The organism is Pseudonocardia sp. CA-142604 (assembly GCF_050948475.1).
Lineage (GTDB): Bacteria > Actinomycetota > Actinomycetes > Mycobacteriales > Pseudonocardiaceae > Pseudonocardia > Pseudonocardia alaniniphila.
In genome coordinates this window covers 8915035-9029265 of sequence record NZ_CP192045.1, presented here as the reverse complement: position 1 = coordinate 9029265, position 114231 = coordinate 8915035, and the positions used below count along the sequence as shown (strand labels likewise).

Annotated in this window: 111 protein-coding genes and 1 tRNA gene (2 of these 112 cut by a window edge); 86 read left to right on the top strand and 26 right to left on the bottom strand. The window is 68.1% G+C overall.

The genetic code is table 11. From position 1 onward, the window contains the following. On the bottom strand, positions 1-539 hold the start of the coding sequence (locus ACQPZQ_RS41030; RefSeq protein WP_433289873.1) for a pyridoxal phosphate-dependent aminotransferase. 682 nt of this gene lie to the left of the window's left edge; 539 of the gene's 1221 nt are visible here — the first part of the coding sequence; the start codon lies at positions 537-539; its stop codon lies off the left edge, out of view. Between the two features lie 160 nt (positions 540-699). Between ACQPZQ_RS41030 and ACQPZQ_RS41025 the strand changes: the two genes are divergently transcribed. The 5 genes from ACQPZQ_RS41025 (at position 700) to rplA (ending at position 3510) form a co-directional block, all read left to right on the top strand. Then, a tRNA-Trp gene (locus ACQPZQ_RS41025) sits at positions 700-775 on the top strand. 97 nt (positions 776-872) lie between these two features. Next, a complete protein-coding gene (secE, locus tag ACQPZQ_RS41020) occupies positions 873-1208 on the top strand; it encodes a preprotein translocase subunit SecE (RefSeq protein WP_433289871.1) in 336 nt (111 codons plus the stop codon). A 120-nt stretch (positions 1209-1328) separates the two neighbouring features. Continuing rightward, complete coding sequence (gene nusG / locus ACQPZQ_RS41015) at positions 1329-2204, top strand: transcription termination/antitermination protein NusG (protein ID WP_433289869.1); 876 nt, start codon at positions 1329-1331, stop codon at positions 2202-2204. Between the two features lie 54 nt (positions 2205-2258). After that, positions 2259-2693 (top strand): 50S ribosomal protein L11, encoded by a 435-nt coding sequence (rplK, locus tag ACQPZQ_RS41010; protein WP_241037311.1) that lies wholly within the window; start codon positions 2259-2261, stop codon positions 2691-2693. A 94-nt stretch (positions 2694-2787) separates the two neighbouring features. Beyond that, positions 2788-3510, top strand: a complete 723-nt coding sequence (gene rplA, locus ACQPZQ_RS41005; RefSeq protein ID WP_241037312.1) for a 50S ribosomal protein L1 — start codon at positions 2788-2790, stop codon at positions 3508-3510. Between the two features lie 1618 nt (positions 3511-5128). Here the strand turns inward: rplA and ACQPZQ_RS41000 are convergent. Then, a complete protein-coding gene (locus ACQPZQ_RS41000; protein ID WP_433289867.1) occupies positions 5129-6241 on the bottom strand; it encodes a CaiB/BaiF CoA transferase family protein in 1113 nt (370 codons plus the stop codon). Positions 6242-6317: 76 nt separating this feature from the next. Then, positions 6318-7799: a PLP-dependent aminotransferase family protein gene (locus ACQPZQ_RS40995; RefSeq protein WP_433289865.1), complete on the bottom strand. Its 1482-nt coding sequence runs from the start codon at positions 7797-7799 to the stop codon at positions 6318-6320. Positions 7800-7860: 61 nt separating this feature from the next. Between ACQPZQ_RS40995 and ACQPZQ_RS40990 the strand changes: the two genes are divergently transcribed. Then, complete coding sequence (locus ACQPZQ_RS40990; protein ID WP_433289864.1) at positions 7861-8058, top strand: hypothetical protein; 198 nt, start codon at positions 7861-7863, stop codon at positions 8056-8058. Positions 8059-8080: 22 nt separating this feature from the next. On the opposite strand, the gene ACQPZQ_RS40985 is transcribed toward ACQPZQ_RS40990, so the two are convergent. The 3 genes from ACQPZQ_RS40985 to ACQPZQ_RS40975 all read right to left on the bottom strand — a co-directional run bounded on the left by ACQPZQ_RS40985 (position 8081) and on the right by ACQPZQ_RS40975 (position 10001). Further along, entirely contained in the window at positions 8081-8491 is a 411-nt protein-coding gene (locus tag ACQPZQ_RS40985; protein WP_433289863.1) for a sterol carrier protein, read from the bottom strand. 106 nt (positions 8492-8597) lie between these two features. Next, positions 8598-9185: a gamma subclass chorismate mutase AroQ gene (aroQ, locus tag ACQPZQ_RS40980; protein ID WP_433289862.1), complete on the bottom strand. Its 588-nt coding sequence runs from the start codon at positions 9183-9185 to the stop codon at positions 8598-8600. Positions 9186-9332: 147 nt separating this feature from the next. Then, positions 9333-10001 (bottom strand): response regulator, encoded by a 669-nt coding sequence (locus ACQPZQ_RS40975; protein ID WP_433289860.1) that lies wholly within the window; start codon positions 9999-10001, stop codon positions 9333-9335. Between the two features lie 231 nt (positions 10002-10232). Between ACQPZQ_RS40975 and ACQPZQ_RS40970 the strand changes: the two genes are divergently transcribed. From ACQPZQ_RS40970 to rplL, 16 genes are all read left to right on the top strand, one after another. Further along, positions 10233-11576 carry a sensor histidine kinase gene (locus ACQPZQ_RS40970; protein ID WP_433289859.1) on the top strand — a complete coding sequence of 448 codons (1344 nt, stop codon included), beginning with the start codon at positions 10233-10235 and terminating at the stop codon, positions 11574-11576. Positions 11577-11652: 76 nt separating this feature from the next. Further along, positions 11653-12762 carry an NDMA-dependent alcohol dehydrogenase gene (locus tag ACQPZQ_RS40965; protein WP_344723094.1) on the top strand — a complete coding sequence of 370 codons (1110 nt, stop codon included), beginning with the start codon at positions 11653-11655 and terminating at the stop codon, positions 12760-12762. 28 nt (positions 12763-12790) lie between these two features. Then, entirely contained in the window at positions 12791-13765 is a 975-nt protein-coding gene (locus ACQPZQ_RS40960) for a R2-like ligand-binding oxidase (RefSeq protein WP_433289857.1), read from the top strand. 181 nt (positions 13766-13946) lie between these two features. After that, a complete protein-coding gene (locus ACQPZQ_RS40955) occupies positions 13947-15152 on the top strand; it encodes an ABC transporter ATP-binding protein (RefSeq protein WP_433289856.1) in 1206 nt (401 codons plus the stop codon). A 10-nt stretch (positions 15153-15162) separates the two neighbouring features. Beyond that, positions 15163-15942, top strand: coding sequence for an MlaE family ABC transporter permease (locus tag ACQPZQ_RS40950; protein WP_241037333.1), 780 nt, complete (start codon positions 15163-15165; stop codon positions 15940-15942). Between the two features lies 1 nt (position 15943). After that, positions 15944-16783, top strand: a complete 840-nt coding sequence (locus ACQPZQ_RS40945) for an MlaE family ABC transporter permease (protein WP_433289855.1) — start codon at positions 15944-15946, stop codon at positions 16781-16783. 31 nt (positions 16784-16814) lie between these two features. Beyond that, complete coding sequence (locus tag ACQPZQ_RS40940) at positions 16815-18146, top strand: MCE family protein (RefSeq protein ID WP_433289854.1); 1332 nt, start codon at positions 16815-16817, stop codon at positions 18144-18146. Beyond that, entirely contained in the window at positions 18143-19291 is a 1149-nt protein-coding gene (locus tag ACQPZQ_RS40935; RefSeq protein WP_433289852.1) for an MCE family protein, read from the top strand. Before ACQPZQ_RS40940 ends, ACQPZQ_RS40935 begins: the two co-directional genes overlap by 4 nt. Further along, complete coding sequence (locus ACQPZQ_RS40930; protein WP_433289851.1) at positions 19291-20256, top strand: MCE family protein; 966 nt, start codon at positions 19291-19293, stop codon at positions 20254-20256. Before ACQPZQ_RS40935 ends, ACQPZQ_RS40930 begins: the two co-directional genes overlap by 1 nt. A gap of 2 nt (positions 20257-20258) precedes the next feature. Further along, the gene (locus ACQPZQ_RS40925) at positions 20259-21458 is read left to right on the top strand and encodes an MCE family protein (RefSeq protein WP_433289850.1); all 1200 of its coding nucleotides are present in this window, start codon (positions 20259-20261) and stop codon (positions 21456-21458) included. Beyond that, complete coding sequence (locus ACQPZQ_RS40920; RefSeq protein WP_433289849.1) at positions 21458-22759, top strand: MCE family protein; 1302 nt, start codon at positions 21458-21460, stop codon at positions 22757-22759. Before ACQPZQ_RS40925 ends, ACQPZQ_RS40920 begins: the two co-directional genes overlap by 1 nt. Then, the gene (locus ACQPZQ_RS40915; protein ID WP_433289848.1) at positions 22756-23979 is read left to right on the top strand and encodes an MCE family protein; all 1224 of its coding nucleotides are present in this window, start codon (positions 22756-22758) and stop codon (positions 23977-23979) included. The genes ACQPZQ_RS40920 and ACQPZQ_RS40915 overlap by 4 nt, the downstream gene beginning before the upstream one ends. 26 nt (positions 23980-24005) lie before the next feature. Beyond that, complete coding sequence (locus ACQPZQ_RS40910) at positions 24006-24566, top strand: hypothetical protein (RefSeq protein ID WP_433289846.1); 561 nt, start codon at positions 24006-24008, stop codon at positions 24564-24566. 18 nt (positions 24567-24584) lie between these two features. Further along, on the top strand, positions 24585-25442 hold the full coding sequence (locus ACQPZQ_RS40905; RefSeq protein WP_433289845.1) for a hypothetical protein: 858 nt from the start codon (positions 24585-24587) through the stop codon (positions 25440-25442). A 393-nt stretch (positions 25443-25835) separates the two neighbouring features. Continuing rightward, positions 25836-26453 (top strand): 50S ribosomal protein L10, encoded by a 618-nt coding sequence (gene rplJ, locus ACQPZQ_RS40900; protein ID WP_433289844.1) that lies wholly within the window; start codon positions 25836-25838, stop codon positions 26451-26453. A gap of 46 nt (positions 26454-26499) precedes the next feature. Next, entirely contained in the window at positions 26500-26889 is a 390-nt protein-coding gene (gene rplL / locus ACQPZQ_RS40895; protein WP_241037352.1) for a 50S ribosomal protein L7/L12, read from the top strand. 93 nt (positions 26890-26982) lie between these two features. Here the strand turns inward: rplL and ACQPZQ_RS40890 are convergent, their stop codons facing one another. After that, positions 26983-27663 (bottom strand): phosphoribosyltransferase, encoded by a 681-nt coding sequence (locus ACQPZQ_RS40890; RefSeq protein ID WP_433289842.1) that lies wholly within the window; start codon positions 27661-27663, stop codon positions 26983-26985. Between the two features lie 183 nt (positions 27664-27846). Here ACQPZQ_RS40890 and ACQPZQ_RS40885 point away from each other — a divergent pair, with 183 nt between their 5' ends. Further along, positions 27847-29280 (top strand): protein-glutamine glutaminase family protein, encoded by a 1434-nt coding sequence (locus ACQPZQ_RS40885; protein ID WP_433289841.1) that lies wholly within the window; start codon positions 27847-27849, stop codon positions 29278-29280. A 61-nt stretch (positions 29281-29341) separates the two neighbouring features. Here ACQPZQ_RS40885 and ACQPZQ_RS40880 read toward each other — a convergent pair whose 3' ends face one another. Both ACQPZQ_RS40880 and ACQPZQ_RS40875 read right to left on the bottom strand, forming a co-directional pair. After that, the gene (locus tag ACQPZQ_RS40880) at positions 29342-31003 is read right to left on the bottom strand and encodes an AMP-binding protein (RefSeq protein ID WP_433289840.1); all 1662 of its coding nucleotides are present in this window, start codon (positions 31001-31003) and stop codon (positions 29342-29344) included. Position 31004: 1 nt separating this feature from the next. After that, positions 31005-31973, bottom strand: a complete 969-nt coding sequence (locus ACQPZQ_RS40875) for a cyclase family protein (protein WP_433289839.1) — start codon at positions 31971-31973, stop codon at positions 31005-31007. Positions 31974-32590: 617 nt separating this feature from the next. On the opposite strand from ACQPZQ_RS40875, the gene ACQPZQ_RS40870 reads away from it, so the two are divergent. The 21 genes from ACQPZQ_RS40870 to ACQPZQ_RS40770 all read left to right on the top strand — a co-directional run bounded on the left by ACQPZQ_RS40870 (position 32591) and on the right by ACQPZQ_RS40770 (position 65038). Further along, the gene (locus tag ACQPZQ_RS40870) at positions 32591-36118 is read left to right on the top strand and encodes a DNA-directed RNA polymerase subunit beta (protein ID WP_433289838.1); all 3528 of its coding nucleotides are present in this window, start codon (positions 32591-32593) and stop codon (positions 36116-36118) included. A gap of 39 nt (positions 36119-36157) precedes the next feature. Then, the gene (locus ACQPZQ_RS40865) at positions 36158-40081 is read left to right on the top strand and encodes a DNA-directed RNA polymerase subunit beta' (protein WP_433289837.1); all 3924 of its coding nucleotides are present in this window, start codon (positions 36158-36160) and stop codon (positions 40079-40081) included. 765 nt (positions 40082-40846) lie between these two features. Further along, the gene (locus ACQPZQ_RS40860) at positions 40847-41488 is read left to right on the top strand and encodes a response regulator transcription factor (protein ID WP_433289836.1); all 642 of its coding nucleotides are present in this window, start codon (positions 40847-40849) and stop codon (positions 41486-41488) included. Between the two features lie 338 nt (positions 41489-41826). Then, positions 41827-45201, top strand: coding sequence for a condensation domain-containing protein (locus tag ACQPZQ_RS40855; RefSeq protein ID WP_433289835.1), 3375 nt, complete (start codon positions 41827-41829; stop codon positions 45199-45201). Further along, a complete protein-coding gene (gene uvrA / locus ACQPZQ_RS40850; RefSeq protein ID WP_433289833.1) occupies positions 45198-47975 on the top strand; it encodes an excinuclease ABC subunit UvrA in 2778 nt (925 codons plus the stop codon). Before ACQPZQ_RS40855 ends, uvrA begins: the two co-directional genes overlap by 4 nt. A 453-nt stretch (positions 47976-48428) precedes the next feature. Then, a complete protein-coding gene (locus tag ACQPZQ_RS40845; protein WP_433289832.1) occupies positions 48429-49238 on the top strand; it encodes a sugar phosphate nucleotidyltransferase in 810 nt (269 codons plus the stop codon). Further along, positions 49235-49501 carry a phosphopantetheine-binding protein gene (locus tag ACQPZQ_RS40840; protein WP_433289830.1) on the top strand — a complete coding sequence of 89 codons (267 nt, stop codon included), beginning with the start codon at positions 49235-49237 and terminating at the stop codon, positions 49499-49501. Before ACQPZQ_RS40845 ends, ACQPZQ_RS40840 begins: the two co-directional genes overlap by 4 nt. Then, on the top strand, positions 49401-50942 hold the full coding sequence (locus tag ACQPZQ_RS40835) for a class I adenylate-forming enzyme family protein (RefSeq protein WP_433289829.1): 1542 nt from the start codon (positions 49401-49403) through the stop codon (positions 50940-50942). The genes ACQPZQ_RS40840 and ACQPZQ_RS40835 overlap by 101 nt, the downstream gene beginning before the upstream one ends. A 1-nt stretch (position 50943) precedes the next feature. Further along, positions 50944-52251 (top strand): nucleotide sugar dehydrogenase, encoded by a 1308-nt coding sequence (locus tag ACQPZQ_RS40830; RefSeq protein WP_433289828.1) that lies wholly within the window; start codon positions 50944-50946, stop codon positions 52249-52251. Beyond that, complete coding sequence (locus ACQPZQ_RS40825; RefSeq protein WP_433289827.1) at positions 52244-53230, top strand: NAD-dependent epimerase/dehydratase family protein; 987 nt, start codon at positions 52244-52246, stop codon at positions 53228-53230. Before ACQPZQ_RS40830 ends, ACQPZQ_RS40825 begins: the two co-directional genes overlap by 8 nt. Beyond that, positions 53227-54252, top strand: a complete 1026-nt coding sequence (locus ACQPZQ_RS40820; protein ID WP_433289826.1) for a glycosyltransferase family 4 protein — start codon at positions 53227-53229, stop codon at positions 54250-54252. The genes ACQPZQ_RS40825 and ACQPZQ_RS40820 overlap by 4 nt, the downstream gene beginning before the upstream one ends. Before the next feature lies 1 nt (position 54253). Continuing rightward, positions 54254-55447: a DegT/DnrJ/EryC1/StrS family aminotransferase gene (locus ACQPZQ_RS40815; RefSeq protein WP_433289825.1), complete on the top strand. Its 1194-nt coding sequence runs from the start codon at positions 54254-54256 to the stop codon at positions 55445-55447. After that, complete coding sequence (locus tag ACQPZQ_RS40810; protein ID WP_433289824.1) at positions 55444-57276, top strand: beta-galactosidase trimerization domain-containing protein; 1833 nt, start codon at positions 55444-55446, stop codon at positions 57274-57276. The genes ACQPZQ_RS40815 and ACQPZQ_RS40810 overlap by 4 nt, the downstream gene beginning before the upstream one ends. After that, positions 57273-58358: an alcohol dehydrogenase catalytic domain-containing protein gene (locus ACQPZQ_RS40805; protein ID WP_433289823.1), complete on the top strand. Its 1086-nt coding sequence runs from the start codon at positions 57273-57275 to the stop codon at positions 58356-58358. The genes ACQPZQ_RS40810 and ACQPZQ_RS40805 overlap by 4 nt, the downstream gene beginning before the upstream one ends. Before the next feature lie 80 nt (positions 58359-58438). Continuing rightward, complete coding sequence (locus ACQPZQ_RS40800; protein ID WP_433289822.1) at positions 58439-59374, top strand: 3-oxoacyl-[acyl-carrier-protein] synthase III C-terminal domain-containing protein; 936 nt, start codon at positions 58439-58441, stop codon at positions 59372-59374. A 23-nt stretch (positions 59375-59397) separates the two neighbouring features. Then, positions 59398-60768: an ATP-grasp domain-containing protein gene (locus tag ACQPZQ_RS40795; protein WP_433289821.1), complete on the top strand. Its 1371-nt coding sequence runs from the start codon at positions 59398-59400 to the stop codon at positions 60766-60768. 13 nt (positions 60769-60781) lie between these two features. Beyond that, positions 60782-62083 carry a type III PLP-dependent enzyme gene (locus ACQPZQ_RS40790; protein ID WP_433289820.1) on the top strand — a complete coding sequence of 434 codons (1302 nt, stop codon included), beginning with the start codon at positions 60782-60784 and terminating at the stop codon, positions 62081-62083. 13 nt (positions 62084-62096) lie between these two features. Then, positions 62097-62360 carry an acyl carrier protein gene (locus ACQPZQ_RS40785; protein WP_433289819.1) on the top strand — a complete coding sequence of 88 codons (264 nt, stop codon included), beginning with the start codon at positions 62097-62099 and terminating at the stop codon, positions 62358-62360. A 59-nt stretch (positions 62361-62419) separates the two neighbouring features. After that, positions 62420-63259 (top strand): hypothetical protein, encoded by an 840-nt coding sequence (locus ACQPZQ_RS40780; protein ID WP_433289818.1) that lies wholly within the window; start codon positions 62420-62422, stop codon positions 63257-63259. Positions 63260-63475: 216 nt separating this feature from the next. After that, the gene (locus tag ACQPZQ_RS40775; RefSeq protein ID WP_433289817.1) at positions 63476-64081 is read left to right on the top strand and encodes a response regulator transcription factor; all 606 of its coding nucleotides are present in this window, start codon (positions 63476-63478) and stop codon (positions 64079-64081) included. A 9-nt stretch (positions 64082-64090) separates the two neighbouring features. Further along, the gene (locus ACQPZQ_RS40770) at positions 64091-65038 is read left to right on the top strand and encodes an alpha/beta hydrolase (RefSeq protein ID WP_433289816.1); all 948 of its coding nucleotides are present in this window, start codon (positions 64091-64093) and stop codon (positions 65036-65038) included. On the opposite strand, the gene ACQPZQ_RS40765 is transcribed toward ACQPZQ_RS40770, so the two are convergent. From ACQPZQ_RS40765 to ACQPZQ_RS40725, 9 genes are all read right to left on the bottom strand, one after another. After that, complete coding sequence (locus ACQPZQ_RS40765) at positions 65035-65583, bottom strand: hypothetical protein (protein ID WP_433289814.1); 549 nt, start codon at positions 65581-65583, stop codon at positions 65035-65037. The two genes, ACQPZQ_RS40770 and ACQPZQ_RS40765, sit on opposite strands and share 4 nt — an antisense overlap. Positions 65584-66084: 501 nt before the next feature. After that, positions 66085-66822 carry a thioesterase II family protein gene (locus ACQPZQ_RS40760; protein WP_433289813.1) on the bottom strand — a complete coding sequence of 246 codons (738 nt, stop codon included), beginning with the start codon at positions 66820-66822 and terminating at the stop codon, positions 66085-66087. Continuing rightward, positions 66819-68105 (bottom strand): cation:proton antiporter, encoded by a 1287-nt coding sequence (locus ACQPZQ_RS40755; RefSeq protein WP_433289812.1) that lies wholly within the window; start codon positions 68103-68105, stop codon positions 66819-66821. Before ACQPZQ_RS40755 ends, ACQPZQ_RS40760 begins: the two co-directional genes overlap by 4 nt. Continuing rightward, positions 68102-68905, bottom strand: coding sequence for a PhzF family phenazine biosynthesis protein (locus ACQPZQ_RS40750; protein WP_433289811.1), 804 nt, complete (start codon positions 68903-68905; stop codon positions 68102-68104). Before ACQPZQ_RS40750 ends, ACQPZQ_RS40755 begins: the two co-directional genes overlap by 4 nt. Then, complete coding sequence (locus ACQPZQ_RS40745; RefSeq protein ID WP_433289810.1) at positions 68886-70004, bottom strand: fatty acid desaturase; 1119 nt, start codon at positions 70002-70004, stop codon at positions 68886-68888. Before ACQPZQ_RS40745 ends, ACQPZQ_RS40750 begins: the two co-directional genes overlap by 20 nt. Positions 70005-70018: 14 nt before the next feature. Continuing rightward, positions 70019-70693 (bottom strand): TenA family transcriptional regulator, encoded by a 675-nt coding sequence (locus ACQPZQ_RS40740; protein ID WP_433289809.1) that lies wholly within the window; start codon positions 70691-70693, stop codon positions 70019-70021. A 7-nt stretch (positions 70694-70700) separates the two neighbouring features. Then, positions 70701-71567, bottom strand: coding sequence for an aspartyl/asparaginyl beta-hydroxylase domain-containing protein (locus tag ACQPZQ_RS40735; protein ID WP_433289807.1), 867 nt, complete (start codon positions 71565-71567; stop codon positions 70701-70703). Continuing rightward, entirely contained in the window at positions 71564-72460 is an 897-nt protein-coding gene (locus ACQPZQ_RS40730) for a chlorinating enzyme (protein ID WP_433289805.1), read from the bottom strand. The genes ACQPZQ_RS40735 and ACQPZQ_RS40730 overlap by 4 nt, the downstream gene beginning before the upstream one ends. After that, the gene (locus tag ACQPZQ_RS40725) at positions 72450-75059 is read right to left on the bottom strand and encodes an amino acid adenylation domain-containing protein (RefSeq protein WP_433289804.1); all 2610 of its coding nucleotides are present in this window, start codon (positions 75057-75059) and stop codon (positions 72450-72452) included. The genes ACQPZQ_RS40730 and ACQPZQ_RS40725 overlap by 11 nt, the downstream gene beginning before the upstream one ends. 678 nt (positions 75060-75737) lie before the next feature. On the opposite strand from ACQPZQ_RS40725, the gene ACQPZQ_RS40720 reads away from it, so the two are divergent. Continuing rightward, the gene (locus ACQPZQ_RS40720; RefSeq protein ID WP_433289803.1) at positions 75738-77687 is read left to right on the top strand and encodes a non-ribosomal peptide synthetase; all 1950 of its coding nucleotides are present in this window, start codon (positions 75738-75740) and stop codon (positions 77685-77687) included. Between the two features lie 222 nt (positions 77688-77909). Here ACQPZQ_RS40720 and ACQPZQ_RS40715 read toward each other — a convergent pair whose 3' ends face one another. Genes ACQPZQ_RS40715 through ACQPZQ_RS40695 form a run of 5 tightly spaced genes read right to left on the bottom strand, consistent with a single transcriptional unit; the run spans position 77910 to position 82436 of the window. Then, positions 77910-78587, bottom strand: coding sequence for a cyclase family protein (locus ACQPZQ_RS40715; protein WP_433289802.1), 678 nt, complete (start codon positions 78585-78587; stop codon positions 77910-77912). Continuing rightward, complete coding sequence (locus ACQPZQ_RS40710; protein WP_433289801.1) at positions 78577-79800, bottom strand: argininosuccinate synthase domain-containing protein; 1224 nt, start codon at positions 79798-79800, stop codon at positions 78577-78579. Before ACQPZQ_RS40710 ends, ACQPZQ_RS40715 begins: the two co-directional genes overlap by 11 nt. Positions 79801-79838: 38 nt before the next feature. Further along, on the bottom strand, positions 79839-80738 hold the full coding sequence (locus ACQPZQ_RS40705) for an ABC transporter permease (protein WP_433289800.1): 900 nt from the start codon (positions 80736-80738) through the stop codon (positions 79839-79841). Next, on the bottom strand, positions 80686-81444 hold the full coding sequence (locus ACQPZQ_RS40700; protein ID WP_433289799.1) for an ABC transporter permease: 759 nt from the start codon (positions 81442-81444) through the stop codon (positions 80686-80688). Before ACQPZQ_RS40700 ends, ACQPZQ_RS40705 begins: the two co-directional genes overlap by 53 nt. Before the next feature lie 2 nt (positions 81445-81446). Continuing rightward, positions 81447-82436, bottom strand: coding sequence for an ABC transporter ATP-binding protein (locus tag ACQPZQ_RS40695; RefSeq protein ID WP_433289798.1), 990 nt, complete (start codon positions 82434-82436; stop codon positions 81447-81449). A gap of 69 nt (positions 82437-82505) precedes the next feature. Between ACQPZQ_RS40695 and ACQPZQ_RS40690 the strand changes: the two genes are divergently transcribed. From ACQPZQ_RS40690 to ACQPZQ_RS40525, 34 genes are all read left to right on the top strand, one after another. After that, entirely contained in the window at positions 82506-83879 is a 1374-nt protein-coding gene (locus ACQPZQ_RS40690) for a hypothetical protein (RefSeq protein ID WP_433289797.1), read from the top strand. Between the two features lie 97 nt (positions 83880-83976). Continuing rightward, the gene (locus tag ACQPZQ_RS40685; protein WP_433289796.1) at positions 83977-84870 is read left to right on the top strand and encodes a transglutaminase-like domain-containing protein; all 894 of its coding nucleotides are present in this window, start codon (positions 83977-83979) and stop codon (positions 84868-84870) included. 728 nt (positions 84871-85598) lie between these two features. Beyond that, the gene (locus ACQPZQ_RS40680) at positions 85599-85790 is read left to right on the top strand and encodes an MbtH family protein (protein WP_433299627.1); all 192 of its coding nucleotides are present in this window, start codon (positions 85599-85601) and stop codon (positions 85788-85790) included. Positions 85791-86500: 710 nt separating this feature from the next. Then, a complete protein-coding gene (gene rpsL, locus ACQPZQ_RS40675) occupies positions 86501-86875 on the top strand; it encodes a 30S ribosomal protein S12 (protein ID WP_094926672.1) in 375 nt (124 codons plus the stop codon). A 76-nt stretch (positions 86876-86951) separates the two neighbouring features. Beyond that, on the top strand, positions 86952-87422 hold the full coding sequence (gene rpsG / locus ACQPZQ_RS40670) for a 30S ribosomal protein S7 (RefSeq protein ID WP_241037433.1): 471 nt from the start codon (positions 86952-86954) through the stop codon (positions 87420-87422). Between the two features lie 45 nt (positions 87423-87467). Next, entirely contained in the window at positions 87468-89567 is a 2100-nt protein-coding gene (fusA, locus tag ACQPZQ_RS40665) for an elongation factor G (RefSeq protein WP_433289795.1), read from the top strand. A gap of 109 nt (positions 89568-89676) precedes the next feature. Next, entirely contained in the window at positions 89677-90870 is a 1194-nt protein-coding gene (tuf, locus tag ACQPZQ_RS40660; RefSeq protein WP_241037437.1) for an elongation factor Tu, read from the top strand. A gap of 308 nt (positions 90871-91178) precedes the next feature. Then, positions 91179-91484, top strand: coding sequence for a 30S ribosomal protein S10 (gene rpsJ / locus ACQPZQ_RS40655; RefSeq protein ID WP_040804197.1), 306 nt, complete (start codon positions 91179-91181; stop codon positions 91482-91484). A 14-nt stretch (positions 91485-91498) separates the two neighbouring features. Then, on the top strand, positions 91499-92152 hold the full coding sequence (gene rplC / locus ACQPZQ_RS40650) for a 50S ribosomal protein L3 (RefSeq protein WP_433289794.1): 654 nt from the start codon (positions 91499-91501) through the stop codon (positions 92150-92152). Further along, the gene (gene rplD / locus ACQPZQ_RS40645; RefSeq protein WP_433289793.1) at positions 92152-93063 is read left to right on the top strand and encodes a 50S ribosomal protein L4 sunset domain variant; all 912 of its coding nucleotides are present in this window, start codon (positions 92152-92154) and stop codon (positions 93061-93063) included. Before rplC ends, rplD begins: the two co-directional genes overlap by 1 nt. Beyond that, positions 93060-93359, top strand: coding sequence for a 50S ribosomal protein L23 (rplW, locus tag ACQPZQ_RS40640; RefSeq protein ID WP_241037441.1), 300 nt, complete (start codon positions 93060-93062; stop codon positions 93357-93359). Before rplD ends, rplW begins: the two co-directional genes overlap by 4 nt. A gap of 11 nt (positions 93360-93370) precedes the next feature. Then, complete coding sequence (rplB, locus tag ACQPZQ_RS40635; RefSeq protein WP_344723073.1) at positions 93371-94204, top strand: 50S ribosomal protein L2; 834 nt, start codon at positions 93371-93373, stop codon at positions 94202-94204. Between the two features lie 15 nt (positions 94205-94219). Continuing rightward, positions 94220-94501: a 30S ribosomal protein S19 gene (gene rpsS / locus ACQPZQ_RS40630; RefSeq protein ID WP_020622935.1), complete on the top strand. Its 282-nt coding sequence runs from the start codon at positions 94220-94222 to the stop codon at positions 94499-94501. A gap of 39 nt (positions 94502-94540) precedes the next feature. After that, positions 94541-94960: a 50S ribosomal protein L22 gene (gene rplV / locus ACQPZQ_RS40625; RefSeq protein WP_241037444.1), complete on the top strand. Its 420-nt coding sequence runs from the start codon at positions 94541-94543 to the stop codon at positions 94958-94960. Further along, entirely contained in the window at positions 94960-95805 is an 846-nt protein-coding gene (rpsC, locus tag ACQPZQ_RS40620) for a 30S ribosomal protein S3 (protein WP_433289792.1), read from the top strand. The genes rplV and rpsC overlap by 1 nt, the downstream gene beginning before the upstream one ends. A gap of 3 nt (positions 95806-95808) precedes the next feature. Continuing rightward, the gene (rplP, locus tag ACQPZQ_RS40615; RefSeq protein ID WP_241037447.1) at positions 95809-96228 is read left to right on the top strand and encodes a 50S ribosomal protein L16; all 420 of its coding nucleotides are present in this window, start codon (positions 95809-95811) and stop codon (positions 96226-96228) included. Then, a complete protein-coding gene (gene rpmC, locus ACQPZQ_RS40610; protein WP_241037448.1) occupies positions 96228-96470 on the top strand; it encodes a 50S ribosomal protein L29 in 243 nt (80 codons plus the stop codon). The genes rplP and rpmC overlap by 1 nt, the downstream gene beginning before the upstream one ends. Next, the gene (rpsQ, locus tag ACQPZQ_RS40605) at positions 96467-96754 is read left to right on the top strand and encodes a 30S ribosomal protein S17 (RefSeq protein WP_433289791.1); all 288 of its coding nucleotides are present in this window, start codon (positions 96467-96469) and stop codon (positions 96752-96754) included. Before rpmC ends, rpsQ begins: the two co-directional genes overlap by 4 nt. Further along, positions 96751-97119 carry a 50S ribosomal protein L14 gene (gene rplN / locus ACQPZQ_RS40600; RefSeq protein WP_241037450.1) on the top strand — a complete coding sequence of 123 codons (369 nt, stop codon included), beginning with the start codon at positions 96751-96753 and terminating at the stop codon, positions 97117-97119. Before rpsQ ends, rplN begins: the two co-directional genes overlap by 4 nt. Positions 97120-97121: 2 nt before the next feature. After that, positions 97122-97436: a 50S ribosomal protein L24 gene (gene rplX, locus ACQPZQ_RS40595; RefSeq protein WP_241037451.1), complete on the top strand. Its 315-nt coding sequence runs from the start codon at positions 97122-97124 to the stop codon at positions 97434-97436. After that, positions 97436-97999 carry a 50S ribosomal protein L5 gene (gene rplE, locus ACQPZQ_RS40590; RefSeq protein WP_344723068.1) on the top strand — a complete coding sequence of 188 codons (564 nt, stop codon included), beginning with the start codon at positions 97436-97438 and terminating at the stop codon, positions 97997-97999. The genes rplX and rplE overlap by 1 nt, the downstream gene beginning before the upstream one ends. A gap of 1 nt (position 98000) precedes the next feature. Next, a complete protein-coding gene (locus tag ACQPZQ_RS40585) occupies positions 98001-98186 on the top strand; it encodes a type Z 30S ribosomal protein S14 (RefSeq protein WP_241037454.1) in 186 nt (61 codons plus the stop codon). A gap of 55 nt (positions 98187-98241) precedes the next feature. Beyond that, entirely contained in the window at positions 98242-98640 is a 399-nt protein-coding gene (rpsH, locus tag ACQPZQ_RS40580; RefSeq protein ID WP_241037455.1) for a 30S ribosomal protein S8, read from the top strand. A gap of 12 nt (positions 98641-98652) precedes the next feature. Next, positions 98653-99192, top strand: coding sequence for a 50S ribosomal protein L6 (gene rplF, locus ACQPZQ_RS40575; RefSeq protein WP_241037457.1), 540 nt, complete (start codon positions 98653-98655; stop codon positions 99190-99192). Between the two features lie 2 nt (positions 99193-99194). After that, complete coding sequence (rplR, locus tag ACQPZQ_RS40570) at positions 99195-99599, top strand: 50S ribosomal protein L18 (RefSeq protein WP_344723064.1); 405 nt, start codon at positions 99195-99197, stop codon at positions 99597-99599. Positions 99600-99630: 31 nt separating this feature from the next. Beyond that, entirely contained in the window at positions 99631-100266 is a 636-nt protein-coding gene (gene rpsE / locus ACQPZQ_RS40565) for a 30S ribosomal protein S5 (protein ID WP_241037459.1), read from the top strand. Beyond that, complete coding sequence (rpmD, locus tag ACQPZQ_RS40560) at positions 100266-100496, top strand: 50S ribosomal protein L30 (protein ID WP_344723063.1); 231 nt, start codon at positions 100266-100268, stop codon at positions 100494-100496. Before rpsE ends, rpmD begins: the two co-directional genes overlap by 1 nt. Further along, entirely contained in the window at positions 100496-100939 is a 444-nt protein-coding gene (rplO, locus tag ACQPZQ_RS40555; protein ID WP_241037461.1) for a 50S ribosomal protein L15, read from the top strand. Before rpmD ends, rplO begins: the two co-directional genes overlap by 1 nt. Before the next feature lie 183 nt (positions 100940-101122). Further along, positions 101123-102430: a preprotein translocase subunit SecY gene (gene secY / locus ACQPZQ_RS40550; RefSeq protein WP_241037462.1), complete on the top strand. Its 1308-nt coding sequence runs from the start codon at positions 101123-101125 to the stop codon at positions 102428-102430. Between the two features lie 54 nt (positions 102431-102484). Next, on the top strand, positions 102485-103033 hold the full coding sequence (locus ACQPZQ_RS40545) for an adenylate kinase (RefSeq protein ID WP_433289789.1): 549 nt from the start codon (positions 102485-102487) through the stop codon (positions 103031-103033). Positions 103034-103046: 13 nt separating this feature from the next. Beyond that, positions 103047-103874: a type I methionyl aminopeptidase gene (map, locus tag ACQPZQ_RS40540; RefSeq protein WP_241037464.1), complete on the top strand. Its 828-nt coding sequence runs from the start codon at positions 103047-103049 to the stop codon at positions 103872-103874. Positions 103875-104036: 162 nt separating this feature from the next. Beyond that, complete coding sequence (locus tag ACQPZQ_RS40535; protein WP_433289788.1) at positions 104037-105134, top strand: Re/Si-specific NAD(P)(+) transhydrogenase subunit alpha; 1098 nt, start codon at positions 104037-104039, stop codon at positions 105132-105134. Next, positions 105134-105478, top strand: coding sequence for an NAD(P) transhydrogenase subunit alpha (locus ACQPZQ_RS40530; RefSeq protein ID WP_433289787.1), 345 nt, complete (start codon positions 105134-105136; stop codon positions 105476-105478). The genes ACQPZQ_RS40535 and ACQPZQ_RS40530 overlap by 1 nt, the downstream gene beginning before the upstream one ends. Beyond that, a complete protein-coding gene (locus tag ACQPZQ_RS40525) occupies positions 105478-106860 on the top strand; it encodes an NAD(P)(+) transhydrogenase (Re/Si-specific) subunit beta (protein ID WP_433289786.1) in 1383 nt (460 codons plus the stop codon). Before ACQPZQ_RS40530 ends, ACQPZQ_RS40525 begins: the two co-directional genes overlap by 1 nt. 63 nt (positions 106861-106923) lie before the next feature. On the opposite strand, the gene ACQPZQ_RS40520 is transcribed toward ACQPZQ_RS40525, so the two are convergent. From ACQPZQ_RS40520 to ACQPZQ_RS40510, 3 genes are all read right to left on the bottom strand, one after another. Continuing rightward, a complete protein-coding gene (locus ACQPZQ_RS40520) occupies positions 106924-107106 on the bottom strand; it encodes a YbdD/YjiX family protein (RefSeq protein WP_241037472.1) in 183 nt (60 codons plus the stop codon). Further along, positions 107103-109256 (bottom strand): carbon starvation CstA family protein, encoded by a 2154-nt coding sequence (locus ACQPZQ_RS40515; protein ID WP_433289785.1) that lies wholly within the window; start codon positions 109254-109256, stop codon positions 107103-107105. The genes ACQPZQ_RS40520 and ACQPZQ_RS40515 overlap by 4 nt, the downstream gene beginning before the upstream one ends. Before the next feature lie 244 nt (positions 109257-109500). Next, positions 109501-110793, bottom strand: coding sequence for an MFS transporter (locus tag ACQPZQ_RS40510; protein WP_433289784.1), 1293 nt, complete (start codon positions 110791-110793; stop codon positions 109501-109503). A gap of 170 nt (positions 110794-110963) precedes the next feature. Here ACQPZQ_RS40510 and ACQPZQ_RS40505 point away from each other — a divergent pair, with 170 nt between their 5' ends. The 7 genes from ACQPZQ_RS40505 to ACQPZQ_RS40475 form a co-directional block, all read left to right on the top strand. Continuing rightward, on the top strand, positions 110964-111422 hold the full coding sequence (locus tag ACQPZQ_RS40505) for a DUF1707 SHOCT-like domain-containing protein (protein ID WP_433289783.1): 459 nt from the start codon (positions 110964-110966) through the stop codon (positions 111420-111422). A gap of 195 nt (positions 111423-111617) precedes the next feature. After that, positions 111618-111839 (top strand): translation initiation factor IF-1, encoded by a 222-nt coding sequence (gene infA / locus ACQPZQ_RS40500; protein WP_028929190.1) that lies wholly within the window; start codon positions 111618-111620, stop codon positions 111837-111839. 83 nt (positions 111840-111922) lie between these two features. Then, positions 111923-112036, top strand: coding sequence for a 50S ribosomal protein L36 (gene rpmJ, locus ACQPZQ_RS40495; RefSeq protein ID WP_010148647.1), 114 nt, complete (start codon positions 111923-111925; stop codon positions 112034-112036). A gap of 221 nt (positions 112037-112257) precedes the next feature. Further along, on the top strand, positions 112258-112638 hold the full coding sequence (gene rpsM, locus ACQPZQ_RS40490) for a 30S ribosomal protein S13 (RefSeq protein WP_241037476.1): 381 nt from the start codon (positions 112258-112260) through the stop codon (positions 112636-112638). Next, positions 112638-113045: a 30S ribosomal protein S11 gene (gene rpsK, locus ACQPZQ_RS40485; RefSeq protein WP_241037478.1), complete on the top strand. Its 408-nt coding sequence runs from the start codon at positions 112638-112640 to the stop codon at positions 113043-113045. The genes rpsM and rpsK overlap by 1 nt, the downstream gene beginning before the upstream one ends. Positions 113046-113064: 19 nt before the next feature. Further along, positions 113065-113670: a 30S ribosomal protein S4 gene (gene rpsD, locus ACQPZQ_RS40480; protein ID WP_241037479.1), complete on the top strand. Its 606-nt coding sequence runs from the start codon at positions 113065-113067 to the stop codon at positions 113668-113670. Between the two features lie 109 nt (positions 113671-113779). Beyond that, positions 113780-114231, top strand: partial view of a DNA-directed RNA polymerase subunit alpha gene (locus tag ACQPZQ_RS40475; protein WP_241037481.1) — the 5' end (the start) only. It continues 592 nt past the right edge of the window; only the first 452 of its 1044 coding nucleotides appear in the window; it begins with the start codon at positions 113780-113782; its stop codon lies off the right edge, out of view.

Genomic DNA, 114231 nt, shown 5'->3' with positions numbered 1-114231 from the left:
GAGCACCACAGCAGCACCTTCGTGCGCGCCGTGCGCGCGGCCTCGAGCTGGTCGACGGAGGGCAGGAAGTCGGCCTCCGGGCCGCAGACCACGGTGACCGGCACGCCGCCGGCAAGGGTGATCGCCTCGGGGTAGGTGGTCCAGTAGGGCGCGGGGAGGAGCACCTCGTCGCCCGGGTCGAGGAGTGTGGCGAAGGCCTCGTACACAGCCTGCTTGCCGCCGTTCGTGACGAGCACCTGAGCGGGGGCGATCTCGTAGCCCGAGTCGCGCAGCGTCTTGGCGGCGATCGCCTCACGCAGCTCCGGAAGGCCGGAGGCAGGGGTGTAGCGGTGGTTGCGCGGGTCGGCACAGGCGGCCTGCGCCGCGGCCACGACAGCCGGCGGAGTGGGGAAGTCGGGCTCGCCCGCACCGAAGCCGATGACAGGGCGTCCGGCCGCCTTGAGGGCCTTGGCCTTCGCATCGACCGCCAGCGTGGCGGACTCGGCGATGCCTCCGATCCGCGCGGAGATCCGGGCAGGGGCGGTGGTCGTAGTGGCCATGGTTCGATACTTCCGCACGACCAGAACGGTTGCCAGGGTGGCCCGGGGTGTGCGGTTTCAGCCGCACCGAAGGGGTGCCGTACACTCGTTCTGCTGGGTGCGTCGTCACGCGATGCACCCCTCCGCATACGGGCCGACGGCCCATGTGTGGAGCTGGTTAAGGGGTGTAGCTCAATTGGCAGAGCAGCGGTCTCCAAAACCGCAGGTTGCAGGTTCAAGTCCTGTCGCCCCTGCCACTGTAGGAATGCTGGATCGGGTACGGGACGGGACAGCGACGGGAACTGACGGCGGTTCGGTTTAGGTCGGGCCGCACGCGAGCTGGAGGATGCGGGCGTGGCTGAGGAGCGCGAGGCGAGCGGCAGCGGGCAGGAGCGCCCGAGCACCGCCGCCGACCGTCGTGGTCGGCGTTCCGGCCCTGCGCCCACGGGCGACAAGGGCCGCGCCACCGCAGTCCGCGACGGCCGCCCCGCCAAGGTCTCGTTGCCCAAGCGGCTGGTCCGGTTCCTTCGCGAGGTGGTAGCCGAGCTGCGGAAGGTCATCTGGCCCACCCGCAAGCAGCTGGTCACCTACACGATCGTCGTACTCGTCTTCGTGTCGTTCATGGTCGCACTGGTGTGGCTGCTGGACTTGTTGTTCGCACAGGGCGTCATGCTCCTGTTCGGCACGTGACACGACCGGCACAGGCACAACAGGGACAAGGAAGCGAGACGCCGTGACCGAGCTGGCGAGGTCACCAATCACCGCGGCAGCGCCGGTCCGCTCGGCGTCGAGCGCTAGCGAGGAGCAGAAGTGACCTCCCATGACGGTGGCCGCTGGCCGACCGACGTCGAGTCGGAGGCCGACCAGGTCGATACCGCAACCGACGCCGCCGACGACGACGTGACCGACGCCGAGACGCCCACCGCGGCCGATGACGCCACCACCTCGCTCGACGCCGACGACGATTCCGACGATGACTCCGACTCGGCCGTCGACGCCGATGCGGCTGATGGTGCCGATGCCGACGATGTCGCCGAGGGCGACGCGGCCACCAACGGCGAGGCCGCCGAGGCCGACCCCGTCGAGGAGATGCGCGCCGCGCTGCGGCGCGCGCCCGGTGACTGGTACGTCGTGCACTCCTACGCCGGCTACGAGAACAAGGTGAAGACCAACCTCGAGACGCGGGTGCAGACCCTCGACGTCGAGGACTACATCTTCCAGGTCGAGGTGCCCACCGAAGAGGTCACCGAGATCAAGAACGGGCAGCGCAAGCAGGTGCAGCGCAAGGTCCTGCCCGGCTACATCCTCGTGCGCATGGAGCTCAACGACCAGTCGTGGGGCGCCGTGCGCAACACCCCGGGCGTCACCGGGTTCGTCGGGGCCACATCGCGGCCGTCCCCGCTCACGCACGACGAGGTCATCAAGTTCCTGCTGCCGAAGGTCGAGCCGAAGCAGGCCGCCTCCGCGGGCGGCAAGAGCGACGTCGCCGCCGGCGCCGGCAAATCGGCCGTGGAGGTCGACTTCGAGGTCGGCGAGTCCGTCACGGTCATGGACGGCCCGTTCGCCACGCTGCCCGCCACGATCAACGAGGTCAACGTCGACGCCCAGAAGCTCAAGGTCCTCGTGTCCATCTTCGGTCGCGAGACCCCCGTCGAGCTGGCCTTCAGCCAGGTCTCGAAGATCTGACCACGCCGCGGTCGGCAGGTCCGCGGCGCGCACAACGACAACAGGGAATACGAGATGCCCCCCAAGAAGCGGAAGCTCTCCGCGATCATCAAGCTCCAGATCAAGGCGGGCGCGGCCACGCCCGCGCCGCCTGTCGGCCCGGCACTGGGTCAGCACGGCGTCAACATCATGGAGTTCTGCAAGGCGTACAACGCGGCCACGGAGTCGCAGCGGGGTGACATCGTCCCCGTTGAGATCTCGGTGTTCGAGGACCGCTCGTTCACCTTCGAGCTGAAGACCCCGCCCGCCGCTCGGCTGCTGCTCAAGGCCGCCGGTGTGGAGAAGGGCAGCGGCGAGCCGCACAAGACCAAGGTCGCCTCGGTCACCATGGACCAGGTGCGGCAGATCGCTCAGACGAAGATGCAGGACCTCAACGCCAAGGACATCGACCAGGCGGCGAAGATCATCGCCGGCACCGCGCGGTCGATGGGCATCACGGTCCAGAGCTGAAGCGTTACACAAGCGTAAGCGTGGGAGAGCCGAGCGCGGCTCGTACCACGACCTGACCCGCGGCCGGTCCCGGTCGCAGAACGAGGACAGAGCAATGGCACAGCGCAGCAAGATCTACCGCCAGGCCGCTGAGAAGATCGACGCCGAGCGGCTCTACAGCCCGCTCGAGGCCGCCGGCCTGGCGAAGGAGACGGCCAGCACGAAGATGGACGCCACGGTCGAGGTCGCGATGCGACTCGGCGTCGACCCGCGCAAGGCCGACCAGATGGTCCGCGGCACCGTGAACCTGCCTCACGGCACCGGCAAGACGGCGCGCGTCATCGTGTTCGCCACCGGTGACAAGGCCGCTGAGGCCGAGGCCGCCGGCGCCGACGCGGTGGGCGCCGAGGACCTGATCGAGCGGATCCAGGGCGGCTGGCTCGAGTTCGACTCGGCGATCGCCACGCCCGACCAGATGGCCAAGGTCGGCCGCATCGCCCGCATCCTGGGCCCGCGTGGCCTGATGCCGAACCCGAAGACCGGCACCGTCACCCCGGACGTCACGAAGGCCATCCAGGACATCAAGGGTGGCAAGATCAACTTCCGGGTCGACAAGCAGGCCAACCTGCACCTCGTGATCGGCAAGGCCTCGTTCGACACCGAGAAGCTGGTGGAGAACTACGGCGCCGCCCTCGACGAGATCCTTCGGGCCAAGCCCTCGGCGGCCAAGGGTCGCTACGTCAAGAAGGTCACGATCTCCACCACCACCGGCCCGGGCATCCCGGTCGACCCCAACCGCACGCGCAACCTGCTGGTGGACGAGACCCCCACCGCCTGAGCGCACCTGCCCGACGCATCCCGTCGCCCCTTGGGCGGCGGGGTGTCGTCGTATAGACGGTCGACGCCACCGTGGCCTACTTCGTGCTCGCCAGTTGGGCCAGGCGAGCTGGCGGTCCCGAACGATGATCGTCCGGTGGTTCGTTCATGATCAGCAGTTGGAGCCCGGGATCTGTGTAATCCGCGGCTGGGTGTCCCCAAGTGATGATCATTGGGGGCGGGCGGTGGTGGCTCGGCCACGGGCAAGCGCTCGGGTCGGGTAGCCGCGCCAACTGCGATTGGGCGCCGCGAGCACGGTCGCTCGGCGGCGTGGTCGGCGGCGGGTCCATGATCAGCGTTTTCGGGGCGGGGGACGGTGCTATCTGCGGCCGGCGGTCCCCAAACAATGATCACCGGGGGCGTGTGCTGGCGGGTCCTTCATGATCAGCGGCTGGGGCCCGAGAACCGTGCTATCCACAGCTGCGCGTCCCCAAGCGATGATCATTGAGAGCGCCGCGGGCGCTGGGGCCTGGACAACGAGCAGCAGCTCGACATCAGGAAGCCGCGTCACCGGCAGATGGACGCCGGGGGTCTGGGCGTGCGTCGGCGGCAGGTCCATGATCAGCGTTCTGGGCCGCGGGACGGTGCTATTTGCAGCCGGCGGTCCCCAAGCGGTGATCATCGGGTGGTGGTCGTCGGCTGGCTGGTCATGATCAGCGATTGGGACCCGAAAGCCGTGATATCCGCAGCTGCGCGTCCCCAAGCGATGATCACTGGTGGCGGGCCGTGGTGGCCAGACCATGAGCGGCAGCTCGGTCGGGCAGCCGAGCCAGCTGTGTCGGGCAGCCCCGAGCGATGGTCACTTGCGGCGTGCGTTGGTGGCGTCCATGATCATCGTTTCGGGCCGCGCGGCCGTGCTATCCACGGCTGGCGGTCCCCAAATGACGATCATCAGGTGGTGGCTGTCGGCGGGGTGCGCAAGATCAGCGGTTCGAGCCTGGCAACCGTGTTATCCGCCGCCGGGCGTCCCCAAGTGATGATCACTGGGCGGCCCGCGCAGCGACGGCCACGGGCGGCAACGGGCGGGCACGGGTGCCGGCCCATGATCAGCTGCCCGGGCCCGGCAACCGTGTCCTCCTCGGTCGAGTGTTCCCAGGCGTCGATCAGTGGGCGGCGGGCAGCGGTGGCCTCGGCGTGATCGGCATCTCGGACCCGCTGGCGCCCGACTGACGGTTGCTCGGGCCTGCGTCGGCGGCGGGTCCATGATCAGCGTTTCGGGCCCGACAGTCGTGCCATCCGCAGCTAGGTGTCCCCAGCTGATGATCACCGGGGCCGCGCAGCGGTGGCCGGCCCAGCGGCGGCAACGGACTGCGTCGGCGGCGGGTTCATGATCATCATCGTTTCGGGCCGCGCGGCCGTGCTATCCGCGGCTGGCGATCCCCAAGTAACGATCATCAGGTGGTGGCCATCGACGGGCCGGTCATGATCAGCGTTTTGGTCCTGACAACCGTGCTATCTGCGGCCGGTTGTCCCGAATTGATGATCATCCGACCGTCGCTGGTTGATCGTGATCGGCAGGTCGGGCCGGTATCCGTGCCATCCGCAGCCGGCCGGTGGCCGCTCCCGTCGGCACCTCCGCCCTACGACCAATCGGCCAGAACCTGGTCGACGTCCTCCGGCTCCCGAGCCAGGCCCGGCAGCTGTGTGGTGGTGCGGGAGAACCGGGGGGCTGGTGCGGCCTGGGGCACACCTTCGTTCTCGACGACCGTGTGACGGGCAGCGACGTGCGGGTGTGTGGCCACTTCGCCGAAGGCCAGAACCGGGGTGACGCAGGCGTCCGTGTCGGCGAACACCGCGGCCCACTCGTCGCGGGTGCGCGTCGCGAAGGTCTCCGTGAACCGGGCCCGAAGCTCCGGCCAGCTGTCACGGTCGTACTGCTGGGGAAGCCCTGCGTCGGCCAGCCCGAGCCCGGCCACGAGGGCCGCGTAGAACTGCGGTTCGAGGGCGCCCACCGCGACATGCCCACCGTCGGCGCAGGTGTAGGTGTCGTAGAAGGGAGCGTGGCCGTCCAGCAGGTTGGCGCCGCGCTCGTCGGTCCATGCTTTTTGCGCGAGGAAGCCCCAGACCATCTGGACGAGTAGCGACGCGCCGTCGACCATCGCGGCGTCGACCACCTGTCCCTGCCCCGATCGCTCGGCCTCCCACAGCGCCGCGAGGACGCCGACGACCAGCAGCATCGATCCGCCACCGAAGTCGCCCACGAGGTTCAGCGGCGGCACGGGCCGCTCGCCGGGCCGGCCGATGGCGTGCAGCGCCCCGGTCAGCGAGATGTAGTTGATGTCGTGGCCTGCTCGTGCTGAGAACGGACCGTCCTGGCCCCAGCCGGTCATCCGCCCGTACACCAGCCGCGGGTTGCGGGCGTGGCACTGCTCCGGGCCGACACCCAGCCGCTCGGTGACGCCCGGCCGGTAGCCCTCGAGCAGCACGTCCGCGTGCTCGACGAGGCGCAGCACCGTCTCCCGTCCCGCCTGGTCCTTCAGGTCGGCCACCACGCGGCGACGACCGCGCTGCGTGGGGTCCGGCACATCGGGGGAACCGAGCTGCAGGCCGCCGGAGGGCCGGTCGATGCGCACGACGTCGGCGCCGAGGTCGGCGAGGATCATCGCGGCGTGCGGTCCCGGTCCGATCCCGGCCAGCTCCACGACCTTGAGCCCGGCCAGCGGCCCGGTACGTGCCTCGGCCCCGTGCGCCATCCGGCCCTCCATTCATTTTGCTGTGGCCACCGTCGGGCTCACCTTACGGTCGATGTTGACCGTTTCGTAGCTGTGATCACGCCACCGCGACGGGGTCGACGTCCGTTGTAGGCCCGACGTGATCGAGCCCGCGCCAGGCGGCGACCAGCAGTTCCAGCGCGGTGTCCATCCGGTCTCGCCGCAGCGTGTAGGGCATCCGCAGATGACGTTCGAATGCGCCGTCCAGGCCGAACCGGGGCCCGGCGGCGAGCAGCACGTCGTGGCGTCTGGCGGCCACCGTGAGCCTGCTGGAGACGGCCTCGTCGAGATCGACCCACAGGCTCAACCCGCCACGCGGTCGCGACGGCTGCCACCGGGGGAAGGCCTCGGTGAGGCGCCCGAGCAGGTGGTCGCGCGCGGCGGTAAGCTCGGCCCGCCGGGCCGCGCTGATCACGTCGACGTCGGCCATCAGGCGCGCGGCGACCAACTGCTCGAGCACCGGGCTGCCCAGGTCGACGGATGCCCGCACAGCGGCGAGCCTGCGCACCATCGCGGCCGAGCTCCGGATCCAGCCGACCCGGAGGCCGCCCCAGAAGACCTTGCTCGCTGACCCGATCGTGAGCACGAGGGGTGAGTCGGCGGCACCGTAGGCCGCGACGGGGCACACCGACGGTCCGTCCAGGCCCAGTTCGGCCAGCGTCTCGTCGACGATGAGCGGGGTGCTGGTGCGGCGGGCGAGGTCGACGAGCCGCTCGCGGCCGGCGTTGTCGAGCAGGGCGCCGGTGGGGTTCTGGAAGTCGGGGATGAGGTAGGCCAGGCGGGGCGCGACATCGCGGATCACGCCCGTGAGCAGGTCGAGGTCCCAGCTGCCGGTGCCGTCCGCGTGCGGGCCCATGGGTACCGGCACGGCACGGGCACCGCGCGCGGCGACGGCGTCGAGCGCGTTGGGGTACGTCGGGTGTTCCACCAGCACGCGGTCGCCCGGACCGGCCAGCGCCGTGAGAGCGAGCAGGATCGCGTTCTGGGCACCGCTCGTGACCAGAACTTGGTCGGGGCTCGTCGGCACGCCGCGTGCGGTGAAGCGGTCGGCCACGGCGGCGCGCAGCGCGTGCAGCCCGAGCAGCTCGTAGCCGTGGCTACCCAGGTGTGCGTCGAGATCGTGGACGGCCGCGGCTGCGGCGGCGCGCAGGTGCGGCGACGGCGCGGGCAGAGCGGCGTGTGCGAGGTCGAACAATGACCGGTCGCCATGGGGGGAGAACGGCGACGCGCGCACGGCGCCGGGGGCGTCGGCCGGGAGCTGCGTCCAGCTGCCTGCGCCCCGCCTGCTGCGTAGCACGCCGGCGTCGCGCAGCACGTCGTAGCAGGTGGCAACGGTGGTGCGGCTCACCGCGAGGGCCGTGGCCAGCTCGCGCTCGGCCGGGACGCGCGTCTGCAGCGGGAGCCGGCCGTCGAGGACGAGGAGCCGGATCCGGTCGGCGAGGGCGCCGGCGAGGCGCCTGCCGTCGGGCGGGCGCCAGTCGCCGAGCAGCCGCGCGAAGCTGCGTGCTCCGATCCGGCGTTCGACGTCGTCCCGGTCCACGCAAGCCACCTCCGCAGAATTGGCCATTTATAGGCAGGCCAATCCTAGACAGGCTTCAGCCATGGACTTGCCGGTCTGGATACTTCCCGTCGTCCTCGTCGCGATCGCGGTCGCCGCCCCGCGCTACGGCGTGGACAGCAGGTTGCCCGCTCCGGGCGAGCTCGCTGCTCCCCGGTCACGCCACCGGGTGCGCGACGACATCGCTGCTCTGCTCCGCACTGCTCTCCAGATCGTCCGCTCCTACAGGCCAAGCGCGTAGACCTGCGTCCGTCGAGGGTCGATCACGCGTCGAGCAGATCGGCCCGACCGGCTTCCTGGAGATGGGCGCGGTAGGGGCCGAACATGCCCTTCGCCAGCGGGAGCACCTTGAGCAGCTTCGCGACCGGTCCCTTGGCTCGCACCTCGCCCTTCGCCAGCGCCACGGGGAGGATCACCTTGCCGAGCCAGAACCGGTTGCCCGTGTCGGCCGTCATGAAGAGCTCGACGTTCGGCTCCGGCCCCGTGCCCGCTCCCTCGTGGATCTCGGAGTTCGGCATGTCCACCGTGATCACGGCCTGTGGATCGGAGTACGTGATCCGAAGGACCACCCCTGACGGACGCAGCTTCTCCACCAACTCCTGGTCCTCCATTCCCCGGCGGAAGATCCCGCCGAGGAACTCGTAGACCTCGGCCTCGTCGCGGAACGCCGTCACGTCGCAGCCCCTCTCGATCGTCGTTCGATCGGCGCAGTCTCGCGGACGGCGTGGCGGAGCACGACCCGGCTTCCGGGCCACGTCCGGCCCGGACGGGCCAGCGGGCTCAGGTGCAGACGGAGACGAGAGCCCGGTTGAATGCCTGGACGTGGAGCGCGTCGAAGTGGTTCGCGCGGCTGACGCTGCGCTCCGTGGACTGCAGGTCGGATTTGCAGCCGGAGGCGCTGCGGGCGGTCTTCGTCGCCGCCAGGTCGCGGATGAGGTCGTCGGTGATCGTGTCGAGCTGGGTGCGGAGCTTGGTCAGGTCCGCTTTGATCTTGGGGATCTCGTTCGGGAGCGCGGTCCATCGGGAGTAGAGCCCGTACTGAACGACCTTGTTGGCCTGGATCTGGTCGCTGAATATCTTCCGGGTGGCGTTCGGATCCAGCCCCTGCTTGGTCGCCATCGCCGCGGCGGAATCGAGTTCGGTCTTTTCCCGCGCCGGGTCGTCCACCGGGGACGGCGTGCCGTACTTCGCCGTGGAGACCGAGTCGGCCGTCTTCAACCGCTGCGCGAGCAGGTTGACCAGCGGCTCCAGCGAGTCGCTACGTCCGGTGGCGTGCTGGGCGGACGGGACGGCCGGCCCCGGCGTGGCGGCGTTGGCCGTGCCAGCGGCCGCGAGGGCCAGTGAAAAGGGAGCGACAGCAGCTATCACGATGAAATTCCGTACATGCTTTCTCACCTGTCAATCATCGGCGAGTGCGCGATGTGCGGCAAGTCCGCGGAACGCGGCGCGAAACGCGGCGGACAGCTCTTCGAAAATTGTGCTGTTCGTGCCGGATGCGTCAAATCTGTGTCGTGTTCAGCGGCGGATTCGGTCGTTGTCGTCCAGCAGGCCGTAGCGGCCGGCGAGGGCCGCCGCTTCGATCCGGTTCGCCGCGCCGAGCTTGTGCAGCAGGGCGGCGATCATCCGCTTGGCCGTGCGCTCGCTCACGAGCATCGGCTTGGCAATCTCCGCGGTCTCCAGGCCGCGGGCCAGCAACTCCCACAACTGCAGGTCCCGGCGGTCCAGACGGTCGAGGAGCCCGTCGCCTGCCCGGTCGCCCGCCGCGAGCAGAGCGTCGAGCAGGTCGGCAGGCAGCACACGCACTCCCGCGGCGATCGTCAGCAGCGGTGCGACGAGCACTTCGGGATCGGCCGACTTGCCGAGGAAACCGGCGGCCCCTGCCCGCAGCGCGGCGGCCGCGAGCCCCATGTCCTCGGTGCCCGAGAGCGCGAGCACCCTGGTCGCGGGGTAGGCCGCCGTCAGACGGCGAATGGTCGTCACGCCGCCGAGTGGGGGCAGCGCGAGGTCGACGATCGCGATGTCGGCCGCCTCCCGGCCCACCAGGGCCACCGCCTCCTCACCGGCAGTGGTCGATCCGGCCACGACGAACGCATCGCCGGCGCGCGACTCCAGCAGCAGTGTCAACCCCTGCGAGAACAGGGCGTGGTCGTCGACGATGACCACGACGTACCGGCCGTCGCGCACGGCGCCGGATCCTAGTGCCGAGGGAACGAGGTCGTCTTACCCGTCTCCGGCGCCCAGGCGGCGCCTCGCGGCGTTGTCGTCGGCGCCGATACAACAGCGGTATCGGCGCCTCCTCCGCCTTGCGATTGCCCGGGTGCGGGTGTCCCGCAGGGACACTGCGTCTGGACACCGGATCCGGGCAAGGAACCCCGTTTCCGCGACACTAGTGCGCGCAAACCACACAATGCGCCGATGCTCCGATCTGCCCGGTCCAGCGCCTCGTACGGCTGCCTCGATGTGGGAGATGCTGGCGCCGTGCACATGGACGGCGCCGTCCGCGCCCTGTCGTCGGTCGAAGAGCGCATCACCGTCCTCATCCGCCTGCTGGTCGTCTGTTCGGTCGGGCTGGCGGTCGTCCTCGGCCCGGAGCTCGCCCGCGGGCATGCGGTGACGCTCGGGGTGCTCGTGCTGGCGGCGCTGGGCTACGCGACAGGACTCGCGGTGGCCGAATGGCGCGGACGGCCGCTGTTGCCGGCGTGGCTGACGACGTCGGTGGACGCGGTGTTGACGCTGGTCGCCTGCGCGCTGACCGGCGGGGCCACCAGCATCATGGTGGCGATTCTGCCGCTGGTCGTCATCGCCGCGTCGTTGCGTGGCGGGGCGGTGATCGGCAGGTTCGCGGCGCTGGGGGTCGGCGTCGCGTTCACGGTGTGCTCGGTTCTCGGGTCGGACGCGGGCGTTCCCCTCGTCGACCGGCTCCTCTCCGGCGCGTGGTGGACGGGCTATCTGGTCGCCGCCGCGGTGCTGGTGGGCGTGTTGTTGCGCATGCTGGAGCGCCAGTTCGCCGCGGCCGCAGTGTCCCGCGCGAGGGCGCTCGCCGAGCACGAGGCCTTCCTGGAGGAGCGTGATCTGCGGGCCCGGTTGCTCGCCGCCCAGGAGGCGCGGATGGACGGCGTGCGCGTCGTCCTGCACGAGTTCCGTACGCCCGTCGCCTCGCTCACCGCGCTGACGGCCGACCTCGCCGCCGACCGGCTCACCGGGGAAGCCCGGCAGACGGCGACCCGGCTGCTGGCCGAGCACGCCGTGCACCTGCGCGACATGCTCGACGGGCTCGCCGACGTCGCCGTGCGGGAGGGCTCGCCGCTCGGGAGGGTGCGGGAGCGGCCGGTCCGGCTGGGCGAGCTCGCCGAGGCCGTGCTGGACGCGGCGGCGGTGGAACCGGCGCGCCGGTCGGCACAGGTGTCGCCGCCGGACGCGGTGGTCCGGTGCGACCCGCAGCGGCTGCGCCGGGTGCTCACCAACCTGGTGGAGAACGCCGCCCGGCACAGCGGTGAGGCGGTCGTCGAGCTGGAGCTGAGGCATGCGGACGGCCGGCTGGTGGCCGAGGTGCGCGACCGTGGTCCGGGCCTCCCGCCCGGCCAGGAGGGCATGGTGACGGCGAAGGGCGTCGCACTCGGGGACCGGCGGGGCACAGCGGGCATCGGGCTGTGGATCGTCGAGGCACTGGTGGCGGCGATGGACGGCGAGCTGCACCTGCTGCCCCGGGACGGCGGTGGCCTGGTGGCCCACCTGGAGCTCCCTCTCCCCGTGACTTAACAGCTGGCACCCATGGGCCACTACAGGAACCCACGGCCCCCTGCGTGCTGTCGTGATCCACGACATCCTGATCCCCATGAAGACCACGGCGGCGGTGATCCGGGAGCTCGGCGGAAAGTGGGAGGTCGAGGAGGTCGAGCTCGATCCACCGGGCCCCGGCGAGGTGCTGGTGGAACTGGTCGCGAGCGGGCTGTGCCACTCCGACGAGCACCTGGTCACGGGCGATCTGCCCATCGCCTTCCCGATGATCGGGGGGCACGAGGGAGCTGGGCGCGTCCTCCAGGTCGGGCCGGGGGTCACGGAGGTGGAGACCGGCGATCCGATCGTGATGACGTTCCTGCCGTCGTGCGGCCGATGCAGCTACTGCGTGCGCGGCTACACCTCCCTGTGCAACGACGGCGCAGGCTCGATGCTCGGCCCGCAGCTCGACGGCACCTACCGCTTTCACGGCGAAGGCGGCGAGGACATCGGGCAGATGTGCCTGCTGGGCACGTTCGCGCGGCACACCGTGGTGCCGGTCAAGTCGGTCGTGAAGATCGACGAGGGCATCCCGCTGGAGCTGGCCGCGCTCGTCGGCTGCGGGGTCACCACGGGTGTCGGCTCGGCGATCCGGACGGCCGACCTGCGGGTCGGTGACACGGCCGTCGTCATCGGCGTCGGCGGGATCGGCGCCAACGCGGTGCAGGGCGCGAAGCTGGCGGGCTGCCGGTACGTGATGGCCGTCGACCCGGTGGAGTTCAAGCGCGAGAAGGCACTGGAGCTGGGGGCCACCCACGTGGCCGCCGACATGGACGAGGCGTGGGCGACGGTCTCCGAGCTCACCCGTGGCCAGCTCGCCGACGCCGCCATCCTGACCACCGACGTGGCCGAGGGCAGCTACCTGCAGCCCGCGCTGCAGCTCGTCGGCAAGCGGGGCCGGGTGGTCGTCACGGCGCTCGGTCATCCCGACGAGGACACGGCGAAGCTCTCGCTGCTGGAGCTCACGCTCTACGAGAAGCAGATCCGGGGCGCCCTGTACGGCAGCTCCAGCGCACAGCACGACGTGCCGCGGCTGCTCGAGCTGCACCGGCTCGGCCAGCTGAAGCTCGAGGAGCTCGTGACCAGGACCTATCCGCTGGAAGAGATCAACACGGGCTACCAGGACATGCGCGAGGGCCGCAACATCCGCGGCGTCATCCGGTACTGACAGACCACCGCAGCAAAGGAGCGAAACGGTGACCGAGAAGCGATCGATCGAGCACGGCAGGCGCACCGGGTTCGCGACCCTGCAGCGCGGGGGGCTGAACTTCGACTCCCTGCCGATGCGGCTGTTCAGCAAGGGCAATGCCCGGCACTGGAACCCCGCGGACATCGACTTCACGCAGGACGCGCGTGACGTCGCAGAGATGACCGAGCACGAGCGTTGGTGGACCTGCTCGCTCGCCACGCAGTTCATGGCGGGCGAGGAGTCGGTCACCCAGGACCTACAGCCGTTCGTGGCGGCGATGGCGGCCGAGGGCCGTATCGCCGACGAGATGTACCTGACGCAGTTCGTGTTCGAGGAGGCCCGGCACACCGAGGCGTTCCGCCGGTGGTTCGACGCCGTCGGGCTCACCGAGGATCTGCACTCCTACATCGAGACGAACCCCCACTACATGGAGATCTTCACCCGGCAGCTGCCGGACAGCCTGTACGCGCTCGCGGCCGACCCGTCGCCGCGCAACCAGATCCGCGCCTCGGTCACCTACAACCACATCGTCGAGGGCACGCTCGCGCTCACCGGCTACTTCACGTGGGCGAAGGTGTGCTCGAGCCGCGGGATCCTGCCCGGCATGCAGCAGGTCATCAAGCTCATCGGCGACGACGAGCGCCGCCACATGGCGTGGGGGACGTTCACCTGCCGCCGGCACGTCGCCGCCGACGATAGCCTCTGGGACGCGGTGGACGAACGGATGCAGGAGCTGCTGGTGCCCGCGATGGGCGTGGTGACGCACACCTTCGAGGAGTTCGAGGGCGAGGAGCCGCCGTTCTCGGTGGACCTCGACGAGCTGGCCGAGTACGCGATGGACAAGGTCGGGCGCAGGCTCGGCGCCATCGAGTCGGCGCGGGGTGCGGACGTTCGCTCGATCGACGTCGACGCCTCTCCCGAGCAGCTCGAGGAGCGGTTCCACGCCGAGGATCTGGCGGTACTCCCCGTTCCCGCGGCGTGACACACCGCGAGTGACCTACTGCGGTTGGGGGTCGCCGAGCGTCCATACGGGGTAACCTTGCGGCGTTCTATGACCGGTGAGTAACCGAGATCACCAGGCCTCGTTGACCCTTTCGTGGGCAGCCGGCCGGTCCGCGCACATCGGCCGGCCAGCTCCCGACGAGAAGGTTCAGGAGGCACCGGTGGCTGGCGTCGAAGTCAAGGTGGAAGGGCTCTCGAAGTCCTTCGGCCGCGCCAACATCTGGTCCGACGTGTCGCTGACGCTGCCGCCCGGCGAGGTGTCGGTGCTGCTCGGCCCGTCCGGCACAGGCAAGTCGGTGTTCCTCAAGACCCTCATCGGGCTGCTGAAGCCGGAGCACGGATCGATCGTCATCCACGGCACCGATCTCGTGCGCTGCTCCGAATCGCGCCTCTACGAGCTGCGCAAGCTGTTCGGCGTGCTGTTCCAGGACGGCGCGCTGTTCGGCTCGATGAACCTCTACGACAACATCGCGTTCCCGCTCCGTGAGCACACGAAGAAGCCGGAGTCGGAGATCCGGAACATCGTCGCGGAGAAGATGGCGATGGTCGGCCTCACCGGCGATGAGCGGAAGCTGCCCGGTGAGATCTCCGGGGGGATGCGCAAGCGGGCGGGCCTGGCGCGAGCGCTGGTGCTCGACCCGGAGATCATCCTGTTCGACGAGCCGGACTCCGGCCTCGACCCCGTGCGCACGGCCTACCTGAACCAGCTGATCATCGACCTGAACGCGCAGACGGACGCGACGTTCCTGATCGTCACGCACGACATCAACACCGCGCAGACGGTGCCGGACAACATCGGGATGCTCTACCGCAAGCACCTGGCGATGTTCGGGCCTCGCGAGGTGCTGCTGACGTCCGAGGAACCGGTCGTCGCCCAGTTCCTGAACGGGCGCAGGCAGGGCCCGATCGGCATGTCGGAGGAGAAGGACACCGCGCAGGCCGCCCGGGAGATGCAGGAGGCGGGGGAGCTCGCGGGGCTGCCGCCCATGAAGTCGCAGCTGCAGCCGAGCCCGGGTGTGGGGGAGCGCAAGGCCGTCGGCCGTCGCCGCGCGCGTGTGCAGCAGATGCTGCACACGCTGCCTGCCGCGGCCCAGCAGGCGATCCAAGAGAACTACGCCCACGACCCGCTGCCGGACCCCAGGCCCGTCGAACCGCCCCTGCAGGCACCACCGCCGAGAACGGGCTGGCGATGGCGCTCGCGCGGCCCGGTGCCTGGCTACCCGCCCAGGGCGCCGGGGTACGGCCCGGAGGCCGACGGCTTCGACACCTTCGACCCCGGTTATGTCAGTGGCCCCGACCGTGACCCGCGGCCGGGGCCTGACGGACCACCACCCCCTCCGCCCGGTCCCGGCCGGCACCGGCCCTGAGGCGGCGAACATGACGGCACCTGCCCCGATCACCCGCGCCCTCACCCCCGTCGGACGTCTGTTCGGACTCGGGATCGACGTCGTCCGCAACACCTTCCGACCACCGTTCCAGCTGCGCGAGTACATCGAGCAGACCTGGTTCGTCACCAAGGTCTCCGCGCTCCCGACGGCCCTGTTCACCATCCCGTTCGGCGCCACGATCGCGCTGCTCCTGGCCGATCTCACCCGCCAGTTCGGCGCGCAGAGCCAGACCGGCGCGGGCAGTGTGCTCGCGATCGTCCAGCAGGCCGCTCCGATCGTCACGGCGCTGCTGATCTCCGGCGCCGGCGGCAGCGCGGTGTGCGCCGACCTCGGAGCGCGGACGATCCGCGAGGAGATTGCGGCCATGGAGGTGCTGGGCATCTCGCCCATCCAGCGCCTCGTCGTTCCTCGGGTGCTGGCGATGGCGACCACGGCCGTGGTGCTCAACGGGCTCGCCACGGTGGTCGGCGTCGGCGGCGGCTATTTCTTCAATGTCGTGGTGCAGGGCGGCACCCCGGGTGCCTACATCGCGAGCTTCTCGTCGATCGCGCAGGTCTCCGACATCGTGGTGAGCGAGATCAAGGCCGCCCTTTTCGGCTTCACCGCCGGCATCGTCGCCTCCTACCGCGGCCTCAACCCACCACCGGGGCCAAAGGGCGTCGGCGACGCGGTGAACCAGTCCGTCGTCATCTCGTTCGTGCTGGTGTTCCTGATCAACCTGGTGCTGACGTCGCTGTACCTCGAGCTCGTGCCGCCGAAGGGGTCGTGACGTGGCGCTGCTGAACGGCCGGGCGCGCCGGGTGGTGGACGCGCCGCTGCACGTGCTGGAGGAACTGGGCGAGCAACTCTCGCTCTACGCCCGCGCGATCGTGTGGATCCCGCGCACGCTGCGCCGCTACCGCTCGGAGATCGCCCGGCTGCTGGCCGAGGTGAGCTTCGGCTCCGGCGCGCTGATCGTCATCCTCGGCACCGCTGGCGTGATGCTGTCGCTGTCGCTGTTCGTCGGCAGCCTCGTGGGTCTGCAGGGCTTCCGCGCGCTGGACTCGCTCGGTGTCGAGGCGCTCACCGGCTTCATCACCGCGTACTTCAACACCCGCGACATCGCGCCGCTCGTGGCGTCGGCGGCGCTCACCGCCACGCTCGGTGCCGGCTTCACCGCACAGCTGGGCGCGATGCGGATCTCCGAGGAGGTCGATGCGCTGGAGGTGATGGCGGTGCCCAGCGTGCCGTTCCTCATCACCACCCGCGTGATCGCCGGCGTGATCGCGATCATCCCGATGTACACGATCGGGCTCCTGGCGAGCTTCGCCGCGTCACGGCTGAACGTCACGCTGATCAACGGCTTGCCCGGCGGCACGTACGACCACTACTTCGATCTGTTCCTGCCGGTCAGCGACGTGCTGTACTCGTATCTCAAAGTGATCATCTTCGCGGTCGTGATCATCCTGATCCACTGCCACTACGGCTACAGCGCCAAGGGCGGCCCCGCAGGCGTCGGCATCGCGGTGGGGCGGTCGGTGCGCCTGTCGATCGTCAGCACGGCGATCCTCGACTTCTTCCTCACGCTGGTCATCTACGGCACCTCGACGTCCGTGAGCGTGGCCGGATGACGGCGGCGCAGCTCATCGGCGGAGGCCTGTCGTGAAGCGCAGGCTGCAAGGGCTCGCCTTCGTCGTGGTGCTGCTCGCGATGGCAGGGCTTGCCGTCGGCGCCTATGCCGGGTTCTTCTCCGGCGCCGTGCCGGTGACGCTGAAGGTCGACCGGGTCGGCACCCAGCTCGCCCCCCGCGCCGATGTGAAGGTCCGCGGTCTGAACGTCGGCACCGTCACATCGGTGACCACCGACGGGACCGGCGCCACCGTGCAACTCGCCCTCGACCGCGACAAGATCGCGCTGATCCCGCGGAGCGTCTCGGCGCGGCTGATCCCCAAGACCCTGTTCGGGGAGAAGTACGTGTCGCTGGTGCCGCCCAGCGGGCCGCCGGGGCCGTCGCTCGCGGCGGGCGACGTGATCCCGGAGGACCGCAGCGCGGCCGCCCGCGAGGTGGAACGGGTACTCGACGGGCTGCTCCCGCTCCTCCAAGCCGTCGAGCCGCAGGATCTCGCGACCACGCTCGGTGCCCTGTCGCAGGCGCTTTCCGGCCGCGGTGAGGATCTCGGCAAGACGCTGGTTCAGCTGCAGCAACTGACGGGCGGGCTGCGCCCTGCGGTGCCCGACCTGCAGGAGGACATCACGCAGCTGGCCGACTTCGCCGCGAACGCGAACGATGCCGCCCCCGACCTGCTCGACGCACTGGAGGACTTCAGCGTCACCAGCCGGACGGTCGTGGAGCAGCGCCAGCAGCTGAACGACCTGCTCACCGGGGTCACCGAGGCGTCGGACGACCTGAAGGCGTTCCTCGTGGAGAACCGCGGGAACATCATCGGGCTGGCTTCGTCGAGCCGTCCCACCCTGGAGAGCCTGGCGCGCTATGCGCCGGAGTTCCCGTGCCTGTTCGGCCAGCTCGCAGGCCTCGTGCCCCGCATCGACAAGGCGTTCGGCGTGGGCACCGACCGGCCGGGGCTGCGCATCACGCTGGAGATCGTCGCGAACAAGGGCAAGTACGTGCCCGACCGGGACGAGCCGCGCTACCACGACGACCGCGGCCCGCGCTGCTACCCGATCCGGGACCTCGGCCCCGAACAGCTGCCGGACGGCCCGTTCAAGGACGGGTCGAAACCGTCGCCACCGCCCGTCGGCACGCCGATGGGCGACCCCGAGGACTTCGGGGCCGAGGACTTCGGCACGGCTCCGGCCTCGTACTCCGGCCCGGCCGGCTACACCGGCATGGGCCTGCCCAACTCGCCGGGCGAGCAGCAGATCGTCGCCGAGCTCACCGCGGCCCGCGACGGCACGTCGCCGTCCGCGGTGCCGAACTGGAGCTCGATGCTGGTCGGTCCGCTCTACCGGGGCGCCGAGGTGGCGTTGACGTGAACAGGATCCCGTACGGGCCGCTGATCAAGTTCACCGCGCTGACGGTCGTGGTCGCGCTGGCCACCACCGTGCTCGCGTTGACCATCGCGAACGCCTCGCCGGGGGAGCACACGGCCTACACCGCGCGCTTCACGGATGCATCGGGGCTGCTGCCCGGCGACGACGTCCGGATCGCGGGGGTCGTCGTCGGCACCGTCGACGACATCCGGATCGTCGACCGGCGGGTCGCCGAGGTGGCCTTCAGTGTCTCGCGGGACCAGCGGCTCCCGGCATCGGTGACGGGCGCGATCCTCTACAAGAACCTCATCGGCCAGCGGTTCCTGTCGCTCGCACTCGGCGCCGGCCCCACCGGCGACACCCTTCCGCCAGGCGGCACGATCCCGGTGGAGCGCACCCGCCCGCCGCTGAACCTCACCACGCTGTTCAACGGGTTCAAGCCGCTGTTCGCCGCGCTCGACCCGCAGCAGGTCAACCAGCTCTCGTTCGAGATCATCCAGGTCCTGCAGGGGCAGGGCGGCACTGTCCAGAGCCTGCTCGCGAGCACATCGTCGCTGACCAACACGCTCGCCGACCGCGACGAGGTGATCGGGCAGGTCATCGACAACCTCAACGCGGTGCTCGACACCGTCAACGCGCGGGACCAGCAGCTGTCAGAACTCATCAGCTCGCTGCAGGCGCTGGTGTCGGGTCTCGCCGAGGACCGCAAGCCGATCGGGGACGCGATCGTCTCCATCGGCAAGCTCACGAAGGTCACGTCCGGTTTCGTCGAGGAGGGGCGGCCCGCGCTGCGCCAGGACATCGCCTCGCTGGGTGACCTCGCAGGCAACCTGAACGACCAGGCGCCCAAGCTGGAGCAGACCCTGCTGAACCTGCCGGGGAAGCTGGAGACGGTCTCCCGGGCGGGCAGCTACGGCAGCTGGTTCCAGTTCTATCTGTGCGGCCTCACCGGCTCCGTCGGGCTGGAGCCCTACCTCCCGCCGGCCGAGATCCCGGCATTCACCAGCGCCTCCCCCCGGTGCGGACCCGACCCCGACGGTGTGGAGGGCGAGAAGCCGAATCCGCTGGGCGGCATCCCACCCGTCGCTCCTGACGGGCCACGGCTGCCTGCGCTGCCACCTGCTCTGTCGTTGCCGGGGGACCACTGATGCCCGGACAGCGCAACCCCGTCCGCACCGCCGTGATCGGCCTGCTGGCGATCGTGCTCATCGTCGTGCTGGCCTTCAACGGTCCGGCGATCTTCGGCGGCGGCACCACGTACCGCGCCGAGTTCGGCGAGGCCGCCGGCCTCACCTCCGGTGACCTCGTCACCATCGCAGGCGTCGAGGCCGGGCGCGTCGGCTCCGTCGAGCTGGCCGGCGACCGGGTTCTCGTCACCTTCACGATTTCCGACGCCTGGGTCGGCGACCGGACCTCCGCCTCGATCGAGATCAAGACCCTGCTCGGCTCGAAGTACCTGGCGCTCGACCCGCAGGGCGACAACGCCCTCGAACCCGGCGGCGTGATCCCACTGGCCCGCACCGCGTCCCCGTTCGACGTGGTGGAGGCGTTCGACGGGCTCTCCGGCACGATCGACCAGCTCGACACGAAGCAGCTCGCGCAGAGCCTGACCACACTGGCCGACACGTTCCGCGACACCGCTCCCGAGGTCCGCGGCGCCCTCGACGGGCTCTCCCGCCTCTCCACCACCATCGCGAGCCGGGACGAGGAGATCCACAAGCTGCTCGAAGGCACCCACAAGCTCTCCGGCGTGCTTGCCGATCGGAACGACGAGTTCGAGAAGCTCCTCTCCGACGGCAACCTCCTGCTCTCCGAGCTCCAGAAGCGCAAGGAGGCGATCAGCGCACTGCTCGACGGCACGCGTGAGCTGTCGAAGCAGCTGCGGGGCCTGGTCGCCGACAACCGCGACCAGCTGCGGCCCACGCTGGAGAAGCTCGACAAGGTCGCTGCGCTGCTGCAGCGCAACCGGGACGCCCTCGACAACGGGCTGCGGCTCGAGGCGGTGTTCGTGCGGCTGTTCACCAACGCCGTCGGCAACGGCCGCTGGTTCGACAGCTACCTCTGCGGACTGCTGCCCCCGACCGCCGGCCCGATCAACCCGGGGGGGTGCTGAGGATGGGGCTCACCCTCACCGACCGCCGCCAGCTTCAGTTCACCGCGCTGGCGGCCGTGGTGGCCGTGCTGGTCGCCGGCGGGCTCTATCTCGTGCTCCAGCCGCCCGGACGGCTGGTCACGGCGTACTTCACGTCGGCGACGGCTCTGTTCGAGGACAACTCCGTGCGCGTGCTCGGTGTGCCGGTCGGCACGATCACCAAGGTCGAGCCGCAGGGCACACAGGTGCGGGTGGAGATGCGGATCACCGACGGCGAGCTCGAGCTCCCGGCCGACGTGCGCGCCGTCGTCGTCTCACCGAGCCTCGTCACGGGTCGCTACGTCCAGCTCACCCCCACCTACTCGGGTGGCCCGGAGCTGACCGACGGGGCCGTCATCCCGGTCGAGCGCACCGCCACCCCGCTCGGGGTGGACGACCTCACGCGCACGGCCACCGAGCTCTCGAAGGCACTCGGACCGGACGGGGTGAACGCCAAGGGGGCACTCTCCGACGCGCTCGACGTCGGGGCGGAGAACCTGGACGGCAACGGCCGGAAGCTCAACGACACGATCCACAACCTGGGCGAGCTGTCGGGAACGCTGGCCGACTCGCGCGAGGATCTCTTCGGCACCGTCACGGAGCTGCAGAAGTTCACCTCCATGCTCGCCGACAACGACGACCAGGTCCGGGAGTTCAACGGCAGGCTCGCGGACGTGTCGGGCTTCCTCGCCGACGAGCGGGGCGACCTCGGCAGCGCCGTCTCCGAGCTGTCGATCGCTCTCGGTGAGGTGGCCGACTTCGTGCGGGACAACCGGGGCGAGATCAAGTCCAACGTCGACAAGCTCACCGACGTCACCGCGGTGCTGGTCAAGCAGCAGAAGGCGCTGGCCGAGATCCTCGACATCGCCCCGGCGGGCCTGTCCAACCTCGCCAACACCTACAACGGCTCCTCGGGCACTCTCGACACCCGCGCCGACATCAACGAGCTGTCGCTGCCCCCGATCGTGCTGGTCTGCCAGGCGCTCAAGCGCGGCACGCCCGCCGACCTGCCGCCCACCCTCTCCGACACCTGCTCCCAACTCGGACCCGTGCTGTCCGGGGCCGTGCCGCTGCCGAGCCCCGCGCAGGTGCTCAACTCCCTGCAGTCCGGCCAGCTGCCGCCCGTGCCAGGGCTGGCGCTACCGACGGACCCGCCGCCGGCGCACGCGGGCGGTGACCGGTGATGGGCCGGGCGTCGCTCCGACTCGGTGCTCTCATCACCGTGGTCGCGCTGCTCACCAGCGGGTGCGGCGTGCTCTCCGGCGGCTTGCGCGGCGTCGACCTGCCGGGTGGTGCGGCCCTGGGCCCCGACCCGTACCGGCTCACGATCGAGTTCTCCGACGTCGTCGACCTCGTTCCCCAGTCGCTGGTCAAGGTCGACGACGTCTCCGTCGGCACCGTCACCGACATCAGCGTCAGCCCCACCTGGACGGCGATGGTGAGCGTGCTCGTCAACCGCGACGTTGCGCTGCCCGCCGACGCGCAGGCCCGGATCCGCACCACGAGCCTGCTGGGCGAGAAGTTCGTCGAGCTCTCGCGGCCGCAGGAAGCCCCGGGCGCGGTGTCGCCGCCACGGATCGCCGACGGTGCCACCATCCCGCTCGCCCGCACCAGCCGGGCGGCGGAGGTGGAGGAGGTACTCGGGGCGCTGTCGCTCCTGCTCAACGGCGGGGGCATCGCACAGATCCGGACGATCTCCAGCGAGCTCAACAAGGCGCTCACCGGCAACGAGCCCGAGATCCGCGCGCTGCTCGACGACCTGGACCATCTCGTCGGCGCGCTCGACGACCGCAAGACCGAGATCACGCGCGCGCTCGACGAGATCAACCGGCTGTCGTCCACGCTGGACGACCGCCGGGACCAGATCAAGACCGCGCTCGACGACCTCGCGCCCGGGCTCAAGGAGCTGGAGGCCCAGCGCGAGCAGCTCGTCGACATGCTTCAGGCACTCGACAGGCTCTCCGGCGTCGCCACCGACGTGATCAACCGCAGCCGGGACGACGTGCTCGCCGACCTCAAGCTGCTGCAGCCCATCCTGGGCAAGCTGGCCGAATCGGGCCCCGACCTGGTCAACTCGCTCGAGCTCCTGCCCACCTTCCCGTTCACCGACGGCTCGGTCGACGGCTTCGCAGGGGACTACGCCAACCTCTACGTGCGCGCCGATCTCGACCTCGGTCACGTCCTGCAGAACCTCGCGCGGTCCAACCAGCCCTTCCCCGGCCCGGACGGCCCGATCCCCGGGCTGCCGCCGACGGCCGAGCTGCTCGGCCCCCTGCTCGGCCCCATCGGCCCGGCGCTCCCGAAGGTCCCGCTGCTCGGCGACGACGGCCTGCTCCCGTTGCCAGGGCTTCCCGGCTCGCACCCACCCGACTCCGACCCGGACTCCGACCGTGACTCCGACTCGCCGGAGCCGCCGCCGACCTCCACACCTGAGACGAGCGAGGGCGGCGGCATCCTCGGTGGCCTGCTGGGAGGCGGCCGGTGATCACCAAGGCAGTACGGCTTCAGCTGATCGCGTTCCTCCTCGTGACCGCTCTCGGGGTGGGCTACGCGGGCTTCCGGTACGCGGGATTCGGCGATCTCTTCGGTGCCACGACGTATCCAGTGCGACTGCAGCTGGCCCAGTCCGGCGGCATCTTCACCGGCGCCGACGTGACCTACCGCGGGGTCAGCGTCGGCCGCGTCGGGCCGCTCACGCTGATCCCCGACGGCGTGGAGGCGCGGCTCGACATCAACCGTGACGCCCCGCCGATCCCCGCGGACCTGGACGCCGCGGTGCACAACCTCTCCGCGATCGGGGAGCAGTACGTCGACCTGCAGCCCACCAGCGACGGTGGCCCGCTGCTCGACGGCGGATCGGTGATCCCGATGTCGCGGACCAGCACCCCGGTGCCGATCGAGGATCTCGTCGTCAGCTTGGACGACTTCGTCCGGTCGGTGCCGCTGGATTCACTGCGCACCGTCGTCGACCAGCTGGGCGATGCCTTCGAGGGCACCGCGCAGCCCCTGCAGAAGATCCTGGACACCACCAACGCGTTCACCGCCGACGCCGTCGACGCGCTGCCGCAGACCCTGGCGCTCATCCACGACGGGCGCACGGTGCTCACCACCCAGAACGACGTGTCCGGGGACTTCAAGAGCTTCAGTCACGACTTGTCGCTGCTCGCCGACCAGCTCGCGACATCCGACCCCGATCTGCGCAGGCTGCTGGTCACCGGCCCGGATGTGTCGGACGAGGTGGTCGGCCTGCTCCGGGAGAGCGGTCCGGGGCTCTCCCAGCTCCTCGCCGACCTGCTCACGGTGTCGCGGGTCGCCGAGCCACGCCAGGACGGGCTGCGGCAGCTGCTCGTCACCTATCCCGGGCTGGCCTCGAACGGCTACACCGCGGTTCCCGACGACGGCACAGCCCACCTCGGCCTCGCCGTGAATGTCTTCGACCCGTTCCCGTGCACGCAGGGCTACGAGGACACACCACACCGGGCCGGGAGCGAGGTCGGTCCGGTCGCGCTCAACGAGGACGCCTACTGTGCGGAGCCGCCCGGGAGCCCGATCAACGTCCGGGGTGCCCAGAACGTCCCGCACGCAGCCACCCCGACGCCGCCTGCGGACGCCCCGGTCGGACCGCCCGGGCCGCTGCCCGCCGGATCGGCCCCCGTGGATTCGGCTCCCCCGCTGAGCTCCCTGGCCCAGATCCTGCTCAGCTGATCCGTCCCCCGACGGCTGGAGGTTCCATGACCGTTCTCGACGACCCGCCCACGGCCCCGTCAGCGCCTGCCCGGCCACGGAAGGCCACCACCCCGGTGCGGGTGCTCGCCGTGCTGGTGGCGGTGGCGGCGGTGGTCGCGGCCTTCTTCGGCGTGCGGTGGGCCCTCGCGCTCGGCGACGACGGCCTCGAACTGGCCCGCCAGCGCGATGCCGTGCTCCTCGACGCGCAGCAGGCGGCCATCAACCTCAACAGCCTCGACTTCACCCACGTCGACGCCGGACTCGACCTGTGGGAACAGACCTCCACCGGACCATTGCTCGACGAGTTCCGCGCCAACCGCGCCGAGTACTCCAAGGTCGTCACCGACTCCAAGCGCGTCACGACGGCCACCATCGCCGACGCCGCGGTGGCCGAGCTCGACGTCCGAGCCGGCACCGCCCGTGTGATCATCGGGGTGGACGTCAAGGTCGTTCCGCAAGGGCAGGACCCCGTGGTCACCCGCCAGCGGCTGCAGTTGGAGATGACCCGCACCGATGCCGGCTGGAAGGCGAGCAGGCTCGCCCCGGTCCGCTCCCCGGCAAGCTGAGAGCAGGAGTCGCTCACCATGCCCCCACGTCCCCGCACACCGCGCTCCCGGGTGAGCACGATCCGCCGCCCCCGGGTAGCCGGAACCGCACCCGCCGCGCAGCGCACCACCGCTGATCGCTCCATCCCGGACGACACACGCACCCGGCCCATCCCGCTCGGCTCCGGACCGGTCGCCGAGCCCTCGGCCCCGTCGGACCTGAGCGCACCGGGCCGCCGGCCGAAGGACCCGACAGCCGAGGAACCAGCGCCCGAGCAGCCGGCGCCCGGGACATCGGCGCCCGACGAGCCGACGACCGAGGAACGCGCGGTGACGCCGGCGGAGGAGCAGGCTGCCGATCTCGCGTCGGACAGCGGGGGCAAGCGGTCCTTGCGGGTGCCGCTGCTCGCCGCCGCGCTCGTGGTGCTCACCGGACTCGCTGTGTTCTTCGGCATCGAAGACGCCCACCTGCGCCACACCCCCGCCGCCGCCAACTCCGCCTTGGTCGACGTCGGAACCACAGCTGAGGTCTCGGGCCAGCTCACTGACGCGCTGCAGACCATCTACTCCTACGACTTCGCCCGGCTCGACGAGAACGAGCGCGCCGCCCGCGCCGTGATCACGCCGGAGTTCGCCGACCAGTTCAACCGGTTGTTCGCCCAGGTCCGCGACCTCGCACCGCAGCAACAGGCCGTGGTGTCGGCGACGGTCACGCTCTCCGCGGTCAAGGAGATCACCGGCGACCGGGCGGTGCTCGTGGCGTTCATGGACCAGCAGGCCACCCGGGCCGCTGCCGACGACGGCCAGCCCACCCAGCTCGCGGCGGCAGGCCGCCTGACCGTCACGGGGCAGAAGATCGACGGCCGCTGGAAGATCGCCGGCGTCGAGAGCAAATGAGGAGCAGATGAGGTGAGATCGACACCAACGCTCTAGATGCCGTGACCGAATCGCTCTGGCGTCCATCTCGCCCGCAGTCCGGGCCGACTCGGGAGCCCCGGCGCGGCGTCGTGACATACCGGTGTCGGCACGCACGTCACGTCGCGTATCCTGGTCAGCGGTTCCACCGAAGACCGCAGGTCTACGTCGTCGGCGAGTGATCGCCGGTGGCGTACGAAGGTTCCGCGACAGCGGGCGGCCCGCGCAGGAGGACGAGGTCATCGCGAGGTGCGCTGTCGCGCGCCATCTGCCACGCCCCGTGCGCTCCTGCGCCGGGGCGTTCGTCTTCTCCGGCTCCGTCGACGGTGGGTCAGTCACGTGCACGACCACCCGACAACCGAGAGGAGGCAAGGGATGGCCCGACCTGACAAGGTCGCGGCGGTCGACGAGATCGCCGATAAGTTCCGGGGCTCGTCCGCCTCGGTGGTCACCGAGTACCGCGGCCTCACCATGTCCCAGCTGACGACGCTGCGCCGCTCGCTGGGCGAGGGCGCCAGCTACCGCATCGCCAAGAACACCCTGGTGAAGCGGGCGGCCGAGAACGCCGGCCTGGATGGTCTCGAGGAGCTGCTCGTCGGCCCCACGGCGATCACCTTCATCACCGGCGAGCCCGTCGACGCCGCCAAGGCGCTGCGCGACTTCGCCAAGGCGAACCAGGCCCTGGTGATCAAGGGCGGCTTCATGGACGGTCGCACGCTGACCGTCGCCGAGGTCAACCAGCTTGCCGACCTGGAGTCGCGCGAGGTCCTGCTGTCGAAGCTGGCCGGCGCGATGAAGGGCACGATGGCCAAGGCTGCCGGCCTGTTCGCCGCCCCGGCGTCCCAGGTGGCTCGCCTGGCGCAGGCACTGGCCGACAAGCGCGCGGAGGAGGGCGGTGCGGCTCCGGCAGGTGCCGACGCCGATGCCACCGACGCCACCGAGGCTCCGGCGTCCGCCGATGCCTCCGAGGCTCCGGCTTCCGCCGAGAGCTGACCACCACCCCCCTGCGTAGGCACACCCCAAGAGAGGAAGCGCCACCATGGCGAAGCTGTCCACCGACGAGCTGCTCGAGGCCTTCAAGGACCTCACCCTCATCGAGCTCTCGGAGTTCGTGAAGAAGTTCGAGGAGACCTTCGACGTCACGGCCGCCGCCCCGGTCGCGGTCGCCGCCGGCCCGGCTGCTGCCGGCCCCGCCGCCGACGCCCCCGAGGAGAAGGACGAGTTCAACGTCGTCCTCGAGGCCGCTGGTGACAAGAAGATCCAGGTCATCAAGGTCGTCCGCGAGCTCGTCTCCGGCCTGGGCCTCAAGGAGGCCAAGGACCTCGTCGAGTCGGCCCCCAAGCCGATCCTCGAGGCTGTTCCGAAGGAGGCGGCCGACGCCGCCAAGGCCAAGCTCGAGGACGCCGGCGCCAAGGTCAGCCTGAGCTGATCACCGCACACCGGTAGCACCACGCCGAGGGGCGGCACCCGATCCGGGTGCCGCCCCTCGCGCGTGAGCGGCCCTTCCACGCGGGTTGCCGGATCACGGCCCGGGGTCGTCGGCCCGCCGTGCGGCAGCCAGGACGGCGAGCACCTCGGCGTCGGGGGTCTGGCCGAAGTCCCGGTACCAGCAGCTCACGGCCACCAGCACGGCCGGTGCCACCAGGGCCACGACGTCGTCGGCGGCACCTTCCGCTCGTATGAGGTCCGCTGTGCCCGCCCGGCCAACCGGCACGGCCAGCACCACGGAGCGCGGGCCGTCGTCGCGGAGGCGCCGTAGCGCGGCGCGCGCGGTCACCCCGGTGGCGAGCCCGTCGTCGACGAGCACCACGTCCCGGTCCGCGACGGGCACCGCGGCAGCCACCTCCCGGTACCGCCGCAGCTGCCGGCCCGCCTCCTCCTTCTCCCGTGCAACGGTCTCGGCCAGATCCGCGGCGGCCACGTGCGCGCGGCGGAGCGAGGCAGGGTCCCAGTTGACCGGGCCGTCGGCGGTCACCGCGCCGAGCCCCCACTCCGGCTGGGCGGGTGCGCCGATCTTGCGTGCGACCGCCACGTCGAGCGGAGCGTCGAGAGCCGTGGCCACGCCGGCCGCCACCGGCACCCCGCCCCTGGCCAGGCCCAGCACCACGGGGTCGCACCATTTCCGTACGCACAGGTCGGCGCCGAGCCGGTTGCCCGCCTCGGCGCGGTCGGCGAACACGGCTCGCCGCCTGCGCATCCTCATACGCCCCGAGTACCCGTCGGCACCGCGACATCGACATGCGTCGCTGTTCCGACGGGCTCCCGTTTCCGCGGGACCTGCGGCAGGTCGCGTACCACGAGCTTGTTTCTGGTTATGGAGGCCGTGATTATCGGGAGAGGGCGTAGACGCAAACGTTCTGCGGCCCTGGACGGGGGGAGAGCACGGATGGCCTGGATGCACGCGCCGCGCGGCGAGGGTCCGCAGCTGCGTTCGCCCGCCCCGGGCGCACCTTTGCCGAGGTCGGTGAACGGTCCGGCGAAGGTCTTGGCCTTGCAGCGGCTCGCGGGGAATCGCGCCGTCACGCAGATCCTCCGCCGCGAGGGCAGCGAGGAGGACGGGGTCGTGCCCGTCCAGCGCTCAGGCGACGATGACCGGTTCGTCGACGACGATCTCGCAGCCGACTACCGGGTATGGAGCGCCTGGGGGGCGGGGACTGCCGGGCCGAGTGCTGCAACGGCCGGGGCTGCCGGGCCCAGCGCCGGAACTGCGGCGGCGCCTCCTCGCCCGTGGGGCGCCATGGCCGACGCCGCTTCGGCGGGTCGCGCCGGCAACATGAGCGTGGGCGAAGCCCGGCGACTTTTCGACGGGGTCAAGGATCGCGAGTTCCTCAGCACGAAGGGATGGATGGAGGAGATCCCCTACGACCAGGCCGAACTCTACTGCGCGGACAGGGCGAGTCACATCGCTCTGCAACTCACGTCGGTCGGTGTGGCGTGCAAGAGGATCTTCGTGGTGAAGTCCCTGGCCGACGGTGCGCCGGGACTGTGGGTCAACTCGACGACGGCACCGGGCGCCCGGCCCGGACGTCCGGTCAAGCTCCCGTGGGAGTACCACGTGGCCGTCGCCGTCGACGTGCAGGACGATGCGGGCAGGCCAGCGGAGATGATCTTCGACCCGGCAGTTGATCCCGTAGGCCCGATCTTCCTGAACCAATGGTTACAGGCAGTGCACGCCGACACCGAAGCTCCCCGCATGAACCGGATCGGGGAGAGCCACGATGAGGCGACGGAGAGGCTCCAGCAGCTTCACGCGGAGGATCCGAGCAGGCCGGTGAACGGACTCGGCTTTCCTCTCGGCTCCACCTGGGTCCTTGCCACGGAGCCGGGGGCCGTGAACATCCCCAAGATCGACAAATCGGGAAACCCCCAGTCCTATCCGTTGTCGATGGATGGGATGTCCTCGGACTTCCGCAACTGGCGCGAGGAGCTCGAGGGGCAGGTGGAGAACTCGCACAAGGCGCGCGAGGAGAGGGAGCAGTGGGAGCGGGAGCGAGCGTCCCAGTGGTATCGACGCCTCCTGGCCCGTGGCACCTCGTCGGGGTCGGACGGGCCCGCGGAGCTCTCTTCGAGCGTCGCCCCCGGAGGCGGGACGCCGGGTGGCCCGGCGTCCCTCCGTTGGCCTCCGAACAGCGCCCTTGCGCTCCGCCGGCTGCCGAACGACGTGCTCGTTCCGAACCGGCGCCCTCAAGGCCCTGGTCCTGCCGCGGGTTCCGAGCGCAATGTCTACGAGATGGAGTGGCGGGGGGAGCAGCAGCCTGCTCCCGGTCGCACCACGCGGCGAGGCACATGGCTTCGCCGGTGGCGGCGGGGCCTGCCGTGATGCGTGACGATCGGCGGCCCCGCCAGGGAGATCAGGCGTGCTGCGGGCGGAGTGCTGCGTCTCAGGCCTGCTCGCGCGTGCGCAGCTCCCGACGCAGGAGCTTGCCCGTCACCGTCTTCGGAATCTCGTCCAGGAACTCGACCTGGCGGGGGTACTTGTAGGCCGCCATCCGTTCCTTGGCGAACGCGATGAGCTCCTCCGCGGTCACCGACCGGCCCGGCCGCAGGCTGACGAACGCCTTGACCGTCTCGCCCCGGTACTCGTCCGGGACGCCCACCACCGCGGCCTCCCGCACCGCCTCGTGCTCGTAGAGCACGTCCTCGACCTCGCGCGGCCATACCTTGTAGCCGCCCGCGTTGATCTGATCCTTCTTACGGTCGACGATGTAGAACCAGCCACGGTCGTCCATATAACCGACGTCGCCGGTGTGCAGGGCGCCCTTCGGGATGGCGGACGCGGTCTCGTCGGGCTTGTTCCAGTAACCCGCGACGACCTGCGGCCCCGTCGTGACGATCTCGCCGATCTCCCCCGGCGGGAGGTCCTCGCCGTCGTCGCCGACGATGCGCACCACTGTGTTGTAGATGGGCACGCCGACCGACAGCGCACCCGACGCCTTGTCCACCGGGGCCTCGACGCCTTCCGGCACGCCGTGCGACGGGGACGTGGTCTCCGTGAGGCCGTAGATGTTGTGGATGTACTGCCCGAAGGCCGAGGAGAACGCCGTGACGGTCGACGGCGGGATGGGTGCCCCGCCCGACCAGATCTTCGTCAGCGACGCCAGCGCCTCGCGGTCCGCGTTGGGAGCGTTCATCAGGGCGATGAACACCGTGATGGACCCGACCGTGAACGTCGGGCGCTCGTCGCGGATGGTCTCGATCGCCAGCGAGGGCTCGAAGCGGCAGAACAGCACGAGTGGCGCCCCGAGCAGCAGCGAGAGCGTGACGTGGGCGATGAGGCCGGTGATGTGGAAGAGCGGTGCCACGCCCAGCACGACGTCGTCCTGCCCGAGACCGCACCACTGCCGGTAGGCCTGGCTGTTGAACACCACGTTGCCGTGGGTGTTCATCGCGCCCTTCGGCGGGCCCGTGGTGCCAGAGGTATAGGTCAGGAACGCGGTGTCGTCGGGGGAGAAGGACACCGACGGTGGCCGCTGCCCGCGGAACCGGTCGATCAGCCCCGCCATGTCGACGGTGCCGGGCAGCTCCGTCCGCTCGATCCCGCCGAGGATCCGGGCATCGTCGCGGGCCTGGTACTCCAGCTCCGACGTGGTGATCACCGTGGCCACGTCGGTGCGGTCCACCACCGCGGCCGCGACGTCGCGGTACAGGCCCTCCAGGCACACCAGCACCGTGGAGCCCGAGTCGCGCAACAGAAGGTCCAGCTCACGTGCCCGGTTCATCGGGTTGACGGAGACGGCGATGCCGCCTGCCTTCCAGGTGCCCACCATCGCGATGACGAACTGCGGCACGTTCTGCAGGTACAGCGCCACCCGGTCGCCTGCGGAGAACCCGGAGTCGAGTAAGCCCACCGCGAACGCGTCGGAGAGCTCGTCGAGCTCGCGCAGGGTGATCCGGCCGTCGAAGTAGCGGATGATGTCGCCGTCGGGGTTGCGCCCCACCGCCGCCCGGAACATCGCCAGTGCGTCGGTGAACTCGGGTTCGATGTCGTGCGGCTGCCCGTCGGCGTAGAGCGGGAGCCACGGCCTCTCGTCGTAAGTGGCCATGTCAGCGGATCGCCACCGGGTTCACCGGTGCGCCGGTGCCGTTGACGATCTTGAGCGGGGCCGCCACGTAGAAGAAGCTCCAGCGGCCGTCGGCGGCGCAGGCATCGGCCAGGTCGTCGAGCCAGGCGATCTCGGTGAGCGCAACGCCGAGGTTGCGCATCAGCGCGCAGTGCAGCGGGAGCGCGATGCCCGAGCCCGGCTCGTAGGTCACCTCGTTCGCGATGGTGTCGGTGACGAGATTGGGGATCTCGCGCTCCTTGAACCAGTCCACAAGTTCACGCGAGTAGGTGAGCCCCGGCTCGTTGAAGCCGTCGTAGAACTGCTCCTTGTCGTTGAGCTCGTACCAGTACTTCATGAAGCCGGTACGGACGCAGAGCACGTCGTGCGGCTCGATGGTGACGCCCTGGGCCTTGGCCGCGGCCTCCAGGTCGTCGTGGTCGAACGTCTCGCCCTTGTCCAGCCAGTCCTTGCCGCGGTGGCGCGCCATGTCCACCAGCACCCCGCGCCCCACCACGCCCTTCTCCGCGATCGGTAGCACGGAGGCCTTGTCCATCGCACCCACGGTGGATCGGGCGTCGTAGCCGTTCCAGAGCTTGCCGTCGTACCAGACGTGCCCCAGTGCGTCGTACTGCGTGGAGCCCTGCAGGAAGATCTGGGCCGTGTCGTCGGCGTAGTGCAGGCCGCCGGGGAACTGTGGGGCGCCGTCGCCGTCCCACGTGCTCTCGTCCATGACGTTCTGCCGCTTGATGCTCTCCCGCCCCGGCCACAGTGGGTCGCCCGGGCCCTCGGTGCGGCCCATGTGGATCTGCAAGGTGAAGACCTCGCCCGTGCGCACCTGCTGCACGCCGCGGAGCACCTCGCCGGCGTCGAGGTAGTTGAGGGCCCCCAGCTCGTCGGCCGGGCCCCACCGGCCCCAGTTCGACGGGGCATCGGCACCCAGCAGATCAGCCATCGAGGGGGTGTCGGACATCGTTGTCTCCTCACCGGGGGGTGACCCCGTCGGCCGGCGACGCCGGCCCTTGCCGTCGTCCAGGACGCGAACCTGATCGCGGATCGAGCCTCTGGCGGGCGCAGCGGTGTGTCAAGGACCACCCGACCGGGTGGAGGGGCCCACATCCGGGTGCGGGCGGCAGACGTGCCAGACTTGGTCGACGGACGGTCGGTTCAGCGGCCTCCCATGTGCCCCATGGCCACCAAATGCGACGTCTTCGCCGGTCATCCCGCGAAAAGGACCATTTACCGCCGCGTAGAGTCTTGACGCCGTGCGCCGGTCAGGTCACTCTTAGGTCTCGATGGTTGTCTCGGTGACCTGTCTCGACAGCCGCTGCGTTTGCAGCTAGACTGCCTCTTTGCGCTGCCCTCGTCCAGCCTCGCGTGCGCTCAGATGGAGTTCCCCCACCGGGAGTCCGCCCCAAGTGCTCGCGCGCGTCTGGTCGGGGGCTGCGCATGACAACAGACGGCGTGCCCCGGATCCCGCATCCGCGAGCCCGATCGCCCCGGACCTCCCGCCCGGGTCGGACGAGCAGACGGTAGCGCGCGGGAGCCGGTGCCCGCCAGACGAGAGCGCAGTTCTCGGAAGGACGCATCTTGGCTTCGTCCCGCGCCACCAGCCCCCTCGCGACCCACGTGCCGGCTGCCGTCTCGGCCAACCCGAGCTTCCCCGGGGCACCCACCCGGGTCACCTTCGCGAAGATCCGCGAGCCCCTCGAGGTGCCCGATCTCCTCGATCTGCAGATTCAGTCGTTCGAGTGGCTGGTCGGCAACGAGGCCTGGTTCCAGCGACGGATCGATGCCGGCGACGAGAATCCGATGGGTGGCCTGGAGGAGATCCTCACGGAGATCTCTCCGATCGAGGATTTCTCCGGCTCGATGTCGCTGTCCTTCTCCGACCCCCGCTTCGACGAGGTCAAGGCCTCCGTCGAGGAGTGCCGGGACAAGGACATGACCTACGGTGCCCCGCTGTTCGTCACCGCGGAGTTCACCAACAACACCACCGGCGAGATCAAGAGCCAGACGGTGTTCATGGGTGACTTCCCGGTGATGACGGACAAGGGCACGTTCATCATCAACGGCACCGAGCGTGTCGTCGTCTCCCAGCTCGTCCGGTCGCCCGGCGTCTACTTCGATCACAGCATCGACAAGACGACGGAGAAGGACGTCTACTCGGTCAAGATCATCCCGAGCCGGGGTGCATGGCTGGAGTTCGACGTCGACAAGCGCGACACCGTCGGTGTCCGCATCGACCGCAAGCGCCGCCAGCCGGTCACCGTGCTGCTCAAGGCACTGGGCTGGACCGCCGAGCAGATCCAGGCTCGCTTCGGGTTCTCCGAGACGATCATGGCCACGCTCGAGAAGGACCACACCGCCGGGCAGGACGAGGCGCTGCTCGACATCTACCGCAAGCTTCGCCCGGGCGAGCCGCCCACCCGCGAGAGCGCGCAGACCCTGCTGGAGAACCTGTTCTTCAAGGACAAGCGCTACGACCTCGCCAAGGTCGGCCGCTACAAGGCCAACAAGAAGCTCGGTCTCACGATCGAGACCTCGGTCGGCACGCTGACCGAGGAGGACATCGCCACCACCATCGAGTACCTCGTCCGGCTCCACGCCGGTGAGACCACGATGACGGTCGGCGCCGATGCCGAGGGCAACGGCGGCATCGAGGTCCCCGTCGAGACCGACGACATCGACCACTTCGGCAACCGGCGGCTGCGTACGGTCGGCGAGCTCATCCAGAACCAGGTCCGTGTGGGCCTGTCCCGGATGGAGCGCGTCGTCCGCGAGCGGATGACCACGCAGGACGTCGAGGCGATCACGCCGCAGACCCTGATCAACATCCGCCCGGTCGTGGCGGCGATCAAGGAGTTCTTCGGCACGTCGCAGCTGTCGCAGTTCATGGACCAGCACAACCCGCTGGCCGGCCTCACGCACAAGCGCCGCCTGTCGGCGCTGGGCCCCGGCGGTCTGTCCCGTGAGCGTGCGGGCTTCGAGGTCCGCGACGTGCACCCCAGCCACTACGGCCGGATGTGCCCGATCGAGACCCCTGAGGGTCCGAACATCGGCCTGATCGGCTCGCTGGCCACGTTCGCGCAGGTCAACCCGTTCGGGTTCATCCAGACCCCGTACCGGAAGGTCGACAACGGCCGGGTCACCGAGCAGATCGACTACCTGACCGCCGACGAGGAGGACCGCTTCATCATCGCGCAGGCCAACGCGCCTCTCGACGATGACGGCAACTTCCAGGAGGAGCGCGTCCTCGTCCGCCGCAAGGGCGGCGAGGTCGACTTCATCTCCCCGACGGGCGTCGACTACATCGACGTCTCGCCTCGGCAGATGGTGTCGGTCGCCACGGCCCTGATCCCGTTCCTCGAGCACGACGACGCCAACCGCGCGCTCATGGGTGCCAACATGCAGCGCCAGGCGGTGCCGCTGCTGCGCAGCGAGTCGCCGCTGGTGGGCACGGGCATGGAGCTGCGTGCCGCGGTCGACGCCGGTGACGTGCTCGTCGCCGACAAGGCGGGTGTGGTCGAGGAGCTCTGCGCCGACTACATCACGGTCATGGCCGACGACGGCACGCGCACCACGTACCGGCTGAACAAGTTCCGCCGGTCCAACCAGGGCACGTGCAACAACCAGAAGCCGATCATCGACGAGGGCGACCGCGTCGAGGCCGGCCAGGTCATCGCCGATGGGCCGTGCACCGAGAACGGTGAGATGGCCCTGGGCAAGAACCTGCTCGTGGCGATCATGCCGTGGGAGGGCCACAACTACGAGGACGCGATCATCCTCTCGCAGCGCCTGGTGCAGGACGACGTGCTCACGTCGATCCACATCGAGGAGCACGAGATCGATGCCCGCGACACCAAGCTGGGCGCCGAGGAGATCACCCGGGACATCCCGAACGTCTCCGAGGAGGTGCTCGCCGACCTCGACGAGCGCGGAATCATCCGCATCGGCGCCGAGGTGCAGCCGGGCGACATCCTGGTCGGAAAGGTCACGCCGAAGGGCGAGACCGAGCTGACCCCGGAGGAGCGCCTGCTGCGCGCGATTTTCGGTGAGAAGGCGCGCGAGGTGCGCGACACCTCGCTGAAGGTGCCGCACGGCGAGAACGGCAAGGTCATCGGCATCCGGGTCTTCTCCCGCGACGACGAGGACGAGCTGGCTCCCGGCGTCAACGAGCTGGTGCGCGTCTACGTGGCCCAGAAGCGCAAGATCCAGGACGGCGACAAGCTCGCCGGCCGCCACGGCAACAAGGGCGTCATCGGCAAGATCCTTCCCGCCGAGGACATGCCGTTCATGGAGGACGGCACCCCGGTCGACATCATCCTGAACACCCACGGTGTGCCGCGACGGATGAACATCGGCCAGGTGCTGGAGACCCACCTCGGGTGGATCGCCAAGTCCGGATGGGAGATCGAGGGCAAGCCCGACTGGGCGTCGAAGATGCCCGAGGAGCTCTACACCGTGCCCGCCGGCACGAAGACGGCCACGCCGGTCTTCGACGGCGCCAAGGAGAACGAGATCACCGGTCTCCTCGGCTCCACGCTGCCCAACCGTGACGGCGAGCGGATGGTCAAGTCCGACGGAAAGGCCCAGCTGTTCGACGGGCGTTCCGGGGAGCCGTACCCGTTCCCGGTGGCCGTCGGCTACATGTACATCCTCAAGCTGGCCCACCTCGTGGACGACAAGATCCACGCCCGGTCCACCGGTCCGTACTCGATGATCACGCAGCAGCCCCTGGGCGGTAAGGCCCAGTTCGGTGGCCAGCGGTTCGGCGAGATGGAGTGCTGGGCGATGCAGGCCTACGGCGCGGCCTACACGCTGCAGGAACTGCTCACGATCAAGTCCGACGACGTCGTCGGCCGAGTGAAGGTGTACGAGGCCATCGTCAAGGGCGAGAACATCCCCGAGCCGGGAATCCCGGAGTCGTTCAAGGTGCTGCTGAAGGAGCTCCAGTCGCTCTGCCTGAACGTCGAGGTGCTCTCGAGCGACGGCGCGGCGATCGAGATGCGCGACACCGACGACGAGGACCTCGAGCGGGCCGCGGCGAACCTGGGCATCAACCTGTCCAGCCGTCCCGGTTCCGACTCGATGACCGTCGACGACGTCGTCAACTGATCCCCGCCCAGAGCCGAATAACGAACGAAGGACACGAATTTGCTCGACGTCAACTTCTTCGACGAGTTGCGCATCGGCCTGGCCACCGCTGAGGACATCCGACAGTGGTCCCACGGCGAGGTGAAGAAGCCCGAGACCATCAACTACCGCACCCTCAAGCCGGAGAAGGACGGGCTCTTCTGCGAGAAGATCTTCGGTCCCACCCGCGACTGGGAGTGCTACTGCGGTAAGTACAAGCGCGTCCGCTTCAAGGGCATCATCTGCGAGCGCTGCGGCGTGGAGGTCACGCGCGCCAAGGTGCGTCGTGAGCGGATGGGCCACATCGAGCTGGCCGCCCCGGTCACGCACATCTGGTACTTCAAGGGTGTGCCGAGCCGCCTGGGCTACCTGCTCGACCTGGCGCCCAAGGACCTCGAGAAGATCATCTACTTCGCGGCCTACGTCATCACCTCGGTGAACAAGGAGCTGCGCCACACCGACATGTCCACGCTCGAGAACGAGATGAGCGTGGAGCGCAAGCGGGTGGAGCAGCGCCGCGACGCCGACCTGGAGGCGCGGGCCCAGAAGCTCGAGGCCGACCTGGCCGAGCTGGAGGCGGAGGGCGCCAAGAGTGACGTCCGCCGCAAGGTCAAGGAGGGTGGCGAGCGCGAGATGCGCCAGCTCCGTGACCGTGCCCAGCGCGAGCTGGACCGGCTCGAGGAGATCTGGACCACCTTCTCGAAGCTCGACGTGCAGCAGCTGATCGCGGACGAGGGGCTCTACCGCGAGCTCTACGACCGCTACGGCGACTACTTCACGGGGGCGATGGGCGCCGAGGCGATCCAGACCCTGCTGCAGAACTTCGACATCCCGGCCGAGGCCGAGAACCTGCGGGAGACAATCCGCAGCGGCAAGGGGCAGAAGAAGCTCCGCGCCCTCAAGCGCCTCAAGGTCGTCGCGGCGTTCCAGACCACGGGCAACAGCCCGATGGGCATGGTGCTCGACTGTGTCCCGGTCATCCCGCCGGACCTGCGCCCGATGGTGCAGCTCGACGGTGGCCGCTTCGCCACGTCCGACCTGAACGACCTGTACCGCCGGGTCATCAACCGCAACAACCGCCTCAAGCGACTGATCGACCTCGGCGCGCCCGAGATCATCGTCAACAACGAGAAGCGGATGCTGCAGGAGGCCGTCGACGCGCTGTTCGACAACGGCCGTCGCGGCCGTCCGGTCACCGGACCGGGCAACCGCCCGCTCAAGTCGCTGTCCGACCTGCTCAAGGGCAAGCAGGGCCGGTTCCGCCAGAACCTGCTCGGCAAGCGCGTCGACTACTCCGGCCGTTCGGTCATCGTGGTCGGCCCGCAGCTGAAGCTGCACCAGTGCGGCCTGCCCAAGCAGATGGCGCTGGAGCTGTTCAAGCCGTTCGTCATGAAGCGGCTGGTCGACCTCAACCACGCGCAGAACATCAAGTCCGCGAAGCGCATGGTCGAGCGTGGCCGCTCGCAGGTGTGGGACGTGCTGGAGGAGGTCATCTCCGAGCACCCGGTGCTGCTGAACCGTGCACCGACCCTGCACCGCCTCGGTATCCAGGCCTTCGAGCCGCAGCTGGTGGAGGGCAAGGCCATCCAGCTGCACCCGCTGGTCTGCGAGGCGTTCAACGCCGACTTCGACGGTGACCAGATGGCGGTGCACCTGCCGCTGTCGGCCGAGGCGCAGTCCGAGGCCCGGGTCCTGATGCTGTCCAGCAACAACATCCTGTCGCCCGCCTCCGGGCGGCCGCTGGCGATGCCGCGTCTGGACATGGTCACGGGCCTGTTCCACCTCAGCCGGCAGCGCGACGACGCCACGGGCTCCGGCCAGGTGTACTCCTCGCCGGCCGAGGCGATCATGGCCTACGACCGCAAGGCACTCCACCTGCAGGCGCCGATCAAGATCCGGCTCACCGACGCGGTTCCGCCCGCGGACGTCGCCGCGAAGCTGGGTGCCGACGGCTGGCAGCCGGGCTCACCGTGGCTCGCCGAGACCACGCTGGGCCGGGTGCTGTTCAACGAGCTCCTGCCGAGCGACTATCCGTTCGTCAACGAGCAGCTGCCGAAGAAGCGTCAGGCCGCGATCATCAACGACCTGGCCGAGCGCTACTCGATGACCGAGGTCGCGCAGGTGCTCGACCGCCTCAAGGACGCCGGCTTCTACTGGGCCACGCGGTCCGGTGTCACCATGGCCGTCTCCGACGTCGTGGTGCCGCCGAACAAGCAGCAGATCCTCGACGGCTACGAGGTCAAGGCCGACCAGGTCAACAAGCGCTACCAGCGGGGCGCCCTGTCCCACCAGGAGCGCAACGACGAGATGGTCAAGATCTGGAGCCAGGCCTCCGAAGAGGTGGCCAGGGCGATGGAGGAGAACTTCCCCGAGGACAACCCGATCCCGACGATCGTGAAGTCGGGCGCGGCGGGCAACATGACCCAGGTCCGGCAGCTCGCCGGTATGCGTGGTCTGGTGGCCAACCCGAAGGGTGAGTACATCCCCCGTCCGATCAAGGCCAACTTCCGTGAGGGCCTGTCGGTGCTGGAGTACTTCATCTCCACGCACGGCACCCGCAAGGGTCTGGCGGACACCGCGCTGCGCACGGCCGACTCGGGTTACCTGACCCGTCGTCTGGTGGACGTGTCGCAGGACGTCATCGTCCGCGAGGTCGACTGCGGCACCGAGCGCAGCATCACGATGCCCGTCACGGAGGAGACCAGCGACGGTCGCCTCATCCCGCACCGCTACCTGCGCACCTCGGTGTACGCCCGCTCGTCCGCCGAGGACGTCGTGGGGCCCGACGGCGAGTTCGTCGTCCGGCGGGGCGACGACCTGGGTGACCCCGCCCTCGACGCACTGGTTGCGGCCGGTGTCCGGCAGATCAAGGTGCGCAGCGCCCTGACCTGCGCGTCGGCCACCGGTATCTGCGGCATGTGCTACGGCCGCTCGATGGCCACCGGCAAGCTGGTGGACGTCGGTGAGGCGGTCGGCATCGTCGCGGCGCAGTCGATCGGTGAGCCCGGCACCCAGCTGACGATGCGTACCTTCCACACCGGTGGTGTGGCGGGCGACGACATCACCACTGGTCTGCCCCGCGTGCAGGAGCTCTTCGAGGCTCGCGTCCCGAAGGGCAAGGCGCCGATCGCCGACGTCGACGGCCGCATCGCGATCGAGGACGGCGACCGCTTCTGGAAGATCACCCTCACCCCGGACGACGGCGGCGAGGAGATCGTCTACGAGAAGCTGTCGAAGCGGCAGTGGCTGGCCATGACCACGGTCGACGGCCAGGAGCGCCCGCTCTCCGACGGCGACCACGTGCACGTGGGCCAGCTGCTCCTCGAGGGCACGGCCGACCCGCACGAGGTGCTGCGTGTCATGGGCCCGCGCGAGGTGCAGCTGCACCTGGTGCGTGAGGTGCAGAAGGTGTACCGCACGCAGAGCGTGGACATCCACGACAAGCACATCGAGGTCATCGTCCGCCAGATGCTGCGGCGGGTCACGATCATCGACTCCGGCTCCACCGAGTTCCTGCCCGGCGCCCTCGCCGAGCGGGCGGAGTTCGAGACGCAGAACCGCCAGGTGGTGGCCGAGGGCGGCGAGCCGGCCTCGGGTCGCCCGGTCCTCATGGGGATCACGAAGGCCTCGCTGGCCACGGAGTCGTGGCTGTCCGCGGCCTCGTTCCAGGAGACCACCCGGATCCTCACCGATGCCGCGATCAACGGAAAGCGCGACAAGCTCGTCGGGCTGAAGGAGAACGTGATCATCGGCAAGCTGATCCCGGCCGGTACCGGCATCAACCGGTACCGCAACATCCAGGTCCAGCCCACGGAGGAGGCCCGCGCGGCCGCCTACGCGCTGCCGAGCTACGACGACGGCTACTACAGCCCCGATGTGTTCGGCACGGGCACCGGTGCCGCGGTGCCGCTGGACGACTACGACTTCGGACGCGACTACCGGTAACCGGTAGGCGCATCGGGCCCTCCGCGACGGCGGAGGGCCCGATGCCGAAGGCAGGTCCCGAACGGGGCCGGATACCGCTCTCCCGTGGCGGTGTCCGGCCCCGTTCTTTTGTTCGGATGCACACAGTTCGGTCTCTACGCTGCGGCGTCCTCCTGGCGAGCCATGAGAGTTGCTGAGCGCGAGATCCTCATCACCAGCGATCTCCCGTGCACCGTGCTCGTGGACCCTCAGCCCCGGCGCCGATACTTCGCTGTATCGCGACGAGCCACGTGAATCCACCAGCCGCGCATCCGGTTCGTCTTTCGCAGGCCTTGCTGAGCACGGGATACATCGTCTTGATCGAATCAATCGGCGATTCCTCTGGAAGGCGCCGATGACAAACTTCTTCTCTCTGAACCCGCAAGAGCGGGTGCGACCGCTCGGCCCGCAAAAGCCGCTCGGACACCAAGAGTGCCGACGATGATCACGATGAGAGCGATCAACACGAATAGCAACAAGGCCGACAATGACCGCTATCAGCACGATCGGCCCAATGACCATGACAACAGCATGGAAGGGCGCCTGCCAATAATCGATTGTGTTGTAGATCACGGGCCAATCTTTGAACTTGGCTGGTGTCCGCGGCGTCCATGAGGTTTCCGTAGAGCAGGGTAATGACGTGATCGGATTCGCCGACCGCACCGCCGACCCATGGGTTCTGGCCGGGTGCGGCGACGAGTTGAGTCCGCTCGCACGGCGTGGGGTGCCGATCAAGGCAGGTTTCCGGTGTCGTCCGAACAATTCGAGGGACGTCTCATGATTAGAGTGGATGTGTTCGCGCTGTGTCCGATCTATCGAATGGGGCTGGTCCATCTCCTGCGGCAGGCGGGCATTTCCGTGCTGGTGGCGGAGACATCGCCCGGAGAGGGGGACCCGTCGATCTTTGCCAATGCGGTGATCATCGACGCAGAGACGTTGGACCTGGGGCCTCACCTGCACTTCGTCGCTCCGAGGTGGGCGGACACCCCGGTCCTCGTGGTCAACGCAGAGCCGTCGCTGCTGGTTGACGGCGTATCCGCCATCGTCGAGAAGGGCGTGTCGTGCGACCGCGTCGTCGACGCGGTCTGCGAGGTCGTCGCGGGCGCAGGAACGATGAACTTCGCGCCCGCTGCGAGCGAAGCCGCGATCACGCGGCGGCCTGCGGCCGAGGGCGACCTCGCAGGTCGGACGCTGTCCACGCGCGAATCTCAGGTCCTGACGCACATTGCGCACGGGCTGACCCACGGCCAGATCGCGAGCCGGTTGCGGATCAGTCCGCACACTGTGGACACCTACGTGAAGCGCATCAGGGCCAAGCTCGGTATCGGCAACAAAGCTGAGCTGACCAGGTTCGCTCTCCTGCGTGGCGCGTCCGGGGTCACGGTCTGAGGCCGCGGCGACAACCACGCGCCGCTCGCGGTCCCACCGTTGCCCGGCCGAGCTCGCCCGGTCCGATGGGCGGGAGCGAAGGAATCTACTCGACCTCGGTCGGGCTGCGCCCGTCTACTCGCCGGAGCAGAGTGCCGGCGGTGGTGTGCGCCGCCGTCTCCACAGCATCGGGAATGCGTAGCCGTTCATCCAGGTCGACCGTGCGCTCGCCCGGGGCTTATCCGGTCATGCCCGTGCTCGGATACTCGGGCTCGTGCGGCTGAGACCAAGTGGCGTGCAACGACTTCCACGAGTGCTGCTCCATGCAATGCCCCGACGTACAGCGGAAGGTCCGGAGCATGACTGACATTGCGATAACCGACTCGGAGGTGACCGAGGCCGTGCAACGGATCCTGAGCGAGGTGCTCGGGATCGAAGATGCGGACCTGACGCAGAGTTTCCACCATTTGGGCGGTGACTCATTGCGTGCGCTGAAGGCCGCCGGGCGGATCGCGTTCGAGTTCAACGCGGCGGCCGCGATGGACGGGACAATTCTCGAGGCGCTGCTCGACGGCACGACCGGGGAGGCGCTCGCCCGGATCGTGCTGGATTCCCTGGAACAGGAGGTCGCCGGCGAGTTCGAGGATGCGCCGTCGACGGAATTGTCCTTCGGCGAGGAGCGGCTCTGGACGGCCCACCAGTATCAGCGGGAGCGTTCGACCTATCACTCCGTCGGTGGTTTCCGGGTGACGGGGATGCTCGATCTCGCCGCGCTCGATCGGGCCGTGCGGGCTCTTGTCGATCGGCATCCGGCGTTGCGGACGCGATATGCGCCGGACCATCCTGCGGTCGATCGAGATGGTCCCGCAGGGTCGTCGGTCGATGTCGTGCATCATCGCGAGGTCGTACCGTGGTCGGAGGCCGAGGCAGCGGCCGAACGCGGTATCCAGGAGCCGTTCGACCTGACCAGCGGCCGCCTGTTGCGGGTGCGCACATGGCGCACAGGTGAGCGGGAGTGGCTGTTGCAGGTGATCCTGCATCACATTGCGATCGACGGCTGGTCGATGGACATCATCTATCGCGAACTGGCCGCGCTGTACGCCGGCGATCATCCGGGCCCCGGAGAATCCGTCGACTACCGCGATTTCGCGCAGTGGCAACGGAGCTCGACAGGGATGGAGGCCGAGGCGGAAGCGTGGGCCGCGCGGCTGCTGCCACTACCCGATCGGATCGAACTCGGCAACGGGCGCAGGCGCCGACCCACCCGATCGCTGGAGGGGCAGGTGCTCTACACCGATCTGCCGCCGGAGATCGGGGACAAGCTGGCCACGCTGGCCGAGGAGTCGCGGACCTCGCTGTTCGTCGTGCTGCTCGCGCTGTTGCATGTGTGCCTGGCGCGGCGGACCCGGCAGTGGGATGCGCTGATAGGAACGGTCGTCGCGGGTCGCAGCCGACCGCAGGACCACGCGACTGTCGGCTACTTCACCAACACCGTGCCGGTGCGTGCCACGGCGTCGCCCGACGCCACGTTCGGCGAGCTGATCGAATCGCTGCGCGAGGAGTGGCGATATGTGTTCACCCATCAGGAGGTGCCGCTCGAGGAGCTCGCGGTTCGTACCCGTCGAGCCCCGGACCCGGCACGCACCCCGCTGGTGGACGTCGTCATGGTTTTGCAGAACAACGACGATGTGCCGCTGATGCTTGCGGATTGTGTCGCGGAGCCGTTGTGGATGCACACGGGTACGGCCAAGTTCGATCTCATGCTCGAAGCCATCCGTGTTTCCGGAATACTGCATTTGAGCTGGGAGTACGCCACCGAGGTGCTCACCGCCGAAGAGGTGACTGAACTCGGGGCCGCATTCGAGCGGCTCGCGTCGGCGCTCCCGGAAGACGGAAACATCACCCTGCGCGAGTTGCTGCGCCCGACCCGGGCTGAGCTCGCGCGGATCGACAGTATCGACGTCGCCGGCTCGCCGGATGCCGATATCTGCGGCTTGTTCGAGACGATCGTCGCCCGCCAGGCGGACGATATTGCGCTGTACGGAACGACGTCCGACGTGACTTTTCGCGAGCTGGGAGAATTGCGCGATCGGGTCGCCGGATGCCTCGTCGAGAGCGGGGTGACTCCCGGTGATGTTGTTGCCGTCGATGTCCCGGATTCGGCGCTGTCCATGGCCGCGATGCTTGCGACCTGGTCGGTGGGCGCGGTCGTGGTGATGATCGATGCGGGATGGTCCGGTTGGCAGCGCGACCGGCTGATGAGCGCGTGCCGACCCACGGTCCTCATCGGTGGGCGAGAGACGAATCCGCAAGGACCTGTGGTGATCTCCGCCGGGGACGTGGCGGTCGCGTCGCCGTGCACCGTCGCGCCGGTGAGGCGCCGGCCCGACGATCCGACATGGCTGATCGCCGATCTCGGCGCCGCAGGCAAGCCCGAGGTGGTGGCGGGCAGCCATCGCGGCCTGCTCGACCGCTGCACCTGGACGTGGAACACCTTCCCCTACGAGGCGGGGGACGTCGCCGTGGTGCACGGTCTTCCGAGCCCGGTCGACGCGATCGCCGAGACACTCGCGCCTCTCCTGGCCGGGGTTCCCCTCGCCGTACTGCCCGAGACGGCGGCATCCGATGCCCGCACGACCGCCGAGTGGGTGCGCCGGTACGGGGGAACGAGATTGCTGGTGACGCCGTCGCTGATGTGGACGATGCTGCACTCGCTCCCCGAGGTGTCCGTGGCACTGGCGACCCTGCGCGTATGCGCCTTCACCGGCGAGGAGCTCGATGCCGATCTGCTGGGTCGGGTCCGAGAGGCGCTGCCGGGATGTCGGTTGGTCAATCTGTACGGACGCTCGGAGACAACGGGATACGTCGCCTACTCCGAGGTGACCAGCTTGCCGGTCGGTGCGGATGTCCCTCTCGGCAGGCCGATTGACAATACCCGGGTGTTCGTCGTCGACGAATGGGGTGAAACGGTCCCGCCTGGTGTAGTCGGAGAACTCGTGGTGGCCGGTGCGTCGGCAGGCATGGGGTATCTGTCAGACGGAAATGTGGAGCGCACCGGCGTATTCCGGACAGGAGTGCCGTCCGATCCGGACATGCCCTGCTGCTACACCGGAGATCTCGGCTACCTTGATACCGAAGGGCAGCTGATATTCGCGGGACGCGGGGACCGGGAGGTCCGGGTGCGTGGCTTCCGGGTCGAACTGGCGCACGTCGAATCGACGCTGCGGGCGATCGACGGAGTGTCCGGAGCGGTGGCATGGGCCGAGCACACGCTCTCAGGTGACTGCATCCTCGCCGCTGTGGTGCCGCGATCCGGTGCGGCGCTGCTGGGGGACGAGGTTCGGCTGACACTGCAGTACCGGCTGCCGTCCTACATGGTGCCCGCCCGCGTGAACGTCATCGACACGCTGCCGCTCACCGCGCACGGGAAGCTCGACCGCGACGCGATCGCCGCCTCGATCACCACCCAGCGCGACGCAAGCCTGACGGGCTCAGGTGAGCTCTCCGCGGCAGAGCAGCGAATCCGGACGATCTGGTCGCAGGCACTGCAGGGCGAATCGCCGGGTGCCGACGACAACTTCTTCGCACTCGGCGGCGACTCGCTGGCGGTGACGGCCATGCTGACCGCGGTGCAGCGCGAGTTCGGAATCGAACTGGGAGTGGTGCGCTTCCTGATGCAGCCGACGATCCGCGGCATCGTCGACCAGCTCGTCGAGCGCGGGGCGGTGGCGTGAACACGGACGAGCTGTCGATCCGGGTGAGCGGTGCCAGGGAGAACAATCTGCGGTCGATCACTGTCGAGATCCCGCGGAACGCGATCACGGTGATCACGGGTGTGTCCGGGAGCGGTAAGTCGTCGCTGGCCTTCGGGACGATCTACGCCGAAGGCCAGCGCCAGTACCAGGAGAGCCTGTCGCCGTATATGCGCCGCGGCTTCGAGAAGGTCCCCAAGCCCAAGGTCGAGGCGGTCACGGGACTCGGTCCGACCATCGCCGTCAAACAGCATGCCCCGGGCCGCAATCCGCGCTCCACGGTGGGCACGATCACCGAGGTGGGTGATTTCCTGCGCCTGCTCTTCGCGCGGGCGGGCCTGCACACCTGCCGGCATTGTGGAGCGGACGTGGTGCCGCGGACCGCCGACGAGTTGCTCGCCCAGGCGATCGCCGCGCTGGGGGACGGGCCCGCCAGACTGGGCCAGGTACCGCGGTGGACGCTGCCGGTGGACGACGGCCGCTCACCGCTGGAACACCGATACGCGCTCGATGTCATTCGCCTGGACGGAGATTCGGGAGACGCCGAGCACATCCGTCGCGGTGTCGCGGCCGTGCGCGCCCGCGACGACGCCGTGCTGGTGATCGAACCGGAAGGCGCGGCCCCGCTGTATCTGGCGCCCGGCCACCTCTGTGGCCGGTGCGGCCGCAGGGCAACTGCGGTCTCGTCACGGTTCTTCAGCCCGAACACGCCCGACGGCATGTGTCGGGACTGTGAGGGACTCGGTACGCGTATCGCGGTGTCCGCAGCGAAGATGATTGCCGACCCTGGCCTGTCGATCCGCGCGGGTGCCTTGGCGTTCTACGGTGACCGGCGGCGTCAACCCAAGAAGACCTACTGGCCGGTGCGGGACCTTCCGGAGCTGCTGACCCTCTTCGGCGGCACACTCGACACGCCCTGGTGCGACCTGCCGGCCGCATTGCGTGACATCGTGATCCACGGTGAGACGTCACGGCCGCTATCCGCCGAGGTCAAAACCTTCCTACCCGGCCGGACCGATTCAGGTCTGCTGCCGCAGATCGACAGGCTCGCCCGGTCAGCAGCGGCTGACGGGCGCAGGCACAACTACGACCGGTTCATGATCACGAAGTCCTGTATGGAGTGCGGCGGCACGCGATTGAATGCCGACGCGCGGGCGGTCCGCCTGGACGGACTCGATATCACCGAGGTGATGGCACGGCCGATAGCCGAACTGCCGCGGTGGCTGGACCAGGTGTCGAAACTGGAGCTTTCCGGTGTCGTCGCGGAGGCCGTCGAGAAGATCGTTCACGAACTGTTCCAACGGCTTTCGCATATCTGCGAGGTCGGGCTCGACTACCTGTCGCTGGACCGGCAGATGCCTGCGCTGTCGGCCGGGGAAGGCCAGCGGCTGCGCATTGCACGACAACTCGGCTGCGGCCTGATCGGTGTCGTATACGTTCTGGACGAACCGTCGGTCGGCCTGCACCCTCGCGACACCGGGCGGTTGATCGAGAGTCTGCGGAGGCTGCGGGACGCGGGCAACACCGTGATCGTCGTCGAGCACGATGCCGAGATGATGAGGTCTGCCGATCACCTCATCGACATCGGCCCGGGAGCCGGCAACGCAGGCGGGCAGCTCGTGGCGGTCGGACCGCCGGGGGAGGTGATGGCGCATCCGTCGTCGCTGACCGCCCGCTATCTGCGGGGCGCGGACGTGCCGGGAGGTGGCCGTCCCGAACGGCGGAAGCCGGACCCTGCCGCCCGCATCGACCTCACCGGCGCCCGCTTGCACAATCTGCGCGGGATCGACGTGTCCATTCCGGTGGATTTGCTGATCTGCATCACCGGACCGAGTGGGAGCGGTAAGAGCTCGCTGGTGAAGGGAATTCTGGAACCCGAGGTGGCCGCCTCGATCAACGGAGAACCTGGCCGTCGTGACGTCCTGGACACGCTGCGCGGCCACCACGTCTTCGGCCGAGTGATCGGCGCCGCGCAGGACCCCATGGGACGTTCGAGCCGTTCGATACCGGCGACATACATCGGCATCTTCGACGAGATCCGCCAGCTCTTCGCGCAGCTTCCGCTGTCGGTCGAACGCCGCTGGACCACAACGCATTTCTCGTTCAACGCCGAGGCCGGCCAATGCTGGACCTGTCGCGGTTCCGGTGAGCAGGCGATGCCGATGCACTTCATGGCCGATGTCATCGTGCCTTGTTCGGTCTGCGGAGGCAGGCGCTACAACGCCGACGTGCTCGATGCCCGGCTCGAGGGTCTGACCATTGCCGATGTGCTGGACCTGGAGGTCTCGCAGGCTGTCGGGTTCTTCGGTGAGCGGGCGAGGATCGCGCGGGCGCTGAACATGCTCGACGAGGTGGGGCTCGGCGGCCTTCGGCTCGGGCAGAACTGCGCGACGTTGAGCGGGGGAGAAGCCCAGCGCCTCAAACTGTCTCGCGAACTGCTGCGCGACCTGGACTCGGCGCGCACCCTCTACATCGTGGACGAGCCGACCAGCGGGTTGCACGCCGCCGACGTGAGCTTGCTCATCGGCCTTTTGCACCGGTTGGTCGACCGCGGTGACACCGTGGTGGTGATCGAGCACAACGTGGACGTGATCGCCTCGGCGGACTGGGTCATCGACCTCGGTCCCGGTGGTGGCGCGGACGGCGGTCTGATCGTCGCGCAGGGCACGCCGGAGACCATCGCCGCTGATGCGCGGAGCGCGTTGGCGCCCTTCCTGTCCGAGGCTCTGGCCGTCACATCACGCGTACGTGGGTGACTCGCACCCGAGTGAGCGACTCCGCGACATCGGCCCGCCGCCGCGAGTGCTTTCGCGCATGCCTCGAGGTGAGCTCGGCGTGCGTCGTACGAGAGCGTGGACCAGGTCGGAAAGGCACGCCCCGCCGCGGCTCGAACTGCTGAGGCGAGCGAGCAGGAGCTGAGCCGTCGCGAGTACCGGGATTTCTTCGACCGGGAGGGCCTGATGTCGTGGCGACTGGCAGCCCATCAATCCTCATATCCGGCGCTGTCGTATGACGGTCGCATCGGTGGGGCGAATCTGGGGTCTGCCGGTTATCAAAGCGCCGCCCGCCCGCCGACGGGTGCTGGCTTTTCGGCTAGGGTCGAATCTCCAGCTCGATTGCGCGCCCGTCAGATTATTACGTGACTCTCGATCGTCGGCGATGCTCGACAGTGTTGTAGATTTCCGTGGCGTTTCGGGGCAGGAGAGGTCGTGCATGCCGTCATTCTGGTCGGAGGTAAGGGGTCGCGCCTGCTACCGTTTACGAAGTCTCGGCCGAAGCCGCTGATGAGGCTCGGCCGGTATTCGATTCTCGAGATCATCATCCGAAGGCTACGCGCCTACGGTTTCGAACGTGTGACACTGTGCACCGCTCATCTCGGCGAGATGATCCGCGCGGAATTTGGGGACGGCAAACTGCTGGGACTGACGATCGAGTACTGCACCGACGATCCGCCGTCCGGCACCGCGGCGCCGCTGCTGCTCGTGCCGGAGTGGGATTCGCCGGCGGTCGTCATGAATGGCGATGTGCTGACCACGCTGGACTTCGCGCACTTCCAGCGGATGCACGAACAGAGCGAGAGCGTGCTCTCCGTCGCGTTCCAGCGTCGGGAGATTCCCGTCGAGCTGGGAGTTCTCCAGGTCGGTGACAGGCAGGTGCAGGCGATATGGGAGAAGCCGTCCCTGGCGATCGACGTGTGCTCGGGAATGTATGTCGTCGACCCTTCGATCCGGGACTGTATACCGGAAGGTGCCCGAGTGGACATGCCCGACGTGATCGACGCGCTTCTGAAGAAGGGGGAGCGCGTCAATGCCTACGCGTTTCGAGACGAATGGCACGACATCGGCACGCCAACCACGTACAGGAATGCTGAACGATTGTTCCTGGCGAACCAGGAATACTACCTCTCGCCGAGTGAGGGGATCGGGCCTGCGGTGTTCGATGGGGCGAACACCGAGGTCCGGCCGCTGGCAACAGGTACGAACGGCCGACCGCAACTGAGCATCTCACTCGCCAAATGAGCGAACCTGATACGGGTGATCTCATCACGATCATAGGGAAGTCCATGGGTTACGTTCTGGCTCTCCCTCCCCTCGCCGCGACCGACGACTTCTTCGGCGCGGGCGGCGACTCGCGTCGGGCAATGGAGGTCCTGTCCGAGCTCGTCGTCCGCTACGGCCCGGATGATTCCGCACGGGCGGAGCGATTGCACGAAGAGCTCGTGCTGGCAATGTTCGACGACAGTACGCCACAGGCACTCGCGGTCGTATTCGAGAGGTATTGACATGAAACCTTCGATGCTCGATCTACTCCAGCGGAATGCCGAGAAATCCCCTCGCGCAGTGGCCATGAGCGTTGGCACGCAGACCGGCTGGGAATCGGTGACCTGGGCGGAGCTGTGCGACGCCGTGACGGCCGTAGCCGGGCGGGCTCGCGGACTCCCTGCCGGTGCCGGACCGGTGGTCCTCGTCGTGGACAACAGCATCGCCTGTGTAACGGCGTTGCTCGGGCTGGCCATCACCTCGCACGAGGTGCTGCTGGTCGAATCGGCCAACTCGTATCTGGCCGACGAACAGTCGGCGGTCTTCAGGACCGCGCCGTCGTGCGTGGTCGGACCGGAGGGACTCGCGACGACCGTGTCCCCCCGGCTTACCTACCTGAGTTTCGGTGAGCTCACGGCCGGGCCGTCGCGGGCGCCGGCGCACGTCGAGGGCGCGTCGATGATCCACCAGCTCACATCGGGATCGACCGGCGAGCCACGGATCGTCCGCCACAGCGTGGACAACATGATGCGGGGCGGCCATATCTATCGGGAGGTCCACGGGCTGACCGATACCGACAGCGTCTTCGTGACGGTTCCGCTCGCACATTCGTTCGGGCTCATCGGCGGACTGGCGGCCGCGCTCGTCTCCGGTGCCCGACTGCTCACCCTGAACCGCTTCAATCTCCGAGTCCTGGTAGCGGGCCTCCACGATGGCGCGACGGTAATGCTGAGCACGCCGCTCGGATACGAGCTCATCGCCGCGGCGAGCAGCCCGGAGCGCCAGGAGAACAGCCTTCGTCTCGCACTGTCCTCGGGCGGGCCGTTGTCGGAGCGGGTGGCGGCCACAGCCTCGCACCGGTTGGGCGTCCGCATCCACCAGGTGTACGGCAGTACCGAAACAGGTTTGGTCGCTTGCACCTACGACCGCGCGGAGCCATGGCCGGACGGCTCGGTGGGCCGGTTCGCACCCGGTGTCGAGTGGCGGATGGCCGACGACGATGCGACGACCCAGGAAGGCGCGGGCCGGCTGCTCGTGCGTACACCCACCATGTTCGACGGCTACCTGGACTCCGCGGCGCCCGACGCCTGCGGCGGGTTCTACGACACCGGCGATCTGGTGCGCGTCGACGACCGGGGCCACGTGTTCGTCGTTGCACGTAAGAACACCTTCGTCAACGTCGGTGGCCGGAAGATCAACCCGCGGCGTATCGAGCGGTTGATCGCCGAACATCGCGAGGTAGCCGAGATCGCCGTCTACGGCGCCGAATCCGAGGGTGACGAGCAGGAGATCCACGCGGCCGTGGTGCTCACCGGTTCGACCGGCGTGGCGGAGCTGCTCAGGTTCTGTCGCTCCCGGCTGATGCCGTACGAGGTGCCGCACCGCGTGCACGTCGTATCCGAACTGCCGAGGACGGCGCTCGGGAAGGTGTCGGTTCCGCGACTCATCCAAGAAAGGGCATGACATGACCGAGCCCACGGGCGACTACGTCGCGGTGATCGGCCTCGGCTACGTCGGGCTGCCGCTGGCGCTGTCGCTGGCGCGGTCCGGCCGGCGAGTGGTCGGCGTCGACGTCGATCCCGAGGTGCGCGCCGCCCTTGCGGCGGGCAGGCCTCGGTTCGTCGAACCCGGCGTGACGGAGCTGCTGAACTCCATTCCCGCGGAACGTTTCACCGTGACCGACCGGTTGCCCGAGGTGGCGCCGCGCTCGGTCGTCATCTGCGTCGGTACCGCGATCGACTCGGTCACGGCACAGCCCGATCTGCGCCACCTCGTCGCAGCCACCGAGCACGTCGCCGCGCACATGTCGGCGGAGACGCTGGTCGTCGTCCGTAGCACCGTGCCCGTCGGCACCTGCCGGCGCACGCTGCTGCCGCTGCTGACAGCTCACGTCGACGCCCCGATGCTCGCCATGTGTCCCGAGCGGATCATCCAGGGACAGGCGCTGCGCGAGATCGAGTCCTTGCCCCAGATCATCGGCGCGCTCGACGACCGGTCGCTCGACCGCACCTGCCGGCTGCTGAAGCCCGTTGCGGTGGACCAGGTGATCGTCTCCTCGCTGGAGGCCGCGGAAATGGTGAAGCTGGTGTGCAACGCGCACACCGACCTCATCTACGGCTTCGGCAACGAGGTCGCCCTCATGTCGTCGGCGCTGGGTATCGACGCGAACGAGGTCATCGCCGGGGCCAACCTCCGCTATCCGCGGCCCGACCTGTCCCGCCCCGGCTTCGTCGGCGGGAGTTGCCTGATCAAGGATCCGTACCTGCTCATCCACTCGGCTGCCGAGGCGGGATACCGGCCGCCGATGGTGGCAGCGGCGCGTGCGGTCAACGAGCGCGTGCCGGGCCATGTGATCGACGTGGTGCTGAACGCCCTGGCGGCGAGTGGACGGTCACCTGCCGACGCGAAGGTCCTCCTCTGCGGTATCGCCTACAAGGGGCATCCGGAAACCGATGACGTGCGCGGCGCGGCTTCGGTGGAGGTGGCGGCGGCGCTGCGCGACCGGGTGGCCGTTCTCGCCGGTCACGATTTCGTGGTCGACCCGGGCCGGATCGCACGTACGGGTTGTGAGCCGGTGAGTCTGGCCGACGGGTTGACCGGCGCCGACGTGTTGATCCTGCTCGTCGACCACCCGCGCTACCGGGAGCTGGACGCCGAGTTCGTGCTGGCGCGGATGCGAAAGCCCGCGATCGTCTTCGACATGTGGGGTCTGCTCGACTCCGAGCTCTCCGGCATGCCCGATGTCGACTACCTGAGGTTGGGCCGTGGCTGAGCGCGTTCTGATCACCGGCGGCGCCGGATTCGTCGGCCGGCACCTGGCCCGGCGCTTGCTGCGTGACGGCGCCGGGGTCGTTGTCCTGGACGACTTCTCGCGCGCCCGCGCCGATGCCGAGCCTTATGACGGGCAGCGGCGGGCCGACGTGGTCGAGCACGATCTGACCAGGCCGATCCCGCACGGACTGCTGCCCGACGACTTCGACACCGTGTATCACCTGGCGGCCGTCGTCGGCGTACGCCGAGCGAACGAGAACCCGAGTCATGTGCTGCGCACGAATGTGCTGGCCACACTGAACCTTCTCGACTGGTGTCGGCTCACATCGCCCACGACGCTGTTCCTCAGTTCTACGAGCGAGGTCGCCGACGGCGCCCTGCGGATGGGACTGGCTCCGTTCCCGTCTCCGGAGAACCTGCCGTTCGTACTTCCCGAGCCGCGGGCGCCACGGGCCTCCTACGCCCTCAGCAAGATCGTGTCGGAAGCTCTTTTCCTGCAGTGCGGTTCCGACTTCCGGATCCGGATCGGCCGGTACCACAACATTTACGGCCCGCAGATGGGCTACTCGCACGTGATTCCCGAATTCATCGAGCGCGCGCTGTCCGGCGCCGATCCGTTCGCCATTCACGGCGACGCACAGACCAGGGCGTTCTGCTACATCGACGATGCGGTCGAGGCCACGATCGGCATCGTTCGCCTGGACACCGTCGATCCGATCATCGCGAACATCGGAAACGACCGGGAGGAGATCAAGATACGCGACCTCGCTGACCGGGTCCTCGCCCTGGCGGGCGGCCGGCCCGAGATCGCCGTCTACGACCCGCCCGCCGGCTCACCCGATCGCCGGCTGCCGGAGCTGTCGGAGCTGAGGCGGTGCATCGGGTACGAGCCGAGGGTCGATCTGGATACGGGGCTACGCGCGACCTTCGACTGGTATTCGCGCCATCGGCGAACGAACACGGACCGGGACGGTCGATGAGCGAGGTTCTGATCACCTTCGGCGGCTACCCGTCCGCACCTGCGGGTGCTGAGCGGATGGCGTGGCGGACAGGCGAAAGCCTCGCCCGGCGCGGCCATTCCGTCACCGCGCTCACCGACTCCCCGCCACCGGTCGACCTGGACGGCGAGGTGGTGCGGCCCGTTCGATCCGATCGGGACCTCGCGCGGGACTGGCGGGCCGATGTCGTCCACGCCTACGACCTGGCCAAGCCGGAATACGTGGCGATTGCGCTCGATCTCGTCCGGCGCGGTGGCGCCCGCATGGCGCTTACACCGGCGACCGCACCGGAGTTGTGGCCCGACGCGGCGCTGGGGCGCGCCGCGTGCCGCCAGGCCCGAGTCATCTACGTGCTGACCTCGGCCGAGGCGCAGGTGCTGTCCGGATTCGGCGCGACACCGGATCGGATACGCCGGATTCCACACGCTCCCGATCTTCGCGGCCGCCCGGATCCGACCGGATTCCGCAGACGGCTGGGCCTGCATGGGCCAACAGTGGTGTTCGCCGGTCGACGGATCCCCTCGAAGGGATACGCCGAGTTGCTCCGGGCCGCGCCGTTGATCTGGCGCGAGCTGCCTGATACGCAACTCCTGTTTCTCGGGCCGAACACCTATCCGGCTGCGGCGGAAACGTTTCGCGCCCATGCGGATCCACGGATCTTCGACCTCGGCGCGGTGGACGAGCAGACCAAACACGACGCGATCGCGGCCGCCGACGTGTTGTGCCTGCCGAGCAGCGCCGACGTGTTCCCGCTGGTCTTCCTCGAGGCGTGGATGTGCGGAAAACCGGTTGTGAGCGGCGATTTCGTGGGGGCGGACAGCGTCGTCGAGCACGGCGTCGACGGCCTGATCGTCGCGCCTCGGCCCGCGGAGATCGCGGAAGCACTCGTCAACCTCTTGTCCGACGATGAGATCCGGTCCGCGATGGGGCGGGCCGGGCAGGCACGGGTCCGGCAGAACTTCACCTGGGACCGAGTGGCGGCGAGCGTGGAGGCCGGTTACTGAGATGACGACCTCGACGTCACAGACGACAACGGCTCCTGAGTGGCGAGTCAGTCTCGCGGACAACACCATCGACGACGACGAGATCCAGGCGGTGACCGCGGTTCTGCGATCGCGGTGGTTGTCGCCGGGGCCGCAGACCCGCGCATTCGAGCACGACTTCGCCGAAGCGCTCGGATGTCCAGCCGCAGTGGCGGTGAGCAGCGGGACCGCAGCCTTGCACCTGGCGGTCCTCGCTCTCGGGATCGGGCCAGGCGACGAGGTGATCGTGCCTTCGCTCAGTTTCGTGGCCTCGGCCGCGATGGTGGCACTGCAGGGCGGCACACCGGTGTTCGCCGATATCCGGTCGGAAACCGATCCGACGATCGATCCGGCTGATGTGGAGAGACTGATCACCGACCGGACGAAGGCCATCGTCGCGATGCACTACGGCGGATACCCAGCCGATGTGGCTGTGCTCGCCGAGCTCGCCGACGAGTACGGCGTCGCGTTGATCGAGGATGCCGCCCACGCACCGGTCGTGGAGGCCGCAGGCGCCATGCTCGGCACGCTCGGAGATGTCGGCTGCTTCAGCTTCTTCGCGACCAAGAACCTCACCACCGGAGAGGGTGGAATGGTGGTGGCGCGTGATCCGGCGCTGCTGGACGTGATCCGCGCTGCCCGATCGCACTGCCTCTCCTCCTCCACGTGGGACCGACTGCACAGCGGTGCCGCCGACTACGACGTCTCCGGCATCGGTCTCAACTACCGCCCCACCGAGATCGGATCGGCCATCGGCCGGATCCAGCTCGAGAAGCTCGCTCACGATCGCCGTCGTCGCGGGGTGCTCACCGCCGCCTATCGGGAGCGGCTCGCTGCTATACCCGGCCTGGTCGCACCGTTCGGGCACTACGACGGTGATTCGGCAAGGCACCTCATGGCGGTGCTGCTCCCGGAAGGGGTGGCTCGGAACGACGTACGGTCGGAGCTGCGGGAAAGAGGCGTCCAGACGTCGGTGCACTATCGGCCCACGCATCACTTCACGTTCTACCGTGAGAGGTTCGGCTCGGGCGAACACCTGTTGCCGGTCACCGAAGCGGTGGCCGCGCGGCTGCTGTCGTTGCCGCTGCATGCCCTGATGTCGGACGACGATGTGGCCCTGGTGGTCGACGGCTTGTCGGACAGCATCGTCCGATCCTCGGAAAGGTCGCGTTCGTGAGTTTCACCGTCCGCGATGGCCGGCTGCTGCGCGACGATCGGCCCTTCCTCGTGCAGGGGGTCGACTACCACCCGTCCTCCGCGGGCTGCCGGATATGGACCGAATGGGATCCCGCCGCGATAGCTCACGACTTCGAACGCATGGCCGAAGCCGGCCTGAACACGGTGCGGTTCTTCGTGTTCTGGCGCGACTTCGAGCCTGAACCCGGATGCATCGACATGGACATGCTCGAGCGCCTGCGCCAAGTCGTCGACGCCGCCGCGCAGGCGAACCTCGCTTGCGTGATCTCGCTGTTCACCATCTGGATGAACGGGCAGCTGCTCGATCTCCCGTGGCGACAGGGCCGAAGCCTGTGGCGCGACGACGACATGCTGGCCCTGGAGGAGAAGTTCGCCACGGCCGTGGCCCGCGAGGTGGGCGGGTGCAGCAACCTGCTGGCCTTCGATCTGGGTGACGAGATCGGCTGCGTCGATCCGGTCGAGGCGGCGGCGTCGACGGTGGAGCAGATAGCCGACTGGCAGACCCGGCTGGCCGCCGTACTGCGGCTCGAAGCGCCGAATGTTCTCGTGCTGCAGGCGAACGACGCCTCGGGTGTGCTGGGACCGTCCCCCTTCGGTGCCGACAACAGCGCGGCGCTCGATCTGATCGGCATCCACGGATTTCCCGTCTGGGCGCCGGGGTCGATCGAATCGACACTGTCGTTCAAGGCGACGAACCTGACACCGTTCCTGGTGCGATTCGCCTCTGCATACGGTGTTCCCTTTGTGGACGAACTCGGCAGTTACGGCGTCGACGACGCGACCGCGGCGGCGTATCTGCGAGCGTCCGCCGCCTCCGCCATCGGCAACGGCGCGTCCGGGATCCTCGTCTGGTGCTGGCAGGACATCGCCGCGGAGGCCGAACCCTATACGGATCGCCCGATGGAACGGTTCGCCGGACTGCGTCGGCTGGATGGTTCGGCCAAGCCGGCGATGCGGGAGTACAGCAGAATCGTCGGTGCCGCAACCGAACTCGCGATGCGGGGCCCGCGGCCGTCCGTTGCGGTGTACCTGCCACAGCGAGTTCGCGCCCGCGGTGGGTCCTATCTGGACAGCGGGGTTGCGACGCTGGCGACGTTCTTCTCCTACTTGCTTCTCAAGCGTGCGCATATCGAATTCGACATCGTCGCGGACGATCTGACCGGATACGACCTCGTGATCTGTCCGTCGGTCGCACACGTCACGCTACTCGATCTGCGGAAGCTGTATGCCGTGTGCGCTCGAGGTGGCACCGTCTATTTCTCACTGGGCGACCATCTCCACGGATTTCCCGGCGAGCCGCTGGTGGGCGCGGAGATCGTGGACTACTCGCCTCCGAGCGCCGGGAAGTCGGCATTGAGCTGGGGCTCGGACGAGTGGACGATCGACTGGACGGCGACGCGGACGCGGACCACCACGCTGCGGCCCACCACCGCCGAGGTGATCGGTCGCTATCCCGACGGTTCTCCGGGCCTGTTGCAGCATCGGGTGGGCAGCGGTCGGTTCCTCTTCACCAACGCGCCCTTCGAGGCACAGCTCGACCGGCCGGAACGGCTGACCGCAGCGCCCTGGGAACGTTTCTATCGGAACATCGCCGCTGTCGTAGGAATCGCCCCGGTCGCGGACTGCGCTGATCCGGACGTGGAGATTCTCTCCGACGATCGTGACGGCTGCAGGCGCTTCTTGGCCATCAATCACGGCGCGGCACCGAGCGATGCGGAGATCAGCTGGGGTGGAGCGACCGCCCGGGTCGAGCTGACGGCCAAGGACTGGACGATCGTGCACGTACGCACGGAGGGGACAGACCGATGAAAGGTGTTGTCTTCCAGGGCCCGCACCAGGTGACAGTCGACGCGGAACTCCCGATGCCGCGCGTGCTGAATCCTCGGGACGCCGTGGTCCGGGTCACGCGAACGGCGATCTGCGGCTCGGATCTTCATCCTTATCGGGGAGAGATGCCCGACTTCGCGCCGGGCACCGTGCTCGGGCACGAATTCGCGGGCGTCGTCGTGGATGCCGGCGCGGATGTTCCGTTCGCCATGGGCGATCGCGTGTTCGCCTCGTATCTCGTGGCTTGCGGGCGATGCCCGAGATGCGCGCGCTGCTGGCATTACCACTGCGAGCACGCCAGCATCTTCGGCTACTCCACCGTGGTCGGGCCGCCTGTGGCCGGTGGTCAGGCGGAGTACGTCCGCGTCCCGTTCGCCGATGTCGTACTGGCGCGTTCGCCGGACGATGTGACCGACGAACAGGTGCTGTTCGCCGGCGATGTTCTCAGCACCGCATACGCCGCGGCAGTCGACGCGGGAATCGGCTCAGGGGATGTGGTCGGCGTGGTCGGAGCCGGGCCGGTCGGGTTGCTCGGAGCCATGTGCGCGTCGGCGCTCGGGGCGGCCGAGGTCATCGTGTCCGATCCGGATCCGGGCAGACGTGCGAAGGCCACATCGCTGGGGATGCATGCGGTGACCCCCGGCGAGTTGCGCGACAGCCTGGACAAGGTGTCCGACGGGTGGGGCGCCCGGGTGGTTCTCGAAGCCGTCGGCACCGACGCCGCGCTGGCGTCCGCTCTTCGGAGCGCCGGCCCGCGGTCCACCGTTGTCGCGGTGGGTGCGCACAGCGCAGAGGCCATGCCCTTTCCGAGCGGGCTCGCCTTCACGCGGGAACTCACCATCCGGTTCACCGTCGGTGACCCGATTCGGCATCGCGCCGAGGCCCTCCGGCTGGTTCGGTCCGGCCTCATCGACCCCGCCCGGATCATCTCGCACCGGTTGCCGCTCTCCGACGCGCGGCGAGGTTACGAGCTGTTCGACCGTCGGGAGGCGTTCAAGGTCGTCCTGACGGCCGACGACGATGCCGTGGACCGTCCAGGTATGGCCATTCGATCGGGCCGATAGCGCGATCGTCCGATATCTGCCGGCGACGGCTGGTCGGGCGATTTCACAGTCAGCGGAAACAAGCGAAAGGGTGGCGCGCGATGACGCACCTGGAGGCCGTGGCAACCTATCTGCCACCAGAAAGCGTTTCCATCGATGAGGCCCTCGCCGGCCTCGATATCAGTGAAACGCAGATCCGGCTTTTCCGGCGATTCTACGGATTCTCGCGGATTCGGCGGGAACCGAAGGCCCGGCTGGCCGACCAGATGCTGTCGACCGCGGCAGGTCTCACGGCACTGCACGGCCGGGAGAAGGACGTGCGCTATGTCGTGCAGGCGCTCACCCTCCCCGTCGCTGCGCCCTATCCGAGCAATCCGGTGCACGATGTGCGCCAGGCGCTGGGGCTCGAACACGCCGTCACCTTCTGCCTGACCCAGCATGCCTGTGCGACCGGGCTGCTCGCCGTCGACGTGTGTGGAAAGCTGCTTGCCGCTGACGGCGATCCGAACGCGTTGGCGTTGATCTTCACCGGGGAGAAGGCCTACACCGCCTACTCGCAGAAGTTCATCATCGACACTGCGGTGATGGGCGAGGGGATGGCCGCGATCCTGGTTCGCCAGGGCGGTGAGCACGACGAGGTCATTTCCTATGTGACCCGCACCCATGGGCAGTTCAACCAGGCACCGTGGTTGACGCACGAACAGGCCAGGGAGTTCGACCAGCTGTATCCCGAGGCCCTCGCCGAGGTGATGCTGGCCGCGATCGAGCAGGCGGGTCTCACCCTGGACGACATCACGTTCGTTCTTCCGCATCATGTCAATCACAACTCGTGGAAGAGGCTGTCCAAGCGTATCGAGATGCCGATGGACAGGATCTTCCTCGAAAACCTTCCGGAAGTCGGCCACTGCTTCTGCGCGGATCCCTTCATCAACTATCTCTCTGTTTCCGAAACTGGTCGCCTGCGTACCGGCGAGTACTACATGATGGTGTCGGTCGGCCTCGGCGCGACATTCTCCGCGATGGTTTTACGGCACTGACGAGAACTCTGGGAGGAAAAGCCGTGCGGGTACTGCCGGACAACTTCAACACCAGACTGAAGTCGGCACTGGTGGGTAGAGCGGACGCGAGCCTGGTGTTTCTGGGAAACTTCGAGGTCGAAGGCCAGTGGGCGGTCGGAGAACTCGGCCTTCGTGGCATCGCCTTGGAGACCGGCCGGGCCGTGGTGAACCGCATGGACGAGTTCGCCCTGCTGCTCGCCACCGAGACCGACCACGTGGTCCTCAAGCAGGAACCCGACGAAGGCTACCTGGGCTATCTGGCCGACCTCGGGCTGGAACTGCCGCGGATCATCACCCCCGGTCGCCAGGATCCGCACCGAGTGGTCACCGAGGACGCGCTGGCCGATCCGGCGACGATCACCCGGCTGGCACAACTGGCGAGCGAGGGCTGCTGGCTGTCTCCGCACGGGGTTTCGACCTTGGAGGAGCAACTCGCGCAGCGATCCGGTCTTCGGCTGGCGGCACCCGACGCAGCGATCTGCAAGGCGGTCAACAGCAAGATCTACAGCAGGCGCCTGGCCGATGAGATCGGTCTGCGGCAGGCACTGGGATGGGCCTGCGACACGCCGGCCGAACTTGACGAGGCCATCGCCGGTGCCCGCGGGCTGCTCGCCGTGGATCGAAAGGTCGTCGTCAAGGACGCGTTCGGCGTCTCGGGTAAGGGCATTGCCGTGATCGAGACCGAGGACCGCCTCGGTCGGCTGCACCGGATGATCGCCCGCAGGGCGGCGGAACAGCGGCGGGTCGGCCTGGTGGTGGAGGAGTGGGTCCCCAAGGCCGCCGACCTCAACTACCAGTTCACGGTGGGACGCGACGGCGCGGTCCGTTTCGACTTCGTCAAACAGGCGTTGACCGACGGCGGGGTGCACAAAGGGCACCGGTTCCCGGTCTCGCTCACGGCGGCACAACTGGACGAACTGGGCCAGGCCGCGCAGCGGATCGGAGAGCGGCTCGCGGGCGACGGCTACTTCGGCGTGGTCGGGGTGGACGCGATGGTCGACCCGGAGGGCGGCCTGTTCCCGCTGGTCGAGATCAACGCGCGCAACAACATGTCCACCTACCAGGCCTTGGTTCAGACGACCTTCGCCGGGGCCGGAAAGGTCGCTCTCGCCAGGCATTACGTGCTCCGGCTCCGGACCGAACTTGCCTTCGACGATCTGCGACGGCTGCTGCACGGCCTCATGATCGATCGCAACACCGGACACGGCCTGCTGGTCAACAACTTCGCCACGGTCAATGCGGCCGGTGCGGTGCGGGGCGCCGGGACCGAGCGGTCGTTCGACGGGCGGCTGTACGGAATGGTGGTCGCGCGGTCGAGCGACGAACTCACGGCCCTGGACGACGAGATCACGGCCCGCCTCGCGGCCGTGTAGGGAGGTGGTGATGATGACCGAATTCGAAGTACAGGGCATACATGTGTCGAAATTGGCCGCGGAGTACGGCACGCCCCTGTTCGTCTACGACGGTGATGTTCTCGTCGGCCAGTACGAAGGTTTGCGGCGGCGGCTGCATCCGAAGCTGGAGATCTTCTTCTCGCTCAAGGCCAACCCGAATGTCTCCGTCTGTGCGCTGCTGCACTCGATGGGTGCGCGGGCGGAAGTGTCGTCCGCGGCGGAACTCGTCACCGCCATTCGCGCCGGAGTTTCGCCGGAGGACATCGTTTTCGTCGGCCCGGGTAAGAGCGCCGACGAGCTGGCTTCCTGCCTGGACGAGGACATCCTCGCCATCGTCTGTGAGTCGCCTGGGGAGTTGGAGTTGATCGACCAGCTCGCGCGCCTACGCGGCAAGGTCGCGCGCGTGGCGCTGCGGATCAACCCCGCATTCGGCGTCAAAGGGTCCGGGCTCACCATGGGCGGCAAGCCCAGACAGTTCGGCATCGACGAGGCGCAGCTCTACGAGCTCGGGAACGCGGCGGAGCGATTCCCCGGTGTTCGGTTGATGGGCGTGCACGTGTACATGGGCACGCGCATCCTCGCCGAGGACGTCGTCATCGAGAACACCAGGCGCGTACTGGATCTGGCTCGGCGGGTGTCGACCCTGCTGGACTTCTCGCTGGAGCTGGTCGACGTCGGCGGTGGCCTCGGCGTGGCGTACTTCGACGGCGAGCGTGACATCGATCCCTCGGTGCTGGCCGCGGGGCTCGAGCCGGTCATCGAGGAGTTCGCTGCCGCCAGTCCGCGAACCAGGCTCGCGATGGAGCTCGGCCGGTACCTCACCGCGCTCGCGGGAACATACGTGGTGCGGGTTCGGTACGTGAAAACCTCGCTAGGACAACACTTCGCGATCACCGACGGCGGCACGCACCACCACATGGCGGCGGTCGGTATCGGTTCGTTCGTGAAGCGGAACTTCCCGATGCGACTGCTCGATGGCGCGGAGGCGCCGAGCGAGAGCTGGACCGTGACCGGACCGCTGTGCACTCCCAACGACACTCTGGCCAAGGGTGTCGCCCTGCCGCCGGTGCGGCCCGGTGATCTCCTGGGTGTGCTGCGATCCGGCGCCTACGGGCCGACTGCCTCGCCGGTGCTGTTCCTCGGCCACGGGGCTCCCGCGGAAGTCTTGGTCCATTGCGGCCGGCCGTACCTGATCCGTGATCGAGATCGCACCGAGGATCTGCTGCGTCCGCAATATCTGCACGACTTCTCGGCGCTCCGGGTGCCGGATCGTCGGACCGATTACCACGACTGAAGGAACTGAAACGATGAACCAGGCTGTGAACCAGGTCGTGATCAGCGACAAGGTCGTCGCCGTCATCGCCGGCATGTTCGAGATCTCGCCCGATCTGCTGGAGTGGGACATGCGACTGGTCGACGATCTCGGGCTCGATTCGACGAGCGCGCTGGAACTGCTCATGCGGATCGAGGACGAGACAGGAGTCGAATTCGACGATGACACGCTGGAGCAGCGGCACTTCGCGACCGTGGGCTCGCTCGTCGGGTACACGCTCGATCAACTGAAAGGATAGGCGGCATGTGTCCCGCAACGTCCTCAGCACTCCCGGCGTCCGGCACACCGACCTTGCGGTTGGCGCGCATCGAACACAGGCAGTTCGGCCGCGGTGAGCCCTACAGTTCCGAATTCGTGAACTACTTCGCGGATCTGGCCGGGCAATTCGAGCGGCCCTTCTGCGAAGAGTACTTCACGGGTGCGGCGCCGAACTCGTTCACCGATATGATCGCTGAAATCTTGCCGGCCGCAGCGCATCCGGGCGAAGTCTTCGATCTCGCGCTCATCACGCATTCCACACCGGATTCCAGACCCACGCGGCCGGCTTGCTATCTGTCGAACGTCCTCGCTGGAACGCCCTTGTCCTTCGCGTTGTCGGAACAGGGCGTCACGGCGCCGTTCACTGCGATGCGGATCACCGGTGAATACGCGCGGGACGCGGCGTTTCGCAGAGCGATGGTGATATCTCTGGACCAGAGCTTCCTGTGGAACGGCGCCGAGGCCCGGCTGCCGGAGGGAACGCGGATGCCGGGCCGCGATTCGGCGGTCGTGTTGGTTCTGGCGCCCGACGGTGCGCTCGGTTCGATGTCGGTCCGGAACTTCGCGGATGTGGCAGCCGGTGAGGTGTGCCGACTGGTGGTCGAGCAGTTACGGGACCTCGCCGCATCCCGGACACCGATGACGACGATCGCCGGAATCGGGGTCGATCCCGACCTCGCCCAGGACTTCCCGATCCGATGGGCGCCCGAAGATCTGCCCTGCACCGGGGTGTGGTCGGAACTCGCCGACGGCCTCGAGCAGTGGACGGCGACCGGACAGCGGGTGGTTCTGGTCGACTACGACCCGGTATTGCGTTACCTGTCCTTCTGTACGGTTGACGTGCCGCGGGCCGAGCCGGGACCGTTGGCAGGGGTGTGACAGCGGATGCGGCAGCATCATGCCGTCAGCAGGTCCCGGCCATCCGAAAAATATGCACGGTCGAGCACCATGATCACCTGTTAAATTAATTTTCGGCGGCTACGAAGGCCTCCGCTGCCAAAGGTCGAGAATTGTTGACAGGGGACTGCGATGACCGAGGTTTCTATCGAGTACGCCCGTGCCGGAATGTCTGGACAATTGGCGTACGCTCTGCTGGTGGAGAACGACGTGCTGCGCCGGGAACTGGCGATGGTGCTGCGCCGCTTCCCCGCCGTCGACGCCATTCATCAGTGTCCGGACTGGGTCGAGGTGGAGCGGCTGCTGAGTTCGGTCAGGATCGATGTCCTGATCGTGACATCCGGCGAAGGGCATCGGCTGCGCGCGTTGGGGTGGCATGACTCCCGACCCAAGGTGCTCATGCTCATCGATGAGGAGCAGGCCGCCGACCCTGGCCCGCTGGCCGATCTTCCGGTGGACGGATTCCTGTTGCGCCAGCAGTTGTCAGCCCGGTCGCTGCACGATGCGTTACGCCGAATGAGGAGCGGGGAGATCCCGATGCCGACCGTGCTCACGAGGCAGTTGCTCGGCCGGGTCGGTGCCCAATCCGGAAATCTGCGCCCGGTGTCTCTCACCGCCCGGGAGAACGAGACGCTCGCACTGCTCGCCGAGGGATTGAGTAACAAGCAGATCGCGCGCCGACTCAGGATTTCCGAGCACGGTGTGAAACGTCTGGTGGGTAGCTTGTTGCTGAAGCTCGGCTCGCCGAACCGGACGACAGCCGTCGTCACGGCCATGAAGTTCGGAATCATCGACGGCGTGTGACCGGAGGAGATGGTCGTGGTACTCCATCCGCAGACGGAAGCGGTATTGCAGCTGATGACGGCGTCCTACCCCGATATCGGCGCAGGCGTCACCGATGCCGCGGCTGCCCGGCGGGTGCTGAGCCGCGTCAAGCAGCCACCGGCGCCGCGACTGCCGCGGGTGGAAGACCGGGTCATAGCCGGCCCGCCCGATATCGCGGTGCGGATCTACTGGCCGAGTGTTCAGTCCGGGCCGCATCCCGTGATCGTTTATTTCCACGGCGGTGGCTTCGTCCTGTGTGGTCTGGACACCCATGATGGTCTCTGCCGGATTCTGGCCTCCGGTGTTCCGGCGATCGTCATCTCCGTCGACTACCGGCTCTCACCCGAACACAAGTACCCCGCTGCGGTCGCGGACGCCTACCGTGCGGTGTCCTGGGCGTACAAGAATGCGGTCTCGCTCGGCGGTGATCCGAGGCGGATCGTTGCGGCGGGCGACAGCGCGGGCGGGAATCTGGCGACGGTGACCTGTCTGCGGATCCGCGACAGCGGCGGTCCGCCGGTCGCGTTCCAGCTGCTGCTCTACCCGTGGCTGGACTTCATGGCCGATCTGCCGTCGCGCCGGGACAACGCCGATGGCTACTACCTGACTGCGACCCACCTGCGCTGGTTCGAACAGCAGTATCTGAACGAGCCCGTCGAGGCGACCCACCCGTACGTGTCGCCGCTTCGTGCGGAGAGCCTGGCCGATCTGCCTCCCGCGATGGTGCTCACCGCGGAATACGATCCGCTCCGGGACGAGGGCGAAGCCTACGGTTCGCGGCTGGCCGAGGCCGGTGTGCCGGTACAGGTTCACCGAGCCGATGGGCTGTTCCACTGCTTTCTTGCCATGGTCGACTTCCTGCCGGGCGCCCGGGAAGCGGCTGACACCGTATGCGCGGCAGTGCGTTCGGCGGTCGGCTCGCACCAGCACGACTAATAGGTCTTGTGTAGCCGGAGCACCGTCGTGCTGTGCTCCGCAGCCGAATCCGGCGCCGGCATCAGTAGTCCCCACCGGCTGGCCAGTGCGACGGCCTCGTGCCGGTTGCGTACACCCATGCGGGCATAGAGGTCGGCGAGCCGGCGGAAGATCTCGCGCTGCGAATACCCCTCGTTGCGGGCGAGGCGCACGACCGAAGTGCCCCGGGCGATGGCGCGCAGCCACCGAACCTCGTCGTCACGAAGGGTCCTGCCCTCGGGACGTTCGACGGAGGAGTCCGCCAGCGACCGCACGATCGGAGTCGGGAGCAGGGTCTGTCCGGCGATGGCCGCACGCAGCACTGCGACGATGTCGTCGGGCGTGGAATCCCACAGCACCCCGGCATGGGCGCCGGCTCGCAGTGCGCCGTGGAAGTCCGCGATCGACGGCGAAACCAGAACCGCCACCACGATCAGGTCCGGGAAGTCCGCCACAAGTTCGCGGATGGTGTGCATATCCGCGGTATGGACGGTCACCACAGCGGCATCGATTCGGTCGTAGGACATCCGGAGATCCGGAGGCTCGGGCTCGGCGATCGCGAAACCGCCTTGTTCGAGTACGGCCGCGAGCCCAGCGCGAAACGTCGGAATACGATCGACGACTGCTACCGTCCCAGTCACAACTCGTCTGCCTTCGTGGATATCGGTCGCCGAGGCGAGCGTCGGGGTGTCGGTGCGGTTTCCGTCTGTGAGCCAGGCCTGCCGAGCAGGGCGTCCCGCGGCGGTACTCCGCTGCGGGTGTGAGCCGCGGAGGTGGCGATCCGGACCGCTGGGACGATGTGCTCGCCCGGCTCGGACCTGCTGATCACCCCCATCCTCCCGGCCGTTGACGACCTGATGAGTAGATCTGTCCGAATCACAGAACCTCCCCGGAGTCCTCCGGTGTTCGAGCCCTCACCGTCGTCCCGCGGGTGTCCGATCGAATCGCGTTGACAGGCATGAGGGGAGTGCGCGGATACCCGTGTCAAGGTGCTTCGGATAGTCGATCGAGAGCGCCGGAACCCGGCGTCAGACACGTCTTCGAATACCCGCGCAAAGCGTCTCGAGCAGTTCCGTCGGCGCGTCGAGGAACCGCTCGTGGCGGCCGCCGAATCGTTCGAACGTGGTGTCGCCGCACATCGACCAACCGGCCATCTGCTCGGGGCGGACCTCGTCGTCGTCGGTCCAGCCGATGGCTGTGATCGGACAGGTCACCCGGAGGGGTTCGGGCACGATGTAGCGCCGGTTCAACTCGATGTCGGCGCGCAGCATCGCGAGGTACACGGCCACCAGCTGGGGGTGTGGTTCCTTGCCCTGGGCGCGGATCGTGGACTCCAGCTCCGCAACCAGTGCTGCGTCGTCCATGTCCAGCATTCGTCCGGCCGGACCGTCTTGCGGGGCCACTTGCGACGATACGTACAGACGTGCCGGCGACGCGCCACCCGCGGCCTGGAGCTGCGTGGTCACGTCGTACGCGATCAGGCCTGACCAGCAGTGACCGAAGAACGCGAACGGGACGTCCAGGTAGCGGCCGAGTCCGTCGATCATGTCGTGGGCCAGCTCACCGAAGGTGTCCGGCATCGATTCGCTGAAGCGGGTCAGCCGTCCCGGCAGTTCGACCGGCAGGAATTCGATGCCGCGCAATTCGTCGGGCCACTTGCCGAACACCGCGGCGCCGTAGCCGGCGTGGGGGAGGCAGAAGACCCGCCCGGCCGCTGCAGGGGACGGCTTTCGGGGAAGCCAGGCGCCCGTGCCGATGACGGTCATGACAGCGCCTCCGACTCGGAAATGGTGGTCCGGGGCGCCATGTCGGTACGGGCCCGCGACTCGGGGTAGACGACACGGAGCAGCACTCCGGTCATAGCGGTCGTCACCAGCGCCATCACGACCATCAGTGAGTAGAGCCCGGTGTCGATCACGTGCAACTGCAGACCGACGGTCAGAGCGATGAGTTCGGTGAGTCCCCGGGTATTGAGCAGGATCGCGAGTACGGCCGAGTGGCGCGTCCGCACTCCACTGAGCCGCGCGCCCGCGAACGCGCCGATGCCCTTACCGCCGATCGCGACGAGCAGGATCAGTCCCAGATCCAGGAGCGCGGTCCCGTCGACCTTCGACAGGTCGACACTGGTTCCCGCGACCATGAAGAAGATCGGTAGCAGGAGCACCGAGCAGATCCGGCCGATCCGCCGCTCCGTCCACGCGCGCAGCCGCACACCCTGATCGCGCGGCATGGCCACGCCGAACAGGAAAGCGCCGAAGATGAGGTGCAGGCCCATCCACTGGGTCGCCTCCGCGGACAGCCACAATCCGGCCGCCACGATGACCAGGATCCCGGCCGTGCCGACCCGACGGGAGACCGGACGCTTCGTCCAGCCGGCCGTCTCCGCCGCCGCGGCCAGCCGGACCAGCAGCGGCCGAACCACGAGCAGCAGACCCGCGGCGTACGGCACGACCAGCAGCACCTGCCACAGGCCCCCGACCGCGCCGGCCAGAGCGGTGACCACGGCCAGCAGCGACCAGGCCAGGATGTCGTCGATGGACGCGCAGGCCAGCGCCAGCGCGCCGATCGGTGTTGCCAGGAGGCCCCGGTCGGTCAGAATCCGGGCCAGCACCGGGAAGGCGGTGATCGCCATCGCCGTTCCCAGGAACAGGACGAACGCGGGTTGCTTGGTGCCGGGATGGTGGCCGAGCAGGTAGATCGCCAGCACAGCGCCCAGGGCGAACGGCAGGAAGATCGCGCAGAACGCCACGCCGGAGGCAATGCGGCCTTGGCCGCGCAGCAGGCTCCGATCGAGCTCTACACCGACGAGGAACATAAAGACGGCGACGCCGACGTTGGCGAGCATGGTCAGCCATGACTGGACCTCGGCCGGGAACAGCGCGCGGGTGAGTGCGCCGCCGAACAAGGTGGGCCCCAACAGGATGCCGCCGAGAATCTCGCCGATCACGGGCGGCTGGCCCAGCCGGCGAGCCAGCAGTCCGAGTGCCCGTGCCAGGCCTGCGATCACGACCAGATCCAGTGACAGGACCGCGGCCGTGTGGGCGGTCATCCGGTCATCCCATCGAGCTGTGGTGCTCGATCGTCGTAGACCCCGTCGCGAAGTATCGCCGTGCCGAGCACCTGGACCCGTTCCCCGGAGTCACGCAACTCGAGCCGGCCGCCGCGCTCGGACAGCTGCACCGCGGTGAGCCGTTCCTTGCCCAGCCGCCGCCCCCAGTACGGGATGAGCTTGCAGTGCGCGGTGACACACACCTGGTCCTCGTTGACCCCGAGGGCCGGGAAGAACGTCCGGGAGACGAAATCCACGCCGTCGCCGCCGCGTGCGGTCACGATGTGGCCGCGGAAAGGCTGTGCGGCCAGCGCCGCGAAGTCCGGGCACAGGGACTCCACCGCTGTAGGCGATTCGACCTCGATCAGGACGTCGTCGCCCGACACCGCGCAGGACACGGCATCCGTGCCGAGTGCGTCGAGCAGGCCGGGCGGTGGGGCGCAGTCGGTCAGCGACGAGGTGGGCAGGTCGATGGCGATCAGATCCTCGAGCCGCTCCGCGTGCAGCACGCCGTTGGCGGAGACGAAGGTCAACCGGGTCTTGTCGTTGTCGGAGAACAGGACCCGTGCGCTGGCGACCGTCGCGTGCCCGCACAAGTTGATCTCCTTGTACGGGGTGAACCAGCGCACCCGGTACTCCCCGGCCCGGGTCGGTACCACGAAGGCCGTTGTCGGCAGCCCGATTCGGTGCGCCGTCTGCTGCATCTCGGTGCCGGAGGGAAACTCCGGGGCCTGGATGACCGCGGCCGGGTTCCCTGCGCACTGTGCGTCGGCGAAGGTGTCAACGATGTGATGGCGCATTGCCTCGGTCCTCCTCCCGGGTGGACAGGCTTCGGAACATCAGATCTATGGCCGCCCCCATGCCCCAGACCTCCCGGTACGGCGGTCCTTCCGGCCCCGTGTCGATGTCCCGCTGGCGCGCGTAGGCGACCGTGGTCCACTCCGGTGTGGAGGGATACCGGTGGTGGTAGTCGTGGTTCGGCAGGTCTCCGACCACGACCAGCAGCCGTGAGGGCACGTGGTAGCAGAGGGTGGCCGCCGCCCACCGCAGCCCCGCCAGCGCCCCGTCGCCGCGGGCCGGAACGGCTGACCCGCAGAACCGGGCAGCGGTATTGGCCGCTGTGTAGAACCGGTGGCCGAGTTCGGGATCGCGCGGCGCCAGCCACTCGTGTTCGCCCATCCGATCCAGCAGTGCGCTGAGCTGCGCGAACAGAATGACCGGCACGACGAATGCCAGCGGCAGCACCAGCCAGCCGTTCGGCAGCCAGAACGGCATCGACAGCCACCAGCCGAGCCACGCGGTGAACGCGAGCAGGCGTACGGGCCCGCCCTTGAGGTTGCTGACGAACCGGCCGGCGAAGCCGTTCCAGTAGAAGACCGGCGACAGGAACACCACCCAGGCGCGCCGCCACAGGGTGGTCCTGCTGAGTCCCGGCCGGAAGCCGAGGGCTTGCAGGGACTGGAATGGCGGGTCGGCCTCGGTGGCGAAGATCTCCCGGCGGTGATGGTTGTCGAAATGCTCCTCCTTGAAGTCCCGGAAGGTGTGGAACACCGACAGCACCGTGACGACCTCACCCCAGAACGCGTCCCATCGTTTGCTGCCGGAGAACCGCCGATGCAACGCCTGGTGGGCGATGACCAGAACCATGAGCCGCTCCCCGTGCACCGTGAGCAGCCAGCCCACCAGCAGCGCGAGGTACCACTGCGGGAACATCAATGTCAGGGCGAGCGTGGACACGGCCAGACCGACGAGGAATACGGTGAGTGTCATGGCCAGGTAGGTGGACCAGGTATGCCGGATGAGTGGTCTCTGCCCCGGCAGCGCCCGGCCGGTCTGCCAGGTCCAGAAATGCTGTGTCCAGCCGGGAAAACGCAGGTAGCTGGCCCGTACATCGTCCATGACACGCACCTCGATCAGACGCCGACGCCGGTCTCTGTGGCGAGCCGGTCGAAGAACGCCGTCCAGAGTCCCCACATCTCATCGGCGGAGCGCAGAACGGTGTCTTCCTGCTCGGCGCTCATCCCGCTCAGCAGTGCGTGGTTGGCCTGGTCGACGTGATCAGGTTCCTGTTGCACGTGGATGGTGACCCACGCGTTGTCGGTGACCCCGGTCGCGTGCTCGACGGCCTTGCCGATGCTGGACACCATGAGCAGGTCGGTGTTCTCGGTGGCGAAGATGAATCCGAGCGCGCTCTCCGCCGCCTCCGAGGCCCGGCGATATCCATCGACCAATGCGGCGGTCTGCTGGTACGGCGCGGTCCCGGTGACCCGCTCGGCGTCGAATCCGCATTTACGCATCGAGTCGACGTAGATCACCTCGTGCGCCCTGGCTGCCTTGCCACCGCCCGTCTCCTGGTTCAGGATCCGGGTGATCGCGCTCTTGGCGGCGATGTCCGGCAGAACGGATACGCAGCGGGCGAGGAACGTCGGGAAGTAGTGCAGCGGGTGCCACCATTGCTCGATGAGAATGACGGCCTGTTCCTGGGTGAGTTCGGCGCTGTCGACGCCCGTGAAGAACGGGTGCTCGCGGAAGTGCTGGTACACCGGGCTGGCGTCGAGCCGGTCGCCCACCGTTAGCGTGGTAGTCATTCTTCTCCTACTCCTTGCCGTCAGATCGATTGAGTGTGAAGTAGCTCAGCAGTTCGAGAGCGTGTGACAACACGGCCGGATCCTTGCTGGCGCGGGCGAGAGAGGTGATGGTGTCCCAGGCGAAGTCCGCGCCGCCGTCCCAGCGGAAGTGCGTCTTGATGACGATGCTGAAGATTTCTCCGAAGTTGTCCATCGTCAGCAGGTCCGCCAATCGCAGCAGCTCCGCGCGCTGGGAGTCGGGCAGCGGTGGCCGCGCCACCCGTGACCGGGCCGGGATCCGATCGTCCGTCTCGACCTGCGCCACGTTCACCAGCGGCCCGGTGCCAGCCCGATCGGCGAAGTCGAGCATGAGATGTATGCGCGGTGTGCGGGTCAGCGACACCACCGAATGGATCTGCGCCGCGTCGAAGAACCAGACCTCGCCCCTCCGCATCCGGTACACGACGTTGTCGGCGCTGAAGAAACAGCTGTCATGCGTGACGAGCGGAATATGCATCCGATGAGCCGGTTTTGCGCCCTCGGGCACGTCGGTCAGCTCGAGGTAGTCGCGATGCGGCATGATCACGCTGTCGGACACCTCGACCAGCCGGACGAACTGCAGCCGGTCCAGGTCGGCCAGATCTGAGATGAGCTCCTGGAGATAGGGGAGCTTGGTTCCGTACTCGGTGAACGCAGGTCGCTGGTCGTAGGTGTATTCGGTGACCAGGCCGCTCCCGATGTCGCCGCCGGCGGCCCACAGTATAGCGTTCTTCCACGGGCCGCCGATGAGGTAGTTGCTGTAGGCCTCGGAGTAGCGGAACGACTCCGCCTGCGCGAGGTCCTGCGCCAGTCGCTCCTCATCGAGCGGAATGTCCGCCACGTATTGGGTCTTCATCCGACTACGCTTCCCTTTTCCACGGGGGTGAACGGCTCGCCCCAGGCGTTCTCGTGCGCCATTCGGTTGAGCCCGTACCTGTCTTCGCCTGCCACAAGGACACTGCCGTGCCGGTCGAGTTCGAAGTGGTGGCCGAACTCGTCGAACTCGGTCATCCCGCCGTAGACCCGGACATGGGTGGGCACCACGCGGATGGCGAAGCCCATACGCTGGCGGCGGCTGACATTGGGAGCGGAGCCATGGATGCAGCGCGCGGTGAAGATGAAGAACTGACCGGGACGCATCTCCAGGTACTGAACGTCCTCCTGCTCCGGATCCCAGTTCTTGTCGATCTTGATGTCGTCATAATTGTAGCCGAAGAACGAGTTGCTCTTGGCGGCGTTGTTCCACTTCATCGGCGCGTGCTCGTCGTAGCGCCACTTCCGATGGCTGCCGGGGATCACTTTCATGCAGGCGTTTTCCTTCGCCGCCTCGGTGAACGCCACCCAGCAGGTCAGCTCGGTCGGGACGCCCGGCGAATGCTCGGTCGCCTCGAGCATGCCCTTACTGGTCTCGCCGATCGCATAGGTTTCCACCTGATGCCAGCCGGTACCGGCGTCGCCGGGGTTCTTCGGGAAGAACTCGGTGCGCCAGCAGAGGATGTCCGGACCGATGAGCGCCTGCATCCGCCGGACGATCTCCGGTTCGGTGATGAGCTTGCTCAGCCCGGGGATGTCCAGGTGCCGGTCGTAGTTCACCGGATTGTCGAAGACCTTGCGTGCGCCGGCCTCCGGACTGAGCAGCGCTTTGCGCTGTTCCTTCCACCACGCGGTCATCTCGTCGGGCTCGAACAGGGTGAACGGCCCGATGTACCCCTGTTCGGCGAATGTCGTCGCGTCGTCCTCAAGATCCATGCTGCGTGCTCCCTTCTGCGCCGACCCGTTCCAGCGCAGCGTCGAGCCGCGCCGCCGCCTCGGCGACGTTGTCTCCTCTGATGAATGTCCAGTGCTCGCCGGTGATCGGAACGACCGTCAGCGGGCCGGTGCACAGTCCCCGCATGGCGGCTGTCAACTTCGCGCGGAGTTCCGGCTCGGCCCCTGCGGCCTCGAAGAGGTGGACCGGTCCGGGATACGGGTGGGGCTCGTACCGCATCGCTGCGTTCATGCATGCCCGAGCGGTGTCCAGCACCTTGCGCAGATAGGTACTCGACGCCTTGGTCGTGATGGGCGCGCCCATCAACTGGAGCCAGGTCGGTCCGGACGTCAGCTCGACCAGTTCGGCATGGGTAGTGGCCGGGTCGTCCAGCCGGGCCGTCACGGTGTCGAGCATGTGCAGGAACGGGGTCTCCGCCATCGGAAGCCCGGTGATCGGATCGATGACCGGATTGGCATCGAACAGGCCCAGGAATCTGACATCGGCCCCCGCGGCGCGCAGTTGCTGCGCCATCTCGTAGGCCAGGACACCACCGAACGACCAGCCTGCCAGCCAGTACGGTCCGTCCGGTTCGATGCTGCGCAGTTGCTCGACGTGGGTCCGCGCGATGTCGGTCAGCGTGCTGCCGAACTTCGGCGGGTCGCCTGCCCAGCCGATTCCGAGCAGCCGGACGGGCGCGGCGGAGGCATGGGCCAGTTCCCGATAGCCCAGCAACTCACCGCCGAGCGGGTGCACGAGGTAGACGCCACGGCCGGACGAGCCGGGGCGCAGCGTGACGATCTGCGATGACCGGTGCTGCGATCGCGGTGCCGAGGTGGACCCGAGTGCGTCGGCCAGTTCGTCGACCGTGGTGTAGTCCAACAACAGCGACAGCTCCACCGGATGACCTAGGACCTGCCCGAGTTCGGCCACCACCCAGGTGGCCAGCAGTGAATCGCCGCCGACGTCGAAGAAGTCGTCGTCTCCGGCGAACTCGTCGTGGCCGAGTACCCGGGCCCAGATATCGGTGATGGCGTCGGTGAGCGATGCCGCGTCCGCGACCGGCGTCTTCTCTTGCCCGGCAGGCAGTTCCAGCTCTGCCAGTGCGCGGCGATCGATCTTGCCCGTCGTTGTCCGGGGCAGTGCCGCCACATGGACGTACCGTGCCGGAATCATGTAGGCGGGGAGCAGGCCGCGCAGGTGTTCGATGATGTCCCGGTGCGCGACCGGGCCATGGGTCTGCACGTATCCGACCAGCACCGAGACGCCGTCTGCTATCTCGCGCAGATCGATTGCGGCCGCGTCGATCCCGGGGTGGCGCAGCAGGGCTTGCTCCACCTCGCCCGGTTCGACGCGGAAACCGCGAACCTTGAGCTGTCCGTCGGCACGGCCGAGGAACTCGTGGTGGCCATCGGCGGACGCGCGAACCAGATCGCCGGTGCGGTACAGCCGCTCACCAGGGTCGAACGGGCTGGCGATGAACCGCTCCGAGGTCTGGGCCGGGTCTCCCAGATACCCGTGGGCCAGGCCGGTGCCGCCGACGTACAGCTCACCGACGTCACCGTCGGGAAGGGCGCGCAGCTGCCCGTCCAGCACCCGGCAGACCACTCCGCCCACTGGCGCGCCGATGCCCGGCATCTCCGGCCACCCGGTCGGGTCGGAAGGCAGGGTCAGGCTGGTGACCAGGTGCGCCTCGGTCGGACCGTAGTGGTTGTCCAGCCGGCAGTGGGGCAGGGCGGCGAACAGGTCGCGGATGGCCGGGGTGACGATCAGCCGCTCGCCGGCCGTCACGATGTGTCGAAGCGAGTCCGGGGTCAGCCTCCGGCGACCGGCCTCGACGGCTAGCAGCTGCAGGGCGACGTACGGCAGGAACAACCGCTCGATCCGGTGGCGCACGATCGCATCCAGCAATGCGGCGGGATCGCGGCGCACCTGCTCGGGCGCAACCACCAGGCAACCGCCCGCGGCCAGGGTCGAGAGCACCTCCTGAAACGTCACGTCGAAGGAGGTCGCGGTGAACTGCAGTGTCCGCAGCCCGGTTTCACCGCTGGCGAGCTGCCAGGAGATCAGCCGGGACAGGCCGCGATGGGGCATCCCGACACCCTTGGGGACGCCGGTGGATCCAGAGGTGTGCATCACGTACGCGAGCGCGTCCTGGTCAACCGGTGTCGCGTCGAAAGTTGCCGGGAGCCCAACGGGATCCACAACGGTGATTCCGCTCGGCAGCCGCTCCGCGCCGGCACGGTCGGCGACCGCTACTCCGCAGCCGAGGCGCCGCACCATCGCAGCCGTGCGCGCGTCGGGGGCGGTGATGTCCAGCGGGCAGTAGGCGCCACCGGCGGTGAGCACCGCCAGCATGGCGATCACTGTGTCGGTCGAGCGCTCGAGAAGTACCGCCACGGGGTGCTGTGGACCGGCACCGGCCACGCGCAGCCGTTGCGCCAATGCGTCGACCCGGTCGATCAGCGCGGTGTAGGTCAGCGACTCGCGATCGTCGACCAACGCCTCTCGGTACCCGGCGGCTCGGGCCTGAGCACGGATCAGCTCGAGTGGGAACGCGGTTTTCGGGCCGTCGGCCACCGATGGTGTCACGGTTTCCATGCATCGCCTTCCGATCGGACCCGCTACGCCGGCATCTGCTATATGCAGGACTCGACGCTAAGTTCCCGAGATTCGGAAACGGCAGTCACGTGATCAGGTGACGTAGCCCCGCATCGCAGGTCGCCTGCGCGCTGTCCACTGAATGCGGGACAAGATATTTCGAGGCAGGAAGACGAATCTGGAAGCGTCGCTTTGTCCGTCGAGGACCAGGCAGCCCTGCCCCTTGGAGCGTTCATGACATCCGACTCCACCACCGTGACAGCGTCATCCGTATCGCCATCCGGGCCGATCGGCCCGCGTCCTGAGGCGAATGGTGATGGGAGCTCGACGTCTCCTCCGGAATGCGCTGGTCCCGTCGCGATCCCGGCGGACCTGCCCATCCGGTTGCACCGGTTGGCCATGGCCGAAGGGGTGGAGGACTTCGTAGCGCTGTCGATCGGCGCAACGGTGTTGGCGCAGCGGCTGTCCCGGCTCGGTTCCGCCCGCCGGGTCCGGGTGATCCGAGGGCACCTCGAGGTCATCACGCCCGTGCCCACCGATCCGGACGGTAGCTTCCGTGCGGCGTTGCGCGGGGCAGGTGAGCTGCGGAAATCGGCGGCGCGGACGGAGGACACCGACCAGCGCGTCGACGTCACGATCGTGGTCTCGCAGGACGGTCTGTGCTTGTACGCGGAGAACATGATCAACTCGGCCGACGCCCCGTCCGCCCTGTGCTGGGCGCGAACGTTCGTGCAACTGCTCACCGGCTTGGCCCGTGATCCCGACGCGCCGATGGCCACCCGGCCGCTGATCGACGCGGCCGAGCGCGAGCGAATCCTGCACGGTCTGAACCGCTATCAGCGGCCCGAGATCCGGCATCGCACGATGGCCGAGCCGTTCGAGGAACAGGCCGAACGCACCCCCGATGCCGTCGCGCTGCTGGACGAGTCCGGCACCACGGTCGGCTACCGGGAGCTGAACATGCGTGCCAATCAGCTGGCGCATTTCCTGATTCGGCAAGGCGCCGGGCCCGGCACCCGCGTCGGCATCTGCCTGCGGCGCGGTATCCATCAGATCGTCGCCATCTACGCGGCGGTGAAAACCGGTGCCACCTACGTGCCGCTGGACACCGATCTGCCTGATGCCCGCCTGGCCTACATACTCGACGACACCGCGCCGACGCACATCCTGACCGATGCTGCCTGCCGGGATCGAATACCCGACGGCCCATGGCACCTCGTCGATGTCGAGCGCGAGCACGACGACTGTGCCGCCGGCAATCCGATCGTCGCCGCCTCACCGACAGGGCTGCTCCACATCTTGTACACCTCCGGTACCACCGGCCGCCCGAAAGGTGTCGCGTACCCGACCGCCGGCGCGCTGGCCAATCTTGCCTACATGCAAGGAAAGTACCCGTTCGAGCCCGACGATTGTGCGCTGTTCAAGACTTCGGCCGCATTCGACGTCTCCATCTGGGAGATCTTCTGGCCGCTCTACCACGGCGCGTGCCTGGTGATCTGCCGGGACGGCGGGCACCGGGACCCGCGTCATCTCGCGCGGCTCGTGGAGAGCCACCCGGTATCGATCATCTTTCTGCCGCCGACCGTGATGAGCCCATTTCTGGAACAGATCTCGGCCGAGCGGGCCCGCCTGCGCTGGACACTGTGCGGCGGCGAGCCGGTGACCCCGCGGATCCGCGACACCTTCTACACCACGCTGCCCGATACCACGCTACTCAACTGCTATGGGCCTACCGAGGCGAACAGCGTCACCGACATGCCGCTGCCGAACGATCCTGGAACCCCTGTGCCGCTCGGTCGCCCGGCCGCCAACTTCCGGGTCACGATCTTGGACGAAGACCTCGAACTGGTGCCGGTCGGGATGCCGGGCGAGGCGTACATCGGTGGCGAGATCGGTGTGGCGCAGGCGTACTGGCGAGCACCGGGCCGGACCGCGGAGCGGTTCGTCCCTGATCCTTACGGTCCGCCTGGATCCCGCATGTACCGCACCGGTGACCTGTGCCGATATCGCATGGACGGCGTCCTGGAACATCTCGGCCGGATCGATCGGCAGATCAAGATCCGAGGGCTGCGCATCGAGCCCGGCGAGATCGAGTCGGTGCTGGCCAGCCATCCGGCGGTCGCCGACTGCGCGGTCATCGCGCACGACACGCCGGTGCGGCTGCTCGCTTTCGTCGTTCCCGTCGCCGGCACTGCCGTCGATGCTCTCGACCTCACGGCGATCGGGCAGTTTGCGGCCCGGTTCCTGCCCGACCACATGTGGCCCAAACAGATCGTGCCGATGTCACGCATCCTGACGGATGTCAACGGCAAGATCGACAATCGTGCCCTGATCGCGGCGTGGCGGGACCGCGACGAGCGTGAATACGAGTTCGTACCACCCGCGGACGAGCTGGAGGCGGCCGTGGTCGCCATCTATCGCAGGGTCTTGGAAATCGAGTCGGTCAGCGTGCTGGACAACTTCACCCAGCTCGGCGGCAACTCCATGCAGGCTTTCGAGCTGTTCGACGAATGCCAGCAGACGCTGGGTGCTCAGCCGGAGCCGGCGCAGCTACTCGTCGGAACTGTGCGTGAGGTTGCGGCGGCGATACGTCAGACGAGCTGCCTGCCGAACGTGGCAGGCAGCTGAACCGAATCGGCCGCGCTCGTCACCGTCGCACCCGACCGGATCCTGCCGAACGGTCGTGTTGCCGGTTCGCCTGGTCAGCCCTTCCGGCTCGACCCGGGCGATCCCGAGCTACTGCACTGGTGCACGGTCATCGGCACCGATATCTCCACGCCCGTGCTCTGCCGGCCGCCGGTGCGTTCACGGCCGCCCGGCGGCCGGTCTGCGGCCGAACCGGCACCGTCGCTACTCGAAATGACGCACCAGCGCGTATGCCCGAATGGGAAACGTCCCCATTCCGGCGACGGCGATCGGCGCGCCATGGAACCGGAAGTGCCGATCCGGCAAGCGATCAAGCCCGGTCATGTGCTCGATGATCGGTACACCGGCTGCCAGCAGTCCGGTGTGCGCAGGCCGCGAAAGGTCGGCCATGTCGTCGATGTTCACCGAGTCGATGCCGACGACGGCGGGCTGGAGTGCAGAAAGAAATTCGGTCGCTTCTGCCGTGAGATACGGATGGTTCGGATCGGCGTACGTCACGGTGCCCCAGTGCCGATCCCAGCCGGTGTGCAGAAGGACCGCCCGGCCAGGGATCAGGCCTCGGCAGGGGAACAGGTCCGCCGTGCCGATGGCACGGCCTTCGGCACGGATCACGAGGCCGTCCAGATCCACCAGGCCCGACAGCGGAATTCCGGCCAGGTCGGCGCCGTGGCCGAAGCGGTGAAACGGCGTGTCCAGGTACGTCCCGGTATTCGCGACCATCGATATGCGCCCGATCTGGAACTCCGTGCCTGGAGCGTACCGGCCGCGGGAGTCGTCGCGCGACAGATGATCGGTGATCTCCGGGCCTGGCAGCCCCGGATAGGTCGTCATTCCGCCTTCGATGACGTGGCTGAGATCGATGACTGCGGTGTCACCGCCCATTGCGCCCGGTGCGGACAGTGTCGGTGATCGTCGTGTGGGTCAGCCACGGGCCGTAGGAGTACTCGCTCATCCACTGATCGAACTCCTCGCGGAAACGCGAGTAGTAGAGCCCGTGCTCGGACCGGAGCCGCAGCACCTGCATCGTGCCCCGGGCCACGCGCAGCCGGACCGTTCCCGTCAATGGTTCGTCCAGCTTCGCGAGGCACTGCGCCAAGCTCTGGGCCAGATGTCCGTACCAACCGCCGTGCACGACCAGGTTCGTCCATTCCTGGCCGAGCGTCGCGCGGATCGTGTGCTCCCGCATCCCGAACACCGCATTGGCCAGCGCGCGGTGCGCGGTCGTGATCAGCGCTGCCGCGGGCGCCTCGCGCACCTCGTGGTTCTTCACGCCGAACGGAAGGTCCTCCAGACCGGAGAAGCGCCCGACACCGTGCAGGCCACCGAGCTCGTTCAGCTCCGACACCAGATCGCTCAGCGCCATCGCCTGACCGTCCATCTCCGATGGCAGGCCGCGGTGGAAGGCGATGTCGATCTCGACGCCACCGTCGGGGCAGTCGTCGATATCGCGCGTCAGAGTGAAGACGGTCTCGTCGAGGACGTCCTCCGGATTCTCCAGGGGCCCGGACTCGATGACGCGTGCCCAAGGATTCGCGTCCACGCTGTAGATACCTGTTTCGAAGGTGATGCCGGCCTCGCGCAGCATCTCTACCTTGACGTCGCGCGGAACCTGAGACCCCAGGAACGGCGCGGCGATGACGATGTCCCGGTCGAGGGCGGCGATCGACCCGCTGAGCCGCAGGGAACTGTTCTGCGTGTAGGTGGCCGTATGCGCCACGGCGTCGCAGCCGAGCTGTCGGGCGGCATCCACCGCGACCTTGGCCATGAGCGGCCGAGTCAGCGTCGAGCCGACCGGGAACTGGCCTTGGTAGTAGGCGTCCGCATGGATCGCCGCGGGCAGAAAATCGGTGAAGAACTCACGGGAGGCGTCGACGGTGTGCAGGCTCGCCCCGAACTTGGCGGCACGCCACTTCGCCAGGTCAGAGTCAACTTCGCCGGCATCGCCGAACCGGACCTGCAGCGCCGTCACCTCGATACTCCGGTGCGCCAGCCACTGCAGCAGATAGGTACCGTCCACGCCTCCCGAGTACAGCAGGAGCACATGCCGCGGGGCGCATCTCTCCAACTCGTCGAGCGAACTGACGAACGGAAGCATCGGTTCTCCTGTCGGAGGTGGTTGCGGTGTGTTCCCCGTCATCTGCCGAGATCCCTGCCCATCCGTCGCACGGAGAACACGAGCCCGGCCACGGTCATGAGGAGGAGGTAGCCGATGGGCACGACCAGCGCGATCCCGTAGTCGTCGATCGTCAGCGCGCGAAGGAGCGCGATCGCCTGGTACAACGGGCTGAGTTGAACTATCACTTCCAGCCACGACGGGTACTGCTGAATCGGGAAGAACGTGCCCGAGAACAAGAAGAGCACTGTTTGTGCCACGGTGATGATGTCGAAGTCCTGCCATCCGCGCAGCAGGGTGCTGAGCCCGATCCCGACGGCGGCGAAGGCCGCAATCACCAGGATGGTCGCCACGAACGCGACGAGGGCGTTGCCGATGCCGACGACGCCCGCCGCCACCATGACCGCGACGAAGATGGCGCTGAGCATCGAGACTCGAATGATCTCCCAGAGCCAGTCCGCGACGACGACTTCGGCCGGGCTGACCGCGGCGGTCGATATCATGCGGAACATGCCGAGATGCCGATGCCGGGTGTAGAAGCTGAATATTGACGCCGAGATCGCGCCGGACATGCAGGACACCGCGAGCATGGCGGGGGCCACGAACTGGATGTAGCTCAGTTGATGGCTGTCGACCGGGATCGTGCTGTCGATCAGGCTGCCGACTCCTAGGCCCATGGCCAGCAGATAAAGGACCGGTTCGGTGACTGCGGTCAGCCATATGACGCCCAGCAGCGTCAGAGCTTCCCTGGTGCGAAAGCTGTAGGTGAAGAAGTATTCCAGTACGGCGCGGATGCGTGCCGCCGAAACGGGAGAGGCGGCCCGGATCGGAGTCGAGACGTCAGTGGTGGTGACCATGGCTCCAGAATCAATCCGTGAGGCGCCGTCGATAGGCGAGGTTCGCCAGGAACCAGCCGGCAACTATCCAGGCCAGGAGGTAGGCGAAGTGCAGTACGACCGTCATCGGTGAGGCTGTGCCGAACGCGAAGTCTCGCATGAGCTCGACGGCGTGCGTCAGCGGTGAGAGATACGAAATCGGTTGAATGAACGCGGGGAGCTGGCTGATGGGGAACAGCACGCCGGAGAACAGTGTGGCGGGCAGGATGACGAATCGGGCCAGCACCAGGAACCAGTCCTGATCGTTGATCGCCGCCGAGAAGGCCGTTGTCGGCGTCGCGATGGCCAGGGAGACCGCACCGCAGACGAAGGGCGCGGAGATGGCCAGCCCCGGAGAAAGGGCGCCGGCCAGGAACGTGACGATCAGGAAGGCGCCTACGGCCAGCTCGGTCGCGATGAGAACATAGATCAGCCATCCCCGGATCATGTCTTGTATGCGGACCGGCGTCGAGCGCATGGCCTTGATCCCGCCGACCCATTCGAACTCGCTCAACACGCCGTATGTCGACTCGTTCGCGCCGGTCTGGAAGGCTGTCGATGCGATCAGCCCCGGTGCTATCCATTGCAGATAGTCATGACCGTCGATCTCGTGGATGTAGCCACCGACCCCCAGGCCTATGCTGCTGAGGAACAGAATCGGAAGTATGAAGAGTGAGAACGCGGACGCCCGCCACAGCCGTTGATAGAGAAGCACGTGACGTTCGAGGACCGTGATGGTTGGGTTCGCCATGGTTACTCCGCCAGCGTCCGTCCGGTCAAGCGCAGAAACACGTCCTCCAATGTGCTCCTGCGGATCGTCAAGCGCGCCGGCCACAGTCCGCGGCGGTGCACCTCTTTCGCCGCTTCCTCGCCGTTCGCCACGTAGAGGACGATGCGGTCGGCCAATACATCGAGGTGCTCGCCGATCCCGCGCAGCGGGGCGGCCGTCTCTTCGGTGGGAGCGTCGGAGAACCACAGCTCCACGACGTCCTGGCTGACGTTCTCCTTGATCAGCATCTGCGGTGTTCCCTCGGCCACGATGTGACCGTGATCCATGATGACGATCCGGTCGCAGAGCTGTTCCGCTTCCTCCATGTAGTGAGTGGTCACGACCAGTGTCGTGCGCCTCTTCTTGAGTTCGAGCAGGCGCTGCCACACCACATGCCGCATCTGTGGGTCCAGGCCCGTGGTCGGTTCGTCGAGGAACACCATTTCAGGGGAGTTGACCAGGGCGCGGGCGATGGCCAGCCGCCGTTGCATACCGCCGGACAGTTCGCCTGCCTTGCTCCGCGCCTTCTGCTCCAGCTGGGCGAACTGCAACATCTCCGATGCGCGCTGCCGGCACTCGGGCCTGGAGAATCCGAAATATCGGGCATATGTGGTGAGGTTCTCGACCACTTTGATGTCCAGATCCAGATTATTTTCCTGATGCACGATGCCCAGTCGGGCTCGGATCTTGGCCGCCTCTCGGCGAGGGTCCCTCCCCAGTACGGTCAACGCTCCGCTCGTCGGCTGCGAGATGCAGCTCAGCATCCGCATCGTGGAGGATTTTCCGGCGCCGTTCGGTCCGAGGAGCCCGAAACACTCGCCCGAATAGACGTCGATGTTGACCGCGTCGACGGCGGCAAACTCTCCGAAACGTTTGGTCAACTTCCGGCCGAGGACGGCTATGTCGTCGAGCGGTGGCCCGAACTCCGTATCCAAGTCACGTCCTCCCTGTTGATCGTGCGGAATCGTCGTCATCGAACCCCGACGTACGGTAGGGGCCGCGCCGGCCGGCGGGAAAGTCACGGTAACGGAAAGTCCGAACGAATGGCCATGCCCGAGCGCTTACTTACCCTTGCGAGTGCCCGTCTGGCAAGATCTCGCGGCATGTCGGACTCGGTCGATCTCGTCGTCCCCAACATTTCAGAATTCAACGTCCGGAACTTCTCGACGCGCCTGCGCAAGGAGGCCGAGCGCAATTTCATCAGCAACGGGGACATGCTGTCGGACCAGGCGGTCTTCTGGAGCGTCGCACCCCGAGTCCTCATACTCCCCGACGGCTTCGATGCGGACTGGTTCGCCGACGTTCACCGTGTACTGGGTGTGGAGCGGCCGCCGGTGGTCAGCCCGGTGCCCCGCACCGGTCGGCTGATAGCCGATCTGCTGGCCGATGAATCGGCACTTGTGCGGCTGCGCGCCGTCCTCGGTGAGCGTCGAATTCGGATCATGTGTTTCGGCGTCACCCCGGGCGTGTATCAGCTGCTGGCCGCGCTGGAGGCGTGGGGCCTCGATGTCGAGCTCGACGGCCCGGTGAAGCAGGACTACTGGTCGAGTCTCTATCTGGACAACAAGCTGAGTTGCCTGGATCTGGCCGGAAGAGTGCCCGGTTTTCGGGTGCCGAGCGGTATCACGGTGACCACGCCGGATGAGCTCGAGGGAGCGTTGCGCACCGTGCTTGCCGAGACCGACCGCGCGATCGTGAAGAGTATGCACGGCATCAGCGGTGACGGATCGATCGTCGTGCATCGGCACGAACTGGACGTCGTCTGGGGCGACATCTACCACGACAACTTCCTGCACACGTTCCCCGTGTTCGTTCAGCCGTACATCGAGCATGCGGAGGACACGGGTTGCCCTGCCGTCGACATCCGGGTCGTCGACGCCGGCGTCGAGGCCGTCGTGTTGAGCACGATGACCGTCGATGTGAAGCGGTACCTGTCGGTCTCCGTGGGTGAGCGATTCGTGTCACCCGACGTCGCGGATCGGCTCTGCTCTCTCGGGAATGCCGTCGGTGCGGCCGCTCACGCTCTCGGGTTCCGAGGTTGGTTGTGCGCGGATTGTATCGTTGGTCGCGATCGCGAACTCTACGTCACCGAAATCAACGCTCGACGCAGCGGTGCCATGCACCCCATCGCACTGCTGGCCCATTGCGACGACGGGTCGCGAGGTCTGGTGGCACACTCCCACGACAGCATTCCCGTGCGATCGGCAGGCGATCCGATTTCTTACGGCGCGCACATCCGTCCGCTCTTCGAGGAGTTGTGGTCGCAGGGCATCACGGCGCTGCCTACCGCGGTACGCGGGCTGAGCCGGGCGAGGCCGATTTTCGCTGCGACGGTGGTGACCGAGACTCCGGAGACGGCTCGGGCCGTCATCACGGATATCGAGACGATGGCGTGCGGTGAGCGACTGCTCCGATAGTACGACGTATGTCGTCGATTCGGAGAATACGACGGTATGGGTGCGAAATGCCAAGTCGTCGGTTGACAATCGCCGCCCGACTTCGTAGAACGGCAGGGTGACCGAGGCCGCGTCGACGTTCTACACGCCCCAGAGTCGCTTCACCGATCCGCGGGCGATGGCGTGGTGGTTCGACGGTGTCCGCTCTGATCTGTCCAGCATCCATGCGGCGGCGTGCAGTCTGGTGTTCCACTACACGGCCAACGGCGACATCACCCGTCACGGCTTCGCTGCCGGGCGCATCGGCGAGATCGATGAGCGTTACGCCGATGTCCTGCTCGAGCGGCTTCACGAGTTGGATCCCGCGCCACTGGGTGGTGTGCGCGCGCTGACCGACCGCGTGGTGGGCTGCTGCCGCGACTCCACCCTGCTGTTCGTCGCATTGGCCCGGCATCACGGCATTCCGGCCCGGGCCCGAGTCGGGTTCTCCATGTACCTGGAGCCGGAGTGGGCTCTGGATCATGTGGTCGGCGAGGTGTGGGATCGGAACGAGGGCCGCTGGCGACTGGTCGACGCACAGTTCGCGGAGCACGGTGCGATCGATGTACTGGATGTGCCGAGAGAACTGTTCCTGACCGGACCGCAGGCATGGGCGCAGTGCCGCGCCGGTCTCCTCGATCCGGATCGGTTCGTGGTGTCGCCGAATCGACGGGAGCAGTTCCTGCGGAGCTGGCCACAGCTGGCGCACAACGTCGTGCAAGACCTCGCGGCGTTGAACAAGCACGAGATGATCCTCTGGGACGTGTGGGGTCTGCTCGGTGACGAAACCGTCGACGCCGAGGAGCTCGCCCCGAAGCTCGATGCGCTGGCCGAGCTCCTGCAAGCACCGGACGTGATGCTGGAGCGGATCATCAGCCTGTTCGACGATGCGGACTGGCGAGTGCCGGAAACAGTCGCGAGTTTTTCTCCCGCGGCGCTCGGGCCGGCTCGTGTGACCCTGCGCGCCGACTGATACGCCATCAGCTTGCAGCTCGCTCGTCGCGACGCGGTGCTCCACGACCGGCAACAGTGCGCCTGCGACGGCGTCGGCCGGGTCATGCTGCCTGGTCGCGCTCCACGTGGACCAGCCGCCGGGCACTGCTGTTGCCCGGCCCCGTCGCCGCCGTAGTGCGCAGCCCGGCGTCGCATGTTTCAGCGACTCCATGCCGAGGGTGGCAGCTCGTAGCGTTCAGGCTGCAGACGGAGGGTCTCGGCCGGAGGTGGCGATGGTCTGTTCGTCCGTCCATGCGACGCCCGCGAGCGTCCGCCGTCTGTTCCCCGCTGTCGCCCCGCGCGGACAACGATGTTCACACCACCGGTGATGGCGACGTCATCGGCATCGATCTCTCCGGGGGCTACGCGCTGCCTCGCGGCGTCGGCGGCGCCAACCCTTCCGGGGGCAACATCGTCACGGCGGCTGAGGGCACGGAGTTCGTGTCGCGCACCTTTTTTCCCGCGTTCGGGGACCGGATGTGCGCCACCGCGCATGCCGAGCCCGCCCGGCTCCGGTCGCGCCGACTCGGGCGCTCCTGTCTGTCCGCTCGGCAGCTGTTGCGGCAAGGCAGTCGCCTCGAGGTTCGTGACGCCGGCGACCGGGTCCGTGGTCCGGCACCTGGTGCTGCGCCGCAGTACCGGCGAGATTCCTTCGACGCACTTCCCGATGTCCCGTCGCGATGTCCGATTCCCGGTGAGGAGCCGCTCATGAACCCCTTCGACGACCCCGACGGCACGTTCCTGGTGCTCGTCAACAGCGAGGACCAGCATTCGCTGTGGCCCGCCCGCATCGCCGTGCCCGACGGCTGGCGCGTGGTGCACGGTGCGGCCGACCGCCAGTCGTGCCTGGACTACGTCGACGGGCACTGGACCGACCTGCGCCCGCTCAGCGCGCGGTGACGGCGACGACGTGGCTATAGATATAAGGCCCTGCCAGATATAAGGCCCCGCCGCTGACGCCGCGCGCCGGATCTGGCGGCCCGGCGGCCGCCGGGCCGTCCCGCCGGTGGTGCGCCTGGCGGTGCTCGGGCCCGGTCTCGATCTCGGGACTGGAGGCATTCCTCGATCGCCCAGCGGGCGCCGGTGATCGGATCGGATCCCCGTCACTGCCGTTCGTGCCGGGAGAGCGGGAATCTCCGGCCCCGGAGCCGCGTTGAACTCGTCGGTGCGGGGGGATCTCGGGCTCTGTCCGGTTGCGGCGAGCGGGGGTTTCCCAGCGGCGAGCGGGCGTGCCCTCTTGCGGCTTACGAGGTGTTCAGGCACCCTGCTCGTACCGGCAGGGCGCCGCTGAGGACCCGTTTTGACCCCCTTCCTGGGGGGCGGGTACTCTGTTGTCTTGCGCTCGACCACGGTCGGGCCGATCTGCGTGCCCTGTGGTCGCCGGTCCCGCACAGTCGTGTGAGAGCGGCCCGCTGGGTCCGCGGGCCCCCCGGCCCTCGTGAGGTCCCCGATCTCATCGCTTGGTGCCCGGGCAGCAGTACGTCCGATCTTGGGACACGCCCGACCTCGGGGGAGGGCGACCGGCGCAGCCCGGTCTCTTCCCGCCGAGCCGCACCAGCACGTACCACCAGCACAGATAGAGCACATCGACGGGAAGAAGCAGACGGTTCATGCCCACGATCCAGCAGCTGGTCCGCAAGGGCCGTCAGGACAAGGTCGGGAAGACCAAGACCGCAGCGCTCAAGGGAAGCCCCCAGCGCCGCGGGGTGTGCACGCGCGTGTACACCACGACGCCCAAGAAGCCGAACTCCGCGCTGCGCAAGGTCGCGCGCGTGCGGCTCAGCAGCGAGATCGAGGTCACGGCCTACATCCCGGGTGAGGGCCACAACCTCCAGGAGCACTCGATCGTGCTGGTGCGTGGGGGCCGGGTGAAGGACCTGCCCGGCGTTCGCTACAAGATCATCCGTGGTTCGCTCGACACCCAGGGTGTCCGCAACCGCAAGCAGTCCCGCAGCCGCTACGGCGCGAAGAAGGAGAAGAGCTGATGCCCCGCCCAAGCAGGGTTCCTGCTCCGCCGAGCGTTAGCGAGGCCGCCATCCGCAGCATGAAGGGAATCGGCTGATGCCCCGCAAGGGTCCTGCTCCGAAGCGGCCGCTGGTCTCCGACCCGGTCTACAACTCCCCGCTGGTCACCCAGCTGGTGAACAAGGTGCTCCAGGACGGCAAGCGTTCGCTCGCCGAGCGCATCGTCTACGCCGCGCTGGAGGGCACCCGGGAGAAGACCGGCACCGACCCGGTCGTCACGCTCAAGCGCGCGCTGGACAACGTGAAGCCGGCTCTCGAGGTGCGCAGCCGCCGTGTCGGTGGCGCCACCTACCAGGTGCCGATCGAGGTCCGTGCCGTCCGGCAGACCACGCTCGGCCTGCGCTGGCTGGTGTCCTACGCGGGGCAGCGTCGCGAGAAGACGATGGTCGACCGGCTGATGAACGAGCTGCTCGACGCGAGCAACGGACTGGGCGCCAGCGTGAAGCGGCGCGAGGACATGCACAAGATGGCGGAGTCGAACCGAGCCTTCGCCCACTACCGCTGGTGACGGGCCGATCGTCCGCGCCAACCTGCTGAGGGAAGCGAGCTAAAAGTGGCACGGGACGTGCTGACGGACCTGGGCAAGGTCCGCAACATCGGCATCATGGCGCACATCGACGCCGGCAAGACCACCACCACCGAGCGGATCCTGTTCTACACCGGGGTCAACTACAAGATCGGTGAGGTCCACGACGGCGCGGCCACGATGGACTGGATGGAGGAGGAGCAGAAGCGCGGCATCACGATCACGTCCGCCGCCACCACCTGCTTCTGGAAAGACCACCAGATCAACCTCATCGACACCCCCGGACACGTCGACTTCACCGTCGAGGTGGAGCGCAACCTGCGGGTGCTCGACGGCGCCGTCGCGGTGTTCGACGGCAAGGAGGGCGTGGAGCCGCAGTCCGAGCAGGTCTGGCGGCAGGCCACGAAGTACGACGTTCCCCGCATCTGCTTCGTCAACAAGATGGACAAGCTGGGCGCGGACTTCTACTTCACCGTCAGCACGATCCAGGACCGGCTGAACGCCAAGCCGCTGCCGATCCAGCTGCCCATCGGTTCCGAGAACGACTTCATCGGTGTCGTCGACCTGGTCGAGATGCGCGCGCTCACGTGGCGCGGCGAGGTCCAGAAGGGCGAGGACTACACGGTCGAGGAGATCCCTGCGGATCTCGCCGACCGTGCCGCCGAGTACCGCGAGAAGCTGGTCGAGGCCGTCGCCGAGACCGAGGACGAGCTCATGGAGCTCTACCTCGGTGGCGAAGAGCTCTCGGTCGACCAGATCAAGCACGGTATCCGCAAGATCGTGCGGGACCGCAGTGCCTACCCGGTGCTGTGCGGCTCGGCGTTCAAGAACAAGGGCGTGCAGCCCCTGCTCGACGCCGTGATCGACTATCTGCCGTCGCCACTGGACCTGCCGCCCGTCGAGGGCACGCTGCAGGACGGGGAGACGGCGGCGAGTCGCAAGCCGGCCAAGGACGAGCCGTTCTCGGCGTTGGCCTTCAAGATCGCCGCGCACCCGTTCTTCGGCAAGCTGACCTACATCCGGGTGTACTCGGGCCGGGTCGCCGCGGGCTCCCAGGTCATCAACTCGACCAAGGACCGCAAGGAGCGCATCGGGAAGATCTTCCAGATGCACGCCAACAAGGAGAACCCCGTCGATGAGGCCATGGTCGGTCACATCTACGCGGTGATCGGCCTGAAGGACACCACCACCGGCGACACGCTCAGCGACCCGCAGTCGCCGATCGTGCTCGAGTCGATGACCTTCCCCGACCCGGTCATCCAGGTCGCGGTGGAGCCGAAGACCAAGGCCGACCAGGAGAAGCTGTCCACGGCGATCCAGAAGCTCGCTGAGGAGGACCCGACGTTCCAGGTCTCCCTGGACGAGGACTCCGGCCAGACCATCCTCGCCGGCATGGGTGAGCTGCACCTCGAGGTGCTGGTCAACCGCATGAAGAGCGACTTCAAGGTCGAGGCCAACATCGGCAAGCCGCAGGTGGCCTACCGGGAGACGATCCGCCGCCCGGTCGACAAGTTCGAGTACACGCACAAGAAGCAGACCGGTGGGTCGGGCCAGTTCGCCCGGGTCATCATCAAGCTGGAGCCGCTCAACACGGCGGACGGTGCGCTGTACGAGTTCGAGAACAAGGTCACCGGTGGCCGCATCCCGCGGGAGTACATCCCGTCGGTGGACGCCGGCGCCCAGGACGCCATGCAGTACGGCGTGCTCGCGGGCTACCCGCTGGTCGGGATCAAGCTCACGCTGCTCGACGGTCAGTTCCACGAGGTCGACTCGTCCGAGATGGCCTTCAAGGTCGCCGGTTCGATGGCCCTGAAGGAGGCTGCGCGCAAGGCCGACCCGGCCCTGCTGGAGCCGATGATGGCCGTCGAGGTCACGACGCCCGAGGACTACATGGGCGATGTGATCGGCGACCTCAACTCCCGCCGTGGCCAGATCCAGGCCATGGAGGAGCGGGCTGGTGCCCGCGTCGTCAAGGCGCTGGTGCCGCTCTCCGAGATGTTCGGTTACGTCGGTGACCTCCGGTCGCGGACCCAGGGCCGGGCGAACTACACGATGGTCTTCGACTCCTACGCGGAGGTCCCGACCAACGTGGCCAAGGAGATCATCGCCAAGGCCACGGGCGAGTAAGAGGCACGTGCCGCGGACGGGTACCGTCCGCGGCTCGTACCGGCACCACAACACAGACGACCTGCCGTCAGCACGGCGGACACGTACACCAGTCCAGGAGGATCCCCCAGTGGCGAAGGCGAAGTTCGAGCGGACCAAGCCGCACGTCAACATCGGCACCATCGGTCACATCGACCACGGCAAGACCACGCTGACGGCGGCAATCACCAAGGTTTTGCACGACAAGTACCCGAACCTCAACGAGGCTTCGGCGTTCGACCAGATCGACAAGGCTCCCGAGGAGCGTCAGCGCGGTATCACCATCTCGATCGCGCACGTCGAGTACCAGACGGAGAAGCGCCACTACGCGCACGTCGACTGCCCCGGGCACGCCGACTACATCAAGAACATGATCACCGGTGCGGCGCAGATGGACGGCGCCATCCTGGTGGTCGCCGCCACCGACGGCCCCATGCCGCAGACGCGTGAGCACGTGCTGCTCGCCCGTCAGGTCGGGGTGCCCTACATCGTCGTGGCGCTGAACAAGGCCGACATGGTCGACGACGAGGAGATCCTCGAGCTCGTCGAGCTGGAGGTCCGCGAGCTGCTGTCGTCGCAGGAGTACCCGGGCGACGACCTCCCGATCGTGCGTGTCTCGGCGCTCAAGGCGCTCGAGGGCGACGCCGAGTGGGGCGCCAAGCTGCTCGAGCTCATGGACGCGGTCGACGAGTCGATCCCGGAGCCGGAGCGCGACACCGAGAAGCCGTTCCTCATGCCCGTCGAGGACGTCTTCACGATCACCGGTCGCGGCACCGTGGTCACCGGCCGTATCGAGCGCGGCATCGTGAAGGTGAACGAGGAGGTCGAGATCGTCGGCATCCGCGAGAAGTCGACCAAGACCACCGTCACCGGTGTCGAGATGTTCCGCAAGATCCTCGACGAGGGTCGCGCGGGTGAGAACGTGGGTCTGCTCCTCCGCGGTATCAAGCGCGAGGACGTCGAGCGCGGCCAGGTCGTCGTCAAGCCGAACTCGATCACCCCGCACACGGAGTTCGAGGCGCAGGTCTACATCCTGTCCAAGGACGAGGGCGGCCGTCACACGCCGTTCTTCAACAACTACCGTCCGCAGTTCTACTTCCGCACCACGGACGTGACGGGCGTCGTGACCCTGCCCAGCGGCACCGAGATGGTCATGCCGGGCGACAACACCTCGATCAGCGTCTCGCTGATCCAGCCGATCGCCATGGAGGAGGGCCTGCAGCTCGCCATCCGCGAGGGCGGCCGCACCGTTGGCGCCGGTCAGGTCACGAAGATCAACAAGTAGGTAGTACCCCCGGTCGAGGGCGCCACGCTGACGTGTGGCATCCTTGACGGGTTGTGCGTAGGGCCTGGTGCGCGCAGATGTAGAAGTCCGCGCGCACCAGGTTTGGACGCCGACCCTCGAGCACAGCGACCCCCAGGGGGACGCGGGTGATCCGGGAACCGGTCTGTGAGTAGGGCGCGACACGCCCGACCTCGTGGACCGGAGCCATGCGGAGTGAGACCAACCGATGGAGGGCAGGGCTCCTCCACGTGTGCGCCACCCGGAGCACGCGTACATGAGCGGCAGGAAGAAGAGGACGACCGACGACCATGGCGGGACAAAAGATCCGCATCAGGCTGAAGGCCTATGACCACGAGGCCATCGACGCCTCCGCGCGCAAGATCGTGGAGACGGTCACGCGCACGGGTGCGCGGGTCGTCGGGCCGGTGCCGCTGCCGACGGAGAAGAACATCTACTGCGTCATCCGTTCGCCGCACAAGTACAAGGACTCGCGCGAGCACTTCGAGATGCGCACCCACAAGCGGCTGATCGACATCCTCGACCCGACGCCCAAGACGGTCGACGCGCTCATGCGCATCGACCTGCCGGCGAGCGTCGACGTCAACATCCAGTAGGGCTGACCGAGAAGATGACCGAGAGGCAGATCACCGGGATCCTGGGCACCAAGCTCGGGATGACCCAGGTCTTCGACGAGAACAACCGGGTGGTCCCGGTCACCGTGGTCCAGGCGGGCCCGAACGTGGTGACGCAGGTCCGCACCTCCGAGAACGACGGCTACACCGCCGTCCAGCTCGCCTACGGGGCGATCGACCCGCGCAAGGTGAACAAGCCGCGCACCGGCCACTTCAGCAAGGCGGGCGCCACGCCGCGCCGGCACCTGGTCGAGCTGCGCACGTCCGACGCAAGCGAGTACACGGTCGGCCAGGAGATCACCGCTTCGGTGTTCGACGCCGGCGCCGTGGTCGATGTCGTGGGCACCAGCAAGGGCAAGGGCACCGCGGGTGTCATGAAGCGCCACGGCTTCAAGGGCCTCGGCGCCAGCCACGGCACCCAGCGCAAGCACCGCTCGCCGGGCTCCATCGGCGGGTGTGCCACCCCGGGCCGGGTCTTCAAGGGTGTGCGGATGGCCGGTCGGATGGGCAACGCGCGCATCACCACGCAGAACCTCACCGTGCACCGTGTCGACTCCGACAACGGCCTGCTGCTGATCAAGGGCGCGGTTCCCGGCCCTCGCGGTGGCCTCGTCGTGGTCAAGTCGGCCGCGAAGGGTGGTGCGAAGTAATGACCAGCGTCGAGATCCGCACGCCCGAGGGCACGGCCGACGGCACCGTCGAGCTCCCTGCGCACGTCTTCGACGTCAGCGCGAACGTGCCGCTGATGCATCAGGTCGTTGTCGGCCAGCTCGCGGCTGCGCGGCAGGGCACTCACGACACGAAGACCCGTGGCGAGGTCCGCGGCGGTGGCAAGAAGCCGTACCGCCAGAAGGGCACCGGCCGCGCCCGCCAGGGCTCCACGCGCGCTCCGCAGTTCGCGGGTGGTGGCGTCGTCCACGGGCCCACGCCGCGTGACTACACGCAGAAGACCCCGAAGAAGATGAAGGCCGCCGCTCTGCGTGGCGCCCTCTCCGACCGGGCCAGGGCCGGCCTGGTGCACGTCGTCACCTCGCTGGTCACGGGCGACACCCCGTCCACGAAGGCGGCGCGCACCGCGCTCACCACCGTGGCAGGCGGCGCCGACATCCGCGCGCTGGTGGTCGTCGGTCGCGACGACGAGGTGACGTGGCTGAGCCTGCGCAACCTCCCCACGGCGCACGTGATCGCGCCCGACCAGCTGAACACCTACGACGTGCTCGTCAACGACGTCGTGGTGTTCACGCAGGAGGCGCTCGACGCCTTCCTGTCCGGTCCGATCGCGGTGCCCACCAGGGCGTCCGCCGCGCGGGGCGCAGGCGAGGCCTCGTTCGGCCCGCAGAGCCACGCTCCGCTGGCCGACGGCTCGCAGCCGGAGGGTTTCCCGGTCAAGGGCGACGCCGAGGCGAAGCTCTACCACGTGCCGGGCAGCTCGTTCTACGCCCGCACGCAGGCTGAGGTCTGGTTCGCCTCCGCGGAGGCGGCCGAGGCAGCGGGGTTCCGGCAGCCGTCGTCGCAGCGCAAGGAGACCGCGGCGGACAGCGAAGAGGAGGCTGACCAGTGATCCCCGACCCGCGCGACATCCTGCTCGCGCCGGTGGTCTCGGAGAAGAGCTACGGGCTGCTCGACGAGCGCCAGTACACCTTCATCGTCCGACCGGACGCGAACAAGACGCAGATCAAGATCGCCGTGGAGAAGGTGTTCGGGGTCAAGGTGCTCAGCGTCAACACGCTGAACCGCCCGGGCAAGCGCAAGCGCTCCCGCACCGGATACGGCAAGCGCAAGGACACGAAGCGCGCGATCGTGACGCTCTCCGAGGAGAGCCGTGCGATCGACGTCTTCGGTGGCCGGGCGAGCTGAGGGGCTGACCGATGGGCATCCGCAAGTACAAGCCGACGACCCCCGGCCGCCGTGGGTCCAGCGTCTCCGACTTCGCTGAGATCACGCGGTCGGAGCCGGAGAAGTCGCTGGTCCGTCCGCTGCACAGCAAGGGCGGCCGCAACGTGCACGGGCGGGTCACCACCCGGCACCAGGGCGGCGGGCACAAGCGCGCGTACCGGGTGATCGACTTCCGGCGCAACGACAAGGACGGTGTGCCGGCCACGGTCGCGCACATCGAGTACGACCCGAACCGCACCAGCCGGATCGCGCTGCTGCACTACGCCGACGGCGAGAAGCGCTACATCATCGCGCCGGCGCGGCTGAAGCAGGGCGACAAGGTGGAGGCCGGTCCTCGGGCCGACATCAAGGTCGGCAACAACCTGCCGCTGCGCAACATCCCCACCGGCACCGTGGTGCACGCGATCGAGCTCCGCCCCGGCGGCGGCGCGAAGATCGCCCGCTCGGCCGGTTCGGGTGTGCAGCTCGTCGCGAAGGACGGCCCCTACGCGCAGCTGCGCATGCCGTCCGGCGAGATCCGCAACGTCGACGTGCGCTGCCGCGCCACCGTCGGCGAGGTGGGCAACGCCGAGCACTCCAACATCAACTGGGGCAAGGCAGGCCGCATGCGGTGGAAGGGCAAGCGCCCCACCGTCCGCGGTGTCGCCATGAACCCGGTCGACCACCCGCACGGTGGTGGTGAGGGTAAGACCTCGGGTGGTCGCCACCCGGTCAACCCGGCGGGCAAGCCCGAGGGCCGCACCCGTCACCGCAAGGCCAGTGATGCACTGATCGTCCGTCGCCGTCGCACCGGCAAGAAGCGCTGAGCAGGGAGGTAACCAATGCCGCGCAGCCTGAAGAAGGGCCCGTTCGTGGACGACCACCTGCTCAAGAAGGTGGACGCGCTCAACGAGTCGGGCAAGAAGACCGTCATCCGGACCTGGTCCCGGCGGTCCACGATCATCCCCGACATGATCGGCCACACGATTGCGGTGCACGACGGCCGCAAGCACGTGCCGGTCTTCGTGTCGGACTCGATGGTCGGCCACAAGCTCGGGGAGTTCGCGCCCACGCGCACCTTCCGAGGCCACATCAAGGACGACCGCAAGGCGCGCAGGCGCTGAGCGGCTCGAGTAGCGACTAGGGAAGGGTGAAAGGAAATCATGGCTGACAGCCAGAGCCCTGCCGCCGCGCTCGAGCCGGTTCGGGCGCGCGCGGTAGCGCGGTACGTGCACATGTCGCCGACCAAGGTGCGGCGCGTCGTCGCGCTGATCAAGGACCGGTCGGTGCAAGAGGCTCTCGACATCCTGCGGTTCTCGCCGCAGGCCGCCGCCGAGCCGCTGTTCAAGGTCGTCGCGAGCGCTGCGGCCAACGCAGAGAACAACCTCGACCTGGACCGCGACACCCTCGTGGTGGCCGCGGCCTACGCCGACGAGGGCCCGACGCTCAAGCGCATCCGGCCGCGCGCCCAGGGGCGTGCGTACCGCATCCGCAAGCGCACGAGCCACATCACCGTCGAGGTCGAGTCGCAGCCGGCGAAGGCCGGTCGTGGCGCACGCGGTGCGAGAGGGAGGACCCGCTGATGGGTCAGAAGATCAACCCGCACGGGTTCCGGCTCGGCATCACGACCGACTGGAAGTCGCGCTGGTACGCCGACAAGCAGTACGCCGAGTACGTCAAGGAGGACGTCGAGATCCGCCGCATGCTGTCCAAGGGCATGGAGCGGGCCGGCATCTCCAAGGTGGAGATCGAGCGCACGCGTGACCGCGTGCGGGTCGACATCCACACCGCGCGTCCCGGCATCGTCATCGGCCGCCGCGGCGCCGAGGCGGACCGCATCCGCGGGCAGCTCGAGAAGCTGACCAAGAAGCAGGTCCAGCTCAACATCCTCGAGGTCAAGAACTCGGAGTCGGACGCCCAGCTCGTCGCCCAGGGTGTGGCCGAGCAGCTCTCCAACCGTGTGGCCTTCCGCCGCGCGATGCGTAAGGCCATCCAGTCGGCCATGCGCTCGCCGCAGGTCAAGGGCATCCGGGTGCAGTGCTCCGGTCGTCTCGGCGGCGCGGAGATGTCGCGCTCGGAGTTCTACCGCGAGGGTCGGGTTCCGCTGCACACGCTGCGCGCCGACATCGAGTACGGCCTGTTCGAGGCCCGCACCACGTTCGGCCGCATCGGCGTCAAGGTGTGGATCTACAAGGGTGACGTCGTGGGTGGTCGCCGTGAGGGTGCACCCGCTGCGGCTCCTAACGCCGAGCGCGCTCCGCGGCGCGAGCGTCCGCAGCGTCGCCGTTCGGGCGCGTCGGGCACCACCGGCACGAGCACCGAGGCCGGGCGGGCCGCCGCCGAGCGCGCCGACGCCCCGGGCAACCAGGGCGGCGTCGCCACCATCGAGGCCGACCAGACCGCTCCGCAGACTGGTGGGGAGAGCTGAACCATGCTGATCCCACGCAAGGTGAAGCACCGCAAGCAGCACCGGCCGCACCGCACCGGCGCCGCTTCCGGCGGCACCAACGTGACGTTCGGTGACCTCGGCATCCAGGCTCTCGAGCCGGCCTACGTCACCAACCGGCAGATCGAGTCCGCTCGTATCGCCATCAACCGGCACATCCGCCGTGGTGGCAAGGTCTGGATCAACATCTTCCCGGACCGCCCGCTCACCAAGAAGCCTGCCGAAACCCGCATGGGTTCCGGTAAGGGTTCGCCGGAGAAGTGGGTGGCCAACGTGAAGCCCGGCCGGGTGCTGTTCGAGATGAGCTACCCCAACGAGCAGACCGCTCGCGAGGCCCTGCGTCGCGCGATCCACAAGCTGCCGATGAAGTGCCGGATCGTGACCCGTGAGGGTGGTGACATCTGATGGCCGCTACGACCACCGCTGCCGAGCTGCGTGAGCTCACCGACGAGGAGCTCGTGCTGCGTGTGCGGGAGGCCAAGGAGGAGCTGTTCAACCTCCGCTTCCAGATGGCCACTGGGCAGCTGGACAACAACCGGCGGCTGCGTACCGTCCGGCACGACATCGCGCGGATCTACACGATCATGCGTGAGCGCGAGCTGGGCCTGTCTGCCGCCCCGAGCGAGGATGGCGAGGGCGCGGCATGAATGAGTCAGCCAAGACGCCGCCGAAGACGGTGGAGCGTGCGGAGCGGAAGGTCCGTGAGGGCCTGGTCGTGTCCGACAAGATGGACAAGACGATCGTGGTTTCCCTCGAGGACCGCGTGAAGCACCCGATGTACGGCAAGGTCATCCGCCGGACGAGCAAGGTCAAGGCACACGACGAGGCCAACACGGCCGGCGTCGGCGACCGCGTCCGGCTGATGGAGACCCGCCCGCTGTCGGCCACCAAGCGCTGGCGGCTGGTGGAGATCCTGGAGAAGGCGAAGTGATCCAGCAGGAGTCGCGGCTGCGCGTCGCCGACAACACCGGTGCCAAGGAGATCCTTTGCATCCGGGTGCTGGGCGGTTCGGCGCGACGCTACGCAGGAATCGGCGACACGATCGTCGCCACGGTGAAGGACGCCATCCCGGGCGCCGGGGTGAAGCGCGGTGACGTCGTCAAGGCCGTCATCGTGCGCACCGTCAAGGAGCGGCGCCGGCCGGACGGGTCCTACATCCGGTTCGACGAGAACGCCGCCGTGCTCATCAAGCCCGACGGCGAGCCGCGGGGGACCCGCATCTTCGGCCCGGTCGGTCGCGAGCTTCGCGACAAGCGGTTCATGAAGATCATCTCCCTCGCCCCGGAGGTGCTCTGACCATGAAGATCAAGAAGGGCGACACCGTGCAGGTGATCGCCGGCAAGGACAAGGGAGCCAAGGGCAAGGTCATCCAGGCCTACCCCGAGCGCGACCGCGTTCTGGTCGAGGGTGTGAACCGGATCAAGAAGCACACCCGGATCAGCCAGAACCAGCGTGGCGCGCAGTCCGGCGGAATCGTCACGCAGGAGGCGGCCATTCACGTCTCCAACGTGATGCTGGTCGACGGTGACGGCAAGCCGACTCGCGTGGGCAAGAAGACCACCGACGACGGCAAGCGCGTCCGGATCTCCCGGCGTTCCGGGAAGGAGATCTGATGACCACCGCAGAACGCGTGGCTCCGCGGCTCAAGCAGCGCTACAAGGAGCAGATCGCGGGCGAGCTGCGCGAGGAGTTCTCCTTCGCCAACGTCATGCAGATCCCCGGCGTGGTGAAGGTCGTCGTCAACATGGGTGTCGGCGACGCCGCCCGCGACGCGAAGCTCATCGACGGCGCGGTCCGCGACCTGGCCACCATCACCGGCCAGAAGCCGCAGGTCCGCCGGGCCACCAAGTCGATCGCGCAGTTCAAGCTGCGCGAGGGCATGCCCATCGGGGCGAAGGTGACCCTCCGGGGCGACCGCATGTGGGAGTTCCTGGACCGCCTGCTGACAATCGCGCTGCCCCGTATCCGCGACTTCCGCGGCCTGTCGCCGAACCAGTTCGACGGCCGGGGCAACTACACGTTCGGTCTCAACGAGCAGTCGATGTTCCACGAGATCGACCCCGACTCGATCGACCGGCCGCGCGGCATGGACATCACGGTCGTCACTACAGCCACGACCGACGAGGAAGGCCGGGCGCTGCTGCGCAAGCTCGGCTTCCCCTTTAGGGAGGCGTGAGATGGCCAAGAAGGCGCTCATCATCAAGGCGGCGGCCACGCCGAAGTTCAAGGTCCGCGGCTACACCCGCTGCCAGAAGTGCGGGCGGCCGCGTGCCGTGCTGCGCAAGTTCGGCCTGTGCCGGATCTGCGTGCGCGACATGGCGCACGCCGGCGAGCTGCCGGGCGTCAGCAAGTCCTCCTGGTAATTCCATTCGCCGAAGGCCCCATCGGGGAACCACGGCGGGAAAGTGACGACGTCACATGACGATGACCGATCCGATCGCAGACATGCTCACTCGTCTGCGCAACGCCAACTCGGCGTACCACGACCGCGTGGTCATGCCGCATTCCAAGCTCAAGGTGTCGATCGCGGAGATCCTCCAGAAGGAGGGTTACATCGCGTCGCACAGCGTCGAGGACGCCGAGGTCGGCAAGTCCCTGGTCATCGAGCTGAAGTACGGGCGCAACCGCGAGCGCAGCATCGCGGGCCTGCGCCGGGTGTCCAAGCCCGGCCTGCGGGTCTACGCCAAGTCCACGAACCTGCCCCGGGTCCTCGGCGGCCTCGGCGTCGCGATCATCTCGACGTCGAGTGGCCTGCAGACCGACCAGCAGGCGAAGAAGAACGGCGTGGGCGGGGAAGTCCTCGCCTACGTCTGGTGAGGGGGTAACACCATGTCCCGCATCGGGAAGCTGCCCGTCACCGTGCCGTCCGGGGTGGACGTGACCATCGACGGCCGCACGGTGACGGTCAAGGGGCCCAAGGGCACCCTGTCGCACACCGTGATCGAGCCGATCACCATCGAGCGCGATGAGACCGGCACCGTCGTTCTCAAGCGCCCCGACGACGAGCGCCGCAACAAGGCCATGCACGGCTTGTCCCGCACGCTCGTCAACAACCTCGTCGTCGGTGTCACGAACGGCTACGAGAAGAAGCTGGAGATCCACGGCGTCGGTTACCGCGTGGCGCTCAAGGGCTCCTCGCTGGAGTTCGCGCTCGGGTTCAGCCACCCCGTCGTGATCGAGGCCCCGGAGGGCATCACGTTCCGGGTGGAGACGCCCACCCGGTTCTCGGTCTCCGGCATCGACAAGCAGTTGGTCGGTGAGGTCGCCGCCAACATCCGCAAGCTGCGCAAGCCCGACCCGTACAAGGGCAAGGGCGTGCGCTACGCCGGCGAGGTCATCCGCCGCAAGGTCGGAAAGACGGGTAAGTGAGCATGGCCGAGACGATTTCCGCCAACGCCAGGAAGCGCACCGCTTCCCAGGTGTCGAGCAAGCGCCGTATCGCGCGCACCCGTCGGCACGACCGGCTGCGCAAGAAGGTCAGCGGCAGCGCCGAGCGTCCGCGTCTGGCCGTCAACCGGAGCTCGCGGCACATGGTCGTGCAGCTCATCGACGACCTGGCCGGCCACACGCTGGTCTCGGCGTCGACGATGGAGGCCGACGTCAGGGCCCTCGAGGGCGACAAGAAGGCCCGCGCGGCCAAGGTCGGCGAGCTGGTGGCCGCCCGTGCCCGCGAGGCCGGCGTCACCGCGGTGGTGTTCGACCGGGGTGGCTACCGCTACCACGGCCGGGTCGCCGCGCTGGCAGACGCCGCTCGCGAGGGCGGCCTGGAGTTCTGATGAAGATCGAGATGATGGAAGGGAACGTCTGATGCCGGGACGCGCACGGCGTGACGGCGGAGGGCCCGGTGGCGAGCGCAGCAACAGCGGCGACCGCCGGGACCGCCGGGACGGAGGCCGTGGCGGGGCGGCCCAGGACAAGACCCCGTACATCGAGCGACTGGTCACGATCAACCGTGTGGCCAAGGTCGTCAAGGGTGGTCGGCGCTTCAGCTTCACCGCGCTGATGATCGTCGGCGACGGCGACGGCCTCGTGGGCGTCGGCTACGGCAAGGCGAAGGAGGTGCCGGCCGCGATCGCCAAGGGCGTGGAGGAGGCGAAGAAGAACTTCTTCCGCGTCCCCCGCATCGGCGGCACGATCGTGCACCGTGTGCAGGGCGAGGCCGCTGCCGGCGTCGTGCTGCTGCGCCCGGCCAGCCCCGGTACCGGTGTCATCGCCGGTGGTCCGGTGCGCGCCGTTCTGGAGTGCGCCGGCATCCACGACGTCCTCTCCAAGTCGCTGGGCAGCGACAACGCGATCAACGTCGTGCACGCCACGATCGCCGCGTTGAAGCAGATCCAGCGTCCGGAGGAGGTGGCGGCCCGTCGTGGCCTGCCGCTCGAGGACGTGGCTCCGGCGCAGATGCTCCGGGCGCGCGCCGCTGCGGCGCAGGGTGCGAGGTCGTGATGGCCACTTCCACCGACGCCACCGCGCAGAGCACACCCACCAGCGGCACGAAGCTCGTGGTCACCCAGGTGCGTAGCACCATCGGTGCCAAGGCGAACCAGCGTGCCACGCTGAAGTCGCTCGGGCTGCGCAAGATCCGCCAGACGGTCGAGCGGGACGACACCCCGCAGATCCGCGGCATGATCCACACCGTTCGCCACCTGGTGACGGTCGAGGAGGTCGGCTCCTGATGAGCACGATCAAGATCCACCACCTGCGCCCGGCCCCGGGAGCCAAGACGGCGAAGACCCGTGTCGGCCGCGGTGAGGGCAGCAAGGGCAAGACGGCCGGTCGCGGCACCAAGGGCAGCAAGGCCCGCAAGAACGTGCCTGCCGGCTTCGAGGGTGGGCAGATGCCGATCCACATGCGGCTGCCCAAGCTCAAGGGTTTCAAGAACCGTTTCCGCGTCGAGTTCCAGGTGGTGAACGTGGGCGACCTCGCCCAGCTGTTCCCCTCCGGCGGCACGGTTGGCCCGGACGACCTGGCCGCGGCCGGCGCTGTCCGGCGCAACCAGCCGGTCAAGGTGCTGGGCAATGGGGACATCGACGTCGCGCTGACAGTGAGCGCGCACGCCTTCTCCGGTAGCGCCCGTGACAAGATCGCGGCTGCTGGCGGAGCCGTCACCGAGCTGTAGTTCGGTGCCCGTTCGGTGCGGACCGGCGCCAATGCGCCGGTCCGCGCCGTGGGGGCGACACGGCCGCTGTTACAGTCGTCTCCGCCCGGTGCCGCCACAGGCCGGGTGCGCGCCACGCTCGCGGGCGCTGTCCGTCCGGGCGATCCGGGCCGGAGCGGGCCACCAGTACAGGAGGATCACCGAGTGCTCAGCGCTTTCCGGTCGGCACTGACCACGCCGGATCTCCGGAAGAAGATCCTCTTCACTCTCGGGATCGTGGCCGTCTACCGCCTCGGGGCGACGATCCCGTCACCCGGCGTCTCGTACCCCAACGTTCAGGAATGCATCCGGCAGGTCGAGGGCAGCGAGAACTCCGGTGTCTACTCGCTGATCAACCTGTTCTCCGGCGGCGCGCTGCTGCAGCTGTCGATCTTCGCGCTCGGCATCATGCCGTACATCACCGCGAGCATCATCATCCAGCTGCTCACCGTCGTGATTCCCCGGTTCGAGCAGCTGAAGAAGGAAGGGCAGTCGGGTCAGAACAAGCTGACCCAGTACACCCGCTACCTGACGATCGCGCTCGCCATTCTCCAGGCCACGGGAATCGTGGCACTGGCCGACCGCGGAGCGCTCTTCGGCAACTGCTCCCTGCCGGTCATCCCCGACTCAAGCGTCTACCAGCTCTCGGTCATCGTCATCGTGATGACGGCGGGCACCGCGGTCATCATGTGGCTGGGAGAGCAGGTCACCGAGCGCGGCATCGGTAACGGCATGTCGCTTCTGATCTTCGCCTCGATCGCGGCCCGTATTCCGGCCGAGGGCGCCAACATCCTCAACAACGGTGCACTGATCTTCATCGGCGTCTGCATCTTCGGTCTCGCGATCATTGCGAGCGTCGTGTTCGTCGAGCAGGGCCAGCGCCGCATTCCGGTGCAGTACGCGAAGCGCATGGTCGGCCGCCGGATGTACGGCGGCACGTCCACGTACCTGCCGCTCAAGGTCAACCAGGCAGGCGTCATCCCGGTGATCTTCGGATCGTCGCTGCTCTATCTCCCCGACCTCATCTCGCGGCTCGCCGGAAGTTCCGGCGGCCCGTTCCAGCAGTTCGTCCAGACCTACCTGGTCGATCAGTCAAGCTGGGTGCACATCGTCCTGTACGTCGCGCTCATCATCTTCTTCACGTACTTCTACGTCGGCATCACGTTCAACCCTGAGGAACGTGCCGACGAGATGAAGAAGTTCGGCGGCTTCATCCCCGGGATCAGGCCCGGGCGGCCGACCGCCGAGTACCTGAACTTCGTGCTCTCCCGCATCACGCTCCCCGGCTCCCTGTATCTCGGCATCATCGCCGTGCTGCCGAACTTCTTCCTCGGCATCACCGGTAGTGGCCAGAACCAGAACTTCCCGTTCGGCGGCACGGCGGTACTGATCATGGTCGGCGTGGGTCTCGACACGGTCAAACAGATCGAGAGCCAGCTCATGCAACGCAGGTACGACGGTTTCCTGCGCTAGCGTCGGCTGTTCGGGCATTGTCGTGTTGGGGTTCGATATCAGGAGGTCGGTCGAGTGCGTCTCGTTCTGGTTGGTCCGCCGGGAGCGGGCAAGGGCACCCAGGCGGTGCGACTCGCGGAGCGTCTGGACGTGCCGCACATCTCCACGGGTGATCTCTTCCGGGCGAACCTGAAGGACGAGACGGAACTCGGGCGTGAGGCGAAGCGGTACATGGATGCCGGCGATCTCGTGCCCGACGAGGTCACCGTCGCGATGGTTCGCGAGCGCCTCACCCACGACGATGCCGCGAAGGGCTTCATCCTCGACGGCTTCCCGCGCACGCGCAGCCAGGCGAGGTCGCTCGGCGAACTGCTCGCCGAGCGAGGCGAGGACCTCGACGCGGTCGTCGAGTTCCAGGTGCCGGAGGACGAGCTGGTGCGCCGGCTGATGGGCCGGGGCCGCGACGACGACACCGAGGACGTCATCCGCCGTCGTCAGCAGGTCTACCGCAGCGAGACCGCTCCACTTCTCGACCACTACAGCGATCGGCTCGTCAGTGTCGACGCCGTCGGCTCTGTCGAGGAGATCACCGATCGAGTGGCCCAGGCGCTACGCACACAATGACGAAAGGCTCGCAATGAGCGGGGGACGTACTGGCGTCCGGGGTTTGCTGGCTCGCTGGCGTGGCAGGGACATCGAGCTGAAGAGCCCGGACGAGCTGGATGCGATGCGGGCCGCGGGCGGTCTGGTTGCGGGCACGCTCGCTGCCGTCATCGAGCTGGCGCGTCCGGGGGTCACCACCAAGGAACTGGACGCGCTGGCCGAGCAGACCATTCGCGACGCCGGTGCGATCCCTTCGTTCCTCGGCTACCACGGTTACCCGGCCTCGATCTGCGCGTCCGTGAACGAGCAGATCGTGCACGGCATCCCGTCCGCCTCTCAGGTGCTCGCCGACGGTGACCTCGTGTCGGTGGACTGCGGGGCGATCCTTGAGGGCTGGCACGGCGACGCCGCCGTCACGATCCTGGTCGGAGCGGTCTCCGACGCCGACCGGGCGCTGTCGGCGGCCTGTGAGGCCGCGCTCCAGGCCGGTATCGCCGCGGTCCGGCCGGGCGACCGGCTCTCCGACATCTCGCACGCCGTGCAGACGGCGTCGGAGGAGGCCGGCAAGCGCGACGGGGTGAACTACGGGATCGTCGCCGAGTACGGCGGCCACGGCATCGGCACGTCCATGCACATGGACCCGTTCCTGCCCAACTTCGGTGACCCGGGCCAGGGCCCGCGGCTGGTGCCGGGAATGGCGCTGGCTGTGGAGCCGATGCTCACGGCGGGCGACCCGGAGACCCGTGAGCTGGACGACGGGTGGACGGTGGTCACCGCTGACGGCAGCCGCGCCGTGCACTGGGAGCACACCGTCGCGATCACGGAGGACGGGCCGCGCGTCCTCACGCTTCCGCTGGACTGATCTACCCCTCGCCCCGTCGGCGCTGGTAGGGCATTCTTAATCGGTCGAGCTTCGCATCCGGGAACTGACCGCCCACACGTATCTCCTGATTGGCCGTTCCCTGGGCTAGGCTCCTGTCCTGTGAATACAGAATCCACAGTACCGCGGCGCACGACCGTGGGGGTGCCTCGCGAGTCCGCCGCCGGTGAGCGTCGTGTCGCCCTGGTGCCGAAGGTCGTCGAGAAACTCCGGTCGCGGGGTGTGGAGGTCGTGGTCGAGTCCGGGGCGGGCCTGGGCGCGTTGATCCCGGACGAGGTGTACACCGCGGCCGGGGCCACGATCGGCGACCCCTGGGCGGCCGACGCCGTGGTCAAGGTGGCGCTACCCACGGCCGAGGAGATCGGACGGCTACGGTCGGGTGCCACCCTGATCGGCTTCCTGGCTCCGCTGACCTCGCCTGACACGATCGCCGCGCTCAAGGACGCCGGGGTACAGGCGTTCGCGATGGAGTCGATCCCGCGGATCTCGCGAGCACAGTCGATGGACGCGCTGTCCTCGCAGGCGAACGTGGCGGGCTACAAGGCGGTGCTGCTGGCGGCCGAGAAGGCCACGCGGTTCTTCCCGATGCTCACCACTGCGGCGGGCACCGTGAAGCCGGCCACGGCGCTGGTGCTGGGCGTCGGGGTCGCGGGGCTGCAGGCGCTCGCCACAGCCAAGCGGCTCGGTGCGCGGACCACCGGCTACGACGTGCGTCCCGAGGTGGCCGACCAGGTGCGCTCGCTCGGTGCGCAGTGGCTGGACCTCGGGATCGAGGCGGTCGGCGAGGGCGGCTACGCGCGGGAGCTCACCGAGGACGAGCGGGCCGAGCAGCAGAAGCGGCTCGAGGAGGCGATCACCGGCTTCGACGTGGTGATCACCACCGCCAACGTTCCCGGCCGGAAGGCACCCACGCTGGTCACGGCCGCGGCCGTGGAGGGCATGCGCCCCGGCAGCGTGGTCGTCGACCTGGCAGGGGAGAGCGGCGGCAACTGCGAGCTGACGGAGCCGGGCGAGGTCGTCGTCAAGCACGACGTCACGATCGCGTCGCCGCTCAACCTGCCCGCCACGATGCCCGAGCACGCCTCGGAGCTGTACTCCCGCAACGTCTCGGCCTTGCTGGAGTTGATGCTGAAGGACGGCGACGGCGGGGTCACGCTTGCGCCGGATTGGAACGACGAGGTGCTCGCAAAGTCCTGCGTCACCCGTGTCGAGGCCACCACTGCGAGTGGGGGAGAGGCGTGATGGAGAGCGGACTGCTCGCGAACATCGCGATCCTGGTGCTGGCCGGCTTCGTCGGCTTCGCCGTGATCTCGAAGGTGCCGAACACCCTGCACACTCCGCTCATGTCGGGCACGAACGCGATCCACGGGATCGTGCTGCTCGGCGGGCTGATCGTGCTGGGCCACCTGGAGAACCCGTCGGTGGTCGACCAGATCATCCTGGTCATCGCCATCGCGTTCGGCATGATCAACGTGATCGGTGGGTTCCTGGTGACCGACCGGATGCTGGGCATGTTCAAGGCCAAGCCGGATGCCCGGCAGGCGCCGTCCGCTGAGAAGGCGGCGACCAACGGGAAGGGCCACTGATGGAGACGCTCGTCCCGGTTCTCTACATCATCGCTTTCGCGCTGTTCATCTACGGCCTGATGGGCCTGACCGGCCCGAAGACGGCGGTGCGTGGCAACTGGATCGCCGCGGTCGGTATGACGATCGCGGTGGTGGCCACCCTGCTGGAGGTCCGGCACAACTGGGTGTTGATCATCATCGGTCTGGTGGTCGGCGCCGCGCTGGGAATCCCGTCTGCGCGTCAGGTCAAGATGACCGCGATGCCGCAGATGGTGGCGCTGTTCAACGGCGTCGGTGGTGGGGCGGTGGCACTCATCGCCTGGTCGGAGTTCCGTACCAGCGACGGTTTCCTCTCCGAGCCCGGATACGTGGTCGTGGCGTCGCTGTTCGCCGCCATCATCGGGTCGATCTCCTTCTGGGGCTCGCTGATCGCGTTCGGGAAGCTGCAGGAGATCCTTCCCGGCCGCCCGATCGGGCTGGGCAAGGCCCAGCAGTTCGTCAACGGGCTCCTCCTGCTGGCCGCCGTGGCGTGTGCCGTGGTTGCCGGGATGGGTGGCGCCCCCGAGATCTGGATCATCGGGCTGCTTGTGCTCGCAGCGGTGCTCGGCGTGCTGGTGGTGCTGCCGATCGGCGGCGCGGACATGCCGGTCGTGATCTCGCTGCTCAACGCCCTGACGGGGCTCTCTGCCGCCGCTGCAGGGCTCGCACTGAACAACACCGCGATGATCGTGGCAGGCATGATCGTCGGTGCGTCCGGTTCGATCCTCACCAACCTGATGGCCAAGGCGATGAACCGGTCGATCCCGGCGATCGTCGCGGGCGGCTTCGGTGGCACCACCACCCTGCCCGGCGCGGACGACGGCGTCGACCGCACGGTGAAGGCCACCAGCGCGGCCGATGCGGCGATCCAGATGGCGTACGCGTCGCAGGTGATCGTCGTGCCCGGCTACGGGATGGCGGTGGCGCAGGCGCAGCACGCCGTGAAGGACATGGCCAAGCTGCTCGAGGCCAAGGGCGTGGAGGTCAAGTACGCGATCCACCCGGTCGCGGGCCGGATGCCGGGGCACATGAACGTGCTGCTCGCCGAGGCCGACGTCTCCTACGACGCGCTCAAGGAGATGGACGACATCAACGACGAGTTCTCCCGCACCGACGTCACGCTGGTGATCGGGGCGAACGACGTCACCAACCCCGCGGCGCGCACCGACCCGAGCTCGCCGATCCACGGGATGCCGATCCTCAACGTCGACGAGAGCCGCTCGGTGATCGTGCTGAAGCGCTCGATGAACAGCGGCTTCGCCGGCATCGACAACCCGCTCTTCTACGCCGACAACACCTCGATGCTCTTCGGTGACGCGAAGAAGAGCGTCTCCGAGGTGACCGAGGAGCTCAAGGCCCTGTAGCTCCCTCTACGACAACAGCGCCCCCGCCCGGATCCACCCGGCGGGGGCGCTGTTCGTTCTACGTCAGCAGCAGCGGCTGCCGGGCGTGGCGTCCTTTGCGTCGATCCGACGGCGTTCGAACTCCCGACGCGACAGCGGCGCTGTGCCGGCGTGCTCGCGGGCGTGCCGTTCGAGATACCGGTCGTACTGGTTCTCGCCGGTGAGCTCCCGCAGGTACCACAGAATGCCGCGTACGGCCGTCCTCACGACCGTTCCCCGGCTCCGGTGAGGGTCCGCTTGTCCTCGGCCCTGCCGATGAAGCCCGACGGAGTCGCGATCTTCGACAGCACGGCGGGCGCTTCCGCGCTGGCGAGCGGCACCGGCGAGTTCAGCGCCCGGTACCAGATCACCATGGCGTTGGCGATCACGATGATGATCAAGATCGCGAACAGTGCAGAGAGAATGCCGTCGACCGTGGAGTTGATGACGACGGCCTGCATGTCGGCGATGCTCCTGGCGGGTGCGAGCACCTGCCCCTGCTCCAGCGCCGCGGCGTACCTCTCGCGCTGGGCGAAGAAGCCGAGCGTCGGATCGGGGGAGAACACCTTCTGGTAGCTCGCCGTGAGTGTCACCGCGACGTCCCACGCCAGCGGAATGCCCGTGACCCAGGCCCACTTCGCCCGCCCGGACTTGATCAGCAGCGTGGTGCAGACCGTCAGCGCGACCGCGGCCAGCAGCTGGTTGGCGATTCCGAACAGCGGGAAGAGCTGGTTGATCCCGCCGAGCGGGTCAGTGACGCCGGCGTAGAGGAAGTAGCCCCACGCCGCCACGACGACGGCGCTGGTGGCCCACATGCCCGGCTTCCAGTTCACGTTGGCCATCGGCTTGTAGACGTTGCCGAGGGTGTCCTGGAGCATGTACCGCCCGACCCTGGTGCCCGCGTCCACCGTGGTGAGGATGAACAGGGCCTCGAACATGATCGCGAAGTGGTACCAGAACGCCTTGAGCGCGTCGCCGCCGAAGGCGCCGGAGAAGATCTCCGACATGCCGACGGCCAGCGTGGGCGCACCGCCCGTCCTGGCGATCAGCGTGCTCTCCTGCACCGCCGCGGCGGCCGCGGTGAGCGCTTCCGGGGTGATCGTGAAGCCGAGGTTGCTCACGGCCTGCGACGCCGACTCCACCGTGGTGCCGAGCAGGCCTGCGGGCGCATTCATCGCGAAGTACAGGCCGGGGTCGAGGATGGACGCCGCGATCAGCGCCATGATCGCGACGAACGACTCCATCAGCATCGCGCCGTAGCCGATGAGCCGGACCTGCGACTCCTTCTGGATCAGCTTCGGAGTGGTGCCGGACGCGATCAGCGCGTGGAAGCCGGAGAGCGCCCCACAGGCGATCGTGATGAACACGAACGGGAACAGCGACCCTGCGAACACCGGCCCGTCCCCGCTGAACGCGAACTCGGTGAAGGCGGGGGTGTTCAGCATCGGCGCGGTGATCAGCACGCCGACCGCGAGCAGCACGATCGTGCCGATCTTCATGAACGTCGACAGGTAGTCCCGCGGCGCGAGCAGCATCCACACCGGCAGCACCGACGCTGCGAACCCGTAGATCACCAGGCAGATCACCAGCGTGCGTGGGTCGAGCGTGAAGGCGGCGGCCCAGCTGGAGTCCTGCACCCAGCCACCGGCCACGATGGCGAGCAGCAGGAGCGCGACACCGATGATGCTGGTCTCGACGACCTTCCCTGGCCGGATGACGCGCATGTAGTAGCCCATGAACAGCGCGATCGGGATGGTCATCGCGATGGAGAACGTGCCCCACGGCGACTTCGCGAGCGCGTTGACGACCACGAGTGCGAGCACGGCCAGAAGGATGATCATGATGGCGAATACGGCGATCAGCGCCGCGGCCCCGCCGATCGGGCCGATCTCGTCACGTGCCATCTGGCCGAGGCTCTTGCCGTCGCGCCGCATGGAGAAGAAGAGCGTGACCATGTCCTGCACGGCGCCGGCGAAGATGACACCGACGATGATCCAGATAGTGCCGGGCAGGTAACCCATCTGCGCGGCGAGCACGGGACCCACCAGCGGGCCTGCCCCGGCGATCGCCGCGAAGTGGTGGCCGAACAGCACGCGACGGTCCATCGGCTGGAAGTCGGTGCCGTTGTCGAGCCGCTCGCCCGGTGTGGCCCGGGTGTCGTCGGCCCGCAGCACCTTCTTGACGATGAACCGCGCGTAGAACCGGTAGGCGATGGCGTAGGAGCCGAGCGCGGCGATGACCAGCCAGACCGCGGAGATCTGTTCTCCCCGCGAGAGTGCGAGCACTCCCCATGCAATGGCACCGAGGATGGCCACCCCGGTCCAGATCAGTATCGAGCGCGGGCTCATTCGTGACCGCGCCTCCTGCAGCGCCGTCATGTGAGACCACCCCGGGCCGTCCCGCCGCACGGGCGGCCCCTGCGTTGCAGTATCGCCAACATCGGTTCTCCCCCGCCTCCGCGGCGCCGTCGCCGCAGCGTCTGATGCAGTAGGAGCAGACACGTGCCCCCATCGGATGACATCCGCGCGAAGATTGTGCGCTTTCTTCCGCCGTTTGGACACACGTAGTAGTCGGTTCGCCGGATACGTGTTGCGCGTTCGGAGGGCCGTGCCCGGGTGACCGTTACGCCTCGGGATCGGGAGCGTCGAGTGGGTGGGCGATCTCGTCGGCGGGCAGCCGCCAGCCCACGATCGCCGCCACCGCGAGGAACACCGGGATGGCCCCTGCCAGCACGAACGTCATCGGGACACCGAGCCACTCGCCCGCCGGACCGGCGAGTGCCATCGAGACCGGCATGAGCGCGAGCGACACGAAGAAGTCGAGGCTGGAGACACGCCCGAGCAGGTGCCGGGGGACCCGGCGCTGCAACAGGGTGCCCCAGATGACCATCGCGGCCGCACCCGTGAAGCCGACGACGAACGTGGCCACCGCCATGACCCACAGCTGCCGCGTGACACCGAGCAGCATCAACGGCGCAGCCCCCGCGCCCCAGAGCAGGATCATCGCGGTGAGGTACCGCCGGGGCAGCCGCAATGACGACACGACGAGCGAGCCGACGGCGCCACCGATCCCGAACGCAGCGAGGATGAGGGCGAAGCTGCTGGCGCCGCCGCCCGTCTGGTCGCGCACGGCGAAGGGCAGCAGCACCTCGATCGGGCCGATCAACACGAGAACGTACAGCGAGGCGAAGGCGAGCGTGGCGAACAGCCACCCGGTGCGGAAGAGGTAGCGGAAACCCTCCGCCAGGTCACCGAGAATCGAGCTGCGAGCCCCCTCGTCCGGGACGACCGGCGCGGCGCGCATGGCGATCAGCGCCACGAGCGCGAGCGCGTAGATGCCGGCTGCGAGCAGCAACGCCATCCCCGGCACGAACCACCCGATGATCAGGCCGGCCAGCGCAGGGCCGAGTGCCTGTTGCGCAATGGGCCGGAGGGTGCCCTCGACGCCGTTGGCGGCGAGCAGTTCGTCCGGGGGCAGCAGCGTGGGCAGGATCGCCGAGTAGGCGGGGTAGAAGAAGGCCTCGGCGGCGCCGATGACGAAGGAGATCACCGCCAGGTGCCACAGTTGCAGCGAGCCGGTGACGGCGAGCGCGCCGGCAAACCCCGCGAAGGCGATCCGGACGACCTCCACACCGATCATGACGGCGCGTTTGGGTAACCGGTCGGCGGCCACGCCCCCGATCAGCACGCTCACGAGCAGCCCGGCGCTCGCGGCGGCGGCCACGAGGGACAGCTCGGACGGGCCACCGTCCAGTGCGATGACCTGGTACACGATCGCGACGAGCCACAGGCCGCTCGCGAAGAGCGAGGCCGCCATCGATGCCGCCAGCAACCGGTACTCGCGGTGGGCGAACGGGCGCAGCGCACGGGGAAGCCGGACGGCTCGGGCTTCGGGGGCCGGGGAGGTTTCCTTCATCACCGTTCCAACGAACTACGTGAACAGGACTTCAAGTCAAGAAGTGGGCGAAACGGGGCGCGCGGACCTTAGCCCGACCGGGGTGCGGCAAGCGCGTGATTTGCCCGATCCGGCGAGGTCGGAGCCGTTCGCCGGTGGCTGCGCGGGGCGGCCGGAGGCACCATGGAGCCGTGGACGAGACGGCGGATCCCGGCCCGCCGCACGTGCGGCCCGAGGACATGCGAGCCGGGGACGTCGACCGTGAGCAGGTACTGGACCGGCTGCGCATCGCACATGCGGAGGGTCGGCTCGACCTCGACGAGTTCGACGAGCGCATCACCGCCACGCTGGCCGCCCGCACCTATGCCGACCTGCGTGCGCTCACCGTGGACCTGCCGGGTCAGCCGCCGTCGCCACCGGCCCCCACCACGCCGCCTGAGCCGGGCCCGCTGCAGGACCTCGACGCACTCCAGGAGCGGGATCTGCGCGGGGCCGTGATCGGATGGGCAGGGGCGAGCGTCACGACGATCGCGATCTGGGCCATGAGCTGCATCGCGACGGCCTCGTTCGTCTACCCGTGGTGGATATGGGTGGCCGGTCCGTGGGGGCTGGTGCTGCTGTCGTCCTGGGTGCGCGACAGGCGGCAGTAGCGTGGGGTGACCGGATCCACCCCGTGGGGCGCCTACCCCATGTGCGGGTGCGGCCGCAACGGTCGTACACTGGGGGTTCGGCGCGCCCTACGGCGCCGGTTCCGTCGTGCCTCCCCGCACCTCACGGTCCCGGAGCAGCGACGTGCCTACGCACGGAACCGAGAGTACGCACACCTGTCACGGAACGCGGAGGACATGGCCAAGAAGGACGGGGCGATCGAGGTTGAGGGCCGGGTGGTTGAGCCCTTGCCGAACGCGATGTTCCGCGTGGAGCTCGAGAACGGACACCGGGTCCTTGCCCACATCAGCGGCAAGATGCGTCAGCACTACATCCGGATCCTCCCGGAGGACCGGGTCGTAGTCGAGCTGTCGCCGTACGACCTGACCCGCGGCCGCATCGTCTACCGCTACAAGTGACGGAGCAGCGTCGTCACCTTCACAGGTGCCGGCGCTCGTGACGCCACTTCGACACACCGACACCAACTGAGAGAGCGACGGACGTGAAGGTCCAGCCGAGCGTCAAGAAGATCTGCGACAAGTGCAAGGTGATCCGCCGTCACGGGCGGGTCATGGTGATCTGCGAGAACCTGCGCCACAAGCAGCGCCAGGGCTGATCGGGGTCGCCGTCGTCGCAGACGGCGCACCACCGAGCACCACCAGCTACAACACAAGAGACACCAGCAACACCGAGGAACCTGACGCACCTACCGGGCCACACGGGCCCGGTCCACCCCCGGAACCAGGCCGGGGCCCGGCACAGCGCGAGCACGAGGCGGCGGACCGGGACGGGCATCGGGCAGACCTGGCTCAACGAAACAGAGGAGAAACCCGCCGTATGGCACGCCTTGCCGGCGTCGACCTCCCCCGCGACAAGCGGATGGAGATCGCGCTCACCTACATCTTCGGGATCGGGCGCACCCGATCCCTCCAGATCCTCGAGGCCACCGGGATCGACCGCGACCTGCGTTCGCGCGACCTGACCGACGAGGACCTCGCAGCCCTCCGCGAGTACATCGAGAGCAACTACCGCGTCGAGGGTGATCTGCGCCGCGAGGTGCAGGCCGACATTCGTCGCAAGATCGAGATCGGCTGCTACCAGGGGATCCGGCACCGCCGGGGCCTGCCGGTGCGTGGCCAGCGCACCAAGACCAACGCCCGCGGCCGCAAGGGACCGAAGAAGACGGTCGCCGGCAAGAAGAAGGCAGGTAAGAAGTAATGCCGCCCCGCACTCGCGCTGCGTCCGGCCCCAAGAAGGTCCGGCGCAAGGAGAAGAAGAACGTCGCGCACGGCCACGCGCACATCAAGAGCACCTTCAACAACACCATCGTGTCGATCACCGACCCGACCGGTGCCGTGATCGCGTGGGCCTCCGCGGGCCACGTCGGTTTCAAGGGCTCGCGCAAGTCCACGCCGTTCGCCGCGCAGATGGCCGCCGAGAACGCCGCCCGCAAGGCTGCCGAGCACGGCATGAAGAAGGTCGACGTCTTCGTCAAGGGCCCCGGCTCCGGACGTGAGACGGCGATCCGTTCGCTGCAGGCCGCCGGCCTCGAGGTCGGCACCATCTCCGATGTCACCCCGCAGCCGCACAACGGCTGCCGCCCGCCCAAGCGGCGCCGGGTCTAGGGAAAGGGAGTAACCAGACATGGCTCGTTACACCGGACCCATGACCCGCAAGTCCCGCCGACTGAAGGTCGACCTCGTCGGCGGCGACCAGGCGTTCGAGCGCCGTCCCTACCCGCCCGGCCAGCACGGCCGGATCCGGATCAAGGAGACGGAGTACCTCCTGCAGATGCAGGAGAAGCAGAAGGCCCGCTTCGCGTACGGCGTGCTCGAGAAGCAGTTCCGCCGGTACTACGAGGAGGCCAACCGTCGCCAGGGCAAGACCGGCGACAACCTCCTGCAGATCCTCGAGACGCGGCTCGACAACGTCGTCTACCGGGCCGGGCTCGCCCGCACCCGGCGGATGGCACGCCAGCTGGTGAACCACGGCCACTTCCTGGTCAACGGCCAGAAGGTCGACATCCCCAGCTTCCGCGTGTCGCAGTACGACGTCATCGACGTCCGGCCGAAGTCGCTGGCCACCGACCCGTTCATCATCGCCAAGGAGCTGCTGGGCGACCGCCCGGTTCCTGGCTGGCTGCAGGTTGTTCCGTCGAACCTGCGAATCCTGGTCCACCAGCTGCCCGAGCGTGCGCAGATCGACACGCAGGTCACCGAGCAGCTGATCGTCGAGCTCTACTCGAAGTGATCTGCCTCGGGTAGCAGCTCGACACCCCCGGCCCCGCAGGGAGGGGCCGGGGGATTTCCACTGCGGCATCAAATAGCGGTTGCCGCAGGGTGTGAGGAGGCACCAACCCATGCTGATCTCTCAGCGACCCACCCTGACCGAGGACTCGGTCGTCGACACCCGCTCCCGGTTCGTCATCGAGCCGCTGGAGCCGGGCTTCGGCTACACGCTGGGCAACTCGCTCCGGCGCACGCTTCTCTCCTCGATCCCCGGCTCGGCGGTCACCAGCATCCGCATCGACGGTGTGCTGCACGAGTTCACCACCGTGCCGGGTGTGAAGGAGGACGTCACCGACATCATCCTCAACCTCAAGGAGCTGGTCGTCAGCTCCGAGGAGGACGAGCCGGTGACGATGTACCTGCGCAAGCAGGGCCCCGGCCCTGTCACGGCGGGCGACATCGTGCCCCCGGCCGGCGTCACCGTGCACAACCCGGACCTGCACATCGCCACGCTCAACGACAAGGGCCGCCTCGAGGTGGAGCTCGTCGTGGAGCGTGGCCGTGGCTACGTCCCAGCCATGCA

Coding starts and splice junctions, on each gene's coding strand:
- ACQPZQ_RS40740 (WP_433289809.1), bottom strand. CDS start 70,693: ATGACTACCACGCTAACGGTGGGCGACCGGCTCGACGCCAGCCCGGTG.
- rplR (WP_344723064.1), top strand. CDS start 99,195: ATGGCCGAGACGATTTCCGCCAACGCCAGGAAGCGCACCGCTTCCCAG.
- rpsL (WP_094926672.1), top strand. CDS start 86,501: ATGCCCACGATCCAGCAGCTGGTCCGCAAGGGCCGTCAGGACAAGGTC.
- ACQPZQ_RS40690 (WP_433289797.1), top strand. CDS start 82,506: ATGGCCATGCCCGAGCGCTTACTTACCCTTGCGAGTGCCCGTCTGGCA.
- rpsG (WP_241037433.1), top strand. CDS start 86,952: ATGCCCCGCAAGGGTCCTGCTCCGAAGCGGCCGCTGGTCTCCGACCCG.
- ACQPZQ_RS40515 (WP_433289785.1), bottom strand. CDS start 109,256: ATGACGGCGCTGCAGGAGGCGCGGTCACGAATGAGCCCGCGCTCGATA.
- rplP (WP_241037447.1), top strand. CDS start 95,809: ATGCTGATCCCACGCAAGGTGAAGCACCGCAAGCAGCACCGGCCGCAC.
- ACQPZQ_RS40730 (WP_433289805.1), bottom strand. CDS start 72,460: ATGGATCTTGAGGACGACGCGACGACATTCGCCGAACAGGGGTACATC.
- ACQPZQ_RS40680 (WP_433299627.1), top strand. CDS start 85,599: ATGAACCCCTTCGACGACCCCGACGGCACGTTCCTGGTGCTCGTCAAC.
- rpmD (WP_344723063.1), top strand. CDS start 100,266: ATGGCCACTTCCACCGACGCCACCGCGCAGAGCACACCCACCAGCGGC.
- ACQPZQ_RS41000 (WP_433289867.1), bottom strand. CDS start 6,241: ATGGCGCACGGGGCCGAGGCACGTACCGGGCCGCTGGCCGGGCTCAAG.
- rpsK (WP_241037478.1), top strand. CDS start 112,638: ATGCCGCCCCGCACTCGCGCTGCGTCCGGCCCCAAGAAGGTCCGGCGC.
- ACQPZQ_RS40880 (WP_433289840.1), bottom strand. CDS start 31,003: ATGGCCACTTACGACGAGAGGCCGTGGCTCCCGCTCTACGCCGACGGG.
- rplA (WP_241037312.1), top strand. CDS start 2,788: ATGGCACAGCGCAGCAAGATCTACCGCCAGGCCGCTGAGAAGATCGAC.
- rpsM (WP_241037476.1), top strand. CDS start 112,258: ATGGCACGCCTTGCCGGCGTCGACCTCCCCCGCGACAAGCGGATGGAG.
- rplC (WP_433289794.1), top strand. CDS start 91,499: ATGACCGAGAGGCAGATCACCGGGATCCTGGGCACCAAGCTCGGGATG.
- rplJ (WP_433289844.1), top strand. CDS start 25,836: ATGGCCCGACCTGACAAGGTCGCGGCGGTCGACGAGATCGCCGATAAG.
- ACQPZQ_RS40920 (WP_433289849.1), top strand. CDS start 21,458: ATGGGCCGGGCGTCGCTCCGACTCGGTGCTCTCATCACCGTGGTCGCG.
- ACQPZQ_RS40725 (WP_433289804.1), bottom strand. CDS start 75,059: ATGGAAACCGTGACACCATCGGTGGCCGACGGCCCGAAAACCGCGTTC.
- ACQPZQ_RS40695 (WP_433289798.1), bottom strand. CDS start 82,436: ATGACGACGATTCCGCACGATCAACAGGGAGGACGTGACTTGGATACG.
- infA (WP_028929190.1), top strand. CDS start 111,618: ATGGCCAAGAAGGACGGGGCGATCGAGGTTGAGGGCCGGGTGGTTGAG.
- map (WP_241037464.1), top strand. CDS start 103,047: ATGAGCGGGGGACGTACTGGCGTCCGGGGTTTGCTGGCTCGCTGGCGT.
- ACQPZQ_RS40855 (WP_433289835.1), top strand. CDS start 41,827: ATGACTGACATTGCGATAACCGACTCGGAGGTGACCGAGGCCGTGCAA.
- ACQPZQ_RS40925 (WP_433289850.1), top strand. CDS start 20,259: ATGGGGCTCACCCTCACCGACCGCCGCCAGCTTCAGTTCACCGCGCTG.
- ACQPZQ_RS40910 (WP_433289846.1), top strand. CDS start 24,006: ATGACCGTTCTCGACGACCCGCCCACGGCCCCGTCAGCGCCTGCCCGG.
- ACQPZQ_RS40890 (WP_433289842.1), bottom strand. CDS start 27,663: ATGAGGATGCGCAGGCGGCGAGCCGTGTTCGCCGACCGCGCCGAGGCG.
- rpsC (WP_433289792.1), top strand. CDS start 94,960: ATGGGTCAGAAGATCAACCCGCACGGGTTCCGGCTCGGCATCACGACC.
- ACQPZQ_RS40750 (WP_433289811.1), bottom strand. CDS start 68,905: ATGCGCCATCACATCGTTGACACCTTCGCCGACGCACAGTGCGCAGGG.
- ACQPZQ_RS40885 (WP_433289841.1), top strand. CDS start 27,847: ATGGCCTGGATGCACGCGCCGCGCGGCGAGGGTCCGCAGCTGCGTTCG.
- ACQPZQ_RS40840 (WP_433289830.1), top strand. CDS start 49,235: ATGAGCGAACCTGATACGGGTGATCTCATCACGATCATAGGGAAGTCC.
- rplF (WP_241037457.1), top strand. CDS start 98,653: ATGTCCCGCATCGGGAAGCTGCCCGTCACCGTGCCGTCCGGGGTGGAC.
- rpsE (WP_241037459.1), top strand. CDS start 99,631: ATGCCGGGACGCGCACGGCGTGACGGCGGAGGGCCCGGTGGCGAGCGC.
- ACQPZQ_RS40525 (WP_433289786.1), top strand. CDS start 105,478: ATGGAGACGCTCGTCCCGGTTCTCTACATCATCGCTTTCGCGCTGTTC.
- rplE (WP_344723068.1), top strand. CDS start 97,436: ATGACCACCGCAGAACGCGTGGCTCCGCGGCTCAAGCAGCGCTACAAG.
- ACQPZQ_RS40760 (WP_433289813.1), bottom strand. CDS start 66,822: ATGACCGTCATCGGCACGGGCGCCTGGCTTCCCCGAAAGCCGTCCCCT.
- ACQPZQ_RS40765 (WP_433289814.1), bottom strand. CDS start 65,583: ATGTCCTACGACCGAATCGATGCCGCTGTGGTGACCGTCCATACCGCG.
- ACQPZQ_RS40720 (WP_433289803.1), top strand. CDS start 75,738: ATGATCAACTCGGCCGACGCCCCGTCCGCCCTGTGCTGGGCGCGAACG.
- ACQPZQ_RS40530 (WP_433289787.1), top strand. CDS start 105,134: ATGGAGAGCGGACTGCTCGCGAACATCGCGATCCTGGTGCTGGCCGGC.
- ACQPZQ_RS40820 (WP_433289826.1), top strand. CDS start 53,227: ATGAGCGAGGTTCTGATCACCTTCGGCGGCTACCCGTCCGCACCTGCG.
- rplX (WP_241037451.1), top strand. CDS start 97,122: ATGAAGATCAAGAAGGGCGACACCGTGCAGGTGATCGCCGGCAAGGAC.
- rplB (WP_344723073.1), top strand. CDS start 93,371: ATGGGCATCCGCAAGTACAAGCCGACGACCCCCGGCCGCCGTGGGTCC.
- rpsQ (WP_433289791.1), top strand. CDS start 96,467: ATGAATGAGTCAGCCAAGACGCCGCCGAAGACGGTGGAGCGTGCGGAG.
- ACQPZQ_RS40790 (WP_433289820.1), top strand. CDS start 60,782: ATGACCGAATTCGAAGTACAGGGCATACATGTGTCGAAATTGGCCGCG.
- ACQPZQ_RS40700 (WP_433289799.1), bottom strand. CDS start 81,444: ATGGCGAACCCAACCATCACGGTCCTCGAACGTCACGTGCTTCTCTAT.
- rpsH (WP_241037455.1), top strand. CDS start 98,242: ATGACGATGACCGATCCGATCGCAGACATGCTCACTCGTCTGCGCAAC.
- ACQPZQ_RS40905 (WP_433289845.1), top strand. CDS start 24,585: ATGCCCCCACGTCCCCGCACACCGCGCTCCCGGGTGAGCACGATCCGC.
- ACQPZQ_RS40715 (WP_433289802.1), bottom strand. CDS start 78,587: ATGGGCGGTGACACCGCAGTCATCGATCTCAGCCACGTCATCGAAGGC.
- ACQPZQ_RS40585 (WP_241037454.1), top strand. CDS start 98,001: ATGGCCAAGAAGGCGCTCATCATCAAGGCGGCGGCCACGCCGAAGTTC.
- ACQPZQ_RS40800 (WP_433289822.1), top strand. CDS start 58,439: ATGACGCACCTGGAGGCCGTGGCAACCTATCTGCCACCAGAAAGCGTT.
- ACQPZQ_RS40710 (WP_433289801.1), bottom strand. CDS start 79,800: ATGCTTCCGTTCGTCAGTTCGCTCGACGAGTTGGAGAGATGCGCCCCG.
- ACQPZQ_RS40965 (WP_344723094.1), top strand. CDS start 11,653: ATGAAGACCACGGCGGCGGTGATCCGGGAGCTCGGCGGAAAGTGGGAG.
- rplO (WP_241037461.1), top strand. CDS start 100,496: ATGAGCACGATCAAGATCCACCACCTGCGCCCGGCCCCGGGAGCCAAG.
- ACQPZQ_RS40815 (WP_433289825.1), top strand. CDS start 54,254: ATGACGACCTCGACGTCACAGACGACAACGGCTCCTGAGTGGCGAGTC.
- rplL (WP_241037352.1), top strand. CDS start 26,500: ATGGCGAAGCTGTCCACCGACGAGCTGCTCGAGGCCTTCAAGGACCTC.
- rpsD (WP_241037479.1), top strand. CDS start 113,065: ATGGCTCGTTACACCGGACCCATGACCCGCAAGTCCCGCCGACTGAAG.
- ACQPZQ_RS40970 (WP_433289859.1), top strand. CDS start 10,233: ATGCTCCGATCTGCCCGGTCCAGCGCCTCGTACGGCTGCCTCGATGTG.
- rplV (WP_241037444.1), top strand. CDS start 94,541: ATGGCTGACAGCCAGAGCCCTGCCGCCGCGCTCGAGCCGGTTCGGGCG.
- rplD (WP_433289793.1), top strand. CDS start 92,152: ATGACCAGCGTCGAGATCCGCACGCCCGAGGGCACGGCCGACGGCACC.
- rpmC (WP_241037448.1), top strand. CDS start 96,228: ATGGCCGCTACGACCACCGCTGCCGAGCTGCGTGAGCTCACCGACGAG.
- rplK (WP_241037311.1), top strand. CDS start 2,259: ATGCCCCCCAAGAAGCGGAAGCTCTCCGCGATCATCAAGCTCCAGATC.
- ACQPZQ_RS40785 (WP_433289819.1), top strand. CDS start 62,097: ATGAACCAGGCTGTGAACCAGGTCGTGATCAGCGACAAGGTCGTCGCC.
- ACQPZQ_RS40510 (WP_433289784.1), bottom strand. CDS start 110,793: ATGAAGGAAACCTCCCCGGCCCCCGAAGCCCGAGCCGTCCGGCTTCCC.
- ACQPZQ_RS40990 (WP_433289864.1), top strand. CDS start 7,861: ATGGACTTGCCGGTCTGGATACTTCCCGTCGTCCTCGTCGCGATCGCG.
- ACQPZQ_RS40735 (WP_433289807.1), bottom strand. CDS start 71,567: ATGAAGACCCAATACGTGGCGGACATTCCGCTCGATGAGGAGCGACTG.
- ACQPZQ_RS40755 (WP_433289812.1), bottom strand. CDS start 68,105: ATGACCGCCCACACGGCCGCGGTCCTGTCACTGGATCTGGTCGTGATC.
- ACQPZQ_RS40930 (WP_433289851.1), top strand. CDS start 19,291: ATGCCCGGACAGCGCAACCCCGTCCGCACCGCCGTGATCGGCCTGCTG.
- rpsS (WP_020622935.1), top strand. CDS start 94,220: ATGCCGCGCAGCCTGAAGAAGGGCCCGTTCGTGGACGACCACCTGCTC.
- rpsJ (WP_040804197.1), top strand. CDS start 91,179: ATGGCGGGACAAAAGATCCGCATCAGGCTGAAGGCCTATGACCACGAG.
- ACQPZQ_RS40835 (WP_433289829.1), top strand. CDS start 49,401: ATGATTCCGCACGGGCGGAGCGATTGCACGAAGAGCTCGTGCTGGCAA.
- ACQPZQ_RS40830 (WP_433289828.1), top strand. CDS start 50,944: ATGACCGAGCCCACGGGCGACTACGTCGCGGTGATCGGCCTCGGCTAC.
- ACQPZQ_RS40770 (WP_433289816.1), top strand. CDS start 64,091: ATGGTCGTGGTACTCCATCCGCAGACGGAAGCGGTATTGCAGCTGATG.
- ACQPZQ_RS40805 (WP_433289823.1), top strand. CDS start 57,273: ATGAAAGGTGTTGTCTTCCAGGGCCCGCACCAGGTGACAGTCGACGCG.
- ACQPZQ_RS40950 (WP_241037333.1), top strand. CDS start 15,163: ATGACGGCACCTGCCCCGATCACCCGCGCCCTCACCCCCGTCGGACGT.
- ACQPZQ_RS40875 (WP_433289839.1), bottom strand. CDS start 31,973: ATGTCCGACACCCCCTCGATGGCTGATCTGCTGGGTGCCGATGCCCCG.
- ACQPZQ_RS40745 (WP_433289810.1), bottom strand. CDS start 70,004: ATGGACGATGTACGGGCCAGCTACCTGCGTTTTCCCGGCTGGACACAG.